Here is a 108,278-nt window from a genome sequence, read left to right as displayed (position 1 = left end):
GATCTTGTGTTCGGCCAGGATGCGGATGGCTTCGCTGAGCTTTTCATTCGGCCCGAGCGTCAACACGTCGTGGCCCTTTTTTTCCAGAATTGCCTTGACCGTCATGGCGTCCTCCTCTGCTTCGCCTGCCGGTTCCCTGCCCAGACCGGCTTTCACGTAAGAGTGAACATCGTGCGCCGTGATCGGCTGCATTTCAAGTGCGGGGGTCGGTGGTCTCCCATTCCGGCGGCTGCCGTCGCCGATCAAACCAGCGCAGGCCGAAAAAGCCGGCGACGAAGCCGCCAATATGAGCCTCCCAGGCGATCTGACCATCTACTCCAGGCGCAAATCCGAGCAGGCCGGTGGCGAGGTTGATGATCATCCACACGGCAAGGAAGATCACGACACCGCGCGAACGCAAGACAAGCGCGATCGGCAGCACGGGGCCGGCGAAGGCCGCCTTGCCTGCAGAGCGGTCGGTGCGGAAACCGAAACGCGCCGCCGCACCCATCATGCCCGATATGGCGCCGGAGGCGCCGACCAGCGGTGCCTCGCCATAGGGGTGCATGGCCCAGAAGAGCGCCACGGCGGCCAGCCCGGTAATGGCGAAGAACAGAGCAAACCAGATCCCGCCGAGGCGATTGGCCAGCGGCGAACCAAAAGCGGCGAGCCAGACCATGTTGACGGCGATATGGGCAAAACCGCCATGCATGAACGCATAGGTGAAGGGGCGCGTGAACAGAAACCAGTCGAAGCCGTATTGCCCGGTATAAAGGACGGGAATGAAGGCTCCATCGTAGAGCAGCGTCATCTGCTGCGCGTCGTTCAGCACATATTGCTGCAACAGGAAGACGGCCGCGCAAATGCCGATCACCGCCAGCACGATCGGCGGCAGGTTGAACACCGGTTCGCGCACAGGCGGCGGCAGGCTTTCGGCCGGCTCGGCCTCGGTTGGATTTTGCTGTTCGCTCATCTGCAATCGCACTCGGTGCTGTTCGACCTGGCGAGCATCTAGATCACGGCCATTGGAACCGCAAACGGCGAATCGCCCCAGTGCGAATCAAAAAAGAAGCCGTCCAAGGTTTCCCTTGAACGGCCGGTCTAGCCCCCTGCTCCCCTAAAACTCTTGACTGAAGTGCTGCCGATCGTCGCGAAACGACCGCTTCTGGAGTGGTTTTGGTGTGCCACAGGGCCTGCTCGGGGGCAACGTAAACCAGTTGTTAACCTTAACGTCCCCGACCCGTGAACAAGTGTTAACGACGCTGGCACGCTTCCTGCTCCGCAACGCATGTAGGTCATCGGAGGGCGCCCTTCTGTTCACCGATGGGACATCAGACGACAGAATGCGCGGAGCAGCATACCATGAACCAAAACGGATCGATCACGCTGTTCCATTATTGGAACCGCCTGCGTGACGGACGCCCTGCTCCGAAGCGATCGGAAGTCGAGCCGGCCGATATCAAGTCGCTTTTGGCCGACACGTTCATCCTGGAAAGAGACACGCGCGGCCAACCGGTCTTCCGCCTCGCCGGCACCAGGCTCTGCGCCTGTTATGGCCGCGAACTTAAGGGGTTCTCCTTCCCGTCGCTGTGGCGCGAGAAGGATCAGCGTCTGGTCTCACGGCTGATTCACGGGGTTTTCGACCAGAAATCCGTGGTGCTGATCAATTTCGAGGGCTTCAGCCGCAATGGCCGCTCCAACAAGTTCGAATTGCTTGCCTTGCCGCTCGACGGCGGCATCGAGAACCCGCGCTGCCTTGGCGTGATCAGTGCCGCGGAGAAGCCGTTCTGGCTGGGCGCCGACCCGATCACGGACGCAATGATCGATTCGATCCGTGTCATCGATCCGGAGAAAGAGATGCTCAACAACCGTCCGGCGATCGACGTTCCCTCGCTTGTTCCAGCCGATCTCGAGGCGCCCGATACGATCTCGGCGCTTGGCCGGGCGCGCCGCATCCGCCATCTCGTCGTCTTCGACGGTGGACGCGACGAATAGTTGATGATCGTACGGTCTCGCAGGCTCGTTTTTCCCCTTTGTTAACCCGCTTTGTTGTACTTCTGTGATGAAGTTCCTCGCATTGACGCGCGGGAATGCCAAACGGGGTATAGGCAGTCATGAGGTCAGCGGCGGTCGACTACGCACCGTCCCAAGCTGAAAGGCGTAACTTTCAGCGCGTCCGGGTCAAGATATACGGGCGATTCATGCTGGAAGACCGCACCGAGCACCCTTGCCAGGTTGTCGACATGTCGCCTGGCAATGTCGCGTTCCGCACCGATCGCATCGGCATGCCCGGCGAAAAGGTGATCGCCTATATCGACCATATCGGCCGCATCGAAGGCGTCGTCACGCGCACGCTGCAGGATGGCTTCGCCATGACGGTGATTGCGTCCGACCGCAAGAAGGACAAGCTGGCGGCGCAACTGACCTGGCTCGCCAACAAGCACGAACTCGACCTGCCGGAAGACCGCCGCCACGAGCGCGTCGCGCCGCGCAACCCGACCAGCGTGCTGCAGCTCACCGACGGCCGCCAATACCAGTGCCGGATCATCGACCTGTCGCTGTCGGGCGCCGCGATCGAGATCGACGTCAAGCCGGCGATCGGTGTCCAGGTCATGCTCGGCACCATGCGCGGCCAGATCGTTCGTCATTTCGAGGATGGCGTCGCCATCGAATTCGCCGTCATCCAGCGCCCCGAGACGCTCGATTCCGAATTCAACACGCCACGCGCCTGACCGGATCAAACGGACGCCGCAAGCTAACCGGCCCTGCGTGGCCGATTTTTTGTTTCCGGCCGGCGGCGATTTGTCCCTTCGCGAGTGGCCGGGCTGGCTTCCAGCAGGCAGGCTGCCTTTCGGGGCATGCGCTCCGATGCCGCCCGGGCAATCCAAACAATTCAATACTCAAATGATTCAAATTTTATGTTTATTCTATTGGCGTTTTACTTAAAGTCTGCTTCGCGCTTTTGCGTCAAATAAATCCAGCCGTGGCAATGTCTCCTTCGAACGGGGAGACTAGAAAATGAAAAAAACGAGGGGCAAGCTGTTGCTTATGGCAATGGCGATGCAGCTTTCCGCTTGGGGATCAGCATATGCCGCGGGACCGGCCTATATGCACACTGGCGGCCGTACCACACAGCCTGTTGGCCACTATGAATTCTGCCAGCGCATCCCTGGCGAATGCAACGAGAAGACGCCCAAGGGCGCGCCGGTCGACCTGAGCCGCAAGCTCTGGGCGACGATCGTCAGCATCAACAATTCGGTCAACACCCGCATCAAGCCGCGCACCGACATGGAAAACGACGGTGTCGAGGAGTACTGGGCCTATCCCGACAATGGCTATGGCGATTGCGAGGACTATGCGCTGGAGAAGCGCCGCGAACTGATGGACGCGGGCGTGCCGGCAGGCGATCTCCTGATGACGGTCGCGCGCCAGCCCAATGGCGACGGCCACGCCGTGCTGACCGTGCGCACCAGCCTCGGCGAGTTCATCCTCGACAATCTGGAAACCAAGGTGCTGTCCTGGACGGACACCGACTACACCTATCTCAAACGTCAATCGGCGGAGAATTCCGGCGTTTGGGTGACGATCAATGACGGCCGCTCCGACGCGGTCGCCAGCGTCCGCTAGGACGAACGAGAAACCCGGTCGAGTCCCCACCCTCCCCGTCCCCAACGACCGGGTCAAAGGAGCCGGCCCCGTCCCCGGGCCGGCTCCGCCATTTCTGGGGTCAAAGCTAGTGATCGCTACCGGGCCGATGCGGGCTTCTCTACGAGTCTTTGGACTAGCTGTCTAAGTTCGGACGGCGTCGTATGACCGCCGACGATCTCGTGATAGCTGATGCCCGCTCGACGCAAGGCTTCCTTTTTCACCGCGTCACGCGCAGCCGCTGAACCCTGATAATGTGCATGGCCTTGGTATTCGAGTGCATGCCGAGGCTGACAGTTCTCGTCTACAAGAAGGAGGTCCACCCGCTTCGAGTTGATGCAGCTGTAGGCGACGGCATCCGTGCTATGCAGAATTTCGCCCAATGACACTTGAGCCATCACTTGCCATCCCGGATTGCAGCCAATCACCATGCGATCAAGTTCCTTAAAGACGCGCACTTCGCTCTTGTTGAGGAGCGGTTGAATAGTGAAGTTCGCACCCATGACAATCCGCAATTGGTCAGCGGGATCGGTTGGTTTCGGTGGTGCGGAAACAGGCTTCGGGGCGATCCATAGGCCGCTAAGGATGTCGCCGCCGCTGCGCTCTCTCGCCCAACGCAAGCGGTTCTTTTCCCTCCACGCCTGTCTCCGCTTCCTCGATAGGAAACGCTCCAAGGCCATGCCGACAATCACGCCAGCCAACAGCATGCCGAATGGCAGAATGATTTGCTGGACAAGCTCGCTAAATTCGGGTGGCATGCAAGAAGCTACCTCCGCGATGCAGGTCTTCGTTGGAACCGGAGGTTCCACTATAACAGTAAAGGGTCGAGCGGTCTGCAATACCAATTTTGCGACGCTTTCACATCGTACTTTCCGCGACTCTTAGAATGCTCCGGCACAGCGCGCCATTCTCCGGTGTATCCAGATCGACTTGATCGTCGCCAAGTTCTAGAATATCGTAGGTATGTGGAGGCGTTCTAAAGTTCGTCTGGAAGCCGTTGTGGGTGACCTGATGGATGCTGTTCTTACGCTCGGCATTTACCACAAAATACTGCGGAGTGGCACTCAAAGAGTGTTGTCTCGTGCGAGGGTTATCCCGTCCGAATAAGGGGCAATCGATCACGGTTGCTGCACATCCGCTTCATGTTGATGAAGAAAAAGGATGTGTAAAATGAGCAAAAAACTGGCAAAACTCAGAACCGTTCAAGCCAACAAGCAAGGTTGGCGATGCTTCTACTGCAAATTCCGGATGTGGGGCGGAGATCCGGCGCCGTTTTCGGAGCGCTGTCATCTCCCTCTCGGATTGCTCGGTCGATTCCGCTGCACCGCTGAACATCTGAAACCAAAAAAAAGTGGCGGCGAAGACAGGCTCGAGAACATTGTTGCCGCATGCGAATTTTGTAATCGCACCCGGCATAGGGTGCGAGATGCGCTGTCGCCTGCTGCCTATCAGCAGCGCGTCCGAAGGCGAATAGCGGCCGGGAAATGGCATCCGCGTGAGTGTCATCACTCTTTAAAATGACATTACGTCCGACGCACTTGGATGGTGGTGGGCCGCTACGGACATCGGACAAAGCCAACCCTTGTACGTGATCTTGCTTTCAAATGGCTTTTGATCGCCGCAGTATGAGCGATCAAAGCCACCTCTGGATCACGGCGATGTTGGAAATCCCGGAAGATCGATGCGAGCGCCATCGCCTGTTCAAGGCGATCGACGATGCCTTCAAGGCCGGCGACTTCGATGGCCTTGGCAAAGCCCTGGGCGGTTCGCCCCGTTGGTTCGACGAACGTATGCCGTTCGAACTCGGCCTCGGACATCCTTTGGAATACGCGATCTATTGGAGCCCGGTCGGCTTCATCTCGACATTGCTGGATGCAGGCTCGGATCCGAATTACGGGGATCACGGCGGGTTTCCGGCAATCATTGCCGCGCTGTCCACCGACCGGGCCGACCGACCGGAAATCATCCAGATGTTGATCGAGGCTGGCGCCGATCCCAATATGCGGGGCGTGAACGACTGGACGCCGCTACACTATTCGGTGGCCGTTCGTAGCGCCGAGGCGATCCGCCTGCTTTTGGCGGCTGGCGCCGACCCTACTCTTGCAACCCGCATCGATGACTATGCGACAGCCATCGAGGAAGCGGACATTGCCGGTTTTGAAGCCGGTGCTTCATTGCTGCGTGATGCCATGGCAGGGCGCGGCTCTAATAGATAATAGCCCGGTCCGGGACGCACCCCGTGGCGATACGGATCGGCCGAAACTGGCGTCAGACCTTCTTCAGCCCTGCCTTGAAGCGCTTGCCATTGGCGACGTAGTGCGCGGCCGAGCCGCGCAGCCTGGCGACGGCTGCGTCGTCCAGCACCTTGATCGCCTTGGCCGGTGAGCCGACGATCAGCGAATTGTCCGGAAATTCCTTGCCTTCGGTGACCAGCGCGCCGGCGCCGACCAGCGAATTCTTGCCGATCCTGGCGCCGTTCAGCACGATGGCGCCCATGCCGATCAGGCTGTTGTCGCCGATCGTGCAGCCATGCAGCATGGCCCGGTGGCCAATCGTGCAGCCCTCGCCGATGGTCAGCGGAAAGCCCGGATCCGTGTGCATGACCGTGTGTTCCTGCACATTGGTGTCGGCGCCGATAATGATCGGCTCATTGTCTGCGCGAATGACGACGCCGAACCAGAAACCGGCATTGCGGCCAACGCGCACGTCGCCGATCAGCGTCGCATCGGGCGCGATCCAGTTTGAACCCGCGTCGTCGAAGCTGGGCTGCGTTCCGTCGATCGCATAAAGCGGCATTGTCGGCCTCCGAATCGTCTCAGATGCCGGACCCTAAGAGACGGATCGTCCATGAGGCAATGGCAAGCACGACGATGCCCAGCGCCAGCGACCAGGCAATCGCCGTGCAACCGCATGACAAGAGCGCCATCGTCGAAATGCGCTTCTCGCGGCGGGCATCGAGGGCATCATTGACCAGCATGAACGGCCCGGCACCAGCGGTGGCCGCCAGCGAGCGCAGCACATGCGCGGTGGATACATAGGGCTCGGCGAAGGCGACCTTGCGGCCCGACAACAATTCCATCGTCGAGCCCGTCAGCCCGCACGCTGTCAGCCCGACGACAAAAGCAAACAGGAAGAGTTCCATCTGAGCCATCTTAACCCTCCATTTACCATGAAATCGCACAGTCGTTTCAGGAAGGTTGCAAGAGCCGTGCCGCGCGATGTGTGCCGCCGGGGGACACCGGAAATGGCGGTTGGGATGAGGACCGAGATGAAGCAGGCAGCGATCGCCGACGGCCCTGAACTCACCGTGGTCGATTCCACGCTGATGAAGCGGGTGTTCTATGCCTTCGCGGCACTTGCCTTGCTGTCGGTCGCTATCAGCCTTGGCGGCAAATGGTTCGGCCATAGCATCGCCATGGCCGGATATACCGACGACACGACGGTGCGCCGGGTGGTGATCGGCAACAATGTGATTTCCGTGCCGGCCAATTTCATCCGTTTCGACCAGGCCCGGCGCGACGGCATCGCTTCGCGTCTCGACCTTTATCTGCGCTATCCCCAGATGGACGGGTATAGCGAGGCGGCCCGCGACGATTTCAATCACTCGGAAGCCAACAGGAAGATCATCTTCCTGTCCTTCGAACAGCAGATGATGTCGCGCGACATGAGCGGCCGGTTCACGCCGATCTACAGCGCGCTGATCGTCCAGCCCGGCATTCCGGGACCAGGCGGCACGACGGTCTACGGTTTCAATGAGAAATCAGGCTACCTGAACGAGGTGCTGGTGGTCGGCAAGCGCGGGGGAAAGGACCTTTTCGTGGCCCGCTGCCTGAGCGGGCCGACTGCCGGTCAATCGCTGGCGCCGTGCGAACGCGACATCCATGTCGGCGACGATCTCAGCCTCACCTACCGTTTTCCCAAGGAATTCCTTGGCGACTGGCAGGCACTCGACGCGGCAATGACCGCTGAGGCCGGGCGAATGCTGAAGAGCGGACATTGAGAGACAGTCGCAGGCCGCGCCTCGCGCGGCCTGCCATTTGATACGGGATCAGCCCAGATCGATGTCGAGGATCGCCATCGAGAAATTGTAGTCGCCGTCGTCCTCATCCTTGAAGACGATGCCGAGGAACTCGTCACCGACATAGACTTCGGCGGAATCTTCCTTGCGCGGCCGTGCCTTGACCTCAAGCTTGGGGTTCTGGAAGACGCGCTTGAAATAGGCGTCCAGCTTTCTGATTTCGTCCGGCTTCAACAGTCTTCTCCGATCATCGGGCTTGCTGGTTTGAAGGGCGCTTCTGGCACGTCGACAATGGCGATGTAAAGGCAAGCCGGCCGTATTGCACCGCAAGCGGCAGCGCCGCCGGACAAAATCGCAATCGCGCCGGACGGCGCGCCGGCGCAGAAATCAGATATCGAAGCTGATCACCTGGTCCATCGACTGCGACGGCAGGAGCTGGTCCATCTGGCGCGAAGGCTGGTCGCAGCCGGTCTCGCCGACCACGCGGGCCGGCACACCGGCAACCGTCTTGTTGTGCGGCACGGGTGACAGCACCACCGACCCGGCGGCGACCTTGGAGCAATGGCCGATCTCGATATTGCCGAGAATCTTGGCGCCGGCGCCGATCAGCACGCCGCGGCGGATCTTGGGATGGCGGTCGCCGCCGGCCTTGCCGGTGCCGCCCAGCGTCACGCCGTGCAGGATCGACACATCGTCCTCGATGACCGCGGTCTCGCCGACGACGAGGCCGGTGGCGTGATCGATGAAGATGCCCTTGCCTATGCGCGCGGCCGGGTTGATATCGGTCTGGAAGACCGAGGACGAGCGGCTCTGCAGATAGAGCGCGAAATCCTTGCGGCCCTGGGTCCACAGCCAATGCGCCAGCCTATGGGTCTGAATGGCGTGAAAGCCCTTGAAATAGAGCACAGGCATGATGAAACGGTCGCAAGCCGGGTCGCGGTCGTAATAGGCCTGGATGTCGACACGCACGGTCGTCGGCCATTCCTTGTCGTCGGCCAGCATGGTCTTGAAGGTCTGGCGGATCAGGTCGGAGCCGATATCCTGGTGGGCAAGCCGCTCGGCGATCCGGTGGATGACGGCCTCTTCCAGGCTCTCCTGGTTGAGGATCGTCGAATAGAGAAACGCGGCAAGCAGGGGGTCGCGGTTGACGGCGTCCATCGCTTCGTCGCGGATCGAACGCCAGATCGGATCGACCGGCTGCAACGCGCTATGGCGGGAAATGCTGATGCTGTTCATCGACGTCGCGTCCTGCTGGCTTGCCTGTTGTCCGGCGGCACATATAAGCCAGATCATAGCATGATTGAACTCAATTTTCCTTAGTGCTGTGTCAAATGGATTTGGTCCGCAGGAATTCAAGCGGCCATGGAAAACGAACCCTTGATCGCTGAGTCGCCGGAAAGCTGCCTTTCGCGCCCAGCGGCCGGACGATCCGAGTGACTGGCTCGAAGAGGCTGAGATCGATTAACTGGACGGATGACCAACATGGAAGACCAGCCCTTGATCGACGAACCGCTGAAACGGGAACTCGCGGCGCTCTACCTGGCCGAAAGCCGTCACTATCACAACCTTGCCCATATCGAGGCGATGCTGGCGCTGGCCGGCGATTACCGAGCGCTGCTCGGCGATCCGGAAGCCGTCGAAGCGGCGATCTGGTTCCACGACGCCATCTATGACAGCAAGGCCAAGGACAATGAGGCCAGAAGTGCGGCGCTTGCCGCGCAAAAGCTCGCGAGCCGAACCGACCCGGAGCGCCTGGACCGCATCGGCGCGATGATCCTCGCCACCGCCACGCACCAGTTGCCCGGGTTCGATGACGACGCGGCCACACGCGACGCCAGCCTCTTCCTCGACATGGATCTGTCGATCCTGGGCGCCGCGCCGGATGCGTTCGACGCCTATGAACGCGCGGTCCGCCGCGAATATGGCTGGGTGGAGGAGCCGATGTGGCGTGCCGGGCGAAGTGCCGTGCTGAAGGATTTCCTAGCCCGCCCGCGCATTTTCCTCACCGAGGAATTTCGCCAGCGCTTCGAGCCGCAGGCCAGGCTGAACATGGCGCGCTCGCTGGAGGCCTTGCAAAGGACCTCGTGATTTTCGCCGGGGTGCGCGGGGCTTTTGCATGCGGCCACAAGAAGCCAGACTGCGAGGGGCGGATCGCCGAAATCGTCAAACGTGAATTCTTCTGAGGTGCCGACATTATGAGCAGCAATTTCTTCCAGCCGGTCGATGCCTCGGCCGTTCCCCGTTTTGCCGGGCTCTCGACCTTCATGCGGCTGCCGGCGGTGGCGAGCGCCGAAGGGCTCGATATCGCGCTCGTCGGCATACCGTGGGATGGCGGCACGACCAACCGCGCCGGCGCACGGCACGGCCCCCGCGAGATCCGCAACCAGTCGAGCCTGATGCGGCGCGCCCACCATGTGTCGGGCATCGAACCGTTCAGCATTGCCAATGTCGCCGATGTCGGCGACCTCTCGGTCAATCCGATCAACCTGATGGACGGGTTGAAGCGCATCGAGGACGGCGTCGCTGCGATCGTGGCGGCAGGCGCCATTCCGCTCGCCGCCGGCGGCGATCATCTGACGACTTTGCCGGTGCTGCGAGCCGTCGCCAAGGATCGTCCGGTGGGCATGATCCATTTCGATGCGCATTCCGACACCAATGACCGTTATTTCGGCGACAATCCCTACACGCACGGCACGCCGTTCCGCCGCGCCATCGAAGAGGAACTGCTCGATCCCAAACGGGTCGTGCAGATCGGCATTCGCGGCTCGATCTATGAGCCCGGCGAGCATGACTGGGCGGTCGCCCAGGGCATTCGCATCATCTACATGGAGGAGTTCGTCCGGCGCGGCGCGGCCAGCGTCATGGAAGAAGCGTGCGCCATCGCCGGAACCGGCCCGACTTATGTGACCTTCGACATCGACTGCATCGACCCGTCGATGGCGCCGGGAACAGGCACGCCCGAGCTCGGCGGCTTCACCACCCGAGAGGCGCAGGAAATGGTCCGCCTACTCGACGGATTGCACATTGTCGGCGCCGATGTCGTGGAAGTGGCGCCGCCATTCGATCTCGGCAGCATGACGGCGCTGGCGGGTGCGACGATGATGTTCGAATTGCTATGCGTGCTGGCGAAGTCGGTCCATGAAGCGAGAACGCGCAAGATCAGGTGAAGGCTCCCATGGTCGGCGCCATTGCCGCGAGGATGGGCAGCCCGCCGCCACCGATAGCCCGTTGAGAACGATCCCCAGCAGGCCAAGGGTGCGATTGTCGTTGGAACGCGCCAGCCCACAGGCAGACCGCTCAAAGCGGATATTCAGCATAAAACTCCAGCACGCGTTTCTTGAAGGTTTTGTCCCCGACCGCCAGCATATGGTCCCTGCCCTCGATGTGGAAAGCCCTGGCGTTCGGCATCAGGGCGGCGAGGTCGTCTGGCGAGCCGCCAATGTCGTCTGTGGTGCCGACTGCGACCAGCGTCGGCTGGGCGATGCGGGCAATATCATCCTCGCTCAGCAACTCCCGCGATGTGGCGATGCAGGCGGCAAGCGCCCGGCGATCGCTGCGGGTCTGGTCGGCGAAAGCGCGGAAAGAGCGGCCGCGCGGATGGGTGGTCGTGGCCGGATCGTCGACAAGCAGGGCGTCGGCAATCGGATCCCAATCGCCGACGCCATCGATCATGCCGATGCCGAGGCCGCCAAAGACCAGCGTCGCCACCTTGTCCGGATCCGACAGAGCCAGAAACGCCGCGATGCGAGCGCCCATCGAATAGCCCATGACATGGGCCCGTTCGATGCCGAGATGATCGAGCAAGGCTGCGGCATCCGAGGCCATTTTCGCCGGCGTATAGTCAGCCTCGTCATAGCTCTTCGATGACGAGCCATGGCCGCGATTGTCGAAGGCAATGGCGCGATACCCGGCATCGTTGAGCGTCTTGAACCAGCCGGGCGACACCCAGTTGACGTAGTGGCTCGAGGCGAAGCCGTGGATCATGAGCACGGGATCACCCTGCCCCGATGCCGGTTGGCGGTCGAGGAAGGCAAGATCGAACCGGTCATGAGAGAAGAACTGCATCGGCTGCCCCACCTCGCGTTCAGCCGCCGCCGTTGGGTGCGTCACCATTGTCCGGCGGTGGCATGCCAGGCCCGGATACGGTGCCAATTGCCGGGTGGCGCAAGAGGTCGCCATACCCGATGCCGTATTTGGCGGCGGCGCCGGCCTTGAGCTCGAGCACGAAGCGCACGGGCACGCCGGGCGAAATGATGGCCTGGGATTGCGGCTCGCCATGTTTGACGGCCCGGATCTTGCCATCCTGGCCGACAAAGATCAGGTCCAGCGGCATCGGCGTGTTCTGCATCCAGAAACTGACCTGTTGCTGTATCTCGAAGACAAACAGCATGCCGTGATCGTCCGCCATGTCCTGGCGATACATCAAGCCGGCCTCGCGCTCCGCGTCGTTGTCGGCGATTTCGATCGAGAAGGAGCGATTCCCATCTTTCGTCACCACGACCAGCGGCGTCGGGTCGACCGGAAGGATCATCGCCCGACTGTCGGCCGAGGTCGCCCGTTCCGAATAGAAGAAAGCGCCTGCGGCCACGATCACGGCCGCAATGGCGCAAAAAACGCCCGCCGTCAGCCAGTTCCTGCGAGTCATCCACGATCCTCTGCCGAAATCGTCCTAGTGCGAAACCGGCAAGGTGCCCATATCGGGGTGAATTTCGGCGGCCATAAGGCCTTTATCACCGCGGCCGAAACGGACAAGCACGACCTGCCCCGGCCGAAGCTCGGTGATGCCATAGCGGCGCAAGGTTTCCATATGGACGAAAATGTCCTCGGTGCCTTCGCCGCGCGTCAGGAAGCCGAAGCCCTTGGTGCGGTTGAACCACTTGACCAAAGCGCGTTCGAGTCCGCTCTCCGGCGTCACCGCGACATGGGTGCGCTGTTCCTGCATTTCGGCGGGATGGACGGCGGTGGTGACATCCATGGAAAGCACGCGAAAGGCCTGCAGCCCGCGATCGCCCTGCTTGACAAGGCAGACCACGCGCGCGCCCTCCAGGGCAGTCTGGAAACCGTCGCGTCGAAGGCATGTCACATGGAGGAGGATATCGCCCGAGACACCGTCATCGGGTAGGATGAACCCATAACCCTTGGCCACATCGAACCACTTGATGGCGCCGGCAATTTCGGTCAGGTCGGCGGCGTCGCCGCCTTCGTCGCGCTTCAAGGCGTCGCCAAGGGTTCCGGCCCGCCCCGTCAAAGAGGCCTTTTCCCCCATAAGAATGCCCCCTTTTTTCAAGAACACCGCAACTGATTCTTGACACCAGATTAACACCGCGGCTTCCGGTGTGTGCAAGACCTTCCCTGCCTTTTTTCACGGTTCATTGCGGGAATACCGGATTTGTTCTTTGCCGGCATCGCCGGCCGCGGGAGATTGCCCTTTCGCCGGGCCGACCCTATGTTGCGCCGCATCCCAACAGATCGAGGAAAACTCATGCGCTATCTGCACACCATGGTCCGCGTCGCCGACGTCGATGCCTCGCTCGATTTCTACTGCAACAAGCTCGGGCTGAAGGAGGTCCGCCGCTACGAAAACGAGCAGGGCCGCTTCACGCTGATCTTCCTCGCCGCCTCCGAAGATGAGCAGAGCGGCATCAACGACAAGGCGCCGCTGATTGAACTCACCTACAACTGGGATCCGGAAGACTACAAGGGCGGACGCAATTTCGGCCACCTCGCCTATGAGGTCGATGACATCTACGCCACCTGCCAGCATCTGATGGACAATGGCGTCACCATCAACCGGCCGCCGCGCGACGGCAACATGGCCTTCATCAGATCGCCGGACGGCATTTCGATCGAGCTTCTGCAGAAGGGCCCGGCGAAAGCCAAGGCCGAACCCTGGGCTTCGATGGCCAACACGGGAAGCTGGTAGGCGTCGGCCTGGCACCGGGCGGAAGTTGCCCGGCCGCCTTTTGGCGTTTTTCACGAAGACACCTATCTACCCGAACATGGCGCCAGCCTGACAGGTCTGGCGCCATGTCAAGCAATGGGCGCCTGCCCTTCCGGAGAGTTCACTCATGCCGACCAGCCGTGCCGATGTCCCCACCGAACATGCCAGCCGCTATCTGCAGCAGCTGTGCAAGCACTGGGCGCACAAATTTCCCGTCGAATTCGATCCCACCCATGGCACGATCGATCTGTCGCTCGGCCGTACTGTCATGGATGCGGACACGGCAGCGTTGCACATCGTGGTGTCAACCGACGAAGCGGGATCGCTCGAGCGCCTGGAAAGTGTCGTGGCCGACCACATCAAGCGCTTTGCCTTCCGCGAAGAACTGACCTTCGACTGGAAGCCGGCGACGGCAGCGTAGGTGTTTGTTTGAGCACGATCCTGAAAACCGGTACCCATTTTTCGGGGTCATGCTTTCCCGCCGGCCCGGCCGGCCATCTCCAGCAGCGCCAACACCGAGCGCCAGTTGCGCGCGGTGCCCGGCACCTTCAGAACGCGCGGAATGAGGTTGGCGAAGACTGACTTGCCGAGCCCGTCCGGCGCGCTGAGGTAGAGCACGTCTCCCTTGACTTCGAAGCGCTCGGGGCCGGTGCATTTTTCAGCCAGCCGCGCCACCTCTTCGGCGGTCGGCTCACGCTCCAGCGCATAGGCGTGGAGCTTGGTGTGGTCGGCGGCCGCTTCCGGATAGGGATTTTCGCTCACCAGCCGTCCCAACCAGGAAAGATCGCGCACCATGATGCGCGAATGAAAACCCCATTTCTTCTCGAACGCCGCTTCGATTTGTCTGGTCAGCGCGGCGGCGCCGCCTTTGCCGGCCCGGAACACGACATTGCCGCTCTGCACATAGGTGGCGACGCCGGAAAAGCCGAGATCCTCGAAGAACGAGCGCAGCTCCGCCATCTTGACGATGCGGTTGCCGCCGACATTGATGCCGGAAAACAGGGCGATGAAGACCTTTGCGCTCATATGATGAAGCCCGCCAATGTCTCGTTGTCGGTGATGTCCTGATACTGGACGCCCTCGGTGTCGAAATTTGCCTTCAGCAGGTCGAAATTGCGACGGTCCTTGGTTTCGATGCCGATCAGCACCGAGCCGAAATTGCGCGCCGACTTCTTCAGATACTCGAAGCGCGCGATGTCGTCGTCCGGACCCAACATTTCGAGGAAGTCGCGCAGCGCGCCCGGCCGCTGCGGGAAGCGGATGATGAAGTATTTCTTCAGGCCTTCGAAGCGCAACGCTCGTTCCTTGACATCCGGCAGCCGCTCGAAATCGAAATTGCCGCCCGAAACCACGGCGACAATGGTCTTGCCGCGGATCTCTTTCCTGGAAAAATCCTTCAACGAATCGATGGCCAACGCGCCGGCCGGTTCGAGCACGACGCCTTCGACATTGAGCATCTCGATCATGGTCGCGCAGAGCCGGTTTTCCGGGATCAGCCGCACCGTATCGGCGGCGAATTCCTTGAGATACCGCAAGGGTTCGCGGCCGATCTCGGCCACCGCCGCGCCATCGACGAAGTTGTCGACCTTGGCGAGCTTCAGCCGTTTTCCCGCCGCGAGGCTGTCATGCAGGCTCGGCGCGCCGGCCGGTTCGCAAAAGACGAAACGCGCCTCCCGGCCTTGGTCGGCGAAATAATGCGTGACGCCGGCGGCGAGCCCGCCACCGCCGACCGGCAGCATGATGATGTCGGGCATGCGCGCACCCGGCATCTGGTCCGCGATCTCATAGGCGACCGTCGCCTGACCCTCGATAATGTCCTTGTGGTCGAAGGGGGGCACCATGTGAGCGCCGGAGCTTTCGGTGAATTCGAAAGCGGCGCGATAGCAGTCGTCGAAAAAGTCGCCGACCAGCCTGATCTCGACGAAATCGCCGCCGAACAACCTGGTCTTGTCGATTTTCTGCTGCGGCGTCGTCACCGGCATGAACACCACGCCCTTTTTGCCGAAATGGCGGCAGACGAAGGCAAAACCCTGGGCATGGTTGCCGGCCGACGCGCAGACGAACAGTTCGGCCTGGTTGCCGGCGGCAAGCGCCTTGCGGAAGAAATTGAAGGCGCCACGGATCTTGTAGGAGCGCACTGGGCTCAGATCCTCGCGCTTCAGCAGCACCCGGGCGCCGGTCTTCTTCGACAAATAGTCGTTTTCCTGCAGCGGCGTTTCCGGAAAGATCTGGCGGATCGCAGCGGCCGCGGTGGCAACGCGGGAGGAGAAACTGTTCATCGGGAAGCCACCTTGTGCCGCATGTCCGCGCGGACCCTTGTCATCGACATGGCCGCGCAGCGTGTGTTTATTGCACGCTGATCTCTCACAGCCGATCCTGCCTATGGCATATCCGGCCCCGCAACGCCATTGTCCGGTCGTTCGCAACTCTCTTCAGCCGAAATTCGTATAATATTCGCAAGCGCTTGTACCCATTTGTTCATTCCGTTGTATCGACTGGTCGCGAAATCGAAGCGACGCGAGCCTTCGCGGCCGACGCATCCGGCATCCGCCTCGAGCTGGAGGTGGCTGCCCTTTTCCCGGCTTTTCCTCCGCCACTTTGGCTTTCGCGCAACAGTCCGATGGTCGTAGCCAGGCGCTGACCACATTTCGGCTGGACACGACTTAGTTCTGCCGCACTCTCCCTGTCCGGGAGGTGTCGCGGGGGTAGATGGGCCTTTTGGCCGGAGTGGAAATTTCAGGCGTGCCTTTGAAGAAGATCGTTACTGTTTGTCTCGCCTTGCTCGTCGCCGGCTGCGCCGGCCCGCAAACGCAGGAATTGCTTGGCAGCGCCATCGTCGCCGCGCCGGTGACGGATATCGCCGGCAACCACTCGATCTTCATCACCACGACGCGCAAGAAATCCGACGATCCCAACAAGGTTTTCGATGGCGAGCGCTCGGCGACGCTGAACTATGCCCGCGTCAACGTCACCGTTCCGGGGATCCACACGACCGGCCAGATCGAACGGCGCTCCCGCGGCAAGTCGGATGACCCGGCCAAATATTTCATGGCCTCCGAGGTTGTCGGCTACGACACACAGCCGAAATTCTCCAGCGCGCTCAACGCCGATATCGCGGCGCGCGGCGGCCGCGTCATGGTCTTCGTGCATGGCTACAACACCGGTTTCGACGACGCGGTCTACCGTCTCACCCAGATCGTCCACGATTCCGGCTATCCGGGCACGCCGATGCTGTTTTCCTGGGCATCGGGCGCCAAGACCACCGACTATGTCTATGACAAGGAAAGTGCCAGCGCCGCACGTGACCAGCTCGAAGTGACATTGCGCATGCTGCAGCAGTCCGGTGCGCGCCGCATCGACATTGTCGCGCATTCGATGGGAACCTGGGTGACCATGGAAACCCTGCGCCAGATGGCCATCAGCGGCGACCGCGACCTTGGCGGCAAGCTCGGCGACGTGGTGCTGGCCTCGCCGGACATCGATGTCGACGTGTTCAAGAGCCAGATGCGCCGCTATGGCAAGCCCGACAAGCCGTTCATCCTGCTGTTGTCCGACGACGACCGCGCGCTGAGGCTTTCCGGCCTGATCGCCGGTTCACGGCCACGCGTCGGCGACTACAAGGATGCTGCCGATCTTGCCTCCTACGGCGTGACGGTGGTCGATCTCTCCAAGGTCAAGGGCAGCGACAGCTTCAACCATACGAAATTCGCCGACAATCCGGCCTTGGTGAAGATGATCGGCCAGCGGCTGCGCGAAGATGACGGTTTTGCCAGCGACAGGGACGTGACCGACCGCGTCAGCCTGCTCGGGCAGTAGATGCGGCGGCGCGAATTTCGCCGTGCCTGTTCACCATTCACGAGGTATCGGGCCACTTTGAACTGGACCGCGCCGGTCTCTGGCTCTATCGCAATAGCGGTGACGTCATGCTTTTGACGTCCCCCTTCATGGGAGCCGGCGCTTGAGCTTGCGCTTGAACAGTTTCGTCCTTGCGTTGACGCTCGCCCTTGCCGGCTGTGCCGGCCAGAACACGCATGATCTGCTCAACAAGACGAATGTGTCGGTGCCAGCCTCCGACATCGCGGCCACGCACGAAATTTTCGTCGCTACAACCCGCCAGCAGGCGACCAAGGATCCGCGGCAGGTGTTCGACGGCGATCGCTCGTTGACCACCAGCTACGCCCGTGTCGACGTCACCGTGCCGAAGGTCCACCAGATCGGCGCCATCGAGCGGGCCAAGGGCTCGGCCAACTCGATCCCGGCAAAGCAATTCACCGCCACCAATGTCGTCCACTATGGCGATGCCTCGCAATTCGCCAAGGCGGTCGGCGCCAACATTGCCGTGCGCGGGGATCGCGCACTGGTGTTCGTGCACGGCTTCAACAATGGCTTCGACGACGGCATTTACCGGCTGACGCAGATCGCCCACGACACGAAATATCCCGGCACGCCGGTGCTGTTCTCATGGGCGTCGAGCGCCAAGACGACGGGCTATATCTACGACAAGGACAGCGCCAGCGCCGCCCGCGACGATCTCGAGGCGACGCTCAGAATGCTCGCCAAGACACGGGTCAAGAGCATCGACATCATCGCCCATTCGATGGGAACCTGGCTGACCATGGAGGCGCTGCGCCAGCTCGCCATCACCGGCGACCGCGATCTCGGCGGCAAACTCGGCTATGTCGTGCTGGCGTCGCCCGACATCGATGTCGACGTGTTCAAAAAGCAGATGATCCGATACGGCAAGCCGGACAAGCCGTTTGCCGTGCTGCTGTCCGGCGATGACCGTGCGCTCAAATTGTCTTCACTTATCTCCGGCGACAAGCCGCGTGTCGGCGACTATGGCAATGCGGCCGATCTCGCCAGCTATGGCGTGTCGGTGGTCGACCTGACCAAAATCAAGGGCGGCGACGGTGGCCTCAACCACGCGAAATTCGCCGACAATCCCATCCTGGTGCAGTTGCTCGGCGATCGCCTGCGCACCCCTGCTGGCCTGGCCTCCGACGAACCCGATCCGGCGCAGCTCAACAATCTCGGCCAAGGCCTCGGCAAAGCCGTCGGTTCGGTCGCCGAGGTCGTCATAACCACGCCGTTCAAGGTGCTGACCATCGTCACCGGCGGGTGAGCCAATCACCCGCGTCGGAGGTTGGTCTAGACGAACAGGTCGACCTTCTGGAACGTCGTCACGTCGATCAGGCCGACGTCGGAAATCCTCAACTCCGGAATGACCACCAGCGCCAGCAGCGAGTGCTGCATGTAGGCGTTGTTCAGGGAGCAGCCCATCTTGCGCATCGCCTCGGTCAGTTTCTCGGCCTTGGCGGCGACGATCTCGGCGCGCTCGTCCGACATCAGGCCCGCGATCGGCATTTCGACAAGCGCCAGTTCCTTGCCCTTCGAGAACAGCACGACGCCGCCGCCGACTTGGCCCAGCCGGTTGACCGCCAGCGCCATGTCCTGCTTGTTGGTGCCGACGCAGATGATGTGATGGGCGTCATGCGCCACGCTCGAGGCCATGGCGCAATCGCCCATATAGCCGAAGCCGGAGACGAATGCGTTGGTGACGCCGCCCGTGCCCCTGTGCCGCTCGACCAGCGCGATCTGGCAGACGTCGTTGCGGCGGTCCATGGCGACCAGCCCGTCCTCGACCGGCAGATCGGCCTCCAGGGCTCGCGTCGGCGCCTGGTTCTCGATGACGCCGATGACGCGCACCCGCACCTCGTTGGCGCCCTTGGGAGCCGTGATGTCGAAATCGCCGGCCCTGAGCTTCTTGCCCAGCTTGACGGTGTTCTTCGCCGTCTTCGGGTAATCATAGGCCGGAATGTCGATGTCGAGCTTGCCACCCTTGGCCAGCCTGACGCCGCGCGCATAAACCTCATCGATGGTCATTGCGGCGAGGTCGGAGACAATCAGCAGGTCGGCCAACCGGCCCGGTGCGATCGAACCGATTTCGCGTTCCAGCCTGAAATGCTGGGCAGTGTTGATCGTCGCCATCTGGATCGCCGTCACCGGCTTCAGCCCCTGTTGGATGGCGTGGCGCACCACCCGGTCCATGTGGCCTTCATGCACCAGCGTGCCGGAATGGCTGTCGTCAGTGCACAGGATGAAGTTGCGCGGATCGATGCCGCCTTCGGTCACCGCCTTGATCTGCAAGGCGACATCGTACCAGGCCGAGCCCAGCCGCAGCATCGCCTTCATGCCCTGGCGGACACGGGCGATGGCATCTTCCGCGCGCGTGCCCTCGTGGTCGTCCTCGGGTCCGCCGGCGACATAGCCGTGGAACGGCAAGCCCAGGTCGCGCGAGGCATAGTGGCCGCCAACCGTCTTGCCAGCCTTGACCGTCGCGGCGATCTCGCCCGACATGACGGGATCGTTGGCGGCGACGCCCGGAAAATTCATCACTTCGCCGAGGCCGATGATGTTTTCCCAGGTCATGGCCTCGGCAACGTCGGCAACCGTCAGCTCGGCGCCGGCATGCTCCAGCCCCGGTGCCGACGGCACGCAGGACGGCATCTGCACATGCACGTTGATGGGCATCACCACCGCCTCGTCATGCATCAGCCGCACGCCCGGCAAGCCCAGCACATTGGCGATCTCGTGCGGGTCGATGAACATCGACGTGGTGCCGTGCGGGATGACGGCACGGCAGAACTCGGTCACCGTCACCATGCCGCTTTCGACATGCATGTGCGCGTCGCAGAGGCCGGGCACCAGGTAGCGCCCGCCGGCATCGACCACCTTGGTGCCCTGGCCGATGGCGTGGCTGGCATTCGGCCCGCAATAGGCGAAGCGGCCGCCGGCAATGGCGATGTCGGTGCCGGCGATGATCTCGCCGGAGTGAACGTTGACCCAGCGGCCGTTGCGGATGACGAGATCGGCGGGCTTGCGGCCCGTGGCGACGTCGACCAGATGCGTCGCCATCTCGGTCCAGGGTTTTGGTTTCGTCGCATGCGCCGCCGGCTTCTTTGCCATGAAGGGACTCCTGTTTGGGCGACTGTGCCAAGCCTGCCTGGTTTTGACCAGCGCCAAACGGCGGACCGGCCCGTCCAACCTTCACAAAGGCTGTTCAGCCGCGACCTCGACCGTGACTTTCGCACCGCCGGCCGAAATCCGTTCCGCCAGGCGCTGGAGTTCGCCCGGGGCAAAGGTGCCGCTGAGCATTACCTCGCCGCCGAGGATGGGTTCGACCAGGCGCGGCGACGCCACCACGGCACCGTCGACGCCGAGGTCGACCACCTTCCCGACATTCGCCCTGGTGAAGTCGCCGAATGCCTTCGCGCTGTCCGGCGTCATCTTCAGGTTGAGCGCTGCCTGTCCCGACGCTTGATCGGATACGACCGCTGCCTTGGCGATGGCGAGCGTCAATGGCTCGGCCATGGCGAGACCGCAGGTGAACAGTATGATGGCCGTTCCAGCGATAAGACGAGCCAGGCTGTTCATCAGGATTTTTCCCTGCAAGACGGCCATTTTGCACGCTGGCATTCCCCCGGCAATGCCGGCTGTCCTCGGCTTAAAGCCTGTGCCTCGGCGAGCGACACACGGCCACAGCCGGAAATTGGATTCCGTTTTGCCGTAAATCGGTCTACCTTGGCTCTCAAGATTTTTCCGGCTCTTCATCCGGGGAGTTCGAATGTATCGCCTTGTCGTCGCAAGTGCCGGTCTGCTTGCCGTCCTGTCGATGCCGGCTTTCGCAGCCGACGCGACGGTCGATGTGCCGATGACCGCGCCCGGCTTCGACTGGACAGGATACTATGCCGGCCTGCAGGCGGGCTATGGCTGGGGCCAGTCCGACATCTCAGGAACGGAAGGCGAGCCGTTTTCCGTCTCGCCCGACATAAACGGCGGTTTCATCGGCGGGCACGTCGCCGGGCTGTGGCAGTTCGACCAGGCGGTGATCGGCGCTGAGGCCGACCTCAACTATTCCTCGGTCGACGGCACGGCGGAAGCCGAACCCGGAAACAATTTCGGCGCCGACATCAAATGGTTCGGATCGGTCAACGCCAAGGCCGGATACGCTATGGATCGTGTGCTGGTCTATGGCATAGGCGGCATCGCCTTCGCCGGGGTCGAAACCTCGCAATCAGCGGGCTCAGCCTTCTCCGAGACACGCGCGAATATCGGCTGGACCGTGGGCGCCGGCGTTGACTACGCGCTGACCGACAAATTCGTCGTCGGCGCCCAGTATCGCTACTACGATTTCGGTTCCGAGCACTATGACGGGTCCAGCGACTTCGTCGGCCGCGACCAGGATACCAAACTGAACACCGTGGGCATCAATCTCAGCTACAAGTTCTGAGCCTCGCCGGCATCGACCGGCGAGCGACAGCTGTGACGTGATCAGCAAAGTCGATGAGGGGCGGCCGGCGCCCCCAGTGGGCGGGGGAATGGGTTGGGCCTGGTAGACGCCGGCCTCGGCGGATCAAGTCCGCCGTGCAAACACCCTACCCATTACGCGCGGCGCGCTAAATTCCGCGATCACACCAGTATCGCCATGCCATCACCTCTGGGGTGTGTGTTCAGCATGGCCAAGAACACGACTTGACGGCCTGTGTCTGGCATCTGAAAAGAGCAGGCCTGCGGACGTGGCGGAATTGGTAGACGCAAGGGACTTAAAATCCCTCGATCTCTGATCGTACGGGTTCGATTCCCGTCGTCCGCACCACCCTTCGCTCTTCGAGCTTCGGGTGGCAGGCCGCCCAAAGCTCGGCTCCGTCAGACTGCCCGCACGGGCTCGCCGCCGCATATGCCGCGTGAGCTGTTGATCCGATAAGTCTTCGACGTCATCCTCGAAGTGATTTCAAGCGGGCGCCGGATTTCCCAGCGCCGGATCGCAGGCGGCATGTCTTTTGTTGCCGACGACGTCGCTACAGTCGCATCAGTCGGCAATTCCATCGCCATTATGCCCGCGGTTGGGCGGTACGGTGCCGAAGCAGGGGTTCTCACGCCGCCTTTCGAGCGGGCCAACAGCCGCCTGCGCATTCGCAATGCTATTCGGAACGGGCAATGACAATAACGATAGATAGAAACGCCAGCTGGCGCGACATCGCGCGGGTGAGCGAAGGCGAATCCCTGGCGCTTAGCCGGGCAGCTTGGGAGAGGATCGCCTTCGCGAACCAGATCGTGGCGGCCATCGTCGAAAAAGGCATCCGCGCCTATGGCGTCAATACCGGGGTCGGCGCCTTGGCAAGCAAGGTCGTGGCGCCTGCCCTGCAAAAGAAACTGTCGCGCAATATCATTCGCAGTCACGCCTGCGGCGTGGGCGACCTTGTGCCGAGACGCGGCGTGCGCGCCATCATTGCCGCTCAAGTGGCAAATTTCGCGCATGGCCATTCGGGCGTGAGCCCTGCGATCGTCCGCAATTTGCTCACCTTTATCGAGCGCGACTGCGTTCCCGACGTGCCATCCCGGGGATCGGCCGGGTATTTGACCCACAACGCGCATGTAGCACTGGTCCTGATCGGCGAAGGCAGTGCAACCGTGGCAGGCCGCTCCATGAGCGGGCTCGAGGCCCTGGCTGAAATGGGTCTGGAGCCATTGGAGCTTGGCGCCAAGGAGGGCTTGAGCCTCGTGAACGGCACCGCATGCGCAACAGGCCTGACAAGCATCGCCGTGCTGCGCGCCGAGCGTTTGTTGGGATGGGCTGACGCGGCGGCGGCTTTGACGCTTGAAGCCGCAGGCGCGCAAATGCCGGCTTTTGGCGAGGCAATCCTGGCGATGAGGCCCTCACCCGGCATTCAGGGCGTGGGCAAATCGCTGCGTGGCTGGCTTCATGGCAGCGAACTTATCGCGCTGGCACACGGCAGTCGCACGCAAGACGCACTCAGTCTTCGCGCCGTGCCCCATGTTCACGGCACCGCCCGGGAGGTGCTGGACCGGTCCGCGGGGCTTGTCGACCGCGAATTGGCTGCCGTCACCGACAATCCGGCGGTATTCGGGTCTTTGAACGATCCTCAGGTCGTTTCGGAGGCGCATGCGGTAGCGCCCGCCCTCGGGCAGGCCGCTGACGGCCTGACCATCGCCTTGGCTCAGGTGGCTGGAATGAGCGAGCGTCGGATCGATCGTCTCGTCAATCCGCTTGTCAACAATTTGCCGGCCTTCCTCGCCGACGAGGACGGAGCCAATTCCGGCTTCATGATCGCCCAATACACGGCCACATCGCTCAGCAACGTCAATCGGCGTTTGGCCGCCCCGGCGGCGACCGACGGCGGCGTCACATCCGGCCTGCAAGAGGATTTCCTTGCTCATCCAACCGTCGCGGCCAACAAGCTGCTGGCGGTTATCGACAACGCCGAATACATTCTGGCGATCGAGCTCATGGCAGCCGCGCAGGCCCATGATTTTCTGGCGGTGCGCGGTGCACGCGCGCCTGGTACCGATGCCATCTACCAAATGGTGCGGGGCAATATCGCACACTATTCCGATGATCGGCCTCTGTCCCGGGACATGGAAGCCTTGCGCAACTTCATCCGCGAAATGGACGTGCCGGCCTGTCCGCGGCACAGTTCGTAAGGCAATGCTCGACCAACTTCGAGCGGCCAGGCCTTCATCGGGTTCAGCTTCAGACGCTGGACCAGGATAATGCCTCGGCATCGACGATGCGGTCTTTGGCTATGCCGGCCAGCTTCGTCGAGCGGCATTGTTCAGGACCTCGATTCCTCGCCCTCTTCCGGGACAACCGCATCGAGACCGGCCGGCCGCATTTGTTTTAGCAGCGGTGAAACAAAGGATGCATTTCAGCGTTGAGGGTCGTCAAAACGCGGGCGATTTTTGAAAATGGATCCGGCAACCGCGGCAGTGATGGTTTTGCTCCAGTGCAGCCCGGTTGAGGGTTCTGTCTGCAAACCCGTCGATATGGCGCCAACCATGTATGCATCGCTCGACTTATGCATGGCTTCGCTGAAGGACAGGCTGGCAAGCGCTCCGAACGGCGAAACCGTTGGCCGGTGTCGCCTCGTCGATGCGACCGTCACAGAGGGCTTGCCGGTCGGCTATACAAGGGTTTTTGTGACTCGCGGGCTGGGCGACGACGCCATCACCAGCAGCTACGTCGTACAGCGCGAGCGTTAGCGCCTCGTTCCCGCTGCCCCAAGGTGGGGGCGTCTGCCCTGTTTGCTAGATGCGCGTAGCGCCACTCTCCTGGCCGCCGGAATGTGGCACCGGCGGTCGCTGATCGGCGCTTCGCGCATGGTTTGGCCCAGAGCCCACCTCGATGATTCCGACCAGCGCGCGAACAAACTCAACCATATCGTTTGCCGTGATGGCTGCCCTGTCGGGATCTTGCCCGATGTGCTCGGCGGCCGCGCAACATGACAGGCGGATGTGATCGTAGTGGGAATCCCTTTCATCCTCCGGCAACATCGCCAGTTTCATGGCCCGGCGATAAATCAGCCGCAGTAATTGTTCGAGAGCGGCTCCGACACTCATGCGTTCTACTCCGCATTGGTCTAGCGTTCCGGCGCTCGAGGGCGCATGTCGGAACGTCGATGGGAGGTATTTCCATCCCTGTGCCAAAGGCTGCATTATAGCCATTAATATATCGTATATTGCTAATATACGATGCCCCGAAGCGTCTTTCGGCCTCCATGATATCGTGACGCCCCAGCCTGACGCCGACGGCGCGTGAGGCGGAGCCTAGCCGGGGCGGCGCGGACCGAGCGACCCATCGAGCGCGTTTGCTTCGGCCAACTTGGTCACCGCTCGCTCGACTTTCTCCGCCGCGGCATCGGTGTGCTTGATATCCCGGATAATTCGCTGCGTCAGAAGCGCGAACCTGGCAGCGCGATATACCTCACCGCCTCTCGCGGTTTCGTGGTGAAATGTCGCCATCATCATGGGGAACCGCCAAAAATTATTGGCGGATCAATCTTTGTCAGGCGCTCCCTGGCCTCGATCAGCCGCCGCCGCGCGGTCCTGATCCGGCTGCAAAGCGCGATATTGATTCCGACGCCGCAGTCCTCGTCCAGCATTTCTTCCGCGCGTTCCAGAGCGAGTTCCGCGCGGTTGACGCGCTGTCTGGCCTTGGCCAGTTCCATATTGAAAAGCTCAACCATTGCTCCGCTTCCGTTGCGGTCCCTTCGAGAGTTAAACCGTCGCTGATCGCTTTTGTTCCGTGATGCGAGGATGGAGCCAATCCATGCCGGAACGTCGGTCAAGCCTTCATCGGGTTCAGCTTCAGATGCTGGATCAGGATAATCGTCTTGGCATCGACGATGCGGCCGTCGGCGATGCCGGCCAGCGCTTCGTCGAGCGGCATTTCCAGAACCTCGATGTCCTCACCCTCCTCCGGCGCGCCGCCGCCGGCGGAGATGCGGTCGGCGGGCGAATAGCGGGCAACGAAGAACCACAGCCGCTCGGTCACGCTGCCCGGGCTCATATAAGGCGAAAACAACCGCTCTACGTCCTTCAGCCGGTAGCCGAGTTCTTCCTCCGCCTCCTTGCGGATGGCGGTCTCGGGGTCGTTTTCGTCGAGCAGCCCGGCACAGGCCTCGATCAGCGGTTCGCGGTGGCCGGTGACATAGGCGGGATAGCGGAACTGGCGCACCAGAAGCACCGTCGAACGCTGGGGGTCGTAGGGCAGGATCACCGCGCCGTCGCCGCGATCATAGGTCTGGCGGACCTGCGTCTCCCACTGCCCGTCGCGCCGGCGATAGTCGAGCACGGTCTTTTTCAACACCGCCCAGTCGTCGGAAAGGACCTCTTCCGAACGGATACGAATACGATCTTCCATTGGATACCTCGGTATTTGTCGCCGGGCGCAGGCGTAGCCGCGAACCGGCGCCGGCGCAATTGGGGCAGCAATTGGTCCAGCGTTTCACTCTCTCGTGTGTGGTATGCAAGATATCCGTCGCCTAAATAACGCCTTCCTTCTCCCCGGAGCCCTCTTTATGACTGCATCGCTTTTTCAGCCGATCACCCTCGACGGCCTCACCTTCCCCAACCGCATCGCCGTGGCGCCGATGTGCCAGTATTCCGCCGAGGACGGATCGGCCAGCGACTGGCATCTTTACCACTGGATGAACCTGGCCATGTCCGGCGCCGGAATGGTCACGGTGGAGATGACCGATGTCGAGCGGCGCGGGCGCATCACCCATGGTTGCCTCGGACTTTACTCCGACGACAACGCAGCCGCCGCGCGCCGCACACTGGATGCGGCACGACGCGTCGCCGCGCCGGGCACGAAATTCGGCACGCAGCTTGCGCATGCCGGCCGCAAGGCCTCGAACCGCAAGCCCTGGGAAGGCGGCGGGCCACTGCAGCCGAACGAAGACCCCTGGCAGACCGTCTCGGCCTCGGCCATCGCCTACGACACCGGCTGGAACGTGCCGCGCGCGCTCGATGAGGAAGAGATCCTGCAACTCATCGAGCGGTTCGCCCAAGCCGCCAGGCGGGCCGAACGCGCCGGCTTCGACTTCATCGAACTGCACGCAGCACATGGCTACCTGATCTTCCAGTTCCTGTCGCCGCTGTCCAACCAGCGCACCGACCGTTGGGGCGGCTCGCTGGAAAACCGGATGCGTCTGGTCGTCGAAATCGCCAGGGCGGTGAAGAAGGCGGTGCCGAAGCTGATGCTCGGCGCGCGGCTGTCGGTGAAGGACTGGGTCGACGGCGGCTTCGATGTCGAGGATGCGATCGAGGTGGCGAAGGCCCTGAAGGCCGAGGGTATCGCCTATCTCTGCTGCTCCAGCGGCGGCAATTCGCCGTTGCAGAAATTGCCCACCGGTCCCGGCTATCAGGTGCATCTGGCGGAGGCGGTGCGCAAGGGCGCCGGCATTCCGACCCGCGCGGTTGGCCTGATCGACGATCCCCAGCAGGCCGAGGCTGTTATCGCCGAGGGCCGTGCCGACATGGTCGCACTGGCGCGCGCCTTCCTCGCCGATCCGCGCTGGGGCTGGCGCGCGGCCGCCACATTCAAGGAAAAGATCCATCCGGCGCCGCAGCTCGCCCGCTCGGTAACGACGATGGAGCACTGGATGAAGGCGGCGGGCTGAACCGGCCCGCCCTCCTGACACAGGCGCGATCCCGCCCAGCCCGTTTTGCCACAGCCCGCTTCAAATCCGGCGGCAAACTGTTACGCTGGGTGAGGCTGCGGCGGGCGCGGCCGGGCTTGGGAGGAGATCATGTCGTTCAGGGCATTCTTGCCGGCTGCGATGCTTGTGACTGTCGCCGGCCTTTGGCTCGGCGCATCGACGCCGAGCGTGGCGCAATATTGCGAGGGGACGGTGCACGGCCTGTCCGGCCGCTACAATCTGGCGACCGGCAGCGGCTTTCTCGCCGTGCGGACACGGCCCAACTCGTCATCACGGATGATCGGCCAGCTGTTCAATGGAGACCACGTCGAGATTTTCGACCGGCGCGGCAGCTGGTACAAGGTCGAAATCGGCGGGTCCACCGGCTGGGCGAACGCTCGCTGGCTGCGCAACGACTGCGGTTACTGAGACGCCGAAACATGTCACCCAAAAAGCGCGTCGCAGAACGCGACGCGACTTTTGGGCGCAGGTTCCGGGCCACTTTTGCAACCAAATTGGCTGCTTTGCGTTGCGGCCATGATGGACAGCAAACCTTTTGAAACGCCGGTCGTGGTCGAACTCGGCCATGTCGGCAAATATCGCCATATCCGCAGCACCCAGGAAGCGGCGGAGTGCCTCATGACGGTGTGGCCGCTCAATCGCGGCCCGCGTCATCGTGATGCCCTCGACACTTGCCTCAAAGTGCTGGAAGGTTATCGTTCGACAGCGGACGCGCGACGGGCATTGATCGAGGCCGCCAGGGAATCGGAAGTGCTGGTGCCCGACGACAGGCTATCCGACGACCGGCTGCATTGAGCAGGCGGACCTTTCAACCGGAGGTTTTTATGGCGAAGCTGACTTACAAGATCGTCGAGCATGACGGCGGCTGGGCCTACAAGGTCGGTACGACCTTCTCGGAGACATTTCCCACCCATCAGGATGCCTTGCGCGCCGCCGAGATCGCCTCGGCCGAGCAGCAGGTGGCAGGCGCGACGGACGGCATCCAGTATGAGGACGCCGAGGGCAAATGGCACGAGGAACTGGCTGACGGTCGGGACCGGCCGCAGACCGAGGTTTCAGACTAGACTTTCCAAAGAAGAGAACTTGCCAGCAGACCAGAGACAGGGCGCCGACCGCGGACGTCAGGAGAGACGACGTCCTGCGGTCGACCGCTGCCCGGCGGCTGAACTATTTGCCGCAATACTGGTCGTTCACGTTGCCCTGAGCATTCGCATCAGGACCCGCTGTGCCGTATGCACACGGGCCGGCTGGACCAGAATTGCCAAGGCTGTCCAGCCCAGAGCGGTCGCCATTGATGCTTCCGGTCGTGTTCTGGTCGACGCCTGAGGACTCTTCGTTGCCGAACGGCCACCAGCTGTGACGGTTCGAATATGCGCCGTCGGACGATTGTGCCATCGCCGATGTGGTGAGACCGATCGTCAGGACCGATGCTGCAAGAAATTTCCTGTACATTGCATTACTCCGTGTCTTGGTCGCCTTGGGTGCGACACGGGGTAAACCCGGCGGTCAGCCGGTTGGTTCATTGAAATTGTCGTGAGGCTGTGGTGATGGAAATGTGCGGACCGCAATCCGCTCGATGAAGCCAATCACCCGCTTGGGCTCGGCGAACTGCGGCATATGGCCGACGCCGTCGACGGGTTCGAAATCGAGCCCTGCGATCTTGCCTTGCATCGGCTCGCCATGGATGCGGATGTCGATGACGCGGTCGGCCGTACCGAAGAGGATGCCGGCAGGCATGACAATCTCGCCATAGCGCTGTTCGATGCGGCCGAGATCCTGTTCGACGGCCACCACATCGGCTGATGTCGCCTGGAAATGGACTGGCCGCAGCCCGAGCCAGCCGCCGCCGTCAACCATGTAGTCCGCGGGAAAGACCTGCGGCGCGAAGATGAATTCCATTGTCGGCCGCGCATAGCGCAGGCTCAGGGGTATCGCCACAGTATAGGCCATCATCCAGCGCTGCAGGCGCGAGGGGATATAGAGCAGGTCAAATCCTTGCCGCGCCCTGTTTTCCAGATGCGTCAGCGGCGCCAGCAAGGCGATGCCCGAAATTGCCTCGGGATGTTCCACGGCCAGGGTCAACGTGACGGCGCCGCCCAGCGAGTGGCCCACCACCAGCGGCCTTTCCAGCGCCAATTTTTCGATGAAGCGGCGCACCAGGGCCGCCTGTTCAGGCAAGCGGCCGGTGGCACCGTTCGCGCGCGTCGAATAGCCCGATCCCGGACGATCGAGCGCGATCAGCCGATAGCCCGGGCCGAAATGTCCGAACAGGGTGTGCCGGAAGTGGTGGAGTTGCGCACCAAGCCCATGCAGGAAGACGATCGGCCGCCCCTCGCCGACATCGACATAGTGGATGCGGTTGCCGTCGATCTCGATGAATTTTCCGACCGGCGGCACCAACCTTTGCGCCTTCGCCGCGATCCATAGCGTCGCCAGCACCAGGCAGGCGATCCCCAGGACCGCCAGCAGGAACAGCAGGGCCAGCAGCCACGACAGGATCGATATCAGCATTGTTCACCCGGACCAGAACCCGTTTGAGCTTACCTGCATCCGGTCATGCTGCAACCTTGCATCGTCCAGGCACGGATGTTCACCGCCGAGGTGGCATTGCCGATAGCCACGCGCCGCGCTATTTCAGGCGACCCGTCCTGCCGGAGCCCTCCATGACCGAAATCGTTACCGCCGCCATGCTCGTCATCGGCGATGAGATTCTCTCCGGCCGCACCAAGGACAAGAACATCGGCCACCTCGCCGACATCATGACGGCCGTCGGCATCGACCTGAAGGAGGTGCGCATCGTTCCCGACGAGGAAGAGGAGATCGTCGCGGCGGTGAATGCCGTACGTGCGCGCTACACCTATGTGTTCACCACGGGCGGCATCGGCCCGACCCATGATGACATCACCGCCGATTCGATTGCCAAGGCGTTCGGCGTGCCCTGCGAATACGATGCCAAGGCCTATGCGCTGCTGGACGCAAGCTATGCGGCGCGCGGCATCGAATACACCGAGGCACGCAAGCGCATGGCGCGGATGCCGCGCGGTGCCGACCATATCGATAACCCGGTGTCGGTAGCGCCCGGCTTTCGCATCGGCAACGTCCACGTCATGGCCGGCGTGCCCTCGATCTTCCAGGCCATGCTCGACAATGTCGTGCCGACGCTGAAGACCGGCACGAAAATGCTGTCGGCGACGGTGCACTGTCCGTTCGGCGAAGGCCTTGTCGGCGGGCCGTTGGGTGAGATCCAGAAAGCGCATCCGGATACGATCATCGGCTCCTATCCAAAGTATGGCGACGGCAAGTTCTGGACCGAACTGGTCGTTCGCGCCCGCAGCCAGGAGGCCCTCGACGCCGCGCGCGCCGATGTCGAGGCAATGGTGGCGGGTTTCGTCGCCAAGGCGAGTTGAACCGGTTGTGGCCGGAACAAAGCATGGCGCGCCGGCGTTGCTTTCACGCGAGTTCGAACACTCGCCAGATTGAGGGATCACCATGCGCTTCAGGACCATCGTTGCCATTCTGCAGAACGAGCAGGACGCCGAGCGCGTGCTCGACTGCGCCATTCCGCTCGCCAACCGCTTCCAGAGCCACCTGATCGGCATTCATGCCGAGGCGCTTCCGGTGCCCTACACGTCGGCGACCGGCTTTCCCGATACCGAGTTCCTGCAGGTCTCGGCCGACATGAGCCGGGAGCGGGCCGACAAGCTGCAGGCCGTCTTCCTGAGGCGCATCGAGGATTCCGGCCTCTCCTTCGAGTGGCGCAGCCTGGAGAGCTTCTCCGGCGACAGCGCGTTGACCGGCATTTCAAGCGTGCGCGCCGCCGATCTTATCATTGCCGCCCAGCGCGAAACCGGCGGCGATCCGAGCGCCGATGTCGACACGCTGGTCTATGACGCCGGCCGGCCGGTGCTGGTGGTGCCGAGCGCGGGTCCGCTGGTCACCACGTTCAAACGCGTGCTGCTCGCCTGGAACGGCAGCAAGGAGGCCGCCCGCGCCGCCTTCGACGCCCTGCCCTTCATCATCGAGGCCGAGAAGACCGACATATTGGTCATCGATCCGCCCGATACGTTCGACGAAACCCCGGAGGCGGCCGGCGCCGAAATCGCGTCGGCGCTGTCACGCCACGGCGCCAATGTCAGCGTCTCGGTGCAGAAATCGGGCGGCACCTCGGTCGACGACATGATCCAGAACCGGGTCGCCGAAACCGGCGCCGATCTGCTGGTGCTTGGTGCCTACAGCCACTCCTGGCTGCGCCAGCTGCTGTTCGGCGGCGTGACGCGCACGGTGCTGCGCACGGCACAGGTGGCGGCCTTCCTGTCGCGATAAGTCCACAGCCATCGCGGTAAGCCGCCCTTGCCAAGGCCGAGGCTTTCCAGTTAATTCCGCGCGCATTCCCCTGTTTTTGTGCACGCGGTCCTCGCGTGCTGCGGAGTGCGCGAAAAATGTCCCTTCCCGAAAAAGCCTTCCCGGTCTCCTGGGACCAGTTCCATCGTGACGCCCGCGCGCTTTCCTGGCGGCTTTCCGGCGCCAACAAGGGGCAATGGAAGGCGATCGTCTGCATCACACGCGGTGGGCTGGTTCCCGCGGCGATCATCGCGCGCGAACTCGGCATCCGCATCATCGAGACGGTCTGCGTCGCCTCCTACCACGACTACACCAGCCAGGGGCAGTTGCAGGTGCTGAAGGAGATTACCCCTGCCCTGCTGGCCGACGACGGCGCCGGCGTGCTGATCATCGACGACCTGACCGACACCGGCAAGACCGCCGGCATCGTGCGCGCGATGATGCCCAAGGCGCATTTCGCCACCGTCTACGCCAAGCCGAAGGGCCGGCCGCTGGTCGATACTTTCGTCACCGAGGTCAGCCAGGATACCTGGATCTATTTCCCCTGGGACATGGGCTTCACCTACCAGAAGCCGATCGCCGACGACCACGCCGGCTGATTCGCGACACGCCGCTTTTTCCAACTAAGCCGCCACCGACGACAATATTTGCTTCCGTGGATGGCTCCCCGGGGCAGGATATCCTGTGAAATCGACCTCTGTTGGCGGGAATCGGCCAGCCTGATCAAAGTTTTTACTTTTATTGGTCAGAATTAGCCGTAAGATTCGTAAGGCGGCAAACGATTCTGGAGGCTGGGGCTAGCTTCTCCGATGTTGACAAGGCCAACGACGCACAACCATCTGGCCGAAAGGGTCCGGCGACTCTTCGGCACCGCTCCGTGCCGTCTGCAGGTTGCCGCGCTGCCCTGGCGCGACACCGGGAATGGCGTCGAGATCATGCTGATCACCAGCCGCGACACGGGCCGCTGGGTGTTGCCGAAGGGCTGGCCGGAAGCCAAGGAGCCGCTCTGCGAGGCGGCGGCGCGCGAGGCCAGCGAGGAAGCCGGATTGCGCGGAACCGTCTCCCATCTCGAAGCCGGCCGCTACTTCTATGCCAAGGTTCTGGCTTCGGGTGAAGAAGTGCCCTGCGAGGTGCTGGTGTTTCCGCTGCACGTCGACAAGATCGCCGACCGCTGGAAGGAAAAGCACTCCCGCACCCGCAAATGGGTCAATTCCAGCGAAGCCGTACGCATGATCAATGAGCCGGACCTTTGCCAGATCATCGCCTATTTCTGCGCCGACCCGCACAGATTCTCCTAGCGGACCTCCGCCTTCTCCATATTCACAACCCTGTGATGTGACGGGCATGAAAGGTTTGCTAATCCTTCTTCGCTAAGAATCGACCAATCTGGCGTTTGATCGATGGCGAATCCTGTAGACCCATTTCAGCAGCATACCGGCGAGCCCGAGCGCGAGCACCGTCCGCGCGTGCTCAAGGGTGGAACCGTCATCACCGGGATTCAAAACTCGGAAATCGCCGTGATGCTGCGCAACCAGCATGCGGGCGGCGCCGAATTGAAAATACCGCTCGAGGCGCGGGTGCCCGATCATTTCCTGCTTTATGTGCCGCTCGACGGCGTCGCCTATCGCTGCGAGGTCCGCTGGCGCCGCAACGACCGGGTCGGCGTGCAGTTCACCGGCACCGAGCCGAAGCCGAAGCTGCATTACGGCTGATATCTGGCATATCGGCCCGACAGGTTTTTCGAGGCCGGCCAGATTGCTCACGACGGACGCCTCCCGGCGGTCAAAGTGCACAGATCCACCGCTCGAAACGGCAATCGCCGCGGCGCATTTCTATCCCCGTTATCCACATGTGTGACACACAAGATGTTGGGGTCACAAAAGCTACGCAAACGAATCCTTGACGGCGCAAAACGAGTCGCCTTTTATAGGCCATGTGCTCCTGTTGAGAGCGCGACCGGAAAGTTCTGAGCCCGGTCTTTTTCCCGGATTATGTGCGTTTTTGCCCGCATTTCCGCCCGTTTACGAGGCCGGCGGAAGCGTTGGGATTGTGGGGTGGCGGGGCGACGAAAGGGAGAATTGTCGGACTGGAATAAATTGTCTGTTAATACTATATTTAGTGTTTGCAGGTAGGTTCGACGCTAGATAGTGTGAATTTCCCTCGAGTGAGGGAATCGAAAAAATCAGATTTGAGGGACCCGCAGGGTTCGCCGGCGCGTTGTGACAGAGGCTTCACGAGAAGCCCAGGCCGCAAGTGCTGGGGGAGATCGCGGAATGGAGAGCCGGCCGTTTTCGAACGCCGGCAGACGGCGGACATGCGCGTTTCGCATCAGGGGGAGAAATCCCTGGGGAAAAGCGCTATATATAGACAAAAGGACCGAACCAATGCGCATCGAGCGTCGCTTCACCAAGCAAGGGCAATCGGCTTATGCGGAGATCGAATTCCGCAAGGCGCTTTCCGAGATCAAGAATCCGGATGGCTCGGTGGTGTTCCGCCTCGACAACATCGATGTGCCGGCGCAGTTCTCCCAGGTCGCCGCCGATATCCTGGCGCAGAAATATTTCCGCAAGGCCGGCGTGCCCGCGCGGCTGAAGAAGGTCGAGGAGAACGACGTCCCTTCCTTCCTGTGGCGCTCCGTCGCCGACGAAGCCGAACTGGCCAAGCTGCCGGAAGCCGAGCGCTACGGTTCCGAGATCGACGCCCGCCAGGTCTTCGACCGGCTGGCCGGCACCTGGACCTACTGGGGCTGGAAGGGCGGCTACTTCAAGTCGGAGGAAGACGCGCGCGCTTTCCGCGACGAGCTCGCCTATATGCTGGCCACCCAGCGCGTCGCGCCGAATTCGCCGCAATGGTTCAACACTGGGTTGCACTGGGCATACGGCATTGACGGTCCGAGCCAGGGCCACTTCTATGTCGACCCCTTCACTGGCAAGCTGACCAAGTCGAAGTCCTCCTACGAGCACCCGCAGCCGCATGCCTGCTTCATCCAGGGCGTTCAGGACGACCTCGTCAACGAGGGCGGCATCATGGATTTGTGGGTGCGCGAGGCGCGCCTGTTCAAATATGGCTCGGGCACCGGTTCGAACTTCTCGCTGCTGCGCGGCGAAGGCGAAAAGCTGTCGGGCGGCGGCCGCTCGTCCGGCCTGATGAGCTTCCTCAAGATCGGCGACCGCGCCGCGGGCGCCATCAAGTCGGGCGGCACAACGCGCCGCGCGGCGAAAATGGTCATCGTCGACGCCGACCACCCCGATATCGAGGAATTCATCGACTGGAAGGTCAATGAAGAGCAGAAGGTCGCCTCGCTGGTGACCGGCTCCAAGATCGTCAAGAAGCATCTCGAAGCCATCATGAAGGCCTGCGTCAATTGCGAAGGCAATGGCGAGGACTGCTTCGATCCTGCCATCAACACGGCCCTGAAGCGCGAGATCAAGGCAGCCAAGAAGTCGGCGGTGCCGGAGAATTACATCTACCGCGTCATCCAGTTCGCCAAGCAGGGCTACACGTCGATGTCGTTCAAGACCTACGACACCGACTGGGATTCGGATGCCTACCTGACCGTTTCGGGCCAGAACTCCAACAATTCGGTGTCGCTGAAGGACAATTTCCTGCGCGCCGTCGAGGACGATGCCGACTGGCACCTGACCGCCCGCAAGGACGGCAAGGTCTTGAAGACGCTGAAGGCCAGGGACCTGTGGGAAAAGATCGGCTATGCCGCCTGGGCGTCGGCGGATCCGGGCCTGCATTTCAACACGACGATGAACGACTGGCACACCTGCGCTTCGGCCGGTGCGATCCGGGCCTCCAACCCGTGCTCGGAATACATGTTCCTCGACGACACGGCCTGCAACCTCGCATCGATCAACCTGCTGCCCTACCGCAACGCCGACGGCACGATCGACATCGCCGCCTACGAGCATACCGTGCGTCTGTGGACCATCGTGCTGGAAATCTCGGTGATGATGGCGCAGTTCCCGTCGAAGGAGATCGCCAAGCTTTCCTACGAATACCGCACGCTCGGCCTCGGCTATGCCAATATTGGCGGCCTGCTGATGACCTCGGGCATTCCCTATGATTCCGACGAGGGCCGCGCCATCTGCGCCGCGCTCACCGCGATCATGACTGGTGTGGCTTATTCGACATCGGCGGAAATGGCCTCCGAACTCGGCGCCTTCCCCGACTATGACCGCAACGCCCAGAACATGCTGCGCGTCATGCGCAACCATCGCCGCGCTGCCTATGGCGACAAGGACGGCTATGAGAAGCTCGCCGTCAATCCGGTGCCGCTGGTCGCCTCCGACCTCAAGCAGCAGGCGCTTGCCGAACATGCGAAAGCCGCCTGGGACCGCGCCATCGAGCTCGGCGAGGAGCATGGCTACCGCAATGCACAGGCAACCGTGATCGCGCCGACCGGCACGATCGGCCTGGTCATGGATTGCGACACCACCGGCATCGAGCCCGACTTCGCGCTGGTGAAGTTCAAGAAGCTCGCCGGCGGCGGCTATTTCAAGATCATCAACCGCGCCGTGCCGGAAGCGCTGCGCACGCTCGGCTATTCCGAGAGCCAGATCGCCGAGATCGAGGCCTATGCGGTCGGCCACGGCAATCTCAACCAGGCGCCCGGCATCAACCCCGGCTCGCTCAAGGCCAAGGGTTTCAGCGACGACAAGATCGCCGCGCTCAATGCGGCGCTGAAGTCGGCCTTCGACATCAAGTTCGTCTTCAACCAGTGGACGCTCGGTGCCGACTGGGTGAAGGAGACTTTTGGGTTCACCGACGAGCAGCTCAACGACTTCTCGTTCGAGATGCTGCCGGCGATGGGCTTCTCCAGGAAGGACATCGAGGCCGCCAACATCCATGTCTGCGGTGCCATGACGCTGGAAGGAGCGCCTTTCCTCAAGGCCGAACACCTCGCCGTGTTCGACTGCGCCAGCCCCTGCGGCAAGATCGGCAAGCGCTCGCTGTCGATCAACAGCCACATCCAGATGATGGCGGCCGCGCAGCCCTTCATCTCCGGCGCCATCTCCAAGACCATCAACATGCCCAACGATGCGACGGTTGAGGACGCCAAGGGCGCCTACATGCTGTCGTGGAAGCTGGCGCTGAAGGCCAACGCGCTCTACCGCGACGGCTCGAAGCTGTCGCAGCCGCTCAACGCCTCGCTGCTCGCCGATGGCGAGGAGGATGAGGACGAAGCCGTCGAGCAACTGATCGCGTCCCCGCAGGCGGCGCGCGCGGCGCAGATCACCGAGCGGATTGTCGAGCGCATCATCGAGCGCGTGTCGCGTGAGCAGGAAAAGCTGCCCGGCCGCCGCAAGGGTTACACCCAGAAGGCCAAGATCGGTGGCAACACCATCTTCCTGCGCACCGGCGAATATGATGATGGCCGCCTCGGCGAGATCTTCATCGACATGAACAAGGAAGGCGCCACGCTGCGTGGCCTTCTCAACAACTTCGCCATCGCCATTTCGCTCGGCCTGCAGTACGGCGTGCCGCTCGACGAATATGTGCACGCCTTCACCTTCACCAAGTTCGAGCCGGCCGGCATGGTCATCGGCAACGATGCCATCAAGAGCGCGACGTCGATCCTCGACTACGTGTTCCGCGAACTGGCCATCTCCTATCTCGGCCGCAACGACCTCGCCCATGTCGACCAGTCGGACTTCTCCAACACCGCACTTGGCCGCGGCATCAGCGAAGGCAAGACCGACGCCGTTTCCAAGGGCCTGACCCGCGGTTCGCCGGTGAAGCTGGTGTCGAGGGCGATCGGCAACGAGCCGAAGGGCTTTGCCGGCGGCTCGACCGGCACCCCTGCCCGCTCGGCGCCCACCGCCTTCTCCGGCTCCAACGTGCTGGCCCTGAAGCCGGCCAGCGACGAGGCGATCGCCTACAAGCGCGACTATGAGGAGCGGGCCAAGGAACTGGCCGAGGACATCGCCTTCGAGGAAGCGGCGGGCTCTGCTTCGGTAGCCTCGGACGCCACGGCGGCGCTGTTCACCGATGCGGCCGCGAACGAAGCCGCCGAAGCGAAGAAACTCGCCGCCGACCGCCGCGCCAAGTCACTGCTGCAAGGCTACACCGGCAATTCCTGCTCCGAATGCCAGAATTTCACCATGGTGCGGAACGGGACCTGTGAGAAGTGCGACACGTGCGGCGCCACAAGTGGCTGCAGCTGACAAACTCACTAGACAACTGGCGTGTCACTGTATGTTGCTCGACGTCAAGGTAAGCTGGTCATTCGACACACGAAGTTTGCTCACCCTCGTTTTTTGAAAGGTGAGCAAACGGAAACGGCAGGAGGCCTGGATCAATGTCAGGGCCTCCTGATTCACGTCTAGTCCAGGACGATGATGGTGGGCGCGGCTATTGGCGTCATCAGCTGCGTTATCGGATACAGATCTGCGGCCCATTGGGTGCCGCTATAGGGCTCAAATTGCTCTGGTTGCATGGAACGTTGCAATCGCGGTCTACATCCGAAAGCGGCTGAAGATCCTGCATGGACTGATCTATGCGTTGTTGACATTGTTGAACATGCGCACGGGTCAGGAGCCAGCAACGGTATGGTTCTTACCCTAACCCTGATGGGCTTCACGTGGCCACGGTGATATCGCCACGCGCATTTATTCTGTGAGAGCGTTGTGAACCTTCGGTCCCGTTCTGGCGAGGCCGAACTCATGCAAACGCACGATGATTTAGCCCGAAGCGACAAGCACTATCGATAGGCGCTCGATAGACCTCTCTGTGACGCCGAAGCCTTGGGATCAGGCTTTTGGTCAGGGTCAAAGGGCCCTGTATGACGAGGAGGGGCAATGGAAATGGTTGGCAACACCAACTCATCGCGCCTGGCATCACTCGACCTTCTACGATTGATCGCAGCCTTGGCGGTTGTGTGCTTTCACTACCTTTATCGGGGACCGATTGCCGGAGATGTCGACGCTGGATATCCTGTGGCTGCCCCGTTTGCCATCTATGGCTATCTCGGTGTCAATCTGTTTTTCCTGATCAGCGGTTTTGTCATCACGTGGTCGGCTGAGGGGCGAAAGTGGCAGGATTTCGCCGTCGCGCGCTTCGTGCGGCTTTATCCTGGATTTCTGCTCTGCATGACCTTGACGTTTGTCGTTCTCTCGATCGCCGACAACCCTAGATTTCCGACAGATTTTTCGACCTATGTCGCCAATCTTTCCATGTTCGCCCGGGCATTCGGCAGGCCGTCCATGGACGGTGTCTACTGGTCGATCATGCTCGAGATCGTATTCTATGGCTGGGTTGCGATGCTTATTTTTGCGGGTGCCTTCCAGCGTTGGAAGTTGGCGATCGTTGCCATCTGGCTCGTGATTTCGGCAGGAAATGAGCTCTTCTTCGGGAACACGGCGATACGAATTTTGCTTATCACAAGCTACGCGCCTTTTTTTGCCGTCGGTATTTTGGCCCAACAGGTTGTCGCAAAAGGGCGTTCGCCGGCGGCGCTCATCCTTCTTGTCGCGGCATTCCTGTTGTCGTGCCAGACGATCACATTCAATCAGGGCTGGATGCAGGAACATTACGGAACGGCCATTCCCTATCCCGCTCTCCTGGTCGCCAATGGATTTGTCTTTGGGATTTTCGCAGGTGCACTCCTGATCCGCTCCCGCGTGGCCCCTTCGAAGACCGTTCTGATGCTCGGCGGATTGACTTACCCACTTTATCTTCTGCACCAGTACATAGGTTATCTCTCTCTCAACGCACTGGCCCCGTTTATCGGCAAGAACGCTGCGTTCTTTGTCGTTGTGCTCGCGGTGCTCCTTGCCTCGTTCTTGATCTGGCGTTTTGTCGAAACGCCGCTACGCAAGCCGCTTATCCGCGGTTTGACGTCCGCCATCGATCACATCGCATCAGCAGGATCCGCGCACGCGAGAAGGAACCGCCCAGTGGCGCGGACTTAGCGTAACCTTCGCAGGCGAGACAGGAGGTGGGTCGGCAGCGGCAGGAGCACTGGTCTAGGCGCCTGCACGCAACGCAACCTGATCGATCTCACGACGCTAGTCATCGCTGCACCCTGTCAGAATGAAGGCATCCCAGGCCGAGCCGTCCGGATTGGCGTTGGCGAAATCGGCCCATTCGGTGAAAGCCACACCGAAATCGGGCAACAGCAGCCCTTTCGGCGCCGGCGTCGCTTCGCGCGAATTCAACTGTTCGGCCCCGCCGCCGGTCAAGGCATAGACCTGACCGTCCCATATCCTGCACAGTCCGCTGCTATCCTGCAGGCCCGCTTCGCGATCATCGTCGGTGCAGGCGTGGCGGATGGTGCCGAGCGGAAAGGAATTCTTGCCGTTGGTCCAAGTGATATCGGCCGGCAGGTTTTTATCGGTGTTTGGCACGCTCAGCGAGAACACCTGCGCCGTCAGCGCCGCCGGCTCACTGTCCAGCGGCCGGAATTGCAGAACCGCGCCTGAGCGCGGCTCGCGGTAGGTGGCGTGGCTCAGCAGGCATTCCTTGGCATTCGTCACCTGGATCGGGCCGAGCAGGCCCAAGAAAACGCAAGCCAGTTTGCGAACGATCACTGGGTGTCTCCGTGAAACGTCGTGGAAGCCAAAAACCCGTCCTCACACCAGCCCGACCAGAAAGGCAGCGCCGCCGAGAAATCCTGCCGAACAGGCCCACAGCAGCCAGAGCCCACGCACCCGGCATTCGAGCACCGCCGAGCCAGGGTTGGCGGGATCATAGTGCACGTCGACCTTGCTGCCCTCCGCATAGCGCCGCGCTTGGCCGCTGACGAGGCCGGGCAGCGAAGCCGTGACCGTGGCGCCGAAGGTGACGCGGTCGGCGCTGTAGCGCTGGCCGGCGACGCCATAGCTGTAGACGATGCGAGATTTGAAAACCGTGCGCCAGCGTTGATAGCCTGAATAGGTCCGCAGCGCCTGCAGGCCTGAGGCATCGATGCGGCCGGCGGCGACCGGCCATTTTGCCGCCTGCTCGGCAAGCGACTTCTGGGCAAAGCCCATGCGCAGAGCGAACAGGCCCATGAACAGCAGCAATGCCGCGGCGCCGAGGTTTTGCGGCTTGGGCAGATGCGGCCGGATCGCCTCAAGCACGCCGCCGATGGAAAACACCAGAACCGCCGTGCCGATCACCAACCCGGCCGAGAGCTGGAACATGAACTTGAAGGCGCCGTCCGGCATGGTGCGCTCGATCACGGCCTTGCTCGGATCGGCCGGATTGTAAAAGACGGTCACCTCCGCGCCGCGGGGAAACTGCGCAAGGGTTTCGCGGACTTCAAAGTTCCCCAAATTTTCCTTCACGCTGTAGCGCGAGCTTTGAAATTTCTTGCCGCCGACCTTGTATTCGAAGGTGATGGCCGGGAAATTGCGCATCTCCGTGGTATCGGTGCTGTCCGAGCCAGCGCCCGAGCTTCTGACCTCACGCGCCTCGACGCGCGACGAGATGATCTTTCCCGGCGTCGGCAACCAGCGGCTCAGCGCCTGCACCTCCCGCCATTTCACGATAGTGATGAGCGACAGCATGCCGGAGACCGCGCAGGCAAAGCCGACAAGCAGAAATTTGAGTTCCAGCTCCACCCTGATCCCCCCGGAGTGCAGGAACAGGCACTAGACAGCACTGCGGCGGCAATGTCTCGCTTATTCGCAAAGTCGAGAGATGAGCGGCCGGGCGTAACGCGCGCCCTCTCCTTCTCCCCTTGCAGGAGATGGAAGAAGATCCCTTCACGACGGCCTGACAGCCAGGAAGGTGTTCCATTCCTCGCTGTTGCGGCCCACGTTGAAATCGTCCCTGAGAAGGACCAGCCCGGCGGCTTCGAGACGGGCCGCGAAGTCGTCCCAACGCCACAAGACCGTATGATAGCTGCTGTCCGTCTCGCCATCGCCGTTGCGCATCGATACGAGGAAGGCGCCGCCTGGCCGCAGCGACCGAGCTATCCTGGCAAGCACCTGGTCGGTCTGGTCGCGCGGCACATGGATCAGGACGGCGAGCGCCAGGACGGCGTCATAGGGGCCGCCGAGATCGTCGGTGAGGAGATCGAGAAGCTCACCATGCTTGCCGCGCGCGGCCTGCAGCTCGAGAAACCGTTTTGTCGCGTCGGTGCGGCGAACCTTGACACCCAGGCCCTCCAGAAAGTCCGCATCGTAGCCCGCTCCCGACCCGACTTCCAGAATCCGGCCTGACGTGCCGGCAATCGCCACAAGGCGCTTCAGCGATGCCTGCTCTCTGTCGTTGGGAACATGCCGCACGATGGCATCGTAGCGATCCGCATAATCCTCGTAGGCACTGATCGTTTGACGGCTCTTCGCCAGGGCCTGCGACAACACATCCATCTTGCCCTCCCTTGTATCCATGTGCGCCAAAAAAGCTTCTTCAGCGAATGGTGCCGGGAGGCACGTGTCCGTCGAGGACGCCGATGTCGCGCCGGAAATGATCCGACAGCGAACGCTGGTCAAGCAGGCCGCGCCTGCGGGGCCTGAACGGAGCGGTGAAGAGATCGAGCATCGGGCGACGAAGCGTGTCGTAGAGGGTGGTGGTCATTGCCCTGTCCTTTCGTGTTGGAGTTGATGACCAGAGCATGCCTGTTCGCGGCCTTGGCTTCCAATCGAACGTCGCGTACCATGCATCAGGAGGACTGATGCGTCATGAGTTGGGAACTACCACCATTGGGGGCTATCAGGGTGTTTGAAGCCGCCGCGCGGCTGGGCAGTTTCACCAAGGCGGCCGAAGAACTCGGCATGACCCAATCGGCGGCCAGCTATCAGATCAAGGTTCTGGAGGAGCGCGCCGGAACGCCACTTTTCATAAGAAAAACAAGGCAGATTGCCTTGACCGTGGCCGGACAACAGCTGGCGCCGCATGCATCCGGCGCGTTCTCGGCCCTGGCCGATGCGTGGGTCGCCACAAAGGGCGGAGCGACCGGAGTGCTATCGGTGACGACCATGGAAACCTTCGCGACGAACTGGCTGGCCGTGTGGCTTGGAACATTCCAGCTGATGCATCCAGACCTTGCCGTGAAGGTCAATACATCGCCCCGGCTGGTCGATTTCACACGCGAGGACATGGACATCGGGATCCGGACAGGCGCCGGAAATTGGCCCGGTCTGACCGCGCACTATCTGTTCAAGGCCGACTACACGCCCATGCTCAGCCCAAGACTGGCCGAAAGCGTGGGCGGCATCCGCCAGCCCGAGGATCTCTACAAGGTGCCGCTGTGCTGCGCCGACGATCCTTGGTGGAAGATCTGGTTCGAAGCCGCCGGCCTACCCTTCGAGCCCGATCGCGTCATCGCAGGTCCGATGCTGGGGTCGCAGGCCTACGACGCAATGGCGGCTTTGACCGATCGGGGCGCGGCCATCCTCACCCGCAATATCTACAGCGCCCTGCTGGCGAAGGGCCAGTTGATACAGCCCTTCGAAGTCCTCGGATCCGACGGCGACGGTTATTGGCTGGCGCACCTGGAAAGCCGACGCAACGTGCCGAAGATCAAGGTGTTCCGGGATTGGGTGCTGGCCCAGACCGCCGAGATTCGGGCGCAGGAAGAGCGCCAGACTTAGGCTTACAAGGTTCACGCGCAACAGAGGACCAGATGATCGATCACATAACCATCGAAGTGTCCGACCTGGAGAAGAGCAAGCTCTTCTACGAACGCGCTTTCGCGCCCCTGGGCTATTGCCTGTCCTTCGGCAAGGAGGGCGTGTTCTGGGCTTTCGACGTCGGCAGTGGCTGCCTGTTCGAGATCCAGCGAACAGGCGAGGCGCCGCCGCTCACCCATCTGCATGTTGCCTTCCGCGTCCGCAGCAAGGCAGAGGTCGATGCGTTCCACCAGTCGGCGCTGGCAGCCGGCGCCCAAGACAATGGCGCGCCCGGCCCGCGTCCCGATTATGCGGAGAATTACTATGCCTGCTTCGTACTCGACCCCGATGGCTACAACATCGAGGCAACGATCAACGAGACCGCGGCTTCATCCAAGGGCGCCAATACGAGTCGAGGATGACGGGCATAATGAATCTCGCCTCTCTGCGCCCTCGGCCACGGTCACCCCCTGCTGTGCACGGCATCTGCCGATCGGTTGATCCAGATCAACGCGGATGCATCGCCCGTGCGGTCTCCTTGCTCCTTGGCCATCATCCCAGGGAGAACGAACGTGTCGACTTACGACCTCATGGTTATCGCCGCAGTCCTGTTCAGCTTCGCATCATTTTCCGCGGTTCTGGCTTTTGCCACCTTCGACGAATCGCGTCGCCGTCGTCCAAAATAAGGCGGTCGGACCGGTTGGATGGGCGACCATTCACACGACGAAGTGATATAGGTGCAATTTGACGACGGATCGGATCGAATGAGAACGTTTGGAAGATAACAACCGGAAAACGGACATGAGCGACGAAAACGAGGACGACACCGACATCGTCAACCAGCTCGCCTATGTCAGAGCCGATCCCACCCAGCACGATACGATTACGCTTCTCACCATGATCGATGCCGCGATTGCCGAGATCATGGCGTTGCGGAGAAAGCTGCGGCTGAGCGAGGACAGGAATGGCGGGAGCAACCAGCTCCAATAGACGGCAGGACCTGAACGAATGGCGACGCGAACCCTAATCCGCGTCGGCCATCATCTGACGGCCGCCGCCGCCGGCCCAGGCGCGCCATTGCCGCTCGTCACCATGGAAGACGTTGAGGTCGACGCGGCCGGTCACGCCGTGCGACAGGCCGGATCCGGAATACTGCCAGAACAGCCATTTGCGGCCGGGATAGACCTTTGACGGGTGCCGCGCCACCGCGCGCAGCCAGAACGGGTAGTCGAGGAAAGCGCCCTGGAGGTTGTCGCGATAGAAATCGGGGGCGGTGTATATGATCGGGCGCTGACCGTAGTGACGTTCAAGCTTGTCCATGAACACCTGCATCTTCTCCAGCACCTTTTCACGTGACGGGCGCCGCTTGCAGCTGGAGTCGCCGTTCCATTCGACGTCGATCACCGGCGGCAGGGCGCCATCGACCTTCGGCACGTTGCGGATGAACCAGTCGGCCTGCTCGCCGGCGGTGCGGCACCAGTAGAAGAAATGATAGGCGCCGCGCTTCAGCCCGGCGGCATCGGCATTGCGCCAGTTCCTCATGAACATCGGATCGAGATGGTCGCCGCCGTCGGTTGCCTTGATGTAGGCGAAGTTGGCGCCCTGGGCGCGCAGCTTTTCCCAGTTCACGTCGCCTTGCCAGCGCGACACGTCAACCCCGTGCACGGCAAGGTGCCGGGGCGAGGCCCGGCCGAAATTGATGGGCTTGGCATCGCGAAAACCGTAGCGCGTGACGGGGCCGGCAAGCATCGCCGGTGCAGCACGCGACAAAAGTTTCGGTGGCGAGACCAGGGCCGCGGGCTCGACGGGCGGATCGACATTGTCCGGCAATTCGGGCGCCGAAAGCGCCACGGTTTCTTCCTCCGCCAGCCCAAAGGGCCGATCAGGAGCGTCCTCGGGCGCGGCCTCGGCCAGCTTGCGAGCATTGCTGGCCTTGCTCACTGGAACGGATGTGATCGGTGCGCTTGGCCGCACCACCGAACTGGTGGTTTCATTCGACGGCTTCTGCATGTCGAGCGCGTCCATGCCCGATGTCGAAGAGCAGCCGGCGAGGCACAGCGATGCGATCACGAAACTGATGGCGCCTGGTAACCGCATCTGGACCTGTACTCAAAACACAACAGACCGAAGGCAACGACCGACGGACAACAGCGCCAGTTATGAACGAGAAATTACCAATAAAGTTTGAATCAAGTTTTTTACCATGACTATGACCCGTTTCAGACATTCCCCGGCGACGCGGCCGGGCCAGCCTTGACAGTGCCATGATGTGGCTGTTGAGACGGGAGGCTGCGTTTGCCGCAGGCATTTCCCACGATTTCTTCAAAGGCGTCCGATGGCAAGGGCCGCAAGTTGCCGGTCGAGAATTATTACGGCTGGCTCGTCGACGACAAGCTCGACGAACTCAGAAGCCTGCTCGACAGCGGCAGCTGAGAAACGCTTTTAAACAGGAGCTTGCGTGCAGGCGTTCATCGACCAGAGCGTTTGTTTCATCGAGAACCATCAGGCGTGGGCCGGGATCGTGGTCGGGCTGCTGGCCTTCGGCGAGTCGCTCGTGCTGGTCGGCATCCTCTTGCCCGGCACCACGGTGCTCATAATCGTCGGCGGCCTGGTCGGGGCCGGCATCGTACAGCCTTTGCCCGTCCTTCTGGCCGCGATGATCGGGGCGGCGCTCGGCGATACCATCTCCTACTTTCTCGGCAGATGGCTGGGGCGCGGCGTCGTCCATAAATGGCCGCTGAACCGTTACGGCCGCGAGGTCGCCAGGGCGCGGCTGTTCTTCCATCGTTATGGCTTCGCAGCGGTTTTCGTCGGCCGTTTCTTCGGCCCCGTCCGCGCCACCGTGCCGCTGGTCGCCGGCATGATGGGCATGCACCGGCGCCGCTTCCAGGTCGCCAACATCCTGTCAGCGATCATCTGGGCGCCGGTCGTGCTGTCGCCGGGTTGGCTGGTGGCCAAGGGCGCCAGCAGCATCCCCGAGCTCGACGTGACCAGCCTGTTCGGGCTGGCGGCGATCGGTGTGGCAGCCCTGATCATCGTAACAGTGATCGCGCTCAAGCTCCGGAGCAGGCGAGCCGCCCGCGTCTAGCCGCGCTTCCTGAACACGCCGATCATCGGCCCCAGATTCCAGTAATCTTCGTTGCGGCCGATGGCAGGCGCGAACAGGCTCGATATCGTGCCGTCGAGAAACAGCGCATTGTCGCAGCCGAGCGCATCGCGGAACAGCCGGGCAAATGCATGGAAATTCACCGTGCCGTTCGAAATGGCAAAGACCGCGACGCCGTCCTTGCGCACCCCGACGCCATCGCGGGTCTTGCGTGAGGTGCCATCGGACTGAAATTTCGGATGAAGCTGGCCGTCGACCACCAGCATCGGTCCCGATTGCGTGGCATAGTCGGTGGACGGCCGCTTCCTGACGAAGTCCCTGGTCGCGCGGACCGCTGCCATGCCGCCGCTGATGTAGAAGATGCCATTCGGCTGCAGCGAAAAATTGCCGCTTCCCGATCCCGTCTTCACGCCGGCCATTTCCTGGCCACGCTCGACATAGAGGCCGACCGGCCTGAGGTCCGGATGATACATCCCGGCGTTGACGGCGAACAGCATGATGCGGCCGGCCGCGCGCTGGGCAGCATCGAGATTGTGCAGCGACTGAAATGGCTTGCCGGCCGGATCCTTCCAGAACAGTTCGATCGAATACAGTTTCGGATCGACCTCGCAGACGAGATAGCTGGTCGCCTCGAAAGCAAAGTCGCGGCATGGCGGCAGCGAACCGAACCATTGGCTGAATGCCATCGTGCCGGCGACGGCCTGCGGCACCGCGGCTTTGACCAGGCCCAGCAGCAGGGGCGCCGAGTTCAGAAGTGTCAGAAAGTCCATGTGCCCTGCGGATGCCAGCTTCAATCAGTTGTGGTGGTTATCACCACTTGCCGGCACCATGGAAGACCGGCACGAAAGGATCGGATCGAAGAGGTTCATGCTCGGACGCGGCGGAGCCGACCCGACTATTTGACGGCGCTGACCAGCTGTTCGTCGCCACCCAGAATCGAGACCCAGTGACCGGTGTTGTCGCTCGCCTGCCGCTTCAGGTAGCGATAGCTCGTCTGGTTCCAGAGGCGGACCTTGTCGGTCAGATTGTCGAGGATGAAGTCGCCCTTGTCGGTGCGCACCGTCAGCACGGCGTGACCCTCGCCATCAGGCTTGCGAACCACCGTCATCAAAAGATTGGCTATGGCAATGCCCAGGCTGTTGAGCTCACGCCGCTTTTCCAGCGCGTAATCCTCGCAGTCGCCAAGACCGTTTTCCGGATAGGCCCACCACTCGTCCTTGCCGTAATTATCCATGTCGCTCATCGGCTTGACGCGCGTGTTGACGGAGAGATTCACAGCCGAGATATCGTGCAGCAGCTTGCTGGTCAGGCGTTCCGGCAGGTTGTCGGGCGAGCGGATCGAACATTCGGCGACATGGATCTTGCAAAAATCATAGTGGCCGATCGGCTGGGAGGTCGTGCCGCCGACAACCATGGACGCAGGCGCGGCATAGGCCGACCCCACCACCGAACCGAAGACGGTCACGGCAACCGCCAGCCCCTTCGCCTTGCGGCGCCAACCCATCGAGGATGCCATCCGGCCCCACCCACCTGTTTTGTTAACAGAATGTTAAGGGCGGTTACATTCCGAAGTCAATCAACCCTAGCGATCACATCTCCTAGGGAGCGACTCATGCGCCCAACTGGTGCCGACAGGCAACACTGGGCCCGCTAAGCCAGCCATCCCATCGCAAGGCCGAGCAACAGGACGACGCCGAGCAGGCCGCGATAGATGACGAAAGGCCAGGCGGAGAAGCGTTCCAGCACCCGCATCAGGCCCCAAATGGCAAAAAAGGCGGAGATCGAGGCGACGACCAGTCCGGTGGCAAGAACCGACCAGCCATGGGCGTCAAGATGAACCTTGTGTAGTTCCCACAGTTCCTTGAGGCCGGCAAGCGCGATCGCCGGCAGCCCGAGCAGGAACGAGAAGCGCGCCGCCTCTGCCCGCTTGAAGCCGAGCCCCAGCGCCGCCGTCAGGGTCGAGCCCGAGCGCGAGACGCCGGGGATCAAAGCGCCGATCTGGGCGACGCCGACAAGCAGCGCATCGGCGAGCGACGCTTCTGCGATGGTGCGCTTGTGGCGGGCGAAAATCTCGGCCAGAGCCAGCAGGATCGCCATGGCGATGCACGACCAGCCGATCACGCTCAGGCTGCGCAGCGGCGAATTGCAGGCATTGAGAACCCCCGATAGCGCGACGCCTGCAATGACGATCGGGATCGTCGCCAGCACGATCCAGGACGCCAGCCGGAAATGCCGGTCGGAAAAATCGCGGCGCGTGAGCGCCTCGAGCGAGCCGAACAGGAGATCCCTGACATCGCCCCAGAAATAGCTGATCACGGCGGCAAGGGCGGCAAGCTGCATGGCGGCGGAGAAGGCGGAGCCCGGGTCTTGCCAGCCGAGTACCGCCGGCACGATGCGCATATGGGCGGTCGAGGAAATCGGCAGCAACTCGGTGATGCCTTGCACCAAGCCGAGAAAGGCGACCTTGGCATGTCCCAGGCCGACAAAGCCCGTATCCACGCCCTGGGTGCAGATGTCAGCCATGTCGAGCCTTTCCGTCGGAGAATCTTGAAGAGCGATCCGCGCGAGCAATAGACGCGCGATGCGCGGAATCCAATTTACCGATTTGTAAGGCGTCTCCCCGGTTGACAAGTCGCGCATCAACATTATTATCTGCTAACCTTACATTGTAAGTTTGGTGATGGAGGAGCGCCATGCAGACCGCCCTGTCAGAATTGCAAGCGCCAGCCGAACCCCGCCCGCCAGCCATCGCGATCGAGAATGTCTCGCGCGACCTCAGCCGTATCATCGAGCGCGCCGAGGTGAACGCCTGGCTCGACCTCTATGCCGCAGCACCCGCCGATTTCGCCGCAAGGCAAGGCCTTTCAATAGCGGGAGAAGGCGACCTCGCATGGACCACCTGCACGACGATCCCGTTCGTCCATTTCAATTGCGTGAAGAATTTCGGCGTCGACAGCCCGGCCTCGGAAAGCCAGCTCGACGCACTGCTGGCGCACTACCGCGCCGCCGGCATTTCGCGGCCATGGTTCTATGTCAATCCACACACCGAACCATCTCGCCTCAGATGCTGGCTCGAGGCGCGCGGCCTGCAGCGCCAGGGCGGCTGGGAGCGGATTTATCGCGAGGCCAACCCGCTGTCGTCGGAGCTGCTTTTCACGATTGATGGGGTTTCGGTCGAACGCGTGACGAAGGCATCGGCAAGCGAATGGGCCGGCTTCATCGACAAAAGCTACCGGCTGCCCACCTCACCCTGGCTGCTGGCTCTGGTCGGCCGACAGGGCTGGCATCACTATATGGCCAAGCGGGACGGCGCCGTGGCGGCGGTGCGCTCGTTGTTCATCGGTGCCGACGGCGCGGCCTGGAGCGGCATCGAAGCACCGGTGCCGGGCATCATGGCGCCGAGCTTCGATCTCGACGCGGTGCTTGGCGAAGCGTTGGTGCGCGACGGGATTGCGGCCGGCGCCAAACTGTTTGTCGCCGACATCGAGGCGCCGCACGAGCAGCGCGACGGCCCGGCCTATCGCAACTATGCGCGTCTCGGCTTCAGGATTGCCTATTTCCGCAGCCACTACAGCTATCTGCCGGCCAGTTCCAACTGACCGCGCCTAACTGCGCAGCCATTGCTGGAAACAACTTCTGGCCACTATATGGGCCGGCGGAACGACCGGCTGATCGGCGCGTGCGTCATCGGGCGCGCGGCTGCGAACCCGTTCGAGCAGCATGCGCACCTGTTCCGGGCGCACACGGTCGCGCTCCATGACAAGCAGGACCATCGGATCGCTCAAAAGCTCGTCCAGGGTGCTGATGCTGTCGTTCATCCGTCGTCTCCTCGAATGCCGGCCCGCGCAGCATAGATAGGAGGACAATGATGGCCCGCCAATGACGTTTTGCCGGCTATCGCGTGATGATTTGGATTAATTTTCGGTCATGGTCGCGCGCTTCCCTTCTCCCTTGTGGGAGAAGGAAGACCTAGCCCGGCGGCGGAGCGCCCTCATGTTGCGGCAGACCGTCATCGAGCACCACCCAAGGCTGTTTCGAGGCGGTGAAGATATGCATCTGCGGCCTGAAGACCGTGGGATCGTCAAGCGAGCCGGTGGTGATGCCGATGATGCCGGCGGAGTCGCGGCGCGAAAACATCGTCGTGCCACAGCTCGGGCAAAAGCCGCGCTTGAGATCGGGCGACGTGTTCACGGCCGCCAGTGGCCCCTCGATGGTCACATCATCGATGCGAAACAGCATGCGCGCGTTGAAGGCGGCGCCGATCGTCTTCTGGCAAAGCCGGCAGTGGCAGATGCGTTCGTTGATGGGCGCCGCGTCGGCGCTGTAGCGCACCGCCCCGCACAGGCACCCGCCCTGATGTTTAGCCATATCACCGTGATCCATGATGAGAGTGTGCGGCCGAGGTAAATGGCAGGACTGATTGGGTCAATTGAAAAGCTTTGATACTGTTTCATCGATTACCGTGATGGGGGAGCCGTGACGCAAGACATCGAAACCATCGGCATCGCGGACCTGTTCGGGCCGCCCTCGCCCGGCCGCGACCGCGCCGACGCCCGCATCATGGCCGCCGCGTCGGGAATAGGCTTGATGGCGGTTCGGGATTTTCCCGGAGACGCTTGGCTGACGCCGGAAAGCCGGGCGCAATTGCTGCGCATCTTCGCCCTTCCCGACACCGAGAAGCAGAAATTGCTGCGCTGGAATTTCGACCGGACCAGGAAGAATGTCTATCGCGGCTGGTTTCCGCTGCAGCCGACGGCCGTTTCCTATAAGGAAGGCATCGACATGGGGCCGGATATCGCCGCGGCGGCGCGTGCTTTGCCATCAGACGATCCGCTGTGTGAGCCGACGCCTTTGCCGACCGAAGGCGCCCTGCCCGGCTGGCGCGCGGCAGCGGCGAACTACTACCGCGCGATGGAGACGATCGGCAACGCGCTGATGCGGTCGATCGCGCGCGGGCTTGGCCTGCCGGAAACGATCTTCGATCCGTATTTCGAGCATGGCATCTCGACGCTGCGCCTGATCCGCTATCCCCTGCGCGACGCCAATGCCGGCATCGATATCAGCGGGCCTGACTTCTCGGTTCTCCACAAGGGGGAGACGCGCACCATCATAGGCCGCGAGCATGCCGATTCCGGTTTCGTCACCTTGCTGGCGCAGGACGGCGTCGAGGGCTTGCAGGCCAAGAACCTCGCCGGCGAATGGATCGACGTGCCGCCCGCCGACGGCACGCTGGCGGTCAATTTCGGCCAGTTGCTGGAGCGCTGGACCGGCGGGCGTGTGCGGGCGACGCGGCATCGGGTGATCGCACCGAAGACGGCGCGGTTCTCGATCCCTTTTTTCTATGAACCGCGTGTCGACGCCGAGATCGCGCCGCTGTCCCTAAGCGGCGCCGAGCCTTTCGAGCCGTTTTTCTATGGCGACTATCTCTGGGAGGCGGCGACGAATTTCGTCGAGATGAGCGGCATCAAGCATCTCAGGCAGCCGCGCCGCGCCAACGCTTCCTGAGCCTGGACGCGACCGTCGGCGGAGCTGTCCTGTATCAAAGCGTCCTGGCAATCTCTTCGAGCTGGTCGGTGCACTGGCCCCAGCCCGCATCAAAACCCATCTGTTCATGCTGTTCGCGGCCGGCGACACTCCAGTGGCGGACGCGCGCGATGTAGCGGGTCCGGCCCTCGCCTTCGTCCTCAAAGGTCAGCACGACGGTCATGAACGGCTTTTCGGATGGCTCCCACGCCTGCGTGTAGGCATCGGTGAAGACGATCTTCTTGCCGGGAATGACTTCCAGGAAGACGCCCGGGTTGGGGAATTCATTGCCGTCGGGGTCGGCCATGATCACAAGGCTCGACCCGCCCGTGCGCGCATCCATTTCGGCACGCGGCGTCGTCCAAGGTTTCGGAGAGAACCATTGGGTCAAAAGCCTGGTGTCGGTCCAGCAGCGATAGACGTTCTCGCGCGGCGCATCGATGATGCGGGCGAGAACCAGTTCGCGGTCATTGGCGGGGGCGATGTCGAGCTTGGTGGTCAAGGTGGTCTCCTCGGTTTGATCTGGCTTCCGTCCCAAGGACGAGCCGACAGAACGCAACTCGACAAGACCAGTGAAAAAAATACCGGCAGGCTTTCAATAACGCGAGGACGAAGGAGGTGTCAGTGACGCTTGGCTTGCACCAGATAGGCGTCGATCTCGGTCTCGCCGAGCCACTTGGCCGCTTCCAGCCGGTGCAGGCCTTCGACAAGGATATGGCGCTTGCCGTCGTGGCGGACCTGGATCGGCATCTTCATGCCGTTCTCCAATATGTCCTCGGCCAGATGGCGGACGGTCTCAGGGTGCAACGTCTTCTTGCGCGCCGTCGGCACGTAAATCTCGTCGACCTTGACCTTTTGCACTCTCAGCATACTGGCTCCCCAGGCGGAACATACCGCCTCGCCTGAAATAGTCGCTTTGCCGGGTGCGGCCAAGGGCGGCTAAGCAATTGCTGGCCCGATCGTTTCCATTTGACGCTTGGCCGGCAGATGGCCGAAATGGCGGCCTTCGATCCTTTCCGGTGCTCATGACCCATCTGCCGACCGAATTCCCCGATTTCGGGCTGACGCCCGAGCAGCGCCGCCACGCGGTGCGTGGCCATTACTATGAGTGGCCAGGCATGGATGGCGAGCGTGGCGAAATCTGGTGCTACTCGGATCGCTTTTGCTATCGCGCCGGCGAGATGGTGACGCTGCGTGTCAGCTCGACAGCGCCGTCCTTCAGCATGGCAATCATCCGGGACGGTGGAACCGAGACGAAAGTGTTCGAGAAATCCGGCATTGCGGCGTGCTGGCAGGACACGCCCGACCAATGTTCCGCCGAGGGTTGCGGCTGGGAAGCGTCTTTTGAATTCCGTGTCGGGAGCGACTGGCCGTCCGGTGCATATCGGGTAACGCTGACTTCCGTTGGCCATGACGGTAGGCCGATCCATGGCTACCACCTCTTCATCGTCTCGCCCCAAACCGGCAAGAAGCCAGGCCGTGTGCTGCAGGTGGCGGCGACGGGCACCTGGCTTGCCTACAACACTTGGGGCGGCTCCAACCACTATCAGGGCATCACCGGGCCGGACCGCAACCAGTATTCGCCTGTTGTGTCGACGCAACGCCCCTGGTGCCGCGGCTTCGTCGTGCTGCCAAAAGATGCGCCACGCGTGCCGCTCGAGGTCGCCGTGCCGCCGAAGACGGTACCACGTTACCCCCACATGGAATGGGCGCTCGCCACCGGTCATTCGAAGAAATACGCCTCGTCCGGCTGGGCGAGCTATGACAGCCACTTCTTCCGCTTCGCCGAGCGGGCCGGCTATCATGTCGATCTTGCCAGCCAGCACGATCTGCATGTCTCGCCCGACATTCTCGACGGCTACGACTGCGCCGTCTTCGTCGGCCATGACGAGTACTGGACATGGGAAATGCGCGATGCGGTCGACAATTATGTTGAGCGCGGCGGGCATGCGGCGCGTTTCGCCGGCAATTTCATGTGGCAGACGCGGCTCGAGGACGAAGGCCGGCGGCAGGTCTGCTACAAATACCGCGCTCGCGCCGAGGACCCTGCCTATCGCGGCGGCGACGTCACCCGTGCCACCAATTCCTGGGAAGCGCCGGAAATCGGCCGGCCGGGTTCGGCGACCTTTGGCCTCAACGCGACGCGCGGCGTCTATGCCGGCTGGGGCGGCTGCGCGCCGCGTGGTGTACGCGGTTTTCCGGTCTACCGGCCGGAACACTGGGCCTTCGCCGGCACCGGCATCTACTATGGCGACCTGCTCGGCGCCGACAGCCATGTCTATGGCTATGAGGTCGACGGGCTCGACTTCGAGATCCGCGGCGGCCTGCCCTACCCAACAGCGACCAGCGGCGCGCCGGATGGGCTGCAGGTCCTCGCCGTCGGAATGGCATCCCAGGTCGAGGAAAGCGCTGATATCCCGATCGAGGACCAGTTCCTCACCGACGAGGATGGCCGCTTCACCGCCGAGACTTTGTTCGGCGAGGCGAGCGACGCCAATCTGGAAAAAGTCAAACGCGGCAATGGCATGATCGTCAATTTCCCGCGCGGCAAGGGCGAAGTCTTTCATGCCGGAAGCTGCGAATGGGTGGCCGGCCTGCTAAGGCAAGACCCGATGGTCGAACGCGTCACCCGCAATGTCCTCGATCGCTATCTCGGAAAGTCCTGACATGTCGAAAGTCCAGCCTGCCGCTCCAGAGGCCGAAGCCCGCCGCCAGTCGCACCTGTTCTATCTCTCCAGCCTGCGTCGGCCGCTGATCGACCGCGCCGAGGGCATCTATATGTGGACACAGGACGGCCGCCGCTTCATCGATGGCTCGAGCGGACCGATGGTCGCCAATATCGGCCACTCCAACCGCAATGTGCTGGATGCCATGAAGCGGCAGATGGATCGCGCCACCTTCGCCTATCGGCTGCATTTCGAAAACGAACCAGCGGAGGAACTGGCGCGGGAACTGGCAGGCAAACTGCCGGAAGGCATGGACCGCATCTTCTTCGTCTCGGGCGGCTCGGAGGCGACGGAATCCTGCATTAAATTGGCGCGGCAATGGGCCGTTGCCACCGGCCAGGCCAGCCGCTGGAAGGTGATCACGCGCTTCCCCTCCTATCATGGCGGTACGCTGGGTTCGCTCTCGGTCACCGGCGACGACGCCCTGGCAGAGACCTTTGAGCCGATGATGCGGGTGATGCCGACGGTGCCCGCGCCCACCGCCTGGCGCGACCGCGACAATCTTTCAATGGAGCAGCGCGGCGTCCGCTATGCCGACATGCTGGAGGACAAGATCGTGGCCGAAGGGCCGGAAAGTGTCGTTGCCTTCATCATGGAGCCGATCGGCGGCGCCGCGACCTCTGCGCTTGTCGCGCCGGACAGCTACTATGCGCGCATCCGCGAGATCTGCGACCGCTACGGCATCCTGCTGATCCATGACGAAGTGATGAGTGGTGCCGGCCGCACCGGCAAATTTCTCGGCGGCGATCACTGGAACTGCAAGCCCGACATCGTCGCGCTGTCGAAGGGGCTGGGCTCGGGCTATGCGCCGCTCGGTGCACTGGCGGCACCGATGCGGCTGGTGCAGCCGCTGCTGGCCTCCGGGGGCTTCCAGCATGGCCATACCTATGCCGGCAATCCGCTCGCCTGCGCCGCCGGCCTTGCCGTGCTCGGTGAAATGGATCGGCTCGACCTGATCGCCAATGCCGCCGCCATGGGCGACGTGCTGATGGACGGGCTGAAGGGGCTGGCGAAGCGCTTTCCCTTCATCGCCGACGTGCGCGGCAAAGGCCTGCTGACGGGCGCCGAAATGGTCGCCGATCCGGAGACACTGCGGCCGATCGACCAGAGCAAGAAGGCGACGCAGCGCCTGCTCGACCTCGCCTATGAGCGCGGGCTGATCATCTATGGCCGCCGGGTCAAGGGTGGCATCGACGGCGACAATTTCATGGTCGCGCCGCCGATGATCGTCACCAGCGAACAGGTCGGCGAGATCGTCTCCATCATCGGCGACTCGCTGGAGGTTCTGGCATCGGAGCTCGACCTTCCGGTCGAAGGCCGGGGGTAAAAAATGGCGCCGCGAAAAGTCATCATCACCTGCGCCGTCACCGGCTCGGTGCATACGCCGTCCATGTCGCCCTACCTGCCGGTGACGCCGGACCAGATCGCGACCGATGCCATTGCAGCCGCTGAGGCCGGCGCGTCGATCCTGCATCTGCATGCCCGCGACCCCAAAGACGGCCGGCCGACGGCCGATCCGGAGGTGTTCATGCAGTTCCTGCCGCGCATCAAGCAGGCAACCGACGCGGTGATCAACATCACTACCGGCGGTTCTTCGCTGATGACGCTGGACCAGCGATTGGCAGCGCCGCTGCGCGCCGAGCCCGAAATGTGCTCGCTCAACATGGGCTCGATGAATTTCGCGCTGTTCCCGATGCTCGACAAGCCACGCGAATGGCAGCACGAATGGGAGCCGAAGCTGCTGGAAGCCACGCGCGACACCATCTTCAAGAACACCTTCGCCGATATGGAAGGCGTGCTTGAGAGGCTGGGCAAGGGCTGCGGCACGCGCTTCGAATTCGAATGCTACGATGTCGGCCATCTCTACTCGCTGGCGCATTTCCGCGACCGCGGGCTGGTGTCGGGGCCGCTGTTCATCCAGTTCGTGCTGGGTATTCTGGGCGGCATCGGCGCCGATCCGGACAATCTTATCCACATGAAGCGCATCGCCGACAAATTGTTCGGCGACAGCTACCAGTTCTCGGTGCTGGCTGCCGGCCGCCAGCAGATGCCGCTGATCTCGATCGGCGCGGCGATGGGCGGCAATGTCCGTGTCGGCCTGGAAGACAGTCTCTACGACGGCCGCCAGTTGGCGAAATCCAACGCCGACCAGGTGCGCCGCATCCGGGGCATTCTCGACGGCCTGTCGCTGGAGGCTGCCACACCTGCCGAGGCACGTGAGATGCTGGCGCTGAAAGGTGGCGACCGGGTGGCGTTTTGAGGCAAGACCGTGACCAAACCCAGTGACGTCCTGATCCGCCCCGGTCGCATCGATGACGCTGAAACGATCCACGCCGCGCTTCTCAAACTCGGCACCCATATCGGCGCTCATCAGGAGATCACCTCAACATCAGATGATCTCCGCCGCTACGGTTTTGGTGAAAAGCCCGCCTTTTCGACGCTGATCGCCGAGGTGGGCGGCGAGTTTGCTGGCCTTTGCCTGCATTTTCCGATCTTTTCGACCTGGATGGGACGGCCCGGCGTCTATGTGCAGGACCTCTATGTCGAGGACCGGTTCCGTGGCCGCAAGATCGGCGAGCGGCTGTTGCGACGAGTCGCTGCGGAATGCCGCAAAGAAGGTGGCGTCTATCTCAGGCTGTCGGTCGACACCGACAATGAAGGCGCCAAGGCCTTCTATGAAAGGCTGGGTATCGCCTGGTCGAGTTACGAACAGACGCAGAAAATCGTCGGCGAAGCCTTTTTTGCCTTCGCCGACGCGCCGGTCAATGGGGAACGGGAATGAAGGCCTTTTACGCCGAAGAGCAGAAGCGCCACGACCCGAAGGCCTTTCTTTCCAGCGGTGCCGCGCAGCCCAATCCGGAAAAGCCCGAGCGGATCGAAAGATTGTTAGCCGGCGCAAAATCTGCCGGCTGCACGATCGAGCGGCCACGCAATCACGGGCTTGGCCCGGTCTCGGCGGTGCACACGCCCGAATATCTCGACTTCCTCGAACATATTTTCGAGCGCTGGCAGCGCATCGAGGGCGCCTCGGCGGAAGTGATCCCCAACATCCACCCGATCGCGCGCAACGGCTCCTATCCAGCCTCGGCCGTCGGCCAGGCTGGCTATCATATGGCCGATACCGCTTGCCCGATCTCGGGCGAAACCTGGCAAAGCGCGCTGTGGAGTGCCTGGAGTGCGGTCGAGGCGGCGGAAACGGTGATGGCTGGCGCGCCGGCAGCCTATGCGCTGTGCCGTCCACCCGGCCACCATGCCTTTGCCGACGTCGCCGGCGGCTTCTGCTTCATCAACAATTCGGCGGTCGCTGCGCAGGTGCTGCGCAAGCAGGCGGCGCGCGTGGCCATTCTCGACGTCGACCTGCACCACGGCAACGGCACGCAAGGCATCTTCTATGCCCGTCCTGACGTACTCACCGTTTCGCTGCATGCCGACCCGGTGCGCTTCTATCCGTTCTTCTGGGGTCACGCCGACGAGCGCGGCGAAGGCCCCGGCCTCGGCTATAATTTCAACCTGCCGCTGCCGCGCAAATCGGCCGACGCGGCGTTTCTGGAGGCGCTCGAAGTGGCGTTCCAGCGTATCGGCGCCTTTTCGCCGGACGCGCTGGTGGTCGCGCTCGGCCTCGACGCCTTCGAGGGCGATCCGTTCGGCGGGCTTTCGGTGACGACGCCCGGCTTCTCGCGTATTGGCGAGGCGATTGCCAAACTCGGCCTGCCGACAGTCATCGTCCAGGAGGGCGGCTATCTCTGCGACGCACTCGGCGACAATCTCACCGCCTTCCTCACCGGCTTCGGCGGCAGGATGCGGTGACGGTTTCTCCTGGCGTCAGGAGCGCTGCTGCCTGAGCATCGCGATGACCCGGTGCACGCTCTCCAGCGTCTCTTCGATTTCGGCCCCAGTGTTGTAATGCGCGATGCCGATGCGCACGACCCCCTGCTCGGCCGGAATGCCGAGCTGGCGGACGATTTCCCAGGCGTAGTTGTGGCCGGACCACAGGAAGATGTTTTCGGCGTTCATCTGCCGCACGATCGTCTCCGGCACGATGCCCTCGACAGTAAAGGAGACCGTCGGCACGCGATCGGCGAGCCGCTTGCGATCGGTGATGCCATGGATGGTCAGGCCCGGAATGTCGGACAGGCCATCGATCAGCCTCTCCGCCAGCGGGTTTTCATAGGCGATCGAAACCTCGAAGGCCCTGGCGATCTTCTGCCTGCGCGAACCACTCACACCCGCTGCCGCACCCAGCCCGGCAAAGTAGTCGACGGCCGCCGTGAGGCCGGCCATCAGCTCGATCTGCGGCGTGCCAAGCTCGAACCGCTCCGGCAGGCCATTGGACGAACAGCGGCATTTGTAGGGTTTCAGGTCATTGATGATTTCGCGCCGTCCCCACAAAACGCCCATATGTGGACCGAAGAACTTGTAGGCCGAGCAGATCAGGAAATCGCAGCCGAGCTCTTGCACGTCGATCAGGCCATGCGGTGCGAACTGCACGGCATCGACATAGACCAGGGCGCCGGCCCGTTTAGCGATGGCAGTCAGGGACCTGACCCGGTTGATCGAACCCGTCAGGTTCGAGGCATAATTCAACGCGACCAGCCGTGTCTTGTCGGACAGCAGCCCGGCCAGCGCCTCCCCTTCGACCTGCCAGCTCTTTTCATCGAATGGCAGCCAGCGCACCACGAGGCCAAGATCCTCGGCCAGTTGCAGCCAGGGCGACACATTGCCCTCATGGTCCATGCGGGTGAGGATGATCTCGTCACCTGGCTTCAGCGTGCGGCCGAGCGTGCGTGACATGTGATAGGTCAGCGTCGTCATGTTGGCGCCGATGATGATTTCCTCGGGGCTCGCCGCACCAAGGAAATCGGCCATCGCCTGATGCGCCTCGTCGACGACGGATTGAGCCGCGATCGTCGTTTCGAAATAGCCGCCGAGATTGGCGTTGGTCGTGAGCAGGCAGCGCGACACCGCATCGGCGACGGCCTGCGGCACCTGCGTGCCTGCGGGATTGTCGAGATAGATGCGACGGCGGCCCTTGTCGGTCAGGGAAAGCGCTGGAAATTGTCCGCGCACGGCCTCGATCGAAAAATCCGCCATTCTCTCCACCCCTTTGTTATTCCATGATAATTCTATCCCCGCCGATCAGGGACAGGGATTGCCGACCCGCTGATGGATCGCGTCCACCGCCTTCTGCATCTCCTCGGTCCAGACGACGTCCACCGAAGACAACGCCATTTCGAGCTGCGGAATGGTCGTCGCGCCGATGATATTGGAGGTGACGAACGGCCGGCTCGACACATAGGCATTGGCAAACAATGCCGGCTCCATGCCGAAGGAGCGCGCCAGTTCATTGTATTCGAGCAGCGCTTCGGCTGCATTCGGCGTCTCGTAACGCTGGCCGCGATTGAACAATTGCGAGCGGGAGCCCTGCGGTCGGGCGCCATGGTCGTATTTGCCGGTCAAATAGCCCTGCGCCAGCGGCGAATAAGGCAGCAACGACACCTGTTCGCGCTCGCAGACCTCGGCAAGGTTCACCTCGAAGGTGCGGTTGACGAGATTGTAGGCGTTCTGGATCGACGCCACGCGCGGGCCAACGCCTTTGTCGGACTCGGCAAGAAACCGCATGAGGCCCCAGGAGCTTTCGTTCGACAGGCCGAAATGGCGGATCTTTCCCGCCTTCACCAGCTCATCGAAGACGCCGAGCGTCTCGGCGATCGGCGTTTCGTCGGCCGGTGCGCCGTCGGCATCGGCCCGCCGCGCCACGGCGCCGATGCGCGTCGGGTTGGCACCCCAGGGGATATCCCGTTCCGGCCAATGGATCTGGTAGAGGTCGAGATAGTCCGTGCCGAGCTTGGCCAGGGATTTGTCGATGGCGTCAAAAATATCGGCGCGCACCAATTGCGACGGCCTGTCGCCGCGAAACCAGGTGTTGGCGGTGCGGCCGACGACCTTGGAGGCAAGGATCACCTTGTCGCGGTTGCCCTTGGCCTTCATCCAGCTGCCAATGATCTTTTCCGTCCGCCCCTGCGTCTCCGCCTTTGGCGGGATCGGGTAGAGCTCGGCTGTGTCGATGAAATTGACGCCGCGCGAAAAAGCCAGATCCAGCTGCGCGTGGCCTTCGGCCTCGGTGTTCTGCTGGCCCCAGGTCATCGAACCAAGGCAGATCTGGGTAACAAGAAGATCGGTCCGACCGAGACGGCGTTTGTGCATGGAATTCTGCTCCGGAGGGAAAGTCTGCGCGGGAGGGAGGCTGCATGTATAGGCAAAGCCATGCCGCTCTCCAAGCCTCGCCAGGCCGACTTTTGCGTGAACCAGCGATGTTGAGCTAGCGGCGGGCGCCGGCCACGGCGCGGCGCTTGGCCTCGTCGATCAGCATGTTGGCCACCTGCATGCGGATCATGGCGCGCTGGCGCAGATGCGGGGCGACGCGATCGGGATGGTTGGTGAAGGCAAAGCTGCGGCGCATGCGGCCGAAATCGGCGGCGCTCTTGGGCTGGTTCAGTCCCAGTTCAGCCGCGATCGATTCCGGATCGATCGGCGGCAGCTTTTCCTCGGGCTTCGGGTCCTCGGCAGCCAGCGCCAGCTTGGCATGTTCGAGTAAGGCGGCGAATTCGCTCGCCAGGTCGGCACCGGCCTCGCGATATTCGGCGGCGGATACCTTGATGCGGCCGGAATGGAGCTCATCGGCGACCGAGAGATAATCGAACGGAATCGATGGACGCGCGCCGGCCTCGTCGCCCCCGCTACCGTCACCCTTGTCGGAGGCAACGAAGAGGTCGTCGAGCAGCGAAGCGAAATCACGCTTGGCGCTGGTAGCGATGTCAGCCTCCCTTGCCTGACTGTCAGGTTTCCGGACCATAGAACCGGCTCGTTAAAAATACATACCACCGATCTTAATGAATTTAGCCATTCGAGGATCGTGGCCGGTCCCTCAAAACAAAAGCCGGACTGCACTTTCATGCAGTCCGGAAATTCGCCAGGAGTGGCGAGGAAAAACTGGCCACGGGCCAGCGTCGAAGCCTACGGTTCGTGCGGCGCGGAAGTTTCAGCGGGCCGCAAAAAAATCCTAGGAAACTTATCCGGACATGGCAGGCATGCAAATGCTGCACTGCACAATTGTCACGATTCGCCTATATTGGCTGGCGTGGAGGACCAACCAGGAGCCTGATTCATGGGTTTCTTCACGGAAATGTTTGCCCGGCCGCGCCCGCAGGAACATCTGCGATATCGCGCGGCGCTCGCATTGCTTCATTCGATGAGCAATGCCGACCGTGCCGATATCGGCATCAAGCCCGCCGATTTTCCGCGCGTCGCCCGCGAAATGTCCATTCGCTAGATGCGTCTCGCGAGATGTCCCGGACGGATCCGGGACATCTCGGAATGCTTGCGCCTTAACGCGATCCCAGGAATGTCGCCTTGCCGAGTGGCACGCCATTGTGGCGAAGAATGTCGTAAGCGGTGGTGAGGTGGAAATAGAAATTGGGCATGGCCACATGCAGCAGATACTGCATGCCAGCCAAAGTCGTTTCGCGTCCGCCGAGTTTCAGTTCGATCACCTTGTTGTCGGAGCCGTCGATCTCGGCGGGCGAGAACGTCGCCAGAAGCGCGAGCGTCTTGGCGATCCGCGCCTCGAGTTCGGCAAAGCTTGCTTCATTGTCCTCGTATTTTGGCACCTCTCGGCCGGCCAGCCGCGACGGCGCGCCCTTGGCGTGGTCGGTGGCGATCTGCACCTGCCGGGTCAAAGCGAACATGTCGGGTGCGAGCCGCGCCGTCAAAAACACCTGCGGGTCGATCTTGCGGTCAAGCGCGTTCTGTTCGGCAGCAGCCAGCACATTGGAAAGTGCTTTCAGCCTGGTTGAAAACACGGGCACGGATGCCTCATACATCGATATCGTCACGTCAAATCTCCTGTCCGGTCGGAACGCCGGCGCAGCGAGGTAGCGCCTGCGCAAACGATTCTTCAAGCGCCGTCGGCTCCGCGTCACCACGCCGCCGCAATCGCCATGGTAGAATTTGCGTTATCGAGCGGAGATTCCCGATGAGATGCGTCCTTCTCGCAGCGACTGCCCTTCTCTCCCTTGCCACATCCGGCCAAGCGGCGCTGGCCGCCGATGACGCGCCCGAAGCACCCTATGTCGACGACCGATCGAGCGCCGAGGCGGTCATTCGCTCGCTCTACAGCGCCATCAACCGGCACGAATTCGCCCGCGCCTGGGGTTACTTCGGCGACACAAAGCCGGCTAAGGATTTCGACAGTTTCGTCAAGGGTTATGACGGCACCGACAAGTCGAGGTCGCGACCGGTGCCATTTCGGACGACGGTGCCGCCGGCAGCATCTTCTACAATGTCCCGGTCGCCATCCGTGCCACCGACAAGAGCGGCAGCGAAAAGGTCTTTGCCGGCTGCTACACGCTGCGACAGGTCAATGCCCAGATCCAGGCGGCGCCGCCCTTCGATCCGATCCATATCGAAAAAGGCGCGCTGAAACCCTCCACCGCCGATTTCGAAGAGGCGCTGCCGCCAAGCTGCGGCGACGGCCCGCCGCCGCCGAAGAAGGATACGGCACTCGAGCAGGCCAAGAAAGCCTTCCTGGCGACCTATGGCGACCAGTGCGACAAGCAGTTCCTGGCTAATGAGCCGGAGGTGTTTTCGATCAAGTACAAGGACAAGGATGCGCAGCCCGGCGATCCCGACAAGGAAACACGGCTGTTCCATTTCTCCTGTTCGGCCGCGGCCTACAATGAAAGTTCGGTCTACTACATGACCGACGAATTGTCGGCCGTGAAGCAATTGCAGTTCGCCGAACCCAAGATGGACATCCGCTATGAGAACAACAACAGCGACGGCAAATTGCTGGGCATGAGCATCGTCGGCTTCGAGACGACCGGTTGGGCGGTCAATTCCGACTATGACGCGGAAACCCATACGATCACCACCTTCGACAAGTGGCGTGGCGTCGGCGATGCCTCCGATTCGGGAACCTATCTGTTCCGGAACGGCGATTTCTCCCTGGTCCAGTATGACGTCGATGCGTCCTATGACGGCGAGGAGAACCCTCAGACGGTCGTCGACTACAACACCGCGCCCTGAGGGACGTCGGGGCAGCGCCGATCAAGGCGCCTTCGACAGCATCCAGTTCAGCGTGCCACGCCAGTCGACCATGCGGATTGGCGTGCCGTGCGTGCCGGTCTCGAAGCGGACGAAGCGGGTCGGATAGGGATAGGCCTTCGACCTGGCGATGATGGAGCGGAAGAAGGCTTCCTGGTTCGCTACGGGAAATACCACGTCATGGCTGCCCTGGCCGAAGAAGACGGGGACATGGCGCCTGAAGGCGGGACTTGCGAGGAAACTCTCGTCCCATAGCGATCCGAGCAGCAGCAGCCCGTTGATGCGCCGGCCGGTATCGTTGCGCGCGGCAAGCTTCCAGCACAGCGCGCCGCCCATCGAGCCGCAGGCGACGAAGATTTTCGCGCCTGGGGACTGTTCGGCATAATGATCGATCAATGCCGCGACCTGTGCGGCCCCCTTGTCACCGAAATCCGGGAAATCCGGCGAGAGATAAAGCCCGCCATTGCCGGCCATCAGGTTCTTGAGCCGGTTGAAATTGCCGCCGAAAGTGAAATCGTCGACGCCCTGCTTGCGACTGCCGCCCTGCCCGTGCAGGTAGAGCACGATGAGGGCAGCTCCTTGCGTCTTGCCGACGGCGACGTGCCTGACATCGCCGGCGTCCGTCTTCAGCATCAGATCCTGCTGCACCTGGCGCACGCTGGTGTCGGTGTATTGCGGATGCACGCGCTTTTCGGGCACTTCGTCGCGCTTGTTGATATCGCGCATCTCGCGGTAGTCGATGACGGTGTAAGCGCCGCCGTCGCCCGTCGACAAGGTCGCCGGATAGGCGAAGAGATCGTCCTTGAAGGGTTTCAGTTCGAGGGCATCGGCCTGGCCGGCAAGGCCAAGAACAAATAAAGCAGCCAGAAAGGCATGGAGTGGGGAAAGAAAACGAAAGGCCATACCGCAGGCTTGCGTAATTCGGCCCGGGTTTGTCAATCCTGCAGCACGCCGCCTGCACCTTCGAGCGCCTCGCGGGTGTCGACATCGACAGACGCGCCCTCGCCGATCTCGACATCGATGACATCGAGCCCCTCGGCCTCGACCAGATGGCGTGCGCCGGTATCGCCTTCGAGATGGGCGATGGCCGGGAACAGCGCGCGCGGCAGGAGCACCGGGTTGCCGCGCTTGCCCTGATGCGAGGCGCGGACCACGGAATTGCCTCCGGCCTTGCGGAAGGCATCGATCAGCCGGTCGAGATCGCCTGATACGACGCCAGGCATATCTCCCAGAACGATCATCACGCCGGCGGTGTCCTCGGGCAGATAGGCAATGCCGGCCTTCAGCGAGGTCGACAGGCCATCGGCGAAATCGGGATTGTCGGCGAAGGTCACATCCAGCCCCGCCAGCGCCGCACGCACGCGCTCGCGCTGATGGCCGGTGACGACGATCGTGCCCGAAGCCTTCGAGCCGAGCGCGCGCTCCGCGGTGCGGCGCACCAGCGGCTTGCCGTCGAACAGCGCCATGAGCTTGTTCGGGCCGCCCATGCGGCTTGACCGGCCAGCCGCCAGAAGCACTATGGCGACCTTGAGCCGGCTCTTGGCCGGCAGCGGTTCGCGCGGCTGCGGCCGCGTCGGGATTTCCATCAGCAGCCCGCCGACCCCCATGCCGGCGATATCCTTCGCGGTGACGTCGAGGCCGGCAACCAGGCGGTCGAGCACCCAGTCGAAGCCGTTTTCCTTGGGACTGCGGGCGCAGCCGGGCGCGCCGATGACTCGCTTGCCGCCGAGTGTACCGAGCACCAGCAGATTGCCGGGATCGACCGGCATGCCGGCGCGGACAACGGTTCCGCCGGCCCTCTCGATCGCCGCGGGAACGACATCGGCGAAATCGCTCATTGCCGAGGCGCCAAAGATCACCACCAGGTCATTGTCGCGCGCCAGCGAGGCGGCGGCCTCCGCCACGGGCGCGATCTCGTGCGGCGTGCGGCGTTCCGCCGTCAACCTGCCGCCCGAACGCGCCAGCCGCGCTTCGGTGACGCGCAGCGTCTTGTCGAGCACGCTGGGCTTGATGCCCGGCAGGACCGTCTGGATGACGCCGACGCGCACCGGCTGATAGGCGTTGACGGCAAAGATCTCGCCGCCGGCGCAGATCTTCATCACGGTGTCGACCAAGGTCGAAGCGACCGCGAAGGGGATGATCTTCACAGTCGCCACCATCTGGCCTTTTTCGACCGGAGCATGCTGCGCCAGCGTGGCAATGGTGATGGCGGGATCGACGGCGTTGATGGCGTCGATCATTGCCGCGCTGACCGTGAAGATGCCGGATGCCTTGGCGTGGAGATTGACCCGGCCAGTGGCCGCCGGCCTCACCTCGATGCCGCTGAACCTCATGCTCTCGGCAATTCTTTGCGCCGCGGCGTCCTCGCCGAGATCATCCGAGGCCAGCACCGCCGCAACGACCTGCGAGACGCCAGCCCGCTTGAGTACGGAAACATCTTCGGCGCTCAGCCTGTGCGCCTTGCGAAAGCGCTTTTCACCAGCGGTGGTGGCATGCGCCAGCACCGCGCCTTCTGCCTCTTCAATCGCAATCGGACCGAATTTCACGCTACCGCGCCTTTGGCATCGAGGCCGCGCGAGCGGAAGGCGTGGATGGTCTGCGCGAGAACGGCCACGGCGATCTCGGCGGGGCTCGCGGCACCGATATCGAGCCCGATCGGCGCATGGATACGGGCGATCTGGTCGGCAGTAGCGCCCAGCGCTAGCAGGCGCTCGACGCGCTTGGCGTGCGTCTTGCGGCTACCAAGCGCACCGACATAGAAGCAATTGGCGTCTAGCGCGGCCTTCAGCGCGAAATCGTCGATCTTCGGGTCATGGGTGACGGCGGCAAGTGCGGTATAGCTGTCGAGCGGCTGGCGTTTCAGTACATCTTCCGGCCACTCGGCATGCAGAGCGACATCGGGAAAGCGGTCCGGCGTGGCAAAAGCGGTGCGCGGATCGATGATCTCGACGGGATAGCCGGCGATTTTCGCCATCGGCGCCAGCGCCTGGCTGATATGAACGGCGCCGATCACCACGAGGCGCGGCTGCGGCAGATGCGCGTTGAGAAAGAAGGTCCGCCCTTCGGCCTCGACCGAACCGGAATTGCCCGATCGAAAGGCCTTGGCGATCGCGGCTCCGAGATCCCGGGCGACCTGATCGCCCTCACGCACGATGCGGTCGCGGCCATCACCGAGATCGGTGACGAGGATCGCCGCACGGCGGGCGCGGCGCTCGGCATTCAAGGCTTTCAGCGCGTATGGATCCATCTGAGATCAGCCCAACCGCTCGACATACACCTTGATGCGGCCGCCGCAGGACAGGCCGACCTGCCAGGCGGTTTCGTCGGCGACGCCGAATTCGAGCATCCTGGCCTTGCCGGAGCCGATGACGTCGATCGCCTCGGTCACCACCGCGCCCTCGACGCAGCCGCCCGAGACCGAGCCGTGAAAATTGCCTTCGGCGTCGATGACCAGATGGCTGCCGACAGGCCTCGGCGCCGAACCCCAGGTCTCGACCACGGTGGCAATGGCGACATCCTTGCCATCCTTCATCCAACCTTCCGCGATGATCAGCGGATCGCGGGCCTCATCGAGATAATGACTGTCGTTCATCGTTGCTTCTCTCAGGGTCTGTTTTTCCAGGGGGCCGGGAAACATATGGCTATGCGGCGTGCCTCGCGCCAGCTTCCATCCATCGCCGCGGATCGACGGACTGTGCCGACTTCTTGTCCAGCGACGCGCAGAGGTCGGCGAGCGCATCGAGATTGTGTACCGAGCGGAATTCATCGACATGCGGCAGCATCGCCTTGACGCCGCGAGCACGTGCCTGAAAACCGTCGAAGCGCAGCAACGGGTTCAACCAGATCAGCCGCCGGCAGGATTTATGCAGCCGCTCCATCTCCTGCGAAAGGCCGGCGACATCGTCGCGCTCCAGCCCGTCGGTGATCAGAAGCACGACCGCGCCCTGTCCCAGCACGCGCCGCGACCATATCAGGTTGAACTCGGCCAGTGTGTCGCCAATGCGTGTGCCGCCGGACCAGTCCTTGACCGCCGCCGAACAATCGGCAAGGGCGGCATCGGGATCGCGGTGGCGCATCTGCCGGGTCAGATTGGTCAGCCGCGTGCCGAAGACGAAGGTGTGGACGCGGCGGCGTTTTTCCGTCAGCGCGTGCAGAAAATGCAGGAAGATGCGCGTGTACTGGCTCATCGAGCCGGAAATGTCGGCCAGCACCACCAGCGGCGGGTGGACTTCACGGGCCGAGCGGAATTTCGGCAGGATCAATTCGCCGCCGGTGCGCGCGGCCGAGCGCATCATGGCGCGCGGGTCGATGCGGCGGCCATGCGCATCCGCCTTGAAGCGCCGGGTCCGCACCATGTCGAAAGGCAGCCGCAGCTCGGCGATCGCCTTCTTCGCGTCCGCCATTTCGGTAGCGTTCATCTGGGCAAAGTCCTTGTCCCGCAACACCTCGTTGCCGGAAAAGGTGAAGCGGGCATCGACCTCGATCTCAGGGACCTCCTGCGGTGGCTGGTTTTTCTGATGGCCTTCGAACATTGCCTGGCTGACGCGGTTCTCGGCCGCGCGCGGCTTCTGCTTCTCCCTGACGTCGGGCGCCACGGGCGAAAACATCGCCAGCAGTTTCTCGATCAGTTCGCGCGATTTCCAGAACAGGCGGAAGGCCTCGTCGAAGACCGGGTGATCCTCGTGCCTGGACACCAGCACGGCATGCAGCGTCCAGTAGAAATCGTCACGCGAGCCGATGCCGGCGGCCAGCACCGCCTCGATGGCGTCCTTGACCGAGGCCGGCCCGACCCGCATGCCAGCCTTGCGCAAGGTGCGGGCGAAATAGATGATGTTGTCGGCGATGCGTCCGCCCGCCGTCGCCTCTTTGGAGTCGGAACGCGGCGCCTTCATCGCGTTACTCCGCCGCCGCGAGCTCGGCCTTGACCTCGTCGAGGATGCGCCGGCCCTCGCCCGTGCCGATGCGGGCAATGTCGTCCTGGTATTTCAACAGCACGCCGATCGTGTCGGACACGGTTTCCGGGTCGAGCGCCACCTTGTCGAGTTCGGTCAGCGCGCCGGCCCAGTCTATGGTCTCGGCGACTCCCGGCACCTTGAACAATTCGATCTGGCGCAGTTTCTGGATGAAGGAGACCACCTCCGCCGAAAGCCGCTGGTTGGCCCGCGGCACCTTGCGGCGCACGATCTCCAATTCGCGCTCGGCATTGGGATAATCGACCCAGTGATACAGGCAGCGCCGCTTCAGCGCGTCGTGGATCTCGCGGGTGCGGTTGGTGGTGATGATGACGATCGGCGGTTCTTCCGCCTTGATGGTGCCGAGTTCGGGCACCGTCACCTGGTAGTCGGAGAGGATTTCGAGCAGGAACGCTTCGAAGGCTTCGTCGGTGCGGTCAAGTTCGTCGATCAGGAAGACCGGGGCCGCTCCCGTCTTGCCAGTCAACGCATCGAGCACCGGTCGGCGGATCAGGTATTTTTCCGAGAAGACGTTGCGCTCCATGGCGGAGCGGTCGACCTTGCCGGCCGCCTCCTCCATGCGGATCTCGATCATCTGCGCGGCGTAATTCCACTCGTAGACAGCAGACGAAACGTCAAGCCCTTCATAGCACTGCAGGCGGATCAGCCTGCGGCCAAGCGCCTGCGCCAACACCTTGGCGATCTCGGTCTTGCCGACGCCGGCCTCGCCCTCGAGGAACAATGGCCGGTTCATGCGCAACGACAGGAAAAGCACAGTCGCCAGCGATCGATCCGCCACATAGTCCGCGCCGGTCAGGAGATCGAGCGTCTCGTCGATCGTCCGCGGTACGGGGCGCGGTTTCAGTTCGGTCATTCTTTCTCCGTGAACGCCGCCGCTCCGCTGTCCAGGACATGGTAGCCGCGGGCGTGATAGATCAGCGGCCGCAAATTATCGCCCATGCGAAGGCCTGTCACCTTGCCAAAAAGCACACGATGCGTGGCCAGGTCCTTGGTGTCGATCAGTTCGCAGTCGAACACGGCCAGCGCCCCCTTCAGCGTCGGTGCGCCGGTGGAGATCACATCCCATTCGCCGAGCGCGAAACGCTCCTCGACCGGCAGGCCGGTGATGCCGGAAAAGCCGACCGACAGCGGTTCCTGATGCGAAGCCAGCGTGTTCAGGGCAAACCGGCCGTTTTTCACGAACAGCTCATTCTTGGCATTTTCGCGGTTGAGACAGACCAGGATGGTCGGCGGCGTGTCCGACACCGAGCAGGCAGCGATTACCGTCGTGCCGCGCTTGCCGGCGGGCCCGTCGGTGGTGACCACGTGAACGTGGCCGGCAAAATGGCTCATCGCGTCGCGATAGGCCTGCGGTCCAATGTCATTCTTCTTCAGCACCGGAAATTGTCCATAGCCAGAACCCTACCGCTATATATGGCCAGACATGACATGCCACAAGCGAAGTGCTTGGCCCATATCCCGAATTCGCGTGTTGCACCAAGGCCGGGCAGCCTTTAGGTCTTGGCGAGAATTGGCGCTCGCGCTGTTATCGCGGGCTTGGGAGGAACTCTTCGGCAGGATGCGACCCGGGGCAACGATATCCGCCGCGCTGGCCTGGCTGTTCTTGGCCGGCGCCGCCAGCGCCCAGACGCTGACGATCGGCGTTGCTGCTCCGTTGTCGGGAGCATCGGCCATCCTCGGCAAGCAGATCGAGGTCGGTGCCGGGCTCGCGGCGCAAGCAAACGGCGTCGAACTCAAGACCGAGGATGATGCCTGCACCGCCGATGGCGGTGCAGCCGCGGCCAGGGCTCTTGCCGCGGCCAGGGTCAGTGTCGTGATCGGCTTCCTATGCACCGAAGCCATCGAGGCGGCGATGCCGATCCTCAAGGACGCCAATATCCCGGTCGTCACCGTCGGCGTGCGCACCGAAAGCCTTACCGATCGCCGCGCCAAAACCGGCTGGCCGGTCTATCGCCTGGGGCCCCGCGGCGACGATGAGCGCAACGCCGTTGCCTCCACCCTCACCCGTCTGTGGCAGAACGAGCTGTTCGCCATTATCGACGACGGCACCATCTATGGCCGCGAGATGGCCGAGACATTTCGCGCGGCGGCCGAGCAAGCTGCGCTGAAGCCGGTGTTCGTCGACACGTTCCGGCCGCAACTCGATAACCAGATAGGAATGATCGGTCGACTGAAGAAGGCCGGCGCGACGCATGTCTTTGCCGGCGGCGACGGCGACGACGTCGCCATTATGGGTCGCGATGCCGCACAGCTACAGGCCGGCATGGTCTTTGCCGGCGGCGAAAATCTGCGCACGCCGCCCGGAGACGTGGCCTATGCGACGGGCACGCTGATGATCGCGCCGCCCGAATGGGCCGATGTCGCCGACGCAAAGGCGCTGGAAAGCTTCTCCGCGCAAAAGATCGTGCCGGAAGGCTACACGCTGCCGGCCTATGCGGCGGTGGAGATCGCCAAGGCCGCATCGACCTTGTCCCCGGGCAAGCCGCTGACCGAGGTGCTGAGCGGGCATGATTTCACCACGGCGATCGGGCCGGTCCGCTTTGACGCCAAGGGCGACCTCAGCCAGAGCCCCTACCGCGTCTTCCGCTTCGACGGCGCGCGCTTCGTGCCTTTGGAAAGCAATTGATGTTCCGCACCGGTCCTCGCAATCTGATCACCGACGTTGCCGGCCTGCGCGTCGGCAATGCATCCGACGCCCGGCTGAAATCCGGCGTGACGACGATCCTTTGCGACGAACCGGCGGTGGCCGGTGTCCAGATCCTGGGCGGTGCGCCAGGCACGCGCGAGACGGACCTGCTCGAACCGCACAATTCGATAGAGGCGATCCACGCCGTGGTGCTGTCGGGCGGTTCGGCTTTCGGCCTCGATGCCGCGTCCGGCGTGCAGGCGGCGTTGCGCGAGCGCGGCATCGGCTTCGAGGTGGGCGGATTTCGCGTGCCGATCGTGCCGGCGGCGATCCTGTTCGACCTGCGCAATGGTGGGGACAAGGAATGGGGCCGTTACCCCCCATATCGCGATCTCGGCTATGAGGCAGCACAATCCGCCGCCACCGATTTCCAGCTCGGCACGGTCGGTGCCGGCACAGGTGCGCTGACCGCCGGGCTGAAGGGCGGCCTGGGCTCCGCTTCGACGCTGCTGGACAGTGGCGTTACAATCGGTGCGCTGGCCGCCGTCAATCCGACCGGATCGGTGACCGTCGGGCGCACCCGCCATTTCTGGGCGGCGCCCTTCGAAATCGGCGACGAATTCGGCGGGCTCGGCTATCCCTCGCCCATGCCGGGCGATGCGAAGGAGATTTTGCTGAAATACCGCGACAAGCATGTAGGCACGCGGATGGAGACCGTCGGCAACACCACCATCGCGGTCATCGCGACGGATGCGGTTCTCACCAAGGCCGCAGCGAAACGCCTGGCAATGTCGGCGCATGACGGCTTCGTGCGCGCCATCTGGCCGACGCACACGCCGGCCGATGGTGACCTGGTGTTCGCACTGGCGACGGGGACGAACGGCATCCGGCTCGAGGCCGATGCGGCAATCGACCTCTATGCCGCGGCCGGGGCCACCATGGCGCGCGCCATCAGCCGTGGCGTGTTTGCCGCGACGCCAGCCGACAACGATCTGTTTCCCGTCTGGTCGTCGCGTTTGGGCTGAATCGATCGATCAGACCGGATCGGATTTTTCTTCCTCGAACGTCACCGCCACATCGGAATTCGCTGACAGCCACACCTTCTTGCCATCGACCTCTGCAACCAGGGCCAGAGGAATGTAGTGGTGATGACCTTTGTGAGCGCCCTCGCCGCTGTCGGCCTTGGTCAGCTTGATGCGCTGGCCGTCGATCTTGTCGACAGTGCCGAGATGCACGCCATCGGCGCCGACGACTTCCATATGCTCACGAATTTTGCTGGTGTCGGTCATGGTGGTTCTCCATTGGGACTGCCGACAATAACAACTGACGAGCCGATTGGATGCATCGGCTTTCGGCCCGCACGACGTTTTGATTTCGTCGTGCTAGGGATTGCAACGATCACGGCTGCCGGAGTGAAAAAGATGCGAGTGCTTTTCCTGTTTGCCGTTTGCCTGGCCGCGCAGCTCGGCGCGTCGATCGCCGTCCAGGCCGGCGATGTCGCCGATCTTGAAATCCTTGGCTTCAGCAAGGATGGCGGCGTGTTCGCCTTCGAGGAATACGGAGTCCAGGACGGGTCGGGCTTCCCCTATGCCAACCGCTATTACATCGACACCAGCACCGACAGCTTTCTCAAGGGCACGCCGATCAGGGTCCGGCTCGACGACGAGAACGCCAAGCTGGACGCGGCGCGCCTTCAGGCCCGGCAAAAGGGCGAGGCCATTGTCAGCCAGGCCGAGCTGAGCGCCAATCGCGGCATCACCGCCGGTTTCAACCCGGTGACCGAGCTTTCGGCCGATCCGCACCGCATGGCGGTCAATCCGCGGCCGATCTTCTCTCCGGTCGACCAACCGCTCGAGTTCCGGCTGGACGAGATCGGCATGAACAGCACCGAAGGCTGCGACAGCCAGGGCGAGATCAATGGCTTCCGGCTGCTGCGCGTCGCGGCGCAGGATGGCGGCACCACCAAATTGCTGCACGAGGACAAGTCGATCCCCAAAAGCCGCGGCTGCCCGAACGGTTACCGCATCGGTGCGGTCCAGACATTCTCCATGGATAGCCTCAGCGCCTATGCGGTGCTGATCGCGGTGCGCCAATATGGCTTCGAGGGTCCGGACTTCCGCTGGATCGCCGTGACCGGCCGCCTGTGAGTACGCACGTCGCCATACTCAGCCGCAACCTGAACTTCGTCCGCCGTGCCTTGCCAGGGTGGCGCGCGACGCTTTTCGGCTCGTTCTTGTGGGCCGCAACCATGGGCACGAGCGCGCTCATCAACCTGTTGCTGGACGATTGGGTGACGCCGGAGAAAATCCGCACCGTATCGCTGCTGTTTGCGGGCGGCGGCGCCCTCGCCTTTCCGGTCGGCCTGTTCGTGGCACGGCTGGTCTCACTGGGAAGGCGCCGGGAGGCAGCCTTCGCGGCGACAATGGTATGCCTTGCCGCCGCGACGATCGGGCTGACCGACGGGCTCTATGCCTTGCAGTACCGGTCATACTATGCCGAATGGCATGCACCGGTCTTCACCCTCACCTGGGGGTTTCAACTCGCCTTCACGATGGCGGTGGCGTCCTACCAGTTCATGGTGCTGGGCATCAGGCTCTATTTTCCGCTTGGGTTCATCGCCTTGTTTGCCGCCAGTCTCTGGTTTGCACAGCAGCAGCGTTGAGCATTTTGTCTGTCTCTGTTAGGAGGCGGGCTAACCCTCCGACACATCAGGACTGACCGATGATCCCTCGCTATTCCCGGCCGGAAATGGTTGCCATCTGGTCGCCCGAAACCCGGTTTCGCATCTGGTTCGAAATCGAGGCCCATGCCTGCGACGCGCTGGCCGAACTCGGCGTCATCCCGAAGGAAGCGGCAAAGACCATCTGGGAAAAGGGCGGTGCCGCGAAATTCGACGTCGAGAAGATCGACGAGATCGAACGCGTCACCAAGCATGACGTCATCGCCTTCCTCACACATCTTGCCGAATTCGTCGGACCGGATGCGCGTTTCATCCACCAGGGCATGACGTCTTCGGATGTCCTGGACACCTGCTTTGCCGTCCAGCTTACCCGCGCCAGCGACATTCTGCTCGCCGACATTGACGGCCTGCTTGCCGCGCTCAAGCGCCGCGCCTTCGAACACAAGGACACCGTTACCATCGGCCGCAGCCACGGCATCCATGCCGAGCCGACAACCTTCGGCATCAAGCTGGCGCAGGCCTATGCCGAATTCTCGCGCTGCCGCGAGCGGCTGGTGCACGCACGCGAAGACATCGCCACCTGCGCCATTTCCGGGGCGGTCGGCACCTTCGCCAACATCGAACCCTATGTCGAGGAGCATGTCGCGGCAAAGCTCGGGCTGAAGCCGGAGCCGGTGTCGACGCAAGTGATCCCGCGCGACCGCCACGCCATGTTCTTTGCCACGCTCGGCGTCATCGCCTCGTCGATGGAGCGGCTGGCGACCGAGATCCGGCACCTGCAGCGCACCGAGGTGCTGGAAGCGGAGGAATATTTTTCGCCGGGCCAGAAAGGCTCGTCGGCAATGCCGCACAAGCGCAACCCCGTGCTGACGGAAAACCTCACAGGCCTTGCCCGCATGGTGCGCTCCATGGCGCTGCCGGCGATGGAGGATGTGGCGCTCTGGCACGAGCGCGACATCTCGCACTCCTCCGTCGAGCGCATGATCGGTCCGGATGCCACGGTGACGCTGGATTTCGCGCTGTCACGGCTGACCGGCGTCGTCGACAAGCTGGTCGTCTATCCCGAGAACATGCTGAAGAACATGAACAAGTTCCGCGGCCTGGTGCATTCGCAGCGCGTCATGCTGGCGCTGACGCAGGCAGGCCTGTCGCGCGAGGACTCCTACCGGCTGGTGCAGCGCAACGCCATGAAGGTGTGGGAACAAGGCGCTGATTTTCTTGAGGAACTTTTGGCCGACAAGGAAGTCACCGCTGCCCTGCCGGAGGCGGCAATCCGTGAGAAATTCGACCTGGGCTACCACACCAAGCATGTCGACACGATCTTCAGGCGGGTGTTTGAAGAGGCTTGAGCTTCCTTCACCCCGTAGACGGGAGAAAGAAGCCGTGCCGACGCCGATCACGCCTTTCCGGGAACGGTCCTGATCACCGTGCCCCAAGGATCCTCACGCGTCGTTTCGCCGGTCACATTGTCCGAACGCATCTCGACCCAGGCGAGGCCCGAGCGCGACGGGTCGCGACGGCCGGCGCCGGCGCTCTGCCAGGCATTGGCGCCGATGTGATGATGGTAATGGCCTGACGACAGGAACACTGCCTGACCGCCATATCTGGCCACCGTGTCGAAGCCGAATTCCTGGTTCCACCAGGCTTCCGCCTCTTCCGGCCTGCCGACACGCAGATGGACATGGCCGACGATGCTGTTTTCCGGCGCGCCTCGCCACCCCGCATCGCCGGCCGGCACTTCGCCGACGACAGCCGGAATGTTGAGCCGCTCGGTCGCCATGGCGATCTTGTCGCCGTTCCATTTCCAGTCCTGCGGCCGGCGGTCGGCATAGATCTCGATGCCGTTGCCTTCGGGGTCGGTCAGGTAAAGCGCTTCGCTGACCAGATGGTCGGACGCGCCCTCGATGGCGATCTTGTCTGATATGGCGTGGTTGATCCAGCGGCCGAGATCGGCACGGCTGGGCAGCAGGAAAGCCGTGTGGAACAGGCCGGCGCTGCGCGGATCGTCCGGCTTGGCCGAAGCATCCGGCTCGAGGACCAGCAACGGACGGCTGCCGGCGCCGAGCGTGATCGCGCCATCGGCACGGCTCAATTCCTGCAGGCCGACAACCCGGCGATAATAGGCAGCGAGGCTCTCAGCATCGCGCGCCTTCAGCCCGACGCGGGCAACGCTCACCGGCGTGGTGGCGGCAAATGGCAGTTCGCTCATCATGGTCTCCATCGCGGCGACGCTTGATGAAGCTCCCAATGCCAGGGGCCCGGCGCCGCCAATTATTGTATGTCGTGTCAGCGCCAAAATCCCGGTCCTCCACGGCTGTTTCTCTCCTAACGACAGATCGTCGATCGCGATCGTTCACACAAGACAGCGAAAAGCGAACATGGTGTTCACCATTACGAGCAGAAGCGCGTCCATCAACGGTTGCATGAGGCAATCACGCTCGCTATCTCAGCTCCATGAAAGTCAAAGATGCAGATATCCTGATCGTCCCGGGCTACACCAACTCCGGACCGGAGCACTGGCAAACCCGCTGGCAATCGAAACTGTCGACGGCGCGGCGCGTCGAGCAGGCTGAATGGTCGAAGCCGGTCCGCGAGGACTGGACGGCGAGCGTGGCCAAAGCGGTCAACGAGGCCGAGAGGCCTGTGGTCATCGTCGCGCACTCGTTAGGGGTGGCTGCGGCCGTGCAGGCCATCCCGCAATTCGTCAGACCGGTCGCCGGCGCCTTCTTCGTGGCGCCGCCCGATGTTGCCAACCCTGGGATCAAGCCGAAGCACCTGATGACCTTCGGACCCTACCCGCGCGAGCCGCTGCCCTTTCCGTCGATCGTGATCGCCAGCCGCAACGACCCGTTCTGTGCCTTCGGTGTCGCCGAGGACATAGCCGGCGCCTGGGGTTCGCTGTTCATCGATGCCGGCGAGACCGGCCATCTCAACCAGGATTCTGGCTTCGGCCCCTGGCCCGAAGGCTCGATGACCTTCGCCAAGTTCCTGACGGATCTGTGATTGAGACCCAAAGTCGGCGCACAGAGTCCCGAAGAAACCGCCGAGCTCCGATAAACAATAGTTTAAGGTGGCTCGCGAGCGCCTGACCGCCCGGCGCCGTGCCGGCAGTTCCTCCGGTTCGCGTTCAGGCTCCGATCGAGTCCTGTATGCTCTTCAGCAGGGTCCTTGCCCCCAATGAAATCAACGCGTGCTCGGAACCGGTGGCGAGCAGGCGATAGCCCATCGAGACGACACGGCCGGCAATTGCTGGTTCGACGACATAGATCGCGGCATGTTTTCCGGCCTTGCGGGTGCGCTCGGCCACCGACGCCACCGTCTCCATCATGCTCTCCAGCGTCGAACTGACCGTGGCGCCATTGGTCCAGGCAATCGAGAAATCCGACGGCCCGAGGAAGATGCCGTCAATGCCGGGCGTGTCGAGAATGCTGTCGAGCGCGTCGAGCGCGGCGCGCGTCTCGACCATGGCAAAGGCCATGGTGCGCTGATTGGTGTCGCGCAGCCATTCGGCATAGTCGCCCTTGCCGTGGCGCGGAAAGGCATAGGTGGGGCCCCACGAGCGCTCGCCGAGCGGTGGATATTTCATCGCCGCGGCGAACAGCTTTGCATCGGCCACCGAATTCACCATCGGCGCGATCACCGCCTCGGCGCCGAAATCGAGCGCCCGGCTTGCCATGTCGAAACGGCCGACGGGGATGCGCACCAGCGCCGGCTTGTTTGCGGCAAGCACGGGCAAGAGACCGCGCAGCACGCTGTCCTCGTGATGACCGCCATGCTGCATGTCGAGCGTGATGGCATCGAAGCCCTGTTTGGCGAGGATCTCGACGGTCAGGGCATCCGGCACGCCGGACCAAGCGGTGACCAGCGTTTCATCGGCGGCAAGGCGGGACTTCAGGGACATCTAGTCTTCTTCCTCGTTAATGTCGGCAGTTTCAGCCGGAAACCACGCCAAAGGCAAAGAAAAACCGCCCGGCTTGGCCGGGCGGTCGATTGGTCCAGTCATTCATTTTTGCCGCAGGTTCCGTCGCAAAACCGGGACACTCTTGCGAAACCCTGCGTCGGCCTGGATCAGGTGTTCTTGATCTGCTCGATCGCCTGCGCCATCAGTTCGTCCATGGTGCGGCGGATCTGATGGTCCGACTGGTCGACGCCGGCGGCATCGAAATCCTTACGGATCTTGCGGAACACGTCGTGATCGCCGGCTTCCTCGATGTCGGAAACAACGACTTCCTTGGCATAGGTATCGGCGTCGGCACCCGACTTTCCGAGCTTTTCGGCGGCCCACAGGCCGAGCGCCTTGTTGCGGCGCGCCGACGCCTTGAACCGAAGCTCTTCGTCGAACACAAATTTGCGCTCGAAGCCCTCTTCGCGATCTTTCATGCTGCTCATGGCGTCCCTCCGGGTCAAATGCGATTCGTTGGCAGAGATATGTGTGTTGCCAAAGCACAAACCAAAACGTCGCGAGCCGGTCAATACGCTTCGTCATATGCTGCGCTGCGGCATTTCAGTCCGGAAAGCGGTTGATTGGACGGATTTGCCGATTGAGCAAACGGTGTGATTGGGATAGACCCGGCATTGAACCCAACCGTCGCCGCAACTAATATAGGCAGACGGACAGGAACTGGTCGCTTGCCGCCTGCCCGCAAATCCAGAGAAAAAATCAGATGAAAAATCGCCGCCGCATTTATGAAGGCAAGGCCAAGATCCTCTATGAGGGACCGGAGCCAGGTACGCTCATCCAGTTCTTCAAGGATGACGCGACCGCTTTCAACAAGAAGAAACACGAGGTCGTCGACGGCAAGGGCGTGCTCAACAACCGCATTTCCGAGCACATCTTCAACCACTTGAACCGCATGGGCATCCCGACCCACTTCATCCGCCGGCTCAACATGCGCGAGCAGCTGATCAAGGAAGTCGAGATTATCCCGCTCGAAGTGGTGGTGCGCAACGTCGCCGCAGGTTCGCTGTCGAAGCGCCTCGGCATCGAGGAAGGCACCGTCCTGCCGCGCTCGATCATCGAATTCTACTACAAGGCCGACGCGCTCGACGATCCGATGGTGTCGGAAGAGCACATCACCGCCTTCGGCTGGGCAAGCCCGCAGGAGATCGACGACGTGATGGCGCTCGCCATCCGTGTCAACGATTTCCTCTCCGGGCTGTTCATGGGCGTCGGCATCCAGCTCGTCGACTTCAAGATCGAATGCGGCCGCCTGTTCGAGGGCGACATGATGCGCATCGTCGTCGCCGACGAGATCTCGCCGGACTCCTGCCGCCTGTGGGACGTGGCAACGCAGGACAAGCTCGACAAGGACCGTTTCCGCCGCGACATGGGCGGCCTCGTCGAAGCCTACCAGGAAGTCGCCCGCCGCCTCGGCATCATGAACGAGAACGAGCCGCCGCGCCCGACCGGCCCGGTGCTTGTCGCCTCGACCGACGTCGTCAAAGGCAAGCCGCACTGATAGCGGCTTGCGATCCGATACTTAGAACAGGAGCATGTCCAGCGTGATCAAGGCCCGCATTACCGTCACCCTCAAGAACGGCGTCCTCGACCCGCAAGGCAAGGCGATCGAACACGCGCTGTCCGGTCTGGGCTTCGACGGCGTCGGCGCGGTACGGCAGGGCAAGGTGTTTGACGTCGAACTGGCGGAAGGCGACAAGGCCAAGGCCGAAGCCGATCTGAAAGCTATGTGCGACAAGCTGCTGGCGAATACGGTGATTGAGAATTATAGTGTGGCCATAACCTGAGGTTGTGTCGGAGGGGTTGGTGGCCGAGATCGATGGCAGCTTGATATTTGAAACCCTCAAGTCCATCCAGTCTCGGTTAGACAGGATGGACTTGACGCTCGGAGAGGTGAAATCCGAGCTTGGTTCCATTCGAGGTCATCTCATAGCCACTGAAAGTGACGTGAAAAACATCTATGGTGTGCTCGCTCGCCAGGATGATCGGCTCGAACATATCGAACGCCGTCTCGACCTGCGCGAACTAGCCGAAGCCCAGAGGCCTTACGAACCAAAATGAAATCTGCCGTCGTCCTCCTGCCTGGCCTCAACCGCGACCGCGACATGATCGCGGCGCTGACCAAGATTTCGGGAAAACCGCCGGTTACCGTCTGGCAGACCGACACTGAAATCCCTGACGTCGACCTGATCGCCATTCCAGGCGGCTTCTCCTTCGGCGACTATCTGCGCTGCGGCGCGATCGCGGCGCGCATGCCGGTGATGCGGGCCGTCGCCGAAAAGGCCGCCAAGGGCGTCACGGTCATCGGCGTCTGCAACGGTTTTCAGATCCTGGTCGAGGCCGGCCTGCTGCCGGGGGCGCTCATGCGCAACACCTCGCTGAAGTTCGTCTGCCGGCAGATCAAGCTCGAGATCACCAACGCCAACACCATGTTCACCCGCCGTTACCAGCCGGGCCAGATCATCCGCTCGCCGGTGGCGCATCATGACGGCAATTACTTCGCCGACGCCGAAACCCTTGCCCGCCTCGAAGGCGAAGGCCAGGTGGTGTTCCGCTATGCCGAGGGTACCAACCCCAATGGCTCGATCAACGACATTGCCGGCATCATCAACGAACAAGGCAATGTGCTTGGCCTGATGCCGCATCCGGAAAACCTGATCGAAGCCGCCCATGGCGGCAGCGACGGCCGGGCGCTGTTCGAAGGCGCGCTCGGTATCGCCGCTTGACGATCTCGGCGGCGAACGCGGTTAAATTCATAGGGACATCGGGTCCATTGCTCTGGGGAGAGAGACGGTCATGAAACTCTATTCGCGGCCGTTGTCGCCCTATTCGTCGATCGTGCGGGCGCTTGCCTATATCAAGGACGTGCCGCTCAAGATCATCGCGCCGCCGCCGGGTTTTCCAATCCCCGAAGCGTTTCGCGCCATTTCGCCACTGAACCGGATTCCGGTGCTGATCACCGGCTCGGGCGAGACGATCCTCGAATCGGTGGTCATCGCCGAATATCTCGAGGAGCGGTTTCCCGAACCGGCGCTGCTGCCGCCTGATTCCAAGGACCGCGCGCTGGTGCGCATGTTCGCCCGCATCACCGATCTCGACGTGCTGACGCCGACCATGAAGCTTTTCGAGCTTCATTTCGTGCCGAAGCGCAACAATGCCGAGATCGATGCCCAGTTCGCCCGTCTGCATCACGGACTGGCGGCGATCGAGGCGCGCATGGCGCAAGGCCCCTTCGCGCTCGGCAACGACATCAGCTTTGCCGACGCCTGGCTGACGCCGACCCGGTTCATCTTCAACAATTTCCGCGCCATGACGGGCCGCCACGACTTGCTCGACGCCTATCCCAAATTCGATGCCTATGAGCAGATCGCCTCGCAGCATCCGGCCTTGTCGCGGGTCTGGGGCGAGATGACCGACGGCTTGAAGATCTTTCTGTCCGAACTCGAGATGGGTGCCGCTTGATCAAGAGCAAGACGATCGTTCTCGTCGCAGCCGCAGGCTTAGCCCTGGCGTCCTGCCAGTCGAGCCCGAAGAGCACGCCTGTGCCGTCGGGCAAAAGTGCGGCGCTGCTGGCCATGGAACAAGTGGCGATCGCAGCCCACAAATGCTGGATCGCCAGCAAGGACCCGGCCTTCAAGCAATATCAGATGGCCAATGAACTGAACTCGTTCAGCGGCACGCCGCGTTTCCTTTTGGTGCCGGCCAAGCATTATGGCGGCAAGCCGCTGCTGGTCGTGCAGGCGCAAGGCAATTCGAGCCGTGTCGACGTGTTCGGACCGCTGATGAACAACCCGCTCGGCGCACGCATCGGCTCGGACATTGCCCGCTGGCAGACGGGCAATCCGGCCTGCGCCGCGACCGCCTGACATGGGCCGCTTCCTGCAGGTGGTGGGTCTGGCCATCGGCCTGGCCGGCCTCGTCCTGCAGTTCTGCATCACCGTTCCGGCATCGATGGAGGCCGGCCGCAGCCTGCTCGGCTCTATCGTGTTCTACTTCAGCTTCTTCACCATCCTGACCAACGTTGGCGCCGTGCTGGTGTACACATCCCTGCTGTCATCCACCGGCTATGCCTGGCTGCCGGCCTTCGCCGTGCCGCAGATGCGTGCGGGTGTTGCGGTTTCGATCACCGTCGTCTTCATGGTCTATGCCACCGTTCTGGCACGGCTCTGGCAGCCGCAAGGCCTGTTCCTGCTCTGCGATGTGCTGCTGCACTATGTGACGCCAGTGCTGTTCGTGCTGTGGTGGCTGGCAGCAGGGGCCGACGGCAGAACGAGGTGGAGCGACATTTCCTGGTGGATGCTCTATCCCATCGCCTATCTCGCCTATGCGCTGGTACGGGCACCGATCGCGGGCGAAGTGCCCTACCCCTTCCTCGATGTCGCCAAGAACGGCGCCGCCAGCGTCGCCATTGCGGCCTTGGCCATCACCGCGCTGTTCCTGGTGATCTCGATCATTGCCGCTTTTATCGATCGCGGCATCGGCCATCGCGAGGCCAAACCGGTCCGTTAAGAATGGCCTCTATTCCCAAAAGCGCCTGATGCCCTCGCGGTGGGCATCGCAGCGGGAGATACCGATATCCTTGAGCTGATCGTCGGTCATCTCCAGCAAAGCCAGCCGGCCGCGCCGGCGCTCCAGCAAATGGCCGATCCATCGTGCCAGCGAGCTAACCAGACGCACCAGACGGCCGACAAAGCCTCGCTGGCCTGACGGGCGCAGCGCCTCGCCTGGAAATGCGGTTCTGGGATGACGGATTGTCGCGATTGTATCCATTTTCTTTCTGCCAAGACTCTCAATTGCACCCCTTTTGGCGCCCGATTGATATGTATTGACTCATAATTCGGTGCAATATAGAAAATTGTCACCATGACAAATTGGCTTCCAGATCTGACCGGCGGCGCCGGACCCCTCTATCAACGCCTCGCGGACTCCGTTGAGGCGGGCATCGACCAGGGCGTGATCGGCGCCGGAACAAAACTGCCACCCCAGCGCGACCTCGCCTATGACATCGGCACCACGGTCGGTACGGTCGGCCGGGCCTACCAGTTGCTGCGTGAGCGCGGGCTGGTGAGCGGCGAAGTCGGGCGTGGAACCTATGTGCTTGGCCGGCGCGCCGAAGGCGTGAAACCGGAGGCGCCCGACGTCAGCGTGGAAGGCACGCGCTATGTCGATGCGCCTCAGGACAAACTGCGTTTCGACAGCACGGCGGCACCCGATGTCGGCCAGGGCACTGATATCGCCGATGTGCTGTCGCGCACCGCGCAGGATCATCCCCATGAAATCTCGAGCTACACGCGTGATTTTCCTGGCCGCTGGTACGAAGCCGGCGCCCGCTGGCTGTCGAGAAACACCTTCCGCCCGGCCGCCGACAGCATCGTTCCGACGCTCGGCACCCATGCCGCGGTGATGGCGGCGATCGCCGCACTCACCACGCCGGGCGACTATGTCGCCTTCGAACACCTCACCTATTCGCAGATCTCGCGCAGCGCCGGGCTGATCGGCCGGCGCACGGCACTGGTGGCCTCGGATGACGAAGGCCTCGACCCTGCCGATTTCGAACGCGTCTGCGCGCAAAAGCATCCGAGGATGATCTTCCTGATGCCGACGGCGCAGAATCCGACCTTGACGACACTGTCCGCAGCGCGCCGCGAGGCGATCGCGCGTGTCGCGCGCGAATACAACGTCATCCTGATCGAGGATGATCTTTACGGCCACCTGACGGACGATCCGACACCGTTGCTTGCTGAATATGCCCCAGAGAGAACCATCGTCGCCGGCGGTCTGTCGAAATCGGTAGCGGCCGGTATCCGCGGCGGCTGGCTCTCCTGCCCTCCCGCCTATCGCCACCGGATCCGTGTCGCCCACAAGATGATCACCGGCGGCATGCCCTTCCTGCTGGCGGAGGTGAATACGAGGCTGGTGCTCTCCGGTCAGGCCAGCGATATCCGCAAGCGCAGCATCGCCGAAATCAGCGCCCGTATCGCGATCGTGCGCGAGACCTTGGCCGGCTTCGCGTTCAAGTCACACGACAAGGTGCCCTTTGTCTGGCTGACTTTGCCCGACCCATGGCTTTCCGGCACATTCAAGAATGCCTGTCTCGAACACGGCGTGCTGATCGACGACGAGGACGAGTTCAAGGCCGGCCGCTCCGAACAGGTCTTTCACGGTGTCCGCTTCGGCACCTCGCAGCCGAGGCAGCGCAGCGATGTCGCCGACGGCGTTGCCGTCATCCGCCGTCTCCTCGACGAAGGCCGCGCCGGCTACGACAGCTTTTCGTGAGAAACCTGAATCAGATCAGCCCTCGGCCTTGAAGTTTTTGGCTTCCTCCTTGGCCTTGTCCTTGCCGTGCTTCTCGGCCATTTCCTTCGCCTGTCCGGGCGAAACGTCTGTGGTTTCGGCGAGATGAAGAGCCTCCTTGTCCGAGAGGCGATTGTCTTTCTTGTTCTGCTTGGTAGCCATGGTCCTGATCTCCTGAAGGGTTGGAACCCAACGGCCGGGATGCCATAGCGTTCCCATGCGGCTTTGCATTCCTCACGGTGACCTCGCGGATCACCGCTGGCGCGACGGGCGCCTGAAAGCTCCCGGTGCGGACTACGCCGACCGTCACCTTGTTGCTTTCTGTCTTTTTCGCTCATCGACGGGTGTATCGGCCGCAAAGCTTGCGATAAGAGGGGACTCAAAATCCCCGCTCCATGGACATAAATCACCGCCCATGACCATTTCCAATTCCGTGCCGATCACCCCACAGCTCATCGCCGCGCATGGGCTGAAGCCAGACGAATATCAGCGCATCCTGGACCTCGTCGGGCGCGAACCGAGCTTTACCGAGCTCGGCATCTTCTCGGCGATGTGGAACGAGCACTGCTCCTACAAATCCTCGAAGAAGTGGCTGCGCACGCTGCCCACCACCGGACCGCAGGTCATCCAGGGGCCAGGCGAGAATGCCGGCGTGGTCGACATCGGGGACGGCGACTGCGTCGTCTTCAAGATGGAAAGCCACAACCACCCCTCTTTCATCGAGCCCTACCAGGGCGCGGCGACCGGCGTCGGCGGCATTTTGCGCGACGTCTTCACCATGGGCGCACGGCCGATCGCGGCGATGAATGCACTGCGCTTCGGCGCGCCCGATCACCCCAAGACCAGGCATCTCGTCGCCGGCGTGGTTTCGGGCGTCGGCGGCTACGGCAATTCCTTCGGCGTGCCGACAGTCGGCGGTGAGGTCAATTTCGACGCCCGCTACAACGGCAACATTTTGGTCAACGCCTTTGCCGCCGGCCTCGCCAAGACCAATGCCATCTTCCTGTCGGAGGCCAAGGGCGTAGGCCTGCCGGTCGTTTATCTCGGCGCCAAGACCGGCCGCGACGGCGTCGGCGGCGCCACCATGGCCTCGGCCGAATTCGACGACAAGATCGACGAGAAGCGCCCGACCGTGCAGGTCGGCGATCCCTTCACCGAAAAGTGCCTGCTCGAAGCCTGCCTCGAACTGATGGCCTCGGGCGCCGTCATCGCCATCCAGGACATGGGTGCGGCCGGCCTCACCTGTTCGGCGGTCGAGATGGGCGCCAAGGGCGACCTGGGCATCGAGCTCGATCTCGACAAGGTGCCGGTGCGCGAGGAGCGCATGAGCGCCTATGAGATGATGCTGTCGGAAAGCCAGGAGCGCATGCTGATGGTGCTGCGGCCCGAGAAGGAAAAGGAGGCCGAGGCGATCTTCCACAAATGGGGCCTCGACTTTGCCATTGTCGGCAAGACCACCGACGATCTGCGCTTCCGCGTGCTGCATCAGGGCGACCAGGTCGCCGATCTGCCGATCAAGGATCTCGGCGACAAGGCGCCGGAATATGACCGCCCCTGGATCGAGCCGAAGAAGCCCGCACCGCTCGCCGCCAACGACATTCCGCAGGCCGATGTTGCCGATGCGCTGCTGAAGCTGCTCGGCGGGCCGGACCTGTCGTCGCGCCGCTGGGTCTGGGAGCAGTATGACACGCTGATCCAGGGCAATTCACTGCAGCTTCCCGGCGGCGATGCCGGCGTGGTGCGGGTGGAAGGCCATGCGACCAAGGCGCTCGCCTTTTCGTCTGACGTGACGCCGCGCTATTGCGAAGCCGATCCCTATGAGGGCGGCAAGCAGGCCGTGGCCGAGTGCTGGCGCAACCTGACCGCCACCGGCGCACTGCCGCTGGCGGCCACCGACAACCTCAATTTCGGCAACCCGGAACGGCCCGAGATCATGGGCCAGTTGGTCGGCGCGGTGAAGGGCATTGGCGACGCCTGCCGCGCGCTCGGCTTCCCGATCGTGTCGGGCAATGTCTCGCTCTACAACGAGACCAACGGCCAGGGCATCCTGCCGACACCGACCATCGGCGGCGTCGGCCTCATCGCCGACTGGTCGAAGATGGTGCGCACCGGCTTTGCGGCCGAGGGCCAAATGATCCTGCTGGTCGGCGCGCCTGCCTCCTGGGGCACGCATCTTGGCCAGTCCGTCTACCTCAGGGACATCCATGGCCGCACCGACGGGCCGCCGCCGCCGGTCGATCTCGCGCATGAGAAGCGCGTCGGCGACCATGTGCGCTCGCTGATCGCCTCCGGCATCGTCACCGCCGCGCATGACGTTTCCGATGGCGGCATCGCCGTAGCGCTGGCCGAAATGGCGATGGCGTCGGGCATCGGCGCGACCGTTCCCGGCCTTGTCGGCACCGATCCGATCCCGGTCTGGTTCGGCGAGGATCAGGGCCGCTATCTGCTGACGCTGTCGATCGACCCGCATGGCAAGGAATGGGACGCCATCCGCAAGCAGCAGGGCGAACTCGGCATCTTCGCGCCATGGATCGGCTCGACCGGCGGCGATGCGCTGAAGCTTGGCGAGGCGCGGGCGATCCCGCTCAGCGACCTGAAGGCCGCGCATGAAGGCTGGTTCCCCCGCTTCATGGACCAGGCCAGTTGAGCAGAGCATGATCCCGAAAAGTGGGAACCGGTTTTCGGAAAAGATTCATGTTCAATCACAGGAAACTGGCTGCCCGGGCGCTGCTCGCAGTCGTCTTCTGGCCGTCGCTGTTCTTCTTCTGGTTCCTCGGGCCGTTCGTCTTTTTCCTGCTGTCGACGACCTCGAGCGAGGTTTGCCCGAGGCTGGATACGCGTGCCGAGTTCCTTGACGCGGCCAATGGCGGGCTGCCGATGCTGGTGCTGCAGGACCTCATCTATACGGTTCCGATTGTCTGCCTGGTGCTCTGGAACCGGCTTCTGCCGGAGCCGGCGCGGGCAAGGCTGGTCGTCACCTGCATCAAGCTTTTCGCCGTCGCGGCCGTCCTGGGGGCCTTGTGGGAGTATGGCTCTTCGCTTGTCTGCGACGGCTATGGCCAACCGTTCTTCTCGCCCGCCTGGCGGATGACCAGCTACCTGCCGATCGCCAACCTGGCGGTCAACATCCCTCTCTATGGTCTGGTTTTCAGCCTTGGCCGCGCCTTCTCGATGCGCGAAGACGACCCAGCGGCCGATGCCGTCGATCCGGACAGGAATGCGTCCTAGGCGACAATCACGCTGGTGCTGGACGGAACGGCTTCAATCGCGGCCGGAAAGGCTTTAGGTTTACCCCGACTCTCATCGCACGGGCGGCCATGCTGCCGCTCGCCCGAAACAGGAATTGTGCCATGGCAATGGACGCCCACGACATCGAAAAACTGATCAAGGACGGCATCCCGGACGCCAAGGTGACGATCCGCGACCTCGCCGGCGACGGCGACCACTATGCGGCTGAAGTCGTCGCCGAGAGCTTCCGGGGAAAAAGTCGCGTCCAGCAGCACCAGATGGTCTATGACGCGCTGAAGGGCAATATGGGCGGCGTGCTGCACGCCCTTGCGCTGCAGACCAGCGTTCCCGACTGAGGCCGTTCCGGCCAACACCCGCTTGGCCCAAACCCGCCCATCCTTTGCGCCATTTCGGCCATGGCGCGGCTAATGTCTTGTTTCGGGCAACCTATGGGTTTATTTGAGAGACATGTTTCGAGCCTGACTCCCACAGGCGTGAAAGGATATTCCATGAGCGGCATCAACGACTACATCGACAATGAAGTGAAGGGCAACGACGTCGTCCTTTTCATGAAGGGCACGCCCGGTTTTCCGCAGTGCGGTTTTTCCGGCCAGGTCGTCCAGATCCTCGACTATATCGGCGCCGACTACAAAGGCGTGAATGTCCTGGATTCGGCTGAATTGCGCCAAGGCATCAAGGACTATTCCAACTGGCCGACGATCCCGCAGCTTTACGTCAAGGGCGAATTCGTCGGCGGCTGCGATATTGTCCGCGAGATGTTCCAGGCCGGCGAGTTGCAGACCTTCCTGGTCGAAAAGGGCGTCAGCGTCAAAGGCGCCGCCTGATTTCGGTTTTGGGCATGTCGTAATGACTGCACTGAACACCGGGGCAGCTCCACCTCGGCAATTATTATGTCCCGATATCGGGACCAAGACGAGCCAATGCGCCGGCCCGCCGGCGCGTTTTCGTTTGAGAGATCGGACCTGCCGTGGATCAGCAATCGACAGCGCCGCAATCGGCAAGCAAACTGCCTATTCCGCGCTGGGAGTTCATTGCGCTGTGCGCGGCGCTGATGGCGCTGAATTCCCTGGCCATCGACATCATGCTGCCGGCGCTGCAGCAGATCGGCGCCTCGCTCGGCGTCGAGAATGAAAACCACCGGCAATATGTGATCACCGCCTACATTCTGGGTTTTGGTGGCGGCCAGCTGTTCTTCGGGCCGATCTCGGACCGTTTCGGCCGCCGCTCGCCGCTCGTCGCCGGGCTGATCATCTATGTGGCGGCTGCCGCCGCCGCCGCCATCGCGCCAAGCTTTGAAACGCTGCTGATATGCCGCGCCGTGCAAGGCATCGGCGCGGCGGCCACGCGCGTCATCGCGGTCTCGATCGTGCGCGATACGTTCGAAGGCCGGCGCATGGCGGAGGTGATGTCGCTGATCTTCATGGTGTTCATGGCGATACCGGTCATTGCGCCGGGCATCGGCCAGTTCATCATGCTGTTCGCCACCTGGCACTATATCTTCGTCACCATGGCCGTCGGCGCGCTTGTCGTGTCGGCGTGGTCGCTGCTGCGCCTGCCTGAAACGCTGCGCCCCGAATATCGCCGGCAATTGACGGTTTCCTCGGTCCTCGGCGGATTCGGCATCGTGCTCACCAACCGCATCGCGCTCTGCTACGCCTTTGCCAGCACCTTCATCTTCGCCGCCATGTTCGGCTTCATCGCCTCGGCGCAGCAGATCTATGTCGACATCTTCAACGTCGGCGAGATGTTCCCCGTCATCTTCGCCGGGGTCGCCGGCGTGCTGGCTTTTTCCAATTTTCTGAATTCGCGGCTTGTCGGCCGCATCGGCATGCGCCGGCTGTCGCAGAGCGCGCTGCTTTTGTTTCTGGTCATCAGCCTGGCCTGGCTGGTCGTTTCGCTGGAAATCAAGATGCCGCTCTGGCTGTTCATCACCTTCTTTGCCAGCGCCATGCTTCCCTTCGGTGCGCTTGGCGCCAATTTCAACGCATTGGCGATGGAGCCGCTCGGCCAGCTGGCCGGCACGGCGTCGTCCATCCTTGGCTTCATGCAGACGTTTCTCGGCGGCATTCTCGGCACGCTGATCGGCCAGGCTTTCAACGGCACGGTGACGCCGCTTGCCGCCGGCTTCTGCAGCGTCTCGGTCGCGGCGCTGCTGATGATCCTCATCGCCGAGCGCGGCAAGATGTTCCAGCCGCATAACCCACCCATTTCAGGGCATATTACCGACCTGCATTAGACGAGGTGCGTCAGGAGGCACCTTCAACCGCCGCCGTGAAGCGGGGCGCAAGCATGCGCCCGGCGATTGCTCCGCCCATACTGTCCGAAAAAGGCAAAGGCAGCGCGTCGTCGAGGGCCTTGAGGATGGATGCCACGAAGGCCCGGCTGAGCTGCGGATCGGCGCCGAGATCCGAATAGGTGGCGCGAGGCCTGCCGATCAGCGTGCCGTTGCGGCGCAGCGAGAACTGCAGCGTCAGCGACATGCCCGCGGTCCCCGCTGGCGGCCTCCAGCAGGCATAGATAGCCTCCGACATCTCCTTGAGGGTGTCGACAGGTTCGGAGCTGTGGCAGGGGCGCTCTTGCGCGATTGCCGCGTTGGCGTTTGCAAACAGGATGGCAGCAAGAGCCGCCGCAAGAATTGCGCACCGCGATTTCATTGAGAGAACCCCGCGAAAGCGCGAATTCTTCGGCCGCACAAAACAGACAGTCAAGCGCGTGCCAGGAATTGATCCTATCCAGCCCACAGTTCGCGGCGCAACTCCTGCCAGCTTTCGCGATCAGGAGCGACCAGCAAGCCGCCGCCAACATGCGACGGCAGATAGGCCGTGCCGTCGAAGCGCGCGGCATGGCCGCCGGCCTCCGCATGGATCAGCACGCCGGCCAGATGGTCCCAGGGCATCAACTTATTGTAGACGACGAAATGGCCATGGCCGCTCGCCAGCAAGCGATATTCGTGGGCGGCGCAGCGGTAGTTGAACTGCGACAGCGTTTTGGTCTGGTTGCAGGCCAGCCGCGTGCGGTCGGGCTCGGCCATATACTGCCAGGAAACCGCGCCGGTCATCCCGGAGATCGGCGCGCTAGCCGCAACCCTCACTGTCTCCAGTGTACCATGCGCATGGCGGATATGGCTGCCGGCACCCTTTGCACCGATCAGCCAGTCCTTGCCGACCGGATCATGGATGATGCCGGCGACCGTCTCGCCCTTGACCACGACGCCGAGCATGACGCCGAACAGCGGCACGCCGGAGGCGAAATTGAAGGTGCCGTCGACCGGGTCGATGACGAAAGCCAGATCGGCGTCGCCCAGGCCATCGAGCAGTGCCGGGTCGTCGGAACAGGCTTCCTCGCCGACAATCATGGCCGAGGGATAATGCTGGCGCAGCCTGGCGGTGATCAGCCGCTCGGCGTTGACGTCGGCTTCCGTCACCAGATCGGCGGCCGAGGTCTTCTGCCTGATGTCGCCATCGCCCAGCCGGCGAAAGCGGGGCATGATTTCGGTGTCGGCGGCCTCGGCCAGCAGGCTGGCCAGCCAGTCGATCGCGTTGTCGTCAAATGTCATCGGATGCGTCTTGTCCTGTGATGAGGGTCTGGTTCAGGGCGGCGAAATCGAACAGCTTCCTGTCGAGCAGATGCGACGGCCGGGTGTTGGACAGCGCGCGGATCATGGTGTCCTTGCGGCCGGGCATGCGCCTTTCGATGTCTTCCAGCATCGCCTTCATGGCGTTGCGCTGGAGACCTTCCTGGCTGCCGCAGAGGTCGCAAGGAATGATCGGGAACCGCATCGCCGCGGCGAATTTTTCGAGGTCGATCTCGGCGCAATAGCTCAGCGGCCGCAGCACCATGACGTCGCCTTCGTCGTTGAGCAGCTTTGGCGGCATGGCGGCGAGACGGCCGCCATGGAACAAGTTCATGAAAAAGGTTTCGAGAATGTCCTCGCGATGATGGCCGAGCACCAGCGCCGAGCATCCCTCCTCGCGCGCGATGCGGTAGAGATGGCCGCGCCGCAGCCGCGAGCAGAGCGAGCAATAGGTGCTGCCTTGCGGCAGCTTGTCGGTGACCACCGAATAGGTGTCCTGATACTCGATGCGGTGGGCAATGCCGTTGGCGTTGAGATAGTCGGGCAGGATGTGCTTGGGGAAATTCGGCTGGCCCTGATCGAGATTGCAGGCCAGCAACTCGACCGGCAGCAGCCCGCGCCATTTGAGGTCGAGCAGCAAGGCAAGCAGGCCGTAGGAATCCTTGCCGCCCGACAGCGCGACCAGCCAGCGCTGTCCCGGCTCCACCATCGAGAAATCCTCGATCGCCTGGCGGGTCAGCCGCAGCAGCCGCTTGCGCAATTTGTTGAACTCGACCGAGGACGGCACATCGGCGAACAGCGGATGGGAGCCGCCTTCGGCGGCCGGCTCAAGCGTCTCGATGTCTGGCAGCATATTCATGGCGCGGCGGCCCCAGGATGTGATGTCCGTCCGGATTAGCGCATCGGCCGCAAAATCGAAACGGCAAAGCCGATGCGCCAAACAAAAAGGCCGCCTCGAGGGCGGCCTTTCGGTATCGCTAAAAGGCGTTCGCTTAGCGCGAATAGAATTCGACGACCAGGTTCGGCTCCATCTGCACGGCGAACGGAACGTCCGCCAGGCCAGGGATGCGCGAGAAGGTCGCGACCATCTTGTTGTGGTCGGCTTCGATGTAGTCCGGCACGTCGCGCTCGGCGAGGCCGACCGATTCCAGGACGATGACCAGCTGCTTCGACTTTTCGCGCACTTCGATGATGTCGCCCGGCTTGCAGCGGTACGAGCCGATGTTGACGCGCTTGCCGTTGACGTTGACGTGGCCGTGGTTGACGAACTGACGGGCGGCGAAAATGGTCGGCACGAACTTGGCGCGGTAGACGACTGCGTCGAGACGCGATTCGAGCAGGCCGATCAGGTTCTCCGAAGTGTCGCCCTTGCGGCGGTCGGCCTCTTCATAGACCTTGCGGAACTGCTTTTCCGAAACGTCGCCATAGTGACCCTTCAGCTTCTGCTTGGCGCGCAGCTGCAGGCCGAAATCGGAAAGCTTGCCCTTGCGGCGCTGGCCGTGCTGGCCGGGGCCGTATTCACGCTTGTTGACCGGGGACTTCGGGCGGCCCCAGATATTTTCGCCGAGACGGCGGTCGATCTTGTATTTCGCGGATTCGCGCTTGCTCATCGCATTCCCTTTTCAAAACAACACACCCGCAACCTCATGGTCCGGGTGAAGGAAACGCGCCCTCCTCTGGCCTCCGTTTTCGAGACCTGACAGGGTTTTCCCACGCAACGCGGCGGAAAACCCACGGGACACGTCAGTTCAAACAAAACCAGAAACCAAGGCAACCGGTCCTGCGCATACAAAACAAAAACCGGACATCGCTGCCCGGCGTTGGCGGCTGGTTAAACCGAGATTTAACCGGTGTCAAGCTTGTGAGTGGCGCGGCGCAACGCAACCCTATAGCGTCCCAGCGTTGAGCGATGCCGGATGTGGCGGGAGGTTTGCGCCAACGGCACCGGGAAGAGATCTGGAGCTAGAGGAGTCCAATCAGCATGAAGAAGTTCTTCCTTACCTTGGCCGGTGCCGCGGTGTTGGCCGGATCGATGGCGGTGGCGCCGGAACCAGCCATGGCGCGCCATTGGCACGGCCATAAACAGGTCTGCCGCATCATCGTGAAGAAGAGAGTGGTGTGGCGGCACGGCCACCGCAGGGTGATCGTCGAGCGGATACGACGCTGCCATCGCTGGTAAGGCAAAACATCCGCCTACAGACTTTGCTTTACAAACAAGGCCCGCGGTTCCGCTGCGGGCCTTGTTTGCTTGGGCCGGCGTTTCGCGAACGACACTCAGTCTTTCGACTTCTTTTCCGGCAGCCCTTTGCGCTTGGTCTCGGCGAATTCCTCGAGCTGCTTTTCGCTCATGGATTCGTACATTCCTTTGGAAGCGCCTTTGAGCTCGCTCTTGTTCGTCTCGCCGCGTTTGGCGGAGAGCGCGGCGCCGGCGGCTTTCTGCTGGGCTTTCGAGGTGGCTGGCATGGCGGTTTCTCCTTTGCTGTCAGGGAAACGCCGCTCTTCGGCGGCGGTTCCAGTGCCGGTAGGCCCAGTTTCTCGTCCGATCGCCGCCGGTCAGGCAGCCAGCTTTGGCGAATTCGTCGGCAGCCTTCCCGTGTCCGAAGCCCTGGTGTAGGACGGCTGAATGAAGTCCCTGACAGACCCCTCACAAGCGCTCTCCACCGGCCTGGCGAAAATCCGCACCGAGTTCCACGTGCCGGATGGATTTCCGGCTGACGTGATGGCCGCAGCGGAGGCGGCGGCCAGACGTGTGCCGAACCAGCATGCCGATCGAACTGACATGCCCTTCGTCACGCTCGATCCGGCGGCCTCCACTGATCTTGACCAGGCGTTCTCGATCGAGGCAAGCGGTGGCGATCTTCTCTTGCATTATGCCATCGCCGACGTTGCATGGTTCGTCGAGGACGGCGACGCGCTGGATCGCGAAGCCTGGACGCGCGGCGAGACGCTGTACCTGCCCGACGGCAAGGCCGGGCTCTATCCGCCGGCACTTGCCGAGGCTGCGGCGAGCCTGTTGCCGGATGGACCGCGTCCAGCTGTCGTCTTCACCGTCCGGGTCGCTGAGGATGGCGCGGTAAAGTTGGACGGCGCGGAGCGGGCAATCATCCAGAGCCGCGCGAAGCTCGCCTATGACAGCGTGAAGGCCTCCGACGTTCCGGCCGACTTCGCCGAAATGGCGTGGCGCATGGCGGCAAACGAAGAGCGGCGCGGCGCTTCCCGCGTCGACCCGCCCGAGCAGGAGGTGGAAAGGCTTGCCGATGGCAGCTTCCGGCTTTCGTTCAGACCGCTGCTGCAATCCGAGCAGGACAACGCCGCGCTTTCACTGGCCGCCAACATGGCGATCGCCGACGCCATGCTGGCGCACAAGACCGGACTGTTTCGGGTGATGTCTGGGCCAGACGCCTCCAAGGTGCAGAGATTGCGCACCGCGGCACAGGCGCTCGGTCTGTCCTGGCCGGCCTCAACCAGCCTGCGCGACTACCAGCGCTCGCTCGATCCGGCTGATCCGAAACAGGCGGCGTTGATGCTGGAAATCCGCCGCGCAGGCAACGGCGCGTCCTACCAGCCCTACCAGGAAGGTGTCGTTCCCTGGCATGAGGCGATGGCTGCGACCTATGCCCATGGAACCGCGCCGCTCAGGCGACTGGCCGATCGCTATGTCGTGCGCTGCGCGCTGGCAATCGCCAACGGCCAGCCCGTGCCGCAGGCCGTCAGCGATGCGTTCGCCGGACTGCCGAAGGTGATGGGACGTGCGGATGCCCGCGCTTCGCAGATCAGCCACGCAGCCATCGACCTTGCCGAGGCGGTGATGCTGAGGGGACGCGAAGGGGAAACGTTCAAAGCCGTCGTCACCGACTTCGTCGACCATGGTGTGCGCGTCCAGCTTGCCGACATGCCTGTCGTTGCCACCGTAAAGGCCTCCGGTCTCAGGCAGGGCGACGGTGTGACGCTAAAGCTGGGCTCGGCCGATCCGGATCAACGCAGCATCGTCTTCGAACCTGTTTGAGCGACTGGCGTTGGGCGACATCAATCAGCGCACGGACAGTCCAAAGCCCTGCATCAGCCGGCCGACGGCGAAATCCGCCTTGCCTGACGTAAAGACCGCGATATCGGGCTCGCCTTGCGGCAGCGCCCCGTCGACGGGCGGCAAGAGCGAAAGAGCACGCCTCGCGATCGCTTCGGCCGGGTCGATCCAGTCGACCGGCCAGGGCGCGGTCTTGCGCATGCGGTTGACCAGGAACGGGTAGTGGGTGCAAGCCAGCACGACGATGTCGGTCCTGAGCCCCTCATTTTCCATGAAACAGGGCGCGATCTCGGCGCGCACGGCTTCCTCGTCGACGAAACCCTCGCGCATATAGACTTCGGCAAGGCCCGCCAGCCTGTCGCTGCCAACCAGGCGGACATGGCATTTCTGCGCCCATTTACTGATCAGGTCGCGCGTGTATTGCCGCTTCACCGTGCCCGGCGTCGCCAGCACGGAGACCAGCCCGGAGCGGGTGCGCTCCGCCGCCGGCTTGACCGCTGGCACGGTGCCGACGAAGGGATGGCCGGGAAATCTCTCGCGCAGCGCATCGATCACCAGCGTCGAGGCGGTGTTGCAGGCGATGACGGAAATCGCAGGCGCAAACCGGTCGAGCAATTTGGCGAAGAGTTCGAGTATGTGGGTGCGCAGTGCCGGTTCTTCCCAGGCGCCGAACGGAAAGGCCGCATCGTCCGCGACATAGACGAAGCGCCGGTCCGGCATCAGCACACGCGCCTCGCGCAGCACGGTCAGCCCGCCGACGCCGGAATCGAACATCAGGATCGGCTGGTCAGTCATTGTCGGTTCCCTTGCCGCCCAGCGGCGGCGCGTCCTCATCGTCACCCACTGGCTTGTGCGCCTGGCGACCGGCCTCTGCCTTGCCGGCGCGCGCGGCGGCCGGAAGCCGCCTTGGATCATCGCCCGGCGAGCCGTCGCCGCGCGGCATTGCCGGCGAAAACCTGTCCAGCGAGGAGATGATGCCGCGCAGCACCTTCAGCTCCGGCTCGGCGAAACGGGCGCGCGTCAGCACGGCGCGCAGATTGTCCACCATCTTGGGCTTCTTCGGCGCCGGCCGGAAATAGCCGCGCGCTTCCAATGCGCCTTCGAGATAGGCGAAAAGGCCATGCAGTTCTTCCTTGCTGGCCGGCTTCATCTCCGGCCCGGTGAAATTGGTCTTGTTCTCATCCTCGAGGCCCGACTTCATCCACTCATAGGACATCAGCAGCGCCGCCTGCGCGATGTTGAGCGAGGAGAAATCGGGATCGACGGGAAAGGTGACGATCTCGTCGGCGAGCCCGACCTCGTCATTGTAGAGACCGAAGCGCTCGCGGCCGAACAGGATGCCGGTGCGCTGCCCCATGCCATGACGGGCGCGCAGCACCCTGCCCGCCTCCACGGGGCCGCGCACGGCCTTGAAACCGTCGCGCTGCCTGGCGGTGGTGGCGAAGACGAAGTTCAGATCGGCAAGGGCCGAGGCCAGATCGTCGAACACCGTCACGGCGTCGATGACATGGTCGGCGCGGCTGGCGGCGGCGCGCGCCTTCTCGCTCGGCCAGCCGTCACGCGGATTGACCAGGCGCAGTTCCGACAGCCCGAAATTGGCCATGGCGCGCGCGACCATGCCGATGTTCTCGCCGAGCTGCGGCTCGACGAGGATGATCGCCGGACCGCCAGGGCCACGCTGAAAGTCTGTTGCGGTCATGTGTTCCAGATGATTGCGCTACGAGGTCACCGCGTCCTGCCATATCGATACGGCTTTTTGAAGAGTTGTCGGTGACCTGGCGACAAATAGCCTTGTCCCGCACCCCCTGTGTTGGCGCGAAAAATCCAAATTCGCTCCACCGGCGGGCTGGAGCAAATGGTCACACGCCCGTACAAGCAAACGAGCCACGTGCTCCATCTTCTCAAGGGATGGTTGAGATGTGGGCATCGCGGCCGCTCTGGCAACGACAAGCTATCCAACCCTATACTGCTTGATGGCTCTGCCTTACTTTTTTATCGGCGACATCTTCCGGTTACAGAAATAACCTATTAGCTATATGTATAGTTAAATACGGCGATGCGGCCGCCGCTGTGACATAATCTTAGAAAATTGCAATATCAAAACCGCTTGGGGCCAAGCTGTATCGGTAAATTCATTTGAAGACGGAGCGTGTCTTGCACGCTCCTGTCACTTATCTGTGCCCCAAGCGTTTCCACACGGGTTTTCAATAGCCGACACGGGTGTTGGCCAAACTTCAGGAGGGGGCAAATGAACGTCTTACGGTTTTTCCTTTCAATCGCTGTGTTGCTTCTGGCATCGGTCTTCGTGATTGCTCCGGCTTCCGCGCAAGCGACACGGACCTGGGTTTCCGGCGTCGGCAACGACGCCGATCCGTGCAGCCGAACGGCACCTTGCAAGACGTTTGCCGGCGCCATCTCGAAGACGGCGACGGCCGGCGAGATCAACTGTCTGGACCCGGGCGGATTTGGCGCGGTCACCATCACCAAATCCATCACAATCGACTGCAGAACGACTGAAGGCGGTGTGCTTTCGGCGCTCGTGAATGGCATCATCATAAACACCCCCGTCGGCTCCGTCGTGCATCTTCGCGGCCTCGACATAGACGGCGTGGGCACTGGACTCGACGGCGTGCGGATGATCGGCCAAGGTCAACTGCATATCGAGGACTGCAACATCGAGCGGGTGACCAGCAATGGCGTCGAATTTCTTCCCAACGGCGCCAGCGAACTCTACATAATCAATACACGGATAGCCGAGGCAGCCGGTGGCGCCGTTCTTATCAAAACGACTGGCGCCATCGGCATCAATGCCATCCTGTCCAGGGTGGAACTGACCAACAGCGCCAATGGCATTCTTGTCGACGGCACCGGCAACACCTCTGCCATGAACGTGGCGCTGACCGACAGCCTGGTCAGCGGCAACAGCGGCAACGGGGTGGCGGTCAAGTCCGTCGCTGCGGCATCGTCGGTACGCGCGACGATCGTCAACACCACGATCAGTTCCAATGCCGGCGTCGGCGTGAATGCCAACGGCGCCGCCGCCAGCGGCGCCGGCAGCGCCATCGCCTTTCTCGGCGCCTCGACGGTGTTCGGCAATGTCACCGGGGTCAGCAACACCAGCAGCGGCGCCGTCCAGTCGTTCAAGAACAACATGATCTCCGGCAACGTGGCCGACGGCACGCCAATCGCGGCCTTCCCCGGCCCTGGCGGCACGCCGCTGCAATAAGCGCCTGCCGCCTGCATGCGGCAGCATGAAACAAAGGCGATGCCGCCTGCCTCTCGATGGGCAGTGCGGCATCGATTTTTGTTCACGATTGCTGGATCGATTCACCGTTTCGCGGAAACGCCGCCTGTCCCCTTGTTTTATGGCAATTTCGAACGAAAACCCGCTTCACGCTTTTCCTGGACTTGCGCCGGCAGCAGCCTGCTTCCGCATTGCCCCGGTTTGCGCCGCCCGGATCGCTTTGCTATAGGCGAAGTCCCTATCCTGGCGGGGCCGACCCGCCATCCCCCAACTGTTGAACGAGGCATTCTTTCCATGGCGAAGATCAAGGTGGCGAACCCGGTCGTCGAACTCGACGGCGACGAGATGACCCGCATCATCTGGCAGTTCATCAAGGACAAGCTGATCCACCCTTATCTCGACCTCAAGCTCGAATATTACGACCTCGGCATCGAGCACCGCGACGCCACCAACGACCAGGTGACCATCGATTCGGCCAACGCCATCAAGAAATACGGCGTCGGCGTGAAATGCGCGACGATCACCCCCGACGAACAGCGCGTCGAGGAGTTCAAGCTGAAGAAGATGTGGAAGTCGCCCAACGGCACCATCCGCAACATCCTCGGCGGCACCATCTTCCGCGAGCCGATCATCATGAAGAACGTGCCGCGCCTGGTACCCGGCTGGACCAAGCCGATCATCGTCGGCCGCCACGCCTTCGGCGACCAGTACCGCGCCACTGATTTCCGCTTCCCCGGCAAGGGCAAGCTGACGATCAAGTTCGTCGGTGAGGACGGAAAGGTGATCGAGCATGACGTGTTCGACGCTCCCGGCGCCGGCGTCGCCATGGCCATGTACAATCTCGACGAGTCGATCCGCGAGTTCGCCCGCGCCTCGCTGAACTACGGCCTGCTGCGCAACTATCCGGTCTACCTGTCGACCAAGAACACCATCCTGAAAGCCTATGACGGCCGCTTCAAGGACATTTTCCAGGAAGTCTACGAGGCTGAATTCGAGGCCGAGTTCAAGTCGAAGAAGCTGTGGTACGAGCACCGCCTGATCGACGACATGGTGGCCTCCAGCCTGAAATGGTCGGGCGGCTATGTCTGGGCCTGCAAGAACTACGACGGCGACGTACAGTCCGACACGGTGGCGCAGGGCTTTGGCTCGCTCGGCCTGATGACCTCGGTGCTGATGACGCCCGACGGCAAGACGGTGGAAGCCGAAGCCGCGCACGGCACCGTCACCCGCCACTACCGCCAGCACCAGAAGGGCGAGGAAACCTCGACCAATTCGATCGCCTCGATCTTCGCCTGGACGCGTGGCCTCGCGCACCGCGCCAAGCTCGACGACAATGCTGAACTGAAGCGCTTTGCCGAGACGCTGGAAAAGATCTGCATCCAGACTGTCGAGTCCGGCTTCATGACCAAGGACCTGTCGCTGCTGATCGGACCCGACCAGCCCTGGCTCTCGACCACCGGCTTCCTCGACAAGATCGACGAGAACTTGCAGAAGGCGATGGCTTAAGAGCCCAGTTTTACAAAAGCGAAGGCTCCGAAAGGAGCCTTCGCTTTTTGGGCCAGCGAAAGCGAGGATCTGACAGCATGACCAGGCCGATCCTCTATGGCGCGGACTACAGTGTCTATGTGCGCATCGCGCGGATGGCGCTGGAGGAGAAAGGCGTCGACTACGAACTGGTACCGCTCGACATCTTCGCCGCCGAGGGCATCCCGGCCTGGTATCTGATACATCACCCGTTCGGCCGCATCCCGGCCTTGGAGCATGACGGTTTTCGCCTTTTCGAGACGAATGCGATCACCCGCTATGTCGACGAGGCCTTCGACGGCCCGGCGCTGCAGCCCGCCGATGCGCGCGGCCGCGCCAGGATGGGCCAGATGACAGGCATGCTCGACGCCTATGGCTACCGCGCCATGGTCTGGGACATTGCCGTCGAGCGCCTGGAGAAGGCGGAGCCGGATGAGACGCTGATCGCCGGCGGGCTGCGGCAGGCGGAAACGGTCCTCAGGGTGCTCACATCACTCAAGGCTCCCGGGCCATGGTTGCTCGGCAATCGGGTGACACTGGCCGACCTGCATGCGGCGCCGATCATCGCCTATTTCCTCAAGGTTGCCGACGGGCAAAAGCTTCTGGCCGAGTTTCCCGAGATTCTGGCATGGTGGGACCGGATCGCGGCCACAGAAGCCTTTGCCATGACCGAAAAGGCTGATTGAAACCCGAGGCGGCGCTAAAACCTTATCTCGGGCCGGGTCACCATCAGCCAGAGGATCGCAAGCACCGCGCCAAAGGCTGGAAAACCGCAAGCAAACCAGATGCGAAAGAGGCGTTTCTCTTCGGCGGGCAGCGGCGCGTTTTCGATGGCCGCCTGCCGCGCCAGATTACGGATCCTGATCTGAATCCAGACCACCGGCAGCCAGAACAGGCCGGTCACGACATAAAGCAGCAAGGACAGCACGATCCAGCCTTCGGAGAGCGGCCAGCCCGCAGCCTGCGCCAGCAACACGCCCGTGACCGGCTGCACGATGACGGCGGTCGCCGTAAAAATGGTGTCGGCGATGACGACCGTGCCCGCGACATGGGCGACGAGATCGGCGCGGCCGCTGCGCTGCGCCATCAGCATGAAGAAGGCAATGCCGGCGCCGGTGCCGAACAGAACCGTGGCGCCGATGACATGCGCCCAGCGCAATATGTCGGCCCAGAGGCTCATCGCTCGTCGAGCACCGCGAGCGCCACCAGCATCAGGCAAAGCGCGGGGATCGTCTTGACCAGCGGCCCCAGTGGATCAAGCCATAGACCTGGGACAAGAAGCGACGCCCCCGCCAAATAGGACAGTGTGATGGCAATCATCGCCAGCAGCGCGCGCCGGGCCAGGGATCGGACCACGACAGCCGCGCCAACCAGGATGTCTGCCGTACTTCCGGCCAGAACCGCGATCTGGGCCAGGCTCGCCGACACGCCGTGCGAAACAAGGATATCCGCCGCCGCCTCTTGCCGGATCAGGCCGATGACACCCGAAACAAGCCAGAATAGGGACAGGCAAGCGAAGATGACAGGCTTTGCCAGCCAGAGGCGGGCGAACCATCGTTCCTGGACATTGGCCGGCATGTCGGCCAGCGTTGCTTCCAGCGGCTGAAGCGGACGGCCGGAAATTCGGTTCCAGGCCGCTGCGTCGCCCGTGACACCGCCCGCCACGGCAGCAAGGGCTGCGCTGCGCAGCGGGGACCGCCAACCAAGAGTTCCAAGCACATCTGCAACCGCGCCCGCGAGCCGGCCGAGAATGGCTGGCATCGGCACCACTCTCGCAGGCGGCAGACCAAGCCACGCACGCAAGGTGGAGAGGACCTCGGCGAGCGGTCTGGCATTGGCTTCGACGAGATCGACGGCGAGTCGGGGCGGCAGCGATCCGGCGACCGCGCGCGCCACCGCTTCGGCAACGTCGGTGACCGCCACGGTCTGGATCGGCTGGAGCGGCATGACGGCCGGAACAAAACCGGGGAATGCCGCAAGGGCGCGCAAAAGTGCCGTCCCGCCATAGGCAGCGGGCGCGATCACAAGGCCCGGCCGCAGGATGGTCCACTCCAGCGAGGAGCTTGCGACGGCCTTGTCGCCTTGCGCCTTGGTGCTGAAGAAAGGATTTGCCGAGGCGAGATCGGCACCGATCGCGGAGATCTGCGCAAAGCGGTGCACACCGGCCTGTTCGCAGGCCGCAACGAGTGCCACCACCGAGCCCCGGTGAACGGCGTCGAGGCGGTCGCGGGGGCCGTCCTGCAAGGCGGCCCGCCGCATTGACCACCGCGTCCATGCCCGCAACCACCGGCAGCCAGTCTTCAGCGGCAAGGAGTTTCGACATGTCCGCCGCGATCCAGCGCACCGCCGGCCGGCGTCGCCCGGCATCCTGAACATCGCGACCGAGGCCGGTCACGTGATGACCGTCGCGAAGCAAACGGCTGATGACTGCGTCCCCGATCAAACCATAGCCACCGAGGACGAGAACATTCATGCCATGGCTTTCAGGCGGCTTCGAGCGCCGCCTTCACAGCCGCGATCGCATCATTGGCCTTCGAGGCATCCGGGCCGCCGGCCTGGGCCATGTCGGGCCGCCCGCCACCGCCCTGCCCACCCAAGGCGGCGGAGGCGACGCGCACCAGGTCGACGGCGCTGAAGCGGCCGACGAGGTCGTCGGTGACGGCGACGACGACGCTTGCCTTGTTGTCCTCGCCGGCACCGACGAAGACGACGACGCCGGAGCCGAGCGAAGTCTTGCCGGCATCGGCCAGCGGCTTCAGATCCTTCGGCGAGACACCGGAGACCGCCTTGCCGAGGAAGCCGACGCCGGCAACCGTCTCGTTCTCCGAGGGCGCACCCGCCGCGGCACCGCCGCCGAGTGCCAGTTTCTTGCGCGCTTCGGTCAGTTCCTTCTCGAGCTTCTTGCGCTCTTCGAGCAAGGTCTCGACGCGCGCCGGCACGTCGGCGGGCGAGATTTTCAGCACGGCTGCCGCCGCCTTCAGACGCCTGTCCTGCTCGTCGAGATGTTTTCTGGCCGCCTCGCCGGTCAGCGCTTCGATGCGACGCACGCCAGCGGCGACCGCGCTGTCGGAGACCACCCGGACCAGGCCGATATCGCCGGTCGCCCTGACATGGGTGCCGCCGCAGAGTTCGACCGAATAGGGCCGGTTGGCCTTGGCGCCATGCAGGCCCGTGCCCATCGACACGACGCGCACCTCGTCGCCGTATTTTTCGCCGAACAGCGCCATGGCGCCCTCGGCGATGGCGTCGTCGACCGACATCAGGCGCGTGGTCACCGGGCTGTTCTGCACGACGATTTCATTGGCCATGCGCTCGACCTCTTCAAGCTCCTCGGCCGAGATCGGCTTGTTGTGCGAGATGTCGAAACGCAGGCGCTCCGGCGCGACCAGCGAGCCCTTCTGCGCGACATGGGTGCCCAGCACCTCGCGCAACGCTTCATGGATCAGATGCGTGGCGGAGTGGTTGGCGCGCAGCCTGGTGCGGCGTGCGTGATCGACCTTGAGCTCGACGGCAGCGCCGGTCTTGACCGTGCCGCTCGCCACCTTGCCCAGATGCACGAACAGGCCGTCGGCCTTCTTCTGCGTGTCGGATATCGCGATCGAGAAACCTTCGCCCGAGATGACGCCGGTGTCGCCCATCTGGCCGCCGGACTCGCCATAGAACGGCGTCTGGTTGACGACGACCGCAACGGCATCACCCTTGCCGGCGCTGTCGACGGTCTTGCCGTCCTTGACCAGCGCCTGGATGAGGCCTTCCGCCTGCTCGGTCTCGTAACCGAGGAATTCGGTGGCGCCGGTCTGTTCGCGCACGGAGAACCAAACCGTCTCGGTGGCGGCCTCGCCGGACCCGGTCCAATGCTTGCGCGCCTCGGCCTTCTGCTGCTCCATCGCATTGGTGAAGCCGGCCAGATCGACCGAGATGTTGCGCTGGCGTAACGCGTCCTGCGTCAGGTCGAGCGGGAAGCCGTAAGTGTCGTAGAGCTTGAACGCCGTCTCGCCATCCAGCATGTCGCCGGCATGCAGCGTTTCCGTCGCCTCGGAGAGCAGGCCGAGGCCGCGCACCAGCGTCTTGCGGAAGCGCGTCTCCTCGAGCTTCAGCGTCTCGGTGATCAGCTGTTCGCCGCGCGGCAGTTCGGGATAGGCTTGGCCCATTTCGCGCACCAGCGCCGGCACCAGCTTCCACATCAGCGGTTCGTTCGCGCCGAGCAGCTGCGCGTGGCGCATGGCGCGGCGCATGATGCGGCGCAACACGTAGCCGCGGCCTTCGTTCGACGGCAAGACACCGTCGGCGACCAGGAAGGAGGACGACCGCAAATGGTCGGCAATGACGCGGTAGGAGGCCACCGTTTCCGTATCGGGAGCGCGGCCAAGCGCGGAGGACGCCGCATCGATCAGGTGACGGAACAGGTCGGTCTCGAAGACGCTTTCCACCCCTTGCAGGATGGAGGCCATGCGCTCCAGGCCCATGCCGGTGTCGATGGACGGGCGCGGCAGGTCGATGCGCTCCTCCTTCGTCACCTGTTCATACTGCATGAACACCAGGTTCCAGAATTCGAGGAAGCGGTCGCCATCCTCTTCGGGGCTGCCGGGAGGGCCACCCCAGATGTGCTCGCCACGATCGATGAAGATTTCCGAGCACGGCCCGCACGGACCCGTGTCGCCCATCGCCCAGAAATTGTCCGAGGTCGGGATGCGGATGATGCGATCGTCCGAGAAACCGGCGATCTTCTTCCAGAAGCCGGCCGCCTCGTCGTCCGTGTGGTAGACGGTGACCAGCAGCTTGTCCTTCTTCAACCCGAACTCCTTGGTGATCAGGTTCCAGGCAAGCTCGATGGCGCGCTCCTTGAAGTAATCGCCGAAGGAGAAATTGCCGAGCATCTCGAAGAAAGTCAGGTGGCGCGCGGTGTAGCCGACATTGTCGAGGTCGTTGTGCTTGCCGCCTGCGCGAACGCTCTTCTGGGCGGTGGTGGCGCGCGAATAGGACCGCTTCTCCAGACCGGTGAAGACGTTCTTGAACTGCACCATGCCGGCATTGGTGAACATCAATGTCGGATCGTTGCGCGGCACGAGCGGGCTCGAGGCCACGACCTCGTGGCCCTCCTTGCGGAAATAGTCGAGAAATGTCGACCGGATCTCGTTCACGCCACTCATGACTGCTGCCTTTTCGCGAAAACCGCCGGCGCGGCCGGCGGAAACTGGTGTCTGCTTTCCAGAAATAGACTTGGCCTTTTAGCGGCCACGCTCCAGCCTGTCCAGAAACACGGAACTGGGCCAATCCCGGGAGTCTATTGGTCCCAAAAACGAAAACCGCCGGCGCGAAGGCCGGCGGTTTTGGACGCGATACTAAAGAACTCGGTTACTTAAGCATCGGATCATAGGTCGACTTTATGGCCGAACTCTGTCCGTTGCCCTACATCGCGCCGGCTTCGTCCTCAAAACCGTCGTCGCCGCCTTCAGAGCCACCATTTTCGAGGAACTTTTCGGCGATAAGCCCGGCATTCTGCCTCAGCGCCAGTTCGATCTCGCGTGCGGTATCGGGATTGTCGCGCAGGAACAGTTTTGCATTTTCGCGGCCCTGGCCGAGACGTTGCGAATTGTACGAGAACCAGGCGCCGGACTTCTCGACCACGCCGGCCTTGACGCCGAGATCAACCAGCTCGCCGGTCTTGGACACGCCCTCGCCATACATGATGTCGAACTCGACCACCTTGAAGGGCGGCGCCAGCTTGTTCTTGACCACCTTGACGCGGGTCTGGTTGCCGACGACCTCGTCGCGATCCTTGACCGAGCCGATGCGGCGGATGTCGAGGCGCACCGACGCATAGAATTTCAGCGCGTTGCCGCCGGTCGTGGTTTCGGGCGAACCGAACATGACGCCGATCTTCATGCGGATCTGGTTGATGAAGATGACCATGGTGTTGGAGCGCGAGATCGAGGCGGTCAGCTTGCGCAGCGCCTGGCTCATCAGGCGGGCCTGCAGGCCGGGCAGCGAATCGCCCATCTCGCCCTCGATTTCGGCGCGCGGCGTCAGTGCCGCGACCGAATCGACCACCAGCACGTCGATGGCGCCGGAGCGCACCAGCGTGTCGCAGATCTCCAGCGCCTGCTCGCCTGTGTCGGGCTGCGAGATCAGCAGGTTCTCAAGATCGACGCCGAGCTTGCGGGCATAGACCGGGTCGAGCGCGTGTTCGGCGTCGACGAAGGCGCAGATGCCGCCCTTCTTCTGGGCTTCGGCCACCGTGTGCAGCGCCAGCGTCGTCTTGCCCGAGCTTTCCGGCCCGTAGATCTCGATGATGCGGCCGCGCGGCAGGCCACCAACGCCGAGCGCGATATCGAGGCCGAGCGAGCCGGTCGGCACCGTTTCGATCTCGACGACCTGCTCGTTCGCGCCGAGCCGCATGATCGAGCCCTTGCCGAAAGCCCGCTCGATTTGCGACAGCGCCGCATCCAGAGCCTTTGATTTGTCCACTGCCTTATCCTCTACAAGCCGCAAAGAATTCTGAGCCATGATACATCACCCCTTGGTCGTCAATGAAGGCCGGACAATCCGTAATCCCTGCCATTTTGTACCTTTTTTGTTCTCGTTTGGCAAGAGGGATCAAATATCTGAAAAGCCAGTCATATCCGGATTTGTTCTTTTTCCGTACCAAGAGATCGAACAGGAATGCACCCCGCATTGGGCCAGGCTGCTCGGTTGTATCGATCCGCCGAATCGCCATCTTGCTGGCGAAGGCTATGACGCAGTCTAGCGCTTGTGCAGTTGCAATAACAAAGGGCATATCGCCGGCATGGTGAAATCCATAGAGATATTGGCCGTGGGCGGCGCCCATATCGACCGGCGCGGCCAGGTGTCAGGCACGTATGTGCCGGCGGCGTCCAATCCCGGCACGATGCGCGAGGACGTCGGCGGCGGCGTGTTCAACGCGCTGCGCAGCACGGTGCGGCGCGGCGTATCGGGCTCGCTGATGTCGATGCGCGGCGGCGATGCAGCGGCGGACACCATTTCGCGAGCCATCGCCGAGGCAGGCATCGCCGACCTGTCGGCGGTCTTCCTCGACCGCACGACGCCGAGCTACACCGCGCTGATCGATCGCGAGGGCGAGTTGATCGTCGGCTTTGCCGACATGGTGCTCTACGATCTGGCGTTTCCCAAGCAGATGCGGCGCTCCAAGGTCCGCGAGGCGATCGCTGCCGCCGATGCCATCCTGTGCGACGCCAATCTGCCGTCGGCGGCACTGGAGCGGCTGGTTTCGCTTGCGGCCGGCAAGCCGGTGTATGCCATTGCCATCTCGCCGGCCAAGGTGGTGCGGCTGATACCGGTGCTCAGCGCGCTGGCGCTGGTCTTCATGAACCGGCGCGAAGCCGTCGCGCTGGCCGGCGTCAACGCAAACGCGGCCGAAGGAGATGTCGTCGACGGGTTGCGATGCAGCGGCCTTGCCAGCGGTGTCGTGACGGCAGGCAGCGCGCCGGTGCTGGGTTTCGATGAAGCAGGCGCCTTTACGATCCAACCGCCTGCCCCGAGAAAAGTCGCTGACGTCACCGGCGCCGGCGACGCGCTGGCGGGTGCGACGGTGGCAGCCCTGCTGCGCGGCCTGCCGCTGCGCCAAGCCTTGCGCGAAGGCGTCGCGGCGGCGACGCTGGCCATCGAAAGCGCCGACGCCATCCCCGATTTTACCGCGGCGAGCTTCGCCGAAGCTCTGGCTCTTGTGCCGGACGCGCAGGAAGTGGCATGAGACCGGCAAATTCATAGTGCCGCTGTGTTGCCGGGCGCCCCCCATGCGCCGCACCGCGAGTTGGAGATCCAGATGAGACCCGAAACCGCCCGCCCCTTCATCGACATCCACGCACCAGTGGCGCAAGCCCTGGCCGCCGGGCGCCCGGTTGTGGCGCTGGAAAGCACCATCATCACCCATGGCATGCCCTACCCCGACAATGGCGCCATGGCAGCCAATGTCGAGAAGATCATCAGCGACGGCGGCGCCGTACCGGCGACGATCGCGGTGGTTGGCGGCCGCATCAAGATCGGCCTGTCTGACGGCGAGCGCGAATCGCTGGCCATGACCGGTGACGCCATGAAGCTGTCGCGCGCCGACCTCGGCTTCGCCGTCGCGCAAGGACGCACCGGCGGCACGACCGTCGCAGCCACCATGATCGCGGCTGAAATGGTTGGGATAAAGGTGTTCGC

At 62.8% G+C, this 108,278-nt stretch carries 124 protein-coding genes, 1 tRNA gene and 3 pseudogenes (2 of these 128 running past the window's edge); 67 read left to right on the top strand and 61 right to left on the bottom strand.

All coding sequences use genetic code 11. The annotated features are described in order from the left end of the window. Together FJV83_RS06975 and FJV83_RS06970 are read right to left on the bottom strand one after the other, a co-directional pair. On the bottom strand, window positions 1-105 hold the start of the coding sequence (locus tag FJV83_RS06975; protein ID WP_010909196.1) for a CBS domain-containing protein. It extends 327 nt beyond the left edge of the window; only the first 105 of its 432 coding nucleotides appear in the window; the start codon lies at window positions 103-105; its stop codon lies off the left edge, out of view. An 88-nt stretch (window positions 106-193) separates the two neighbouring features. Beyond that, window positions 194-952, bottom strand: coding sequence for a rhomboid family intramembrane serine protease (locus FJV83_RS06970; RefSeq protein ID WP_142884672.1), 759 nt, complete (start codon window positions 950-952; stop codon window positions 194-196). A 389-nt stretch (window positions 953-1,341) separates the two neighbouring features. On the opposite strand from FJV83_RS06970, the gene FJV83_RS06965 reads away from it, so the two are divergent. From FJV83_RS06965 to FJV83_RS06955, 3 genes are all read left to right on the top strand, one after another. Beyond that, window positions 1,342-1,974 (top strand): PAS domain-containing protein, encoded by a 633-nt coding sequence (locus FJV83_RS06965; protein WP_095770862.1) that lies wholly within the window; start codon window positions 1,342-1,344, stop codon window positions 1,972-1,974. Between the two features lie 119 nt (window positions 1,975-2,093). Further along, the gene (locus tag FJV83_RS06960; RefSeq protein ID WP_010909193.1) at window positions 2,094-2,711 is read left to right on the top strand and encodes a PilZ domain-containing protein; all 618 of its coding nucleotides are present in this window, start codon (window positions 2,094-2,096) and stop codon (window positions 2,709-2,711) included. Window positions 2,712-2,997: 286 nt separating this feature from the next. Next, window positions 2,998-3,606 carry a transglutaminase-like cysteine peptidase gene (locus FJV83_RS06955; RefSeq protein ID WP_095770290.1) on the top strand — a complete coding sequence of 203 codons (609 nt, stop codon included), beginning with the start codon at window positions 2,998-3,000 and terminating at the stop codon, window positions 3,604-3,606. A gap of 116 nt (window positions 3,607-3,722) precedes the next feature. Here the strand turns inward: FJV83_RS06955 and FJV83_RS06950 are convergent, their stop codons facing one another. Next, on the bottom strand, window positions 3,723-4,382 hold the full coding sequence (locus FJV83_RS06950) for a DUF2726 domain-containing protein (RefSeq protein ID WP_095770291.1): 660 nt from the start codon (window positions 4,380-4,382) through the stop codon (window positions 3,723-3,725). A 412-nt stretch (window positions 4,383-4,794) separates the two neighbouring features. Between FJV83_RS06950 and FJV83_RS06945 the strand changes: the two genes are divergently transcribed. Both FJV83_RS06945 and FJV83_RS06940 read left to right on the top strand, forming a co-directional pair. Continuing rightward, window positions 4,795-5,145, top strand: coding sequence for an HNH endonuclease (locus FJV83_RS06945; protein ID WP_185973280.1), 351 nt, complete (start codon window positions 4,795-4,797; stop codon window positions 5,143-5,145). 104 nt (window positions 5,146-5,249) lie between these two features. Then, window positions 5,250-5,840: an ankyrin repeat domain-containing protein gene (locus FJV83_RS06940; protein WP_246691811.1), complete on the top strand. Its 591-nt coding sequence runs from the start codon at window positions 5,250-5,252 to the stop codon at window positions 5,838-5,840. Window positions 5,841-5,892: 52 nt separating this feature from the next. Here the strand turns inward: FJV83_RS06940 and FJV83_RS06935 are convergent, their stop codons facing one another. Then, complete coding sequence (locus tag FJV83_RS06935) at window positions 5,893-6,420, bottom strand: gamma carbonic anhydrase family protein (RefSeq protein ID WP_142884674.1); 528 nt, start codon at window positions 6,418-6,420, stop codon at window positions 5,893-5,895. Between the two features lie 19 nt (window positions 6,421-6,439). Beyond that, window positions 6,440-6,775, bottom strand: a complete 336-nt coding sequence (locus FJV83_RS06930) for a hypothetical protein (RefSeq protein WP_095791511.1) — start codon at window positions 6,773-6,775, stop codon at window positions 6,440-6,442. A gap of 117 nt (window positions 6,776-6,892) precedes the next feature. Between FJV83_RS06930 and FJV83_RS06925 the strand changes: the two genes are divergently transcribed. Beyond that, on the top strand, window positions 6,893-7,624 hold the full coding sequence (locus tag FJV83_RS06925) for a hypothetical protein (protein ID WP_142884675.1): 732 nt from the start codon (window positions 6,893-6,895) through the stop codon (window positions 7,622-7,624). Window positions 7,625-7,672: 48 nt separating this feature from the next. Here the strand turns inward: FJV83_RS06925 and FJV83_RS06920 are convergent, their stop codons facing one another. Together FJV83_RS06920 and cysE are read right to left on the bottom strand one after the other, a co-directional pair. Then, the gene (locus FJV83_RS06920; RefSeq protein WP_019857879.1) at window positions 7,673-7,876 is read right to left on the bottom strand and encodes a DUF3126 family protein; all 204 of its coding nucleotides are present in this window, start codon (window positions 7,874-7,876) and stop codon (window positions 7,673-7,675) included. 153 nt (window positions 7,877-8,029) lie between these two features. Then, on the bottom strand, window positions 8,030-8,878 hold the full coding sequence (gene cysE / locus FJV83_RS06915) for a serine O-acetyltransferase (RefSeq protein WP_095770865.1): 849 nt from the start codon (window positions 8,876-8,878) through the stop codon (window positions 8,030-8,032). 246 nt (window positions 8,879-9,124) lie between these two features. Here cysE and FJV83_RS06910 point away from each other — a divergent pair, with 246 nt between their 5' ends. Further along, the gene (locus FJV83_RS06910; RefSeq protein WP_142884676.1) at window positions 9,125-9,730 is read left to right on the top strand and encodes a hypothetical protein; all 606 of its coding nucleotides are present in this window, start codon (window positions 9,125-9,127) and stop codon (window positions 9,728-9,730) included. 107 nt (window positions 9,731-9,837) lie between these two features. Beyond that, window positions 9,838-10,809 carry an agmatinase gene (gene speB / locus FJV83_RS06905; RefSeq protein WP_095788208.1) on the top strand — a complete coding sequence of 324 codons (972 nt, stop codon included), beginning with the start codon at window positions 9,838-9,840 and terminating at the stop codon, window positions 10,807-10,809. A gap of 130 nt (window positions 10,810-10,939) precedes the next feature. On the opposite strand, the gene FJV83_RS06900 is transcribed toward speB, so the two are convergent. The 3 genes from FJV83_RS06900 to FJV83_RS06890 are packed head-to-tail and all read right to left on the bottom strand — an operon-like array spanning window position 10,940 to window position 12,908. Beyond that, on the bottom strand, window positions 10,940-11,707 hold the full coding sequence (locus FJV83_RS06900) for an alpha/beta hydrolase (RefSeq protein ID WP_142884677.1): 768 nt from the start codon (window positions 11,705-11,707) through the stop codon (window positions 10,940-10,942). A gap of 19 nt (window positions 11,708-11,726) precedes the next feature. Further along, window positions 11,727-12,287, bottom strand: coding sequence for a DUF192 domain-containing protein (locus FJV83_RS06895; RefSeq protein ID WP_142884678.1), 561 nt, complete (start codon window positions 12,285-12,287; stop codon window positions 11,727-11,729). 24 nt (window positions 12,288-12,311) lie between these two features. After that, window positions 12,312-12,908, bottom strand: a complete 597-nt coding sequence (locus FJV83_RS06890; RefSeq protein ID WP_032920553.1) for a cold-shock protein — start codon at window positions 12,906-12,908, stop codon at window positions 12,312-12,314. A gap of 216 nt (window positions 12,909-13,124) precedes the next feature. On the opposite strand from FJV83_RS06890, the gene gloA reads away from it, so the two are divergent. Both gloA and FJV83_RS06880 read left to right on the top strand, forming a co-directional pair. Further along, window positions 13,125-13,565 carry a lactoylglutathione lyase gene (gene gloA, locus FJV83_RS06885; RefSeq protein ID WP_010909179.1) on the top strand — a complete coding sequence of 147 codons (441 nt, stop codon included), beginning with the start codon at window positions 13,125-13,127 and terminating at the stop codon, window positions 13,563-13,565. A gap of 145 nt (window positions 13,566-13,710) precedes the next feature. Beyond that, window positions 13,711-14,004: a DUF2218 domain-containing protein gene (locus tag FJV83_RS06880; RefSeq protein ID WP_095791515.1), complete on the top strand. Its 294-nt coding sequence runs from the start codon at window positions 13,711-13,713 to the stop codon at window positions 14,002-14,004. Between the two features lie 47 nt (window positions 14,005-14,051). Here the strand turns inward: FJV83_RS06880 and FJV83_RS06875 are convergent, their stop codons facing one another. Beyond that, the gene (locus tag FJV83_RS06875) at window positions 14,052-14,609 is read right to left on the bottom strand and encodes a DUF1697 domain-containing protein (RefSeq protein WP_142884679.1); all 558 of its coding nucleotides are present in this window, start codon (window positions 14,607-14,609) and stop codon (window positions 14,052-14,054) included. Further along, on the bottom strand, window positions 14,606-15,862 hold the full coding sequence (ilvA, locus tag FJV83_RS06870; protein WP_142884680.1) for a threonine ammonia-lyase IlvA: 1,257 nt from the start codon (window positions 15,860-15,862) through the stop codon (window positions 14,606-14,608). The genes FJV83_RS06875 and ilvA overlap by 4 nt, the downstream gene beginning before the upstream one ends. 430 nt (window positions 15,863-16,292) lie before the next feature. Between ilvA and FJV83_RS06865 the strand changes: the two genes are divergently transcribed. Together FJV83_RS06865 and FJV83_RS06860 are read left to right on the top strand one after the other, a co-directional pair. After that, the gene (locus tag FJV83_RS06865; protein WP_179295906.1) at window positions 16,293-17,399 is read left to right on the top strand and encodes an alpha/beta hydrolase; all 1,107 of its coding nucleotides are present in this window, start codon (window positions 16,293-16,295) and stop codon (window positions 17,397-17,399) included. A gap of 142 nt (window positions 17,400-17,541) precedes the next feature. Beyond that, window positions 17,542-18,705: an alpha/beta hydrolase gene (locus FJV83_RS06860; RefSeq protein ID WP_095770299.1), complete on the top strand. Its 1,164-nt coding sequence runs from the start codon at window positions 17,542-17,544 to the stop codon at window positions 18,703-18,705. 26 nt (window positions 18,706-18,731) lie between these two features. On the opposite strand, the gene ade is transcribed toward FJV83_RS06860, so the two are convergent. Together ade and FJV83_RS06850 are read right to left on the bottom strand one after the other, a co-directional pair. Further along, window positions 18,732-20,549, bottom strand: coding sequence for an adenine deaminase (gene ade / locus FJV83_RS06855; protein WP_142884681.1), 1,818 nt, complete (start codon window positions 20,547-20,549; stop codon window positions 18,732-18,734). Window positions 20,550-20,630: 81 nt separating this feature from the next. Then, entirely contained in the window at window positions 20,631-21,017 is a 387-nt protein-coding gene (locus FJV83_RS06850; protein WP_142884682.1) for a hypothetical protein, read from the bottom strand. A gap of 190 nt (window positions 21,018-21,207) precedes the next feature. On the opposite strand from FJV83_RS06850, the gene FJV83_RS06845 reads away from it, so the two are divergent. From FJV83_RS06845 to FJV83_RS06830, 4 genes are all read left to right on the top strand, one after another. Next, window positions 21,208-21,873, top strand: a complete 666-nt coding sequence (locus FJV83_RS06845) for an outer membrane protein (RefSeq protein ID WP_095788203.1) — start codon at window positions 21,208-21,210, stop codon at window positions 21,871-21,873. A gap of 280 nt (window positions 21,874-22,153) precedes the next feature. Next, window positions 22,154-22,239 (top strand) — tRNA-Leu (locus FJV83_RS06840). Between the two features lie 341 nt (window positions 22,240-22,580). Further along, the gene (gene hutH, locus FJV83_RS06835; RefSeq protein WP_142884683.1) at window positions 22,581-24,086 is read left to right on the top strand and encodes a histidine ammonia-lyase; all 1,506 of its coding nucleotides are present in this window, start codon (window positions 22,581-22,583) and stop codon (window positions 24,084-24,086) included. 264 nt (window positions 24,087-24,350) lie between these two features. Then, window positions 24,351-24,644 carry a hypothetical protein gene (locus FJV83_RS06830; protein ID WP_185973281.1) on the top strand — a complete coding sequence of 98 codons (294 nt, stop codon included), beginning with the start codon at window positions 24,351-24,353 and terminating at the stop codon, window positions 24,642-24,644. 45 nt (window positions 24,645-24,689) lie between these two features. On the opposite strand, the gene FJV83_RS06825 is transcribed toward FJV83_RS06830, so the two are convergent. From FJV83_RS06825 to FJV83_RS06810, 4 genes are all read right to left on the bottom strand, one after another. Then, window positions 24,690-25,001, bottom strand: a complete 312-nt coding sequence (locus FJV83_RS06825) for a hypothetical protein (protein ID WP_142884685.1) — start codon at window positions 24,999-25,001, stop codon at window positions 24,690-24,692. A gap of 207 nt (window positions 25,002-25,208) precedes the next feature. Further along, complete coding sequence (locus FJV83_RS06820) at window positions 25,209-25,409, bottom strand: hypothetical protein (RefSeq protein WP_142884686.1); 201 nt, start codon at window positions 25,407-25,409, stop codon at window positions 25,209-25,211. Next, entirely contained in the window at window positions 25,406-25,627 is a 222-nt protein-coding gene (locus FJV83_RS06815) for a hypothetical protein (protein WP_095770303.1), read from the bottom strand. The genes FJV83_RS06820 and FJV83_RS06815 overlap by 4 nt, the downstream gene beginning before the upstream one ends. A 98-nt stretch (window positions 25,628-25,725) precedes the next feature. Next, entirely contained in the window at window positions 25,726-26,304 is a 579-nt protein-coding gene (locus FJV83_RS06810; RefSeq protein ID WP_019857853.1) for an NUDIX domain-containing protein, read from the bottom strand. 157 nt (window positions 26,305-26,461) lie between these two features. Between FJV83_RS06810 and FJV83_RS06805 the strand changes: the two genes are divergently transcribed. The 4 genes from FJV83_RS06805 (at window position 26,462) to FJV83_RS06790 (ending at window position 28,668) form a co-directional block, all read left to right on the top strand. Continuing rightward, the gene (locus FJV83_RS06805; protein ID WP_142884687.1) at window positions 26,462-27,565 is read left to right on the top strand and encodes an NADH:flavin oxidoreductase/NADH oxidase; all 1,104 of its coding nucleotides are present in this window, start codon (window positions 26,462-26,464) and stop codon (window positions 27,563-27,565) included. A gap of 129 nt (window positions 27,566-27,694) precedes the next feature. Continuing rightward, on the top strand, window positions 27,695-28,012 hold the full coding sequence (locus FJV83_RS06800) for an SH3 domain-containing protein (RefSeq protein ID WP_095770305.1): 318 nt from the start codon (window positions 27,695-27,697) through the stop codon (window positions 28,010-28,012). A gap of 108 nt (window positions 28,013-28,120) precedes the next feature. After that, window positions 28,121-28,399: a DUF982 domain-containing protein gene (locus FJV83_RS06795; protein WP_095770306.1), complete on the top strand. Its 279-nt coding sequence runs from the start codon at window positions 28,121-28,123 to the stop codon at window positions 28,397-28,399. A 29-nt stretch (window positions 28,400-28,428) separates the two neighbouring features. Then, window positions 28,429-28,668, top strand: coding sequence for a DUF2188 domain-containing protein (locus tag FJV83_RS06790; RefSeq protein WP_095770307.1), 240 nt, complete (start codon window positions 28,429-28,431; stop codon window positions 28,666-28,668). Between the two features lie 103 nt (window positions 28,669-28,771). On the opposite strand, the gene FJV83_RS06785 is transcribed toward FJV83_RS06790, so the two are convergent. Then, window positions 28,772-29,056, bottom strand: coding sequence for a hypothetical protein (locus tag FJV83_RS06785; protein ID WP_095770308.1), 285 nt, complete (start codon window positions 29,054-29,056; stop codon window positions 28,772-28,774). Between the two features lie 54 nt (window positions 29,057-29,110). Continuing rightward, the gene (locus FJV83_RS06780) at window positions 29,111-30,115 is read right to left on the bottom strand and encodes an alpha/beta hydrolase (RefSeq protein WP_095770309.1); all 1,005 of its coding nucleotides are present in this window, start codon (window positions 30,113-30,115) and stop codon (window positions 29,111-29,113) included. Window positions 30,116-30,267: 152 nt separating this feature from the next. Between FJV83_RS06780 and FJV83_RS06775 the strand changes: the two genes are divergently transcribed. The 7 genes from FJV83_RS06775 (at window position 30,268) to FJV83_RS06745 (ending at window position 39,864) form a co-directional block, all read left to right on the top strand. Beyond that, window positions 30,268-31,011, top strand: a complete 744-nt coding sequence (locus FJV83_RS06775) for a competence/damage-inducible protein A (protein WP_095788145.1) — start codon at window positions 30,268-30,270, stop codon at window positions 31,009-31,011. 82 nt (window positions 31,012-31,093) lie between these two features. Next, entirely contained in the window at window positions 31,094-31,927 is an 834-nt protein-coding gene (locus tag FJV83_RS06770) for a universal stress protein (RefSeq protein ID WP_095770311.1), read from the top strand. A gap of 116 nt (window positions 31,928-32,043) precedes the next feature. Continuing rightward, entirely contained in the window at window positions 32,044-32,544 is a 501-nt protein-coding gene (gene gpt, locus FJV83_RS06765; RefSeq protein ID WP_095770312.1) for a xanthine phosphoribosyltransferase, read from the top strand. A gap of 210 nt (window positions 32,545-32,754) precedes the next feature. Continuing rightward, window positions 32,755-33,243, top strand: a complete 489-nt coding sequence (locus FJV83_RS06760) for an NUDIX hydrolase (protein ID WP_142884688.1) — start codon at window positions 32,755-32,757, stop codon at window positions 33,241-33,243. Between the two features lie 102 nt (window positions 33,244-33,345). Further along, entirely contained in the window at window positions 33,346-33,657 is a 312-nt protein-coding gene (locus FJV83_RS06755) for a PilZ domain-containing protein (RefSeq protein ID WP_095770313.1), read from the top strand. A gap of 672 nt (window positions 33,658-34,329) precedes the next feature. Then, entirely contained in the window at window positions 34,330-38,118 is a 3,789-nt protein-coding gene (locus tag FJV83_RS06750; protein ID WP_095770314.1) for a vitamin B12-dependent ribonucleotide reductase, read from the top strand. A 633-nt stretch (window positions 38,119-38,751) separates the two neighbouring features. Further along, window positions 38,752-39,864 carry an acyltransferase gene (locus FJV83_RS06745; RefSeq protein ID WP_095788141.1) on the top strand — a complete coding sequence of 371 codons (1,113 nt, stop codon included), beginning with the start codon at window positions 38,752-38,754 and terminating at the stop codon, window positions 39,862-39,864. Between the two features lie 96 nt (window positions 39,865-39,960). On the opposite strand, the gene FJV83_RS06740 is transcribed toward FJV83_RS06745, so the two are convergent. The 4 genes from FJV83_RS06740 to FJV83_RS36355 form a co-directional block, all read right to left on the bottom strand. After that, window positions 39,961-40,482 carry a hypothetical protein gene (locus FJV83_RS06740; RefSeq protein WP_142876073.1) on the bottom strand — a complete coding sequence of 174 codons (522 nt, stop codon included), beginning with the start codon at window positions 40,480-40,482 and terminating at the stop codon, window positions 39,961-39,963. Between the two features lie 42 nt (window positions 40,483-40,524). Then, window positions 40,525-41,496 carry a DUF3592 domain-containing protein gene (locus FJV83_RS06735; RefSeq protein ID WP_185973282.1) on the bottom strand — a complete coding sequence of 324 codons (972 nt, stop codon included), beginning with the start codon at window positions 41,494-41,496 and terminating at the stop codon, window positions 40,525-40,527. 144 nt (window positions 41,497-41,640) lie between these two features. Next, window positions 41,641-42,249, bottom strand: a complete 609-nt coding sequence (locus FJV83_RS06730; protein ID WP_142884689.1) for a class I SAM-dependent methyltransferase — start codon at window positions 42,247-42,249, stop codon at window positions 41,641-41,643. A gap of 40 nt (window positions 42,250-42,289) precedes the next feature. Beyond that, complete coding sequence (locus FJV83_RS36355; protein WP_185973283.1) at window positions 42,290-42,457, bottom strand: hypothetical protein; 168 nt, start codon at window positions 42,455-42,457, stop codon at window positions 42,290-42,292. Between the two features lie 104 nt (window positions 42,458-42,561). On the opposite strand from FJV83_RS36355, the gene FJV83_RS06725 reads away from it, so the two are divergent. From FJV83_RS06725 to FJV83_RS06715, 3 genes are all read left to right on the top strand, one after another. After that, window positions 42,562-43,473: a LysR substrate-binding domain-containing protein gene (locus FJV83_RS06725; protein ID WP_095788139.1), complete on the top strand. Its 912-nt coding sequence runs from the start codon at window positions 42,562-42,564 to the stop codon at window positions 43,471-43,473. Window positions 43,474-43,505: 32 nt separating this feature from the next. Beyond that, the gene (locus tag FJV83_RS06720) at window positions 43,506-43,913 is read left to right on the top strand and encodes a VOC family protein (RefSeq protein ID WP_142884690.1); all 408 of its coding nucleotides are present in this window, start codon (window positions 43,506-43,508) and stop codon (window positions 43,911-43,913) included. A gap of 379 nt (window positions 43,914-44,292) precedes the next feature. Then, window positions 44,293-44,481 carry a hypothetical protein gene (locus FJV83_RS06715; protein ID WP_095770320.1) on the top strand — a complete coding sequence of 63 codons (189 nt, stop codon included), beginning with the start codon at window positions 44,293-44,295 and terminating at the stop codon, window positions 44,479-44,481. 33 nt (window positions 44,482-44,514) lie between these two features. Here FJV83_RS06715 and FJV83_RS06710 read toward each other — a convergent pair whose 3' ends face one another. Then, on the bottom strand, window positions 44,515-45,588 hold the full coding sequence (locus tag FJV83_RS06710) for a GH25 family lysozyme (protein WP_095770321.1): 1,074 nt from the start codon (window positions 45,586-45,588) through the stop codon (window positions 44,515-44,517). A gap of 240 nt (window positions 45,589-45,828) precedes the next feature. On the opposite strand from FJV83_RS06710, the pseudogene FJV83_RS06705 reads away from it, so the two are divergent. Together FJV83_RS06705 and FJV83_RS06700 are read left to right on the top strand one after the other, a co-directional pair. Further along, a pseudogene (locus tag FJV83_RS06705) lies at window positions 45,829-45,924 on the top strand (DUF1402 family protein); the annotation flags it as partial. Between the two features lie 25 nt (window positions 45,925-45,949). Further along, the gene (locus tag FJV83_RS06700; RefSeq protein ID WP_142884691.1) at window positions 45,950-46,579 is read left to right on the top strand and encodes a DedA family protein; all 630 of its coding nucleotides are present in this window, start codon (window positions 45,950-45,952) and stop codon (window positions 46,577-46,579) included. Here the strand turns inward: FJV83_RS06700 and FJV83_RS06695 are convergent. The 3 genes from FJV83_RS06695 to FJV83_RS06685 form a co-directional block, all read right to left on the bottom strand. Further along, window positions 46,576-47,367 (bottom strand): phosphodiester glycosidase family protein, encoded by a 792-nt coding sequence (locus FJV83_RS06695; RefSeq protein WP_142884692.1) that lies wholly within the window; start codon window positions 47,365-47,367, stop codon window positions 46,576-46,578. The two genes, FJV83_RS06700 and FJV83_RS06695, sit on opposite strands and share 4 nt — an antisense overlap. Before the next feature lie 125 nt (window positions 47,368-47,492). Continuing rightward, complete coding sequence (locus FJV83_RS06690) at window positions 47,493-48,113, bottom strand: transglutaminase-like cysteine peptidase (protein ID WP_142884693.1); 621 nt, start codon at window positions 48,111-48,113, stop codon at window positions 47,493-47,495. Window positions 48,114-48,247: 134 nt separating this feature from the next. After that, window positions 48,248-49,120, bottom strand: a complete 873-nt coding sequence (locus FJV83_RS06685; RefSeq protein ID WP_142884694.1) for an undecaprenyl-diphosphate phosphatase — start codon at window positions 49,118-49,120, stop codon at window positions 48,248-48,250. Between the two features lie 170 nt (window positions 49,121-49,290). Here FJV83_RS06685 and FJV83_RS06680 point away from each other — a divergent pair, with 170 nt between their 5' ends. Continuing rightward, window positions 49,291-50,196 (top strand): hypothetical protein, encoded by a 906-nt coding sequence (locus FJV83_RS06680; RefSeq protein ID WP_142884695.1) that lies wholly within the window; start codon window positions 49,291-49,293, stop codon window positions 50,194-50,196. A gap of 6 nt (window positions 50,197-50,202) precedes the next feature. On the opposite strand, the gene FJV83_RS06675 is transcribed toward FJV83_RS06680, so the two are convergent. Together FJV83_RS06675 and FJV83_RS06670 are read right to left on the bottom strand one after the other, a co-directional pair. After that, the gene (locus FJV83_RS06675) at window positions 50,203-50,415 is read right to left on the bottom strand and encodes a hypothetical protein (protein ID WP_095770326.1); all 213 of its coding nucleotides are present in this window, start codon (window positions 50,413-50,415) and stop codon (window positions 50,203-50,205) included. A 151-nt stretch (window positions 50,416-50,566) separates the two neighbouring features. After that, on the bottom strand, window positions 50,567-50,965 hold the full coding sequence (locus tag FJV83_RS06670) for a GFA family protein (RefSeq protein WP_142884696.1): 399 nt from the start codon (window positions 50,963-50,965) through the stop codon (window positions 50,567-50,569). Between the two features lie 108 nt (window positions 50,966-51,073). Between FJV83_RS06670 and FJV83_RS06665 the strand changes: the two genes are divergently transcribed. After that, complete coding sequence (locus FJV83_RS06665) at window positions 51,074-52,102, top strand: 2OG-Fe(II) oxygenase family protein (protein WP_095788132.1); 1,029 nt, start codon at window positions 51,074-51,076, stop codon at window positions 52,100-52,102. A 34-nt stretch (window positions 52,103-52,136) separates the two neighbouring features. Here FJV83_RS06665 and FJV83_RS06660 read toward each other — a convergent pair whose 3' ends face one another. Both FJV83_RS06660 and FJV83_RS06655 read right to left on the bottom strand, forming a co-directional pair. Next, a complete protein-coding gene (locus FJV83_RS06660; protein ID WP_095770328.1) occupies window positions 52,137-52,622 on the bottom strand; it encodes an SRPBCC family protein in 486 nt (161 codons plus the stop codon). Window positions 52,623-52,741: 119 nt separating this feature from the next. Then, window positions 52,742-52,990 (bottom strand): ParB N-terminal domain-containing protein, encoded by a 249-nt coding sequence (locus FJV83_RS06655; RefSeq protein WP_095770329.1) that lies wholly within the window; start codon window positions 52,988-52,990, stop codon window positions 52,742-52,744. 155 nt (window positions 52,991-53,145) lie between these two features. Here FJV83_RS06655 and FJV83_RS06650 point away from each other — a divergent pair, with 155 nt between their 5' ends. The 5 genes from FJV83_RS06650 to FJV83_RS06630 are packed head-to-tail and all read left to right on the top strand — an operon-like array spanning window position 53,146 to window position 58,653. Continuing rightward, window positions 53,146-54,786: a N,N-dimethylformamidase beta subunit family domain-containing protein gene (locus tag FJV83_RS06650; RefSeq protein ID WP_142876078.1), complete on the top strand. Its 1,641-nt coding sequence runs from the start codon at window positions 53,146-53,148 to the stop codon at window positions 54,784-54,786. A 1-nt stretch (window position 54,787) separates the two neighbouring features. Further along, window positions 54,788-56,173 carry an aspartate aminotransferase family protein gene (locus FJV83_RS06645; protein WP_095788130.1) on the top strand — a complete coding sequence of 462 codons (1,386 nt, stop codon included), beginning with the start codon at window positions 54,788-54,790 and terminating at the stop codon, window positions 56,171-56,173. A 3-nt stretch (window positions 56,174-56,176) separates the two neighbouring features. Further along, window positions 56,177-57,106 carry a 3-keto-5-aminohexanoate cleavage protein gene (locus FJV83_RS06640; protein WP_142884697.1) on the top strand — a complete coding sequence of 310 codons (930 nt, stop codon included), beginning with the start codon at window positions 56,177-56,179 and terminating at the stop codon, window positions 57,104-57,106. Between the two features lie 9 nt (window positions 57,107-57,115). Further along, window positions 57,116-57,628 (top strand): GNAT family N-acetyltransferase, encoded by a 513-nt coding sequence (locus FJV83_RS06635; RefSeq protein WP_095791534.1) that lies wholly within the window; start codon window positions 57,116-57,118, stop codon window positions 57,626-57,628. Further along, window positions 57,625-58,653, top strand: coding sequence for a histone deacetylase family protein (locus FJV83_RS06630; protein WP_142884698.1), 1,029 nt, complete (start codon window positions 57,625-57,627; stop codon window positions 58,651-58,653). Before FJV83_RS06635 ends, FJV83_RS06630 begins: the two co-directional genes overlap by 4 nt. Window positions 58,654-58,668: 15 nt before the next feature. Here FJV83_RS06630 and FJV83_RS06625 read toward each other — a convergent pair whose 3' ends face one another. The 3 genes from FJV83_RS06625 to FJV83_RS06615 all read right to left on the bottom strand — a co-directional run bounded on the left by FJV83_RS06625 (window position 58,669) and on the right by FJV83_RS06615 (window position 61,699). Next, window positions 58,669-59,937, bottom strand: a complete 1,269-nt coding sequence (locus FJV83_RS06625; protein ID WP_142884699.1) for a cysteine desulfurase-like protein — start codon at window positions 59,935-59,937, stop codon at window positions 58,669-58,671. Window positions 59,938-59,982: 45 nt separating this feature from the next. After that, window positions 59,983-61,050, bottom strand: a complete 1,068-nt coding sequence (locus FJV83_RS06620) for an aldo/keto reductase (protein WP_142884700.1) — start codon at window positions 61,048-61,050, stop codon at window positions 59,983-59,985. Window positions 61,051-61,165: 115 nt separating this feature from the next. Beyond that, complete coding sequence (locus FJV83_RS06615; protein WP_245317945.1) at window positions 61,166-61,699, bottom strand: hypothetical protein; 534 nt, start codon at window positions 61,697-61,699, stop codon at window positions 61,166-61,168. Window positions 61,700-62,011: 312 nt separating this feature from the next. Between FJV83_RS06615 and FJV83_RS06610 the strand changes: the two genes are divergently transcribed. Beyond that, entirely contained in the window at window positions 62,012-62,176 is a 165-nt protein-coding gene (locus tag FJV83_RS06610) for a hypothetical protein (protein WP_080511763.1), read from the top strand. 55 nt (window positions 62,177-62,231) lie between these two features. Here the strand turns inward: FJV83_RS06610 and FJV83_RS06605 are convergent, their stop codons facing one another. Then, window positions 62,232-62,738 carry a DUF1993 family protein gene (locus tag FJV83_RS06605; RefSeq protein ID WP_095770875.1) on the bottom strand — a complete coding sequence of 169 codons (507 nt, stop codon included), beginning with the start codon at window positions 62,736-62,738 and terminating at the stop codon, window positions 62,232-62,234. A gap of 140 nt (window positions 62,739-62,878) precedes the next feature. On the opposite strand from FJV83_RS06605, the pseudogene FJV83_RS06600 reads away from it, so the two are divergent. Next, a pseudogene (locus FJV83_RS06600) lies at window positions 62,879-63,930 on the top strand (DUF1176 domain-containing protein). A gap of 21 nt (window positions 63,931-63,951) precedes the next feature. Here the strand turns inward: FJV83_RS06600 and FJV83_RS06595 are convergent. From FJV83_RS06595 to FJV83_RS06565, 7 genes are read right to left on the bottom strand one after another with little or no spacing between them, the layout of a single operon-like run. Continuing rightward, window positions 63,952-64,851, bottom strand: coding sequence for a phospholipase (locus FJV83_RS06595; protein WP_095770338.1), 900 nt, complete (start codon window positions 64,849-64,851; stop codon window positions 63,952-63,954). A gap of 32 nt (window positions 64,852-64,883) precedes the next feature. Continuing rightward, window positions 64,884-66,494: a molybdopterin-binding/glycosyltransferase family 2 protein gene (locus FJV83_RS06590; RefSeq protein WP_095770339.1), complete on the bottom strand. Its 1,611-nt coding sequence runs from the start codon at window positions 66,492-66,494 to the stop codon at window positions 64,884-64,886. Further along, window positions 66,491-67,195 (bottom strand): XdhC family protein, encoded by a 705-nt coding sequence (locus FJV83_RS06585; RefSeq protein WP_095770340.1) that lies wholly within the window; start codon window positions 67,193-67,195, stop codon window positions 66,491-66,493. Before FJV83_RS06585 ends, FJV83_RS06590 begins: the two co-directional genes overlap by 4 nt. Window positions 67,196-67,201: 6 nt before the next feature. After that, window positions 67,202-67,540: an XdhC family protein gene (locus FJV83_RS06580; protein ID WP_095770876.1), complete on the bottom strand. Its 339-nt coding sequence runs from the start codon at window positions 67,538-67,540 to the stop codon at window positions 67,202-67,204. 49 nt (window positions 67,541-67,589) lie between these two features. Beyond that, the gene (locus tag FJV83_RS06575) at window positions 67,590-68,840 is read right to left on the bottom strand and encodes a VWA domain-containing protein (protein WP_095791540.1); all 1,251 of its coding nucleotides are present in this window, start codon (window positions 68,838-68,840) and stop codon (window positions 67,590-67,592) included. 4 nt (window positions 68,841-68,844) lie between these two features. After that, a complete protein-coding gene (locus tag FJV83_RS06570; protein WP_095770342.1) occupies window positions 68,845-69,774 on the bottom strand; it encodes a MoxR family ATPase in 930 nt (309 codons plus the stop codon). Then, window positions 69,771-70,298 carry a flavin reductase gene (locus FJV83_RS06565; protein WP_095791541.1) on the bottom strand — a complete coding sequence of 176 codons (528 nt, stop codon included), beginning with the start codon at window positions 70,296-70,298 and terminating at the stop codon, window positions 69,771-69,773. Before FJV83_RS06565 ends, FJV83_RS06570 begins: the two co-directional genes overlap by 4 nt. Window positions 70,299-70,479: 181 nt before the next feature. On the opposite strand from FJV83_RS06565, the gene FJV83_RS06560 reads away from it, so the two are divergent. Then, the gene (locus tag FJV83_RS06560) at window positions 70,480-71,547 is read left to right on the top strand and encodes an ABC transporter substrate-binding protein (RefSeq protein WP_142884701.1); all 1,068 of its coding nucleotides are present in this window, start codon (window positions 70,480-70,482) and stop codon (window positions 71,545-71,547) included. Beyond that, the gene (locus FJV83_RS06555; protein WP_142884702.1) at window positions 71,547-72,572 is read left to right on the top strand and encodes a P1 family peptidase; all 1,026 of its coding nucleotides are present in this window, start codon (window positions 71,547-71,549) and stop codon (window positions 72,570-72,572) included. Before FJV83_RS06560 ends, FJV83_RS06555 begins: the two co-directional genes overlap by 1 nt. Before the next feature lie 9 nt (window positions 72,573-72,581). Here the strand turns inward: FJV83_RS06555 and FJV83_RS06550 are convergent, their stop codons facing one another. After that, entirely contained in the window at window positions 72,582-72,836 is a 255-nt protein-coding gene (locus FJV83_RS06550; protein WP_142884703.1) for a DUF2171 domain-containing protein, read from the bottom strand. A 132-nt stretch (window positions 72,837-72,968) separates the two neighbouring features. On the opposite strand from FJV83_RS06550, the gene FJV83_RS06545 reads away from it, so the two are divergent. The 3 genes from FJV83_RS06545 to purB are packed head-to-tail and all read left to right on the top strand — an operon-like array spanning window position 72,969 to window position 75,576. After that, entirely contained in the window at window positions 72,969-73,694 is a 726-nt protein-coding gene (locus FJV83_RS06545) for a DUF2259 domain-containing protein (protein ID WP_095770877.1), read from the top strand. Then, window positions 73,691-74,209: a hypothetical protein gene (locus FJV83_RS06540; protein WP_142884704.1), complete on the top strand. Its 519-nt coding sequence runs from the start codon at window positions 73,691-73,693 to the stop codon at window positions 74,207-74,209. Before FJV83_RS06545 ends, FJV83_RS06540 begins: the two co-directional genes overlap by 4 nt. Before the next feature lie 59 nt (window positions 74,210-74,268). Further along, the gene (purB, locus tag FJV83_RS06535) at window positions 74,269-75,576 is read left to right on the top strand and encodes an adenylosuccinate lyase (protein ID WP_142884705.1); all 1,308 of its coding nucleotides are present in this window, start codon (window positions 74,269-74,271) and stop codon (window positions 75,574-75,576) included. 47 nt (window positions 75,577-75,623) lie between these two features. Here purB and FJV83_RS06530 read toward each other — a convergent pair whose 3' ends face one another. After that, window positions 75,624-76,436, bottom strand: a complete 813-nt coding sequence (locus tag FJV83_RS06530; RefSeq protein ID WP_095770878.1) for a VOC family protein — start codon at window positions 76,434-76,436, stop codon at window positions 75,624-75,626. Between the two features lie 245 nt (window positions 76,437-76,681). Here FJV83_RS06530 and FJV83_RS06525 point away from each other — a divergent pair, with 245 nt between their 5' ends. Then, on the top strand, window positions 76,682-77,230 hold the full coding sequence (locus FJV83_RS06525) for an alpha/beta hydrolase (protein WP_142884706.1): 549 nt from the start codon (window positions 76,682-76,684) through the stop codon (window positions 77,228-77,230). A gap of 124 nt (window positions 77,231-77,354) precedes the next feature. Here the strand turns inward: FJV83_RS06525 and FJV83_RS06520 are convergent, their stop codons facing one another. Continuing rightward, complete coding sequence (locus FJV83_RS06520) at window positions 77,355-78,128, bottom strand: HpcH/HpaI aldolase/citrate lyase family protein (RefSeq protein ID WP_142884707.1); 774 nt, start codon at window positions 78,126-78,128, stop codon at window positions 77,355-77,357. Window positions 78,129-78,295: 167 nt separating this feature from the next. After that, complete coding sequence (locus tag FJV83_RS06515) at window positions 78,296-78,616, bottom strand: DUF1476 domain-containing protein (protein ID WP_095770351.1); 321 nt, start codon at window positions 78,614-78,616, stop codon at window positions 78,296-78,298. A 275-nt stretch (window positions 78,617-78,891) separates the two neighbouring features. Between FJV83_RS06515 and purC the strand changes: the two genes are divergently transcribed. From purC to FJV83_RS06480, 7 genes are all read left to right on the top strand, one after another. Next, window positions 78,892-79,686, top strand: a complete 795-nt coding sequence (purC, locus tag FJV83_RS06510) for a phosphoribosylaminoimidazolesuccinocarboxamide synthase (protein ID WP_010909103.1) — start codon at window positions 78,892-78,894, stop codon at window positions 79,684-79,686. Between the two features lie 43 nt (window positions 79,687-79,729). Beyond that, window positions 79,730-79,972: a phosphoribosylformylglycinamidine synthase subunit PurS gene (gene purS, locus FJV83_RS06505; RefSeq protein ID WP_095770879.1), complete on the top strand. Its 243-nt coding sequence runs from the start codon at window positions 79,730-79,732 to the stop codon at window positions 79,970-79,972. Window positions 79,973-79,991: 19 nt separating this feature from the next. Next, the gene (locus FJV83_RS06500; RefSeq protein ID WP_095770880.1) at window positions 79,992-80,246 is read left to right on the top strand and encodes a hypothetical protein; all 255 of its coding nucleotides are present in this window, start codon (window positions 79,992-79,994) and stop codon (window positions 80,244-80,246) included. Further along, entirely contained in the window at window positions 80,243-80,911 is a 669-nt protein-coding gene (gene purQ, locus FJV83_RS06495) for a phosphoribosylformylglycinamidine synthase subunit PurQ (RefSeq protein ID WP_032930048.1), read from the top strand. Before FJV83_RS06500 ends, purQ begins: the two co-directional genes overlap by 4 nt. 70 nt (window positions 80,912-80,981) lie before the next feature. Beyond that, window positions 80,982-81,647 carry a glutathione S-transferase family protein gene (locus tag FJV83_RS06490; RefSeq protein ID WP_142884708.1) on the top strand — a complete coding sequence of 222 codons (666 nt, stop codon included), beginning with the start codon at window positions 80,982-80,984 and terminating at the stop codon, window positions 81,645-81,647. Then, window positions 81,644-82,051, top strand: coding sequence for a hypothetical protein (locus FJV83_RS06485; protein ID WP_095788115.1), 408 nt, complete (start codon window positions 81,644-81,646; stop codon window positions 82,049-82,051). The genes FJV83_RS06490 and FJV83_RS06485 overlap by 4 nt, the downstream gene beginning before the upstream one ends. A gap of 1 nt (window position 82,052) precedes the next feature. Next, window positions 82,053-82,694, top strand: a complete 642-nt coding sequence (locus FJV83_RS06480; RefSeq protein ID WP_095770355.1) for a Pr6Pr family membrane protein — start codon at window positions 82,053-82,055, stop codon at window positions 82,692-82,694. Between the two features lie 9 nt (window positions 82,695-82,703). Here FJV83_RS06480 and FJV83_RS06475 read toward each other — a convergent pair whose 3' ends face one another. Continuing rightward, window positions 82,704-82,955: a DUF1127 domain-containing protein gene (locus FJV83_RS06475; protein ID WP_142884709.1), complete on the bottom strand. Its 252-nt coding sequence runs from the start codon at window positions 82,953-82,955 to the stop codon at window positions 82,704-82,706. Window positions 82,956-83,048: 93 nt separating this feature from the next. Here FJV83_RS06475 and FJV83_RS06470 point away from each other — a divergent pair, with 93 nt between their 5' ends. Continuing rightward, window positions 83,049-84,461 (top strand): PLP-dependent aminotransferase family protein, encoded by a 1,413-nt coding sequence (locus FJV83_RS06470; RefSeq protein WP_095770357.1) that lies wholly within the window; start codon window positions 83,049-83,051, stop codon window positions 84,459-84,461. Window positions 84,462-84,476: 15 nt separating this feature from the next. Here the strand turns inward: FJV83_RS06470 and FJV83_RS36350 are convergent, their stop codons facing one another. After that, window positions 84,477-84,641, bottom strand: coding sequence for a hypothetical protein (locus tag FJV83_RS36350; RefSeq protein ID WP_179295895.1), 165 nt, complete (start codon window positions 84,639-84,641; stop codon window positions 84,477-84,479). A 253-nt stretch (window positions 84,642-84,894) separates the two neighbouring features. Between FJV83_RS36350 and purL the strand changes: the two genes are divergently transcribed. From purL to FJV83_RS06445, 5 genes are all read left to right on the top strand, one after another. Beyond that, a complete protein-coding gene (gene purL / locus FJV83_RS06465; RefSeq protein WP_142884710.1) occupies window positions 84,895-87,126 on the top strand; it encodes a phosphoribosylformylglycinamidine synthase subunit PurL in 2,232 nt (743 codons plus the stop codon). Between the two features lie 47 nt (window positions 87,127-87,173). Beyond that, entirely contained in the window at window positions 87,174-87,707 is a 534-nt protein-coding gene (locus FJV83_RS06460; RefSeq protein WP_142884711.1) for a hypothetical protein, read from the top strand. Between the two features lie 122 nt (window positions 87,708-87,829). After that, the gene (locus tag FJV83_RS06455; protein WP_010909092.1) at window positions 87,830-88,063 is read left to right on the top strand and encodes a BolA family transcriptional regulator; all 234 of its coding nucleotides are present in this window, start codon (window positions 87,830-87,832) and stop codon (window positions 88,061-88,063) included. A 153-nt stretch (window positions 88,064-88,216) separates the two neighbouring features. Beyond that, on the top strand, window positions 88,217-88,552 hold the full coding sequence (gene grxD / locus FJV83_RS06450; RefSeq protein ID WP_010909091.1) for a Grx4 family monothiol glutaredoxin: 336 nt from the start codon (window positions 88,217-88,219) through the stop codon (window positions 88,550-88,552). Between the two features lie 143 nt (window positions 88,553-88,695). Next, window positions 88,696-89,964: a multidrug effflux MFS transporter gene (locus tag FJV83_RS06445; RefSeq protein WP_142884712.1), complete on the top strand. Its 1,269-nt coding sequence runs from the start codon at window positions 88,696-88,698 to the stop codon at window positions 89,962-89,964. Window positions 89,965-89,974: 10 nt separating this feature from the next. Here FJV83_RS06445 and FJV83_RS36875 read toward each other — a convergent pair whose 3' ends face one another. From FJV83_RS36875 to rpsD, 4 genes are all read right to left on the bottom strand, one after another. Continuing rightward, window positions 89,975-90,208 carry a hypothetical protein gene (locus FJV83_RS36875; protein WP_246691810.1) on the bottom strand — a complete coding sequence of 78 codons (234 nt, stop codon included), beginning with the start codon at window positions 90,206-90,208 and terminating at the stop codon, window positions 89,975-89,977. 248 nt (window positions 90,209-90,456) lie between these two features. Next, the gene (locus tag FJV83_RS06435; protein WP_142884714.1) at window positions 90,457-91,284 is read right to left on the bottom strand and encodes an inositol monophosphatase family protein; all 828 of its coding nucleotides are present in this window, start codon (window positions 91,282-91,284) and stop codon (window positions 90,457-90,459) included. Then, a complete protein-coding gene (ttcA, locus tag FJV83_RS06430) occupies window positions 91,274-92,161 on the bottom strand; it encodes a tRNA 2-thiocytidine(32) synthetase TtcA (RefSeq protein ID WP_095770881.1) in 888 nt (295 codons plus the stop codon). The genes FJV83_RS06435 and ttcA overlap by 11 nt, the downstream gene beginning before the upstream one ends. A gap of 133 nt (window positions 92,162-92,294) precedes the next feature. Beyond that, the gene (gene rpsD, locus FJV83_RS06425) at window positions 92,295-92,912 is read right to left on the bottom strand and encodes a 30S ribosomal protein S4 (protein ID WP_142884715.1); all 618 of its coding nucleotides are present in this window, start codon (window positions 92,910-92,912) and stop codon (window positions 92,295-92,297) included. A 371-nt stretch (window positions 92,913-93,283) separates the two neighbouring features. Between rpsD and FJV83_RS06420 the strand changes: the two genes are divergently transcribed. After that, window positions 93,284-93,481, top strand: coding sequence for a hypothetical protein (locus FJV83_RS06420; RefSeq protein ID WP_027042433.1), 198 nt, complete (start codon window positions 93,284-93,286; stop codon window positions 93,479-93,481). Window positions 93,482-93,576: 95 nt separating this feature from the next. Here the strand turns inward: FJV83_RS06420 and FJV83_RS06415 are convergent, their stop codons facing one another. Beyond that, window positions 93,577-93,765 carry a DUF3008 family protein gene (locus FJV83_RS06415; protein ID WP_142884716.1) on the bottom strand — a complete coding sequence of 63 codons (189 nt, stop codon included), beginning with the start codon at window positions 93,763-93,765 and terminating at the stop codon, window positions 93,577-93,579. A gap of 160 nt (window positions 93,766-93,925) precedes the next feature. Between FJV83_RS06415 and FJV83_RS06410 the strand changes: the two genes are divergently transcribed. Continuing rightward, on the top strand, window positions 93,926-95,308 hold the full coding sequence (locus tag FJV83_RS06410) for an RNB domain-containing ribonuclease (protein WP_142884717.1): 1,383 nt from the start codon (window positions 93,926-93,928) through the stop codon (window positions 95,306-95,308). Between the two features lie 24 nt (window positions 95,309-95,332). Here FJV83_RS06410 and murI read toward each other — a convergent pair whose 3' ends face one another. Together murI and FJV83_RS06400 are read right to left on the bottom strand one after the other, a co-directional pair. Then, window positions 95,333-96,121 carry a glutamate racemase gene (murI, locus tag FJV83_RS06405; protein ID WP_095770364.1) on the bottom strand — a complete coding sequence of 263 codons (789 nt, stop codon included), beginning with the start codon at window positions 96,119-96,121 and terminating at the stop codon, window positions 95,333-95,335. After that, complete coding sequence (locus tag FJV83_RS06400) at window positions 96,114-97,025, bottom strand: RNA methyltransferase (RefSeq protein ID WP_142884718.1); 912 nt, start codon at window positions 97,023-97,025, stop codon at window positions 96,114-96,116. The genes murI and FJV83_RS06400 overlap by 8 nt, the downstream gene beginning before the upstream one ends. A 549-nt stretch (window positions 97,026-97,574) precedes the next feature. On the opposite strand from FJV83_RS06400, the gene FJV83_RS06395 reads away from it, so the two are divergent. From FJV83_RS06395 to FJV83_RS06385, 3 genes are all read left to right on the top strand, one after another. Then, window positions 97,575-98,552 carry a right-handed parallel beta-helix repeat-containing protein gene (locus FJV83_RS06395; protein WP_142876101.1) on the top strand — a complete coding sequence of 326 codons (978 nt, stop codon included), beginning with the start codon at window positions 97,575-97,577 and terminating at the stop codon, window positions 98,550-98,552. Between the two features lie 312 nt (window positions 98,553-98,864). Next, window positions 98,865-100,076: an NADP-dependent isocitrate dehydrogenase gene (locus tag FJV83_RS06390; protein ID WP_095770367.1), complete on the top strand. Its 1,212-nt coding sequence runs from the start codon at window positions 98,865-98,867 to the stop codon at window positions 100,074-100,076. 77 nt (window positions 100,077-100,153) lie between these two features. Next, a complete protein-coding gene (locus FJV83_RS06385; RefSeq protein ID WP_095770368.1) occupies window positions 100,154-100,780 on the top strand; it encodes a glutathione S-transferase family protein in 627 nt (208 codons plus the stop codon). Window positions 100,781-100,794: 14 nt separating this feature from the next. Here the strand turns inward: FJV83_RS06385 and FJV83_RS06380 are convergent, their stop codons facing one another. From FJV83_RS06380 to recA, 5 genes and pseudogenes are all read right to left on the bottom strand, one after another. Continuing rightward, complete coding sequence (locus FJV83_RS06380) at window positions 100,795-101,274, bottom strand: DUF2269 domain-containing protein (protein WP_142884719.1); 480 nt, start codon at window positions 101,272-101,274, stop codon at window positions 100,795-100,797. Then, window positions 101,271-102,353, bottom strand: a complete 1,083-nt coding sequence (locus tag FJV83_RS06375; RefSeq protein WP_246691809.1) for an SDR family oxidoreductase — start codon at window positions 102,351-102,353, stop codon at window positions 101,271-101,273. Before FJV83_RS06375 ends, FJV83_RS06380 begins: the two co-directional genes overlap by 4 nt. A 37-nt stretch (window positions 102,354-102,390) precedes the next feature. After that, window positions 102,391-102,567: pseudogene (locus FJV83_RS36870) on the bottom strand (NAD-dependent epimerase/dehydratase family protein); the annotation flags it as partial. A 10-nt stretch (window positions 102,568-102,577) separates the two neighbouring features. After that, complete coding sequence (gene alaS, locus FJV83_RS06370) at window positions 102,578-105,244, bottom strand: alanine--tRNA ligase (RefSeq protein ID WP_142884720.1); 2,667 nt, start codon at window positions 105,242-105,244, stop codon at window positions 102,578-102,580. Window positions 105,245-105,503: 259 nt separating this feature from the next. Then, a complete protein-coding gene (recA, locus tag FJV83_RS06365; protein ID WP_010909075.1) occupies window positions 105,504-106,601 on the bottom strand; it encodes a recombinase RecA in 1,098 nt (365 codons plus the stop codon). 280 nt (window positions 106,602-106,881) lie between these two features. On the opposite strand from recA, the gene FJV83_RS06360 reads away from it, so the two are divergent. Together FJV83_RS06360 and FJV83_RS06355 are read left to right on the top strand one after the other, a co-directional pair. Continuing rightward, the gene (locus tag FJV83_RS06360; RefSeq protein WP_095770371.1) at window positions 106,882-107,826 is read left to right on the top strand and encodes a carbohydrate kinase family protein; all 945 of its coding nucleotides are present in this window, start codon (window positions 106,882-106,884) and stop codon (window positions 107,824-107,826) included. A gap of 72 nt (window positions 107,827-107,898) precedes the next feature. Further along, window positions 107,899-108,278, top strand: the 5' end (the start) of a protein-coding gene (locus FJV83_RS06355) for a pseudouridine-5'-phosphate glycosidase (RefSeq protein WP_142884721.1). Its footprint extends 538 nt past the window's final position; only the first 380 of its 918 coding nucleotides appear in the window; its start codon is at window positions 107,899-107,901; its stop codon lies off the right edge, out of view.

This window comes from Mesorhizobium sp. WSM4307 (assembly GCF_007003945.1).
Taxonomy (GTDB): Bacteria; Pseudomonadota; Alphaproteobacteria; order Rhizobiales; family Rhizobiaceae; genus Mesorhizobium.
The sequence above is the reverse complement of the archived record's forward strand: the minus strand, read 5'-3'. Positions and strand labels throughout refer to the sequence as shown.

Excerpts from the sequence above, each read along its gene's own strand:
- FJV83_RS06830 (WP_185973281.1), top strand. The coding sequence starts at position 24,351 with ATGGATCCGGCAACCGCGGCAGTGATGGTTTTGCTCCAGTGCAGCCCG.
- FJV83_RS06815 (WP_095770303.1), bottom strand. The coding sequence starts at position 25,627 with ATGGTTGAGCTTTTCAATATGGAACTGGCCAAGGCCAGACAGCGCGTC.
- FJV83_RS06965 (WP_095770862.1), top strand. The coding sequence starts at position 1,342 with ATGAACCAAAACGGATCGATCACGCTGTTCCATTATTGGAACCGCCTG.
- FJV83_RS06580 (WP_095770876.1), bottom strand. The coding sequence starts at position 67,540 with ATGAACGACAGTCATTATCTCGATGAGGCCCGCGATCCGCTGATCATC.
- FJV83_RS06585 (WP_095770340.1), bottom strand. The coding sequence starts at position 67,195 with ATGGATCCATACGCGCTGAAAGCCTTGAATGCCGAGCGCCGCGCCCGC.
- FJV83_RS06620 (WP_142884700.1), bottom strand. The coding sequence starts at position 61,050 with ATGCACAAACGCCGTCTCGGTCGGACCGATCTTCTTGTTACCCAGATC.
- FJV83_RS06785 (WP_095770308.1), bottom strand. The coding sequence starts at position 29,056 with ATGTACAGGAAATTTCTTGCAGCATCGGTCCTGACGATCGGTCTCACC.
- FJV83_RS06640 (WP_142884697.1), top strand. The coding sequence starts at position 56,177 with ATGGCGCCGCGAAAAGTCATCATCACCTGCGCCGTCACCGGCTCGGTG.
- FJV83_RS36350 (WP_179295895.1), bottom strand. The coding sequence starts at position 84,641 with ATGGCTACCAAGCAGAACAAGAAAGACAATCGCCTCTCGGACAAGGAG.
- FJV83_RS06745 (WP_095788141.1), top strand. The coding sequence starts at position 38,752 with ATGGAAATGGTTGGCAACACCAACTCATCGCGCCTGGCATCACTCGAC.
- FJV83_RS06545 (WP_095770877.1), top strand. The coding sequence starts at position 72,969 with ATGCGAGTGCTTTTCCTGTTTGCCGTTTGCCTGGCCGCGCAGCTCGGC.
- FJV83_RS06380 (WP_142884719.1), bottom strand. The coding sequence starts at position 101,274 with ATGAGCCTCTGGGCCGACATATTGCGCTGGGCGCATGTCATCGGCGCC.
- alaS (WP_142884720.1), bottom strand. The coding sequence starts at position 105,244 with ATGAGTGGCGTGAACGAGATCCGGTCGACATTTCTCGACTATTTCCGC.
- FJV83_RS06550 (WP_142884703.1), bottom strand. The coding sequence starts at position 72,836 with ATGACCGACACCAGCAAAATTCGTGAGCATATGGAAGTCGTCGGCGCC.
- murI (WP_095770364.1), bottom strand. The coding sequence starts at position 96,121 with ATGACTGACCAGCCGATCCTGATGTTCGATTCCGGCGTCGGCGGGCTG.
- FJV83_RS36355 (WP_185973283.1), bottom strand. The coding sequence starts at position 42,457 with ATGACCACCACCCTCTACGACACGCTTCGTCGCCCGATGCTCGATCTC.
- FJV83_RS06845 (WP_095788203.1), top strand. The coding sequence starts at position 21,208 with ATGTATCGCCTTGTCGTCGCAAGTGCCGGTCTGCTTGCCGTCCTGTCG.
- FJV83_RS06970 (WP_142884672.1), bottom strand. The coding sequence starts at position 952 with ATGAGCGAACAGCAAAATCCAACCGAGGCCGAGCCGGCCGAAAGCCTG.
- FJV83_RS06390 (WP_095770367.1), top strand. The coding sequence starts at position 98,865 with ATGGCGAAGATCAAGGTGGCGAACCCGGTCGTCGAACTCGACGGCGAC.
- FJV83_RS06625 (WP_142884699.1), bottom strand. The coding sequence starts at position 59,937 with ATGGCGGATTTTTCGATCGAGGCCGTGCGCGGACAATTTCCAGCGCTT.
- FJV83_RS06805 (WP_142884687.1), top strand. The coding sequence starts at position 26,462 with ATGACTGCATCGCTTTTTCAGCCGATCACCCTCGACGGCCTCACCTTC.
- FJV83_RS06780 (WP_095770309.1), bottom strand. The coding sequence starts at position 30,115 with ATGCTGATATCGATCCTGTCGTGGCTGCTGGCCCTGCTGTTCCTGCTG.
- FJV83_RS06690 (WP_142884693.1), bottom strand. The coding sequence starts at position 48,113 with ATGGCATCCTCGATGGGTTGGCGCCGCAAGGCGAAGGGGCTGGCGGTT.
- FJV83_RS06395 (WP_142876101.1), top strand. The coding sequence starts at position 97,575 with ATGAACGTCTTACGGTTTTTCCTTTCAATCGCTGTGTTGCTTCTGGCA.
- FJV83_RS06795 (WP_095770306.1), top strand. The coding sequence starts at position 28,121 with ATGATGGACAGCAAACCTTTTGAAACGCCGGTCGTGGTCGAACTCGGC.
- FJV83_RS06490 (WP_142884708.1), top strand. The coding sequence starts at position 80,982 with ATGAAACTCTATTCGCGGCCGTTGTCGCCCTATTCGTCGATCGTGCGG.
- FJV83_RS06515 (WP_095770351.1), bottom strand. The coding sequence starts at position 78,616 with ATGAGCAGCATGAAAGATCGCGAAGAGGGCTTCGAGCGCAAATTTGTG.
- FJV83_RS06560 (WP_142884701.1), top strand. The coding sequence starts at position 70,480 with ATGCGACCCGGGGCAACGATATCCGCCGCGCTGGCCTGGCTGTTCTTG.
- FJV83_RS06825 (WP_142884685.1), bottom strand. The coding sequence starts at position 25,001 with ATGAGTGTCGGAGCCGCTCTCGAACAATTACTGCGGCTGATTTATCGC.
- ade (WP_142884681.1), bottom strand. The coding sequence starts at position 20,549 with ATGGCAAAGAAGCCGGCGGCGCATGCGACGAAACCAAAACCCTGGACC.
- FJV83_RS06570 (WP_095770342.1), bottom strand. The coding sequence starts at position 69,774 with ATGACCGAACTGAAACCGCGCCCCGTACCGCGGACGATCGACGAGACG.
- FJV83_RS06575 (WP_095791540.1), bottom strand. The coding sequence starts at position 68,840 with ATGAAGGCGCCGCGTTCCGACTCCAAAGAGGCGACGGCGGGCGGACGC.
- FJV83_RS06720 (WP_142884690.1), top strand. The coding sequence starts at position 43,506 with ATGATCGATCACATAACCATCGAAGTGTCCGACCTGGAGAAGAGCAAG.
- FJV83_RS06880 (WP_095791515.1), top strand. The coding sequence starts at position 13,711 with ATGCCGACCAGCCGTGCCGATGTCCCCACCGAACATGCCAGCCGCTAT.
- FJV83_RS36875 (WP_246691810.1), bottom strand. The coding sequence starts at position 90,208 with ATGTCGCTGACGCTGCAGTTCTCGCTGCGCCGCAACGGCACGCTGATC.
- FJV83_RS06695 (WP_142884692.1), bottom strand. The coding sequence starts at position 47,367 with ATGGACTTTCTGACACTTCTGAACTCGGCGCCCCTGCTGCTGGGCCTG.
- FJV83_RS06410 (WP_142884717.1), top strand. The coding sequence starts at position 93,926 with ATGAAGTCCCTGACAGACCCCTCACAAGCGCTCTCCACCGGCCTGGCG.
- FJV83_RS06420 (WP_027042433.1), top strand. The coding sequence starts at position 93,284 with ATGAAGAAGTTCTTCCTTACCTTGGCCGGTGCCGCGGTGTTGGCCGGA.
- FJV83_RS06415 (WP_142884716.1), bottom strand. The coding sequence starts at position 93,765 with ATGCCAGCCACCTCGAAAGCCCAGCAGAAAGCCGCCGGCGCCGCGCTC.
- FJV83_RS06435 (WP_142884714.1), bottom strand. The coding sequence starts at position 91,284 with ATGACATTTGACGACAACGCGATCGACTGGCTGGCCAGCCTGCTGGCC.
- FJV83_RS06645 (WP_095788130.1), top strand. The coding sequence starts at position 54,788 with ATGTCGAAAGTCCAGCCTGCCGCTCCAGAGGCCGAAGCCCGCCGCCAG.
- purC (WP_010909103.1), top strand. The coding sequence starts at position 78,892 with ATGAAAAATCGCCGCCGCATTTATGAAGGCAAGGCCAAGATCCTCTAT.
- FJV83_RS06775 (WP_095788145.1), top strand. The coding sequence starts at position 30,268 with ATGACCGAAATCGTTACCGCCGCCATGCTCGTCATCGGCGATGAGATT.
- FJV83_RS06400 (WP_142884718.1), bottom strand. The coding sequence starts at position 97,025 with ATGACCGCAACAGACTTTCAGCGTGGCCCTGGCGGTCCGGCGATCATC.
- FJV83_RS06895 (WP_142884678.1), bottom strand. The coding sequence starts at position 12,287 with ATGACTCGCAGGAACTGGCTGACGGCGGGCGTTTTTTGCGCCATTGCG.
- FJV83_RS06900 (WP_142884677.1), bottom strand. The coding sequence starts at position 11,707 with ATGCAGTTCTTCTCTCATGACCGGTTCGATCTTGCCTTCCTCGACCGC.
- FJV83_RS06460 (WP_142884711.1), top strand. The coding sequence starts at position 87,174 with ATGTTCAATCACAGGAAACTGGCTGCCCGGGCGCTGCTCGCAGTCGTC.
- FJV83_RS06385 (WP_095770368.1), top strand. The coding sequence starts at position 100,154 with ATGACCAGGCCGATCCTCTATGGCGCGGACTACAGTGTCTATGTGCGC.
- FJV83_RS06910 (WP_142884676.1), top strand. The coding sequence starts at position 9,125 with ATGGAAGACCAGCCCTTGATCGACGAACCGCTGAAACGGGAACTCGCG.
- FJV83_RS06755 (WP_095770313.1), top strand. The coding sequence starts at position 33,346 with ATGGCGAATCCTGTAGACCCATTTCAGCAGCATACCGGCGAGCCCGAG.
- ilvA (WP_142884680.1), bottom strand. The coding sequence starts at position 15,862 with ATGAACAGTTTCTCCTCCCGCGTTGCCACCGCGGCCGCTGCGATCCGC.
- speB (WP_095788208.1), top strand. The coding sequence starts at position 9,838 with ATGAGCAGCAATTTCTTCCAGCCGGTCGATGCCTCGGCCGTTCCCCGT.
- FJV83_RS06555 (WP_142884702.1), top strand. The coding sequence starts at position 71,547 with ATGTTCCGCACCGGTCCTCGCAATCTGATCACCGACGTTGCCGGCCTG.
- recA (WP_010909075.1), bottom strand. The coding sequence starts at position 106,601 with ATGGCTCAGAATTCTTTGCGGCTTGTAGAGGATAAGGCAGTGGACAAA.
- FJV83_RS06360 (WP_095770371.1), top strand. The coding sequence starts at position 106,882 with ATGGTGAAATCCATAGAGATATTGGCCGTGGGCGGCGCCCATATCGAC.
- FJV83_RS06475 (WP_142884709.1), bottom strand. The coding sequence starts at position 82,955 with ATGGATACAATCGCGACAATCCGTCATCCCAGAACCGCATTTCCAGGC.
- FJV83_RS06810 (WP_019857853.1), bottom strand. The coding sequence starts at position 26,304 with ATGGAAGATCGTATTCGTATCCGTTCGGAAGAGGTCCTTTCCGACGAC.
- FJV83_RS06875 (WP_142884679.1), bottom strand. The coding sequence starts at position 14,609 with ATGAGCGCAAAGGTCTTCATCGCCCTGTTTTCCGGCATCAATGTCGGC.
- rpsD (WP_142884715.1), bottom strand. The coding sequence starts at position 92,912 with ATGAGCAAGCGCGAATCCGCGAAATACAAGATCGACCGCCGTCTCGGC.
- purL (WP_142884710.1), top strand. The coding sequence starts at position 84,895 with ATGACCATTTCCAATTCCGTGCCGATCACCCCACAGCTCATCGCCGCG.
- FJV83_RS06955 (WP_095770290.1), top strand. The coding sequence starts at position 2,998 with ATGAAAAAAACGAGGGGCAAGCTGTTGCTTATGGCAATGGCGATGCAG.
- FJV83_RS06375 (WP_246691809.1), bottom strand. The coding sequence starts at position 102,353 with ATGCGGCGGGCCGCCTTGCAGGACGGCCCCCGCGACCGCCTCGACGCC.
- hutH (WP_142884683.1), top strand. The coding sequence starts at position 22,581 with ATGACAATAACGATAGATAGAAACGCCAGCTGGCGCGACATCGCGCGG.
- ttcA (WP_095770881.1), bottom strand. The coding sequence starts at position 92,161 with ATGAATATGCTGCCAGACATCGAGACGCTTGAGCCGGCCGCCGAAGGC.
- FJV83_RS06480 (WP_095770355.1), top strand. The coding sequence starts at position 82,053 with ATGGGCCGCTTCCTGCAGGTGGTGGGTCTGGCCATCGGCCTGGCCGGC.
- FJV83_RS06715 (WP_095770320.1), top strand. The coding sequence starts at position 44,293 with ATGAGCGACGAAAACGAGGACGACACCGACATCGTCAACCAGCTCGCC.
- purQ (WP_032930048.1), top strand. The coding sequence starts at position 80,243 with ATGAAATCTGCCGTCGTCCTCCTGCCTGGCCTCAACCGCGACCGCGAC.
- FJV83_RS06890 (WP_032920553.1), bottom strand. The coding sequence starts at position 12,908 with ATGGGGGAAAAGGCCTCTTTGACGGGGCGGGCCGGAACCCTTGGCGAC.
- FJV83_RS06760 (WP_142884688.1), top strand. The coding sequence starts at position 32,755 with ATGTTGACAAGGCCAACGACGCACAACCATCTGGCCGAAAGGGTCCGG.
- FJV83_RS06790 (WP_095770307.1), top strand. The coding sequence starts at position 28,429 with ATGGCGAAGCTGACTTACAAGATCGTCGAGCATGACGGCGGCTGGGCC.
- FJV83_RS06960 (WP_010909193.1), top strand. The coding sequence starts at position 2,094 with ATGAGGTCAGCGGCGGTCGACTACGCACCGTCCCAAGCTGAAAGGCGT.
- FJV83_RS06470 (WP_095770357.1), top strand. The coding sequence starts at position 83,049 with ATGACAAATTGGCTTCCAGATCTGACCGGCGGCGCCGGACCCCTCTAT.
- FJV83_RS06710 (WP_095770321.1), bottom strand. The coding sequence starts at position 45,588 with ATGCGGTTACCAGGCGCCATCAGTTTCGTGATCGCATCGCTGTGCCTC.
- FJV83_RS06520 (WP_142884707.1), bottom strand. The coding sequence starts at position 78,128 with ATGTCCCTGAAGTCCCGCCTTGCCGCCGATGAAACGCTGGTCACCGCT.
- FJV83_RS06935 (WP_142884674.1), bottom strand. The coding sequence starts at position 6,420 with ATGCCGCTTTATGCGATCGACGGAACGCAGCCCAGCTTCGACGACGCG.
- FJV83_RS06930 (WP_095791511.1), bottom strand. The coding sequence starts at position 6,775 with ATGGCTCAGATGGAACTCTTCCTGTTTGCTTTTGTCGTCGGGCTGACA.
- purB (WP_142884705.1), top strand. The coding sequence starts at position 74,269 with ATGATCCCTCGCTATTCCCGGCCGGAAATGGTTGCCATCTGGTCGCCC.
- FJV83_RS06655 (WP_095770329.1), bottom strand. The coding sequence starts at position 52,990 with ATGCTGAGAGTGCAAAAGGTCAAGGTCGACGAGATTTACGTGCCGACG.
- cysE (WP_095770865.1), bottom strand. The coding sequence starts at position 8,878 with ATGAACAGCATCAGCATTTCCCGCCATAGCGCGTTGCAGCCGGTCGAT.
- FJV83_RS06615 (WP_245317945.1), bottom strand. The coding sequence starts at position 61,699 with ATGGTCCGGAAACCTGACAGTCAGGCAAGGGAGGCTGACATCGCTACC.
- FJV83_RS06950 (WP_095770291.1), bottom strand. The coding sequence starts at position 4,382 with ATGCCACCCGAATTTAGCGAGCTTGTCCAGCAAATCATTCTGCCATTC.
- FJV83_RS06940 (WP_246691811.1), top strand. The coding sequence starts at position 5,250 with ATGAGCGATCAAAGCCACCTCTGGATCACGGCGATGTTGGAAATCCCG.
- grxD (WP_010909091.1), top strand. The coding sequence starts at position 88,217 with ATGAGCGGCATCAACGACTACATCGACAATGAAGTGAAGGGCAACGAC.
- FJV83_RS06850 (WP_142884682.1), bottom strand. The coding sequence starts at position 21,017 with ATGAACAGCCTGGCTCGTCTTATCGCTGGAACGGCCATCATACTGTTC.
- FJV83_RS06725 (WP_095788139.1), top strand. The coding sequence starts at position 42,562 with ATGAGTTGGGAACTACCACCATTGGGGGCTATCAGGGTGTTTGAAGCC.
- FJV83_RS06925 (WP_142884675.1), top strand. The coding sequence starts at position 6,893 with ATGAAGCAGGCAGCGATCGCCGACGGCCCTGAACTCACCGTGGTCGAT.
- FJV83_RS06685 (WP_142884694.1), bottom strand. The coding sequence starts at position 49,120 with ATGGCTGACATCTGCACCCAGGGCGTGGATACGGGCTTTGTCGGCCTG.
- FJV83_RS06800 (WP_095770305.1), top strand. The coding sequence starts at position 27,695 with ATGTCGTTCAGGGCATTCTTGCCGGCTGCGATGCTTGTGACTGTCGCC.
- FJV83_RS06680 (WP_142884695.1), top strand. The coding sequence starts at position 49,291 with ATGCAGACCGCCCTGTCAGAATTGCAAGCGCCAGCCGAACCCCGCCCG.
- FJV83_RS06770 (WP_095770311.1), top strand. The coding sequence starts at position 31,094 with ATGCGCTTCAGGACCATCGTTGCCATTCTGCAGAACGAGCAGGACGCC.
- gloA (WP_010909179.1), top strand. The coding sequence starts at position 13,125 with ATGCGCTATCTGCACACCATGGTCCGCGTCGCCGACGTCGATGCCTCG.
- FJV83_RS06865 (WP_179295906.1), top strand. The coding sequence starts at position 16,293 with ATGGGCCTTTTGGCCGGAGTGGAAATTTCAGGCGTGCCTTTGAAGAAG.
- FJV83_RS06630 (WP_142884698.1), top strand. The coding sequence starts at position 57,625 with ATGAAGGCCTTTTACGCCGAAGAGCAGAAGCGCCACGACCCGAAGGCC.
- FJV83_RS06455 (WP_010909092.1), top strand. The coding sequence starts at position 87,830 with ATGGCAATGGACGCCCACGACATCGAAAAACTGATCAAGGACGGCATC.
- FJV83_RS06610 (WP_080511763.1), top strand. The coding sequence starts at position 62,012 with ATGGGTTTCTTCACGGAAATGTTTGCCCGGCCGCGCCCGCAGGAACAT.
- gpt (WP_095770312.1), top strand. The coding sequence starts at position 32,044 with ATGTCCCTTCCCGAAAAAGCCTTCCCGGTCTCCTGGGACCAGTTCCAT.
- FJV83_RS06525 (WP_142884706.1), top strand. The coding sequence starts at position 76,682 with ATGAAAGTCAAAGATGCAGATATCCTGATCGTCCCGGGCTACACCAAC.
- FJV83_RS06675 (WP_095770326.1), bottom strand. The coding sequence starts at position 50,415 with ATGAACGACAGCATCAGCACCCTGGACGAGCTTTTGAGCGATCCGATG.
- FJV83_RS06945 (WP_185973280.1), top strand. The coding sequence starts at position 4,795 with ATGAGCAAAAAACTGGCAAAACTCAGAACCGTTCAAGCCAACAAGCAA.
- FJV83_RS06730 (WP_142884689.1), bottom strand. The coding sequence starts at position 42,249 with ATGGATGTGTTGTCGCAGGCCCTGGCGAAGAGCCGTCAAACGATCAGT.
- FJV83_RS06595 (WP_095770338.1), bottom strand. The coding sequence starts at position 64,851 with ATGGCCTTTCGTTTTCTTTCCCCACTCCATGCCTTTCTGGCTGCTTTA.
- FJV83_RS06750 (WP_095770314.1), top strand. The coding sequence starts at position 34,330 with ATGCGCATCGAGCGTCGCTTCACCAAGCAAGGGCAATCGGCTTATGCG.
- FJV83_RS06650 (WP_142876078.1), top strand. The coding sequence starts at position 53,146 with ATGACCCATCTGCCGACCGAATTCCCCGATTTCGGGCTGACGCCCGAG.
- FJV83_RS06670 (WP_142884696.1), bottom strand. The coding sequence starts at position 50,965 with ATGGCTAAACATCAGGGCGGGTGCCTGTGCGGGGCGGTGCGCTACAGC.
- FJV83_RS06820 (WP_142884686.1), bottom strand. The coding sequence starts at position 25,409 with ATGATGATGGCGACATTTCACCACGAAACCGCGAGAGGCGGTGAGGTA.
- FJV83_RS06530 (WP_095770878.1), bottom strand. The coding sequence starts at position 76,436 with ATGAGCGAACTGCCATTTGCCGCCACCACGCCGGTGAGCGTTGCCCGC.